Origin of the sequence: Paenibacillus hunanensis (assembly GCF_034055775.1) — a bacterium.
In the GTDB taxonomy this organism is placed as follows: domain Bacteria; phylum Bacillota; class Bacilli; order Paenibacillales; family Paenibacillaceae; genus Saccharibacillus; species Saccharibacillus hunanensis.
In genome coordinates, this window is the sequence record NZ_CP139194.1 from 3,357,989 (window position 1) to 3,473,331 (window position 115,343).

At 45.4% G+C, this 115,343-nt stretch carries 92 protein-coding genes, 1 tRNA gene and 1 riboswitch (2 of these 94 running past the window's edge); of the genes, 17 read left to right on the plus strand and 76 right to left on the minus strand.

All coding sequences use genetic code 11. The annotated features are described in order from the left end of the window. Nucleotides 1-1,164, minus strand: partial view of a TROVE domain-containing protein gene (locus SK066_RS13530; RefSeq protein WP_320541894.1) — the 5' portion only. 375 nt of this gene lie to the left of the window's left edge; the window shows 1,164 of its 1,539 coding nt (coding positions 1-1,164); its start codon is at nt 1,162-1,164; its stop codon lies off the left edge, out of view. Nucleotides 1,165-1,963: 799 nt separating this feature from the next. After that, nucleotides 1,964-2,028, minus strand: a tRNA-OTHER gene (locus SK066_RS13535). Between the two features lie 330 nt (nt 2,029-2,358). On the opposite strand from SK066_RS13535, the gene SK066_RS13540 reads away from it, so the two are divergent. Together SK066_RS13540 and SK066_RS13545 are read left to right on the plus strand one after the other, a co-directional pair. After that, on the plus strand, nt 2,359-3,654 hold the full coding sequence (locus tag SK066_RS13540; protein ID WP_320541895.1) for a helix-turn-helix transcriptional regulator: 1,296 nt from the start codon (nt 2,359-2,361) through the stop codon (nt 3,652-3,654). Further along, nucleotides 3,641-4,549 carry a WYL domain-containing protein gene (locus SK066_RS13545; RefSeq protein ID WP_320541896.1) on the plus strand — a complete coding sequence of 303 codons (909 nt, stop codon included), beginning with the start codon at nt 3,641-3,643 and terminating at the stop codon, nt 4,547-4,549. Before SK066_RS13540 ends, SK066_RS13545 begins: the two co-directional genes overlap by 14 nt. A gap of 507 nt (nt 4,550-5,056) precedes the next feature. On the opposite strand, the gene SK066_RS13550 is transcribed toward SK066_RS13545, so the two are convergent. From SK066_RS13550 to SK066_RS13580, 7 genes are all read right to left on the minus strand, one after another. After that, nucleotides 5,057-5,329: a hypothetical protein gene (locus SK066_RS13550; RefSeq protein WP_320541897.1), complete on the minus strand. Its 273-nt coding sequence runs from the start codon at nt 5,327-5,329 to the stop codon at nt 5,057-5,059. Between the two features lie 142 nt (nt 5,330-5,471). Then, nucleotides 5,472-7,376: a hypothetical protein gene (locus SK066_RS13555; protein WP_320541898.1), complete on the minus strand. Its 1,905-nt coding sequence runs from the start codon at nt 7,374-7,376 to the stop codon at nt 5,472-5,474. 21 nt (nt 7,377-7,397) lie between these two features. Further along, nucleotides 7,398-10,961, minus strand: a complete 3,564-nt coding sequence (locus tag SK066_RS13560) for a DUF4132 domain-containing protein (protein WP_320541899.1) — start codon at nt 10,959-10,961, stop codon at nt 7,398-7,400. Between the two features lie 227 nt (nt 10,962-11,188). Further along, nucleotides 11,189-12,367, minus strand: a complete 1,179-nt coding sequence (locus SK066_RS13565) for a VWA domain-containing protein (RefSeq protein WP_320541900.1) — start codon at nt 12,365-12,367, stop codon at nt 11,189-11,191. A gap of 36 nt (nt 12,368-12,403) precedes the next feature. After that, complete coding sequence (locus SK066_RS13570; RefSeq protein ID WP_320541901.1) at nt 12,404-15,043, minus strand: DUF5682 family protein; 2,640 nt, start codon at nt 15,041-15,043, stop codon at nt 12,404-12,406. A gap of 42 nt (nt 15,044-15,085) precedes the next feature. Further along, on the minus strand, nt 15,086-16,186 hold the full coding sequence (locus SK066_RS13575; RefSeq protein WP_320541902.1) for an ATP-binding protein: 1,101 nt from the start codon (nt 16,184-16,186) through the stop codon (nt 15,086-15,088). A gap of 302 nt (nt 16,187-16,488) precedes the next feature. Beyond that, on the minus strand, nt 16,489-17,799 hold the full coding sequence (locus SK066_RS13580; protein WP_320541903.1) for an MATE family efflux transporter: 1,311 nt from the start codon (nt 17,797-17,799) through the stop codon (nt 16,489-16,491). A 531-nt stretch (nt 17,800-18,330) separates the two neighbouring features. Between SK066_RS13580 and SK066_RS13585 the strand changes: the two genes are divergently transcribed. Beyond that, on the plus strand, nt 18,331-20,031 hold the full coding sequence (locus tag SK066_RS13585) for a methyl-accepting chemotaxis protein (RefSeq protein WP_320541904.1): 1,701 nt from the start codon (nt 18,331-18,333) through the stop codon (nt 20,029-20,031). 211 nt (nt 20,032-20,242) lie between these two features. Here SK066_RS13585 and SK066_RS13590 read toward each other — a convergent pair whose 3' ends face one another. Next, nucleotides 20,243-20,833, minus strand: coding sequence for an NAD(P)H-dependent oxidoreductase (locus tag SK066_RS13590; RefSeq protein ID WP_320544886.1), 591 nt, complete (start codon nt 20,831-20,833; stop codon nt 20,243-20,245). A 199-nt stretch (nt 20,834-21,032) separates the two neighbouring features. Further along, nucleotides 21,033-21,464, minus strand: coding sequence for a MarR family winged helix-turn-helix transcriptional regulator (locus tag SK066_RS13595; RefSeq protein ID WP_320541905.1), 432 nt, complete (start codon nt 21,462-21,464; stop codon nt 21,033-21,035). A 399-nt stretch (nt 21,465-21,863) separates the two neighbouring features. On the opposite strand from SK066_RS13595, the gene SK066_RS13600 reads away from it, so the two are divergent. After that, complete coding sequence (locus SK066_RS13600) at nt 21,864-22,055, plus strand: hypothetical protein (protein ID WP_320541906.1); 192 nt, start codon at nt 21,864-21,866, stop codon at nt 22,053-22,055. On the opposite strand, the gene SK066_RS13605 is transcribed toward SK066_RS13600, so the two are convergent. From SK066_RS13605 to SK066_RS13660, 12 genes are all read right to left on the minus strand, one after another. Then, a complete protein-coding gene (locus SK066_RS13605) occupies nt 22,052-23,668 on the minus strand; it encodes a sensor domain-containing diguanylate cyclase (RefSeq protein ID WP_320541907.1) in 1,617 nt (538 codons plus the stop codon). The two genes, SK066_RS13600 and SK066_RS13605, sit on opposite strands and share 4 nt — an antisense overlap. 307 nt (nt 23,669-23,975) lie before the next feature. Beyond that, entirely contained in the window at nt 23,976-25,490 is a 1,515-nt protein-coding gene (locus tag SK066_RS13610; RefSeq protein ID WP_320541908.1) for an efflux RND transporter periplasmic adaptor subunit, read from the minus strand. 60 nt (nt 25,491-25,550) lie between these two features. Beyond that, on the minus strand, nt 25,551-27,074 hold the full coding sequence (locus SK066_RS13615; RefSeq protein ID WP_188775075.1) for a DHA2 family efflux MFS transporter permease subunit: 1,524 nt from the start codon (nt 27,072-27,074) through the stop codon (nt 25,551-25,553). A gap of 18 nt (nt 27,075-27,092) precedes the next feature. Next, a complete protein-coding gene (locus SK066_RS13620; RefSeq protein ID WP_188774996.1) occupies nt 27,093-27,746 on the minus strand; it encodes an HlyD family secretion protein in 654 nt (217 codons plus the stop codon). Between the two features lie 212 nt (nt 27,747-27,958). Continuing rightward, entirely contained in the window at nt 27,959-28,609 is a 651-nt protein-coding gene (locus tag SK066_RS13625; protein ID WP_320541909.1) for a TetR/AcrR family transcriptional regulator, read from the minus strand. 400 nt (nt 28,610-29,009) lie between these two features. Then, nucleotides 29,010-30,572 (minus strand): GGDEF domain-containing protein, encoded by a 1,563-nt coding sequence (locus SK066_RS13630; RefSeq protein ID WP_320541910.1) that lies wholly within the window; start codon nt 30,570-30,572, stop codon nt 29,010-29,012. A gap of 490 nt (nt 30,573-31,062) precedes the next feature. Further along, nucleotides 31,063-32,829, minus strand: coding sequence for a dihydroxyacetone kinase subunit DhaK (gene dhaK / locus SK066_RS13635; RefSeq protein WP_320541911.1), 1,767 nt, complete (start codon nt 32,827-32,829; stop codon nt 31,063-31,065). Nucleotides 32,830-32,954: 125 nt separating this feature from the next. Continuing rightward, nucleotides 32,955-33,611 carry a M48 family metallopeptidase gene (locus tag SK066_RS13640; protein ID WP_320541912.1) on the minus strand — a complete coding sequence of 219 codons (657 nt, stop codon included), beginning with the start codon at nt 33,609-33,611 and terminating at the stop codon, nt 32,955-32,957. Nucleotides 33,612-33,800: 189 nt separating this feature from the next. Beyond that, a complete protein-coding gene (locus tag SK066_RS13645; protein WP_320541913.1) occupies nt 33,801-35,105 on the minus strand; it encodes an NAD-dependent epimerase/dehydratase family protein in 1,305 nt (434 codons plus the stop codon). Nucleotides 35,106-35,447: 342 nt separating this feature from the next. Further along, the gene (locus SK066_RS13650; protein WP_320541914.1) at nt 35,448-36,551 is read right to left on the minus strand and encodes an NADH:flavin oxidoreductase; all 1,104 of its coding nucleotides are present in this window, start codon (nt 36,549-36,551) and stop codon (nt 35,448-35,450) included. A gap of 79 nt (nt 36,552-36,630) precedes the next feature. Then, nucleotides 36,631-37,170 carry a histidine phosphatase family protein gene (locus SK066_RS13655; protein WP_320541915.1) on the minus strand — a complete coding sequence of 180 codons (540 nt, stop codon included), beginning with the start codon at nt 37,168-37,170 and terminating at the stop codon, nt 36,631-36,633. A gap of 201 nt (nt 37,171-37,371) precedes the next feature. Beyond that, nucleotides 37,372-38,364: an SDR family oxidoreductase gene (locus SK066_RS13660; protein WP_320541916.1), complete on the minus strand. Its 993-nt coding sequence runs from the start codon at nt 38,362-38,364 to the stop codon at nt 37,372-37,374. A 153-nt stretch (nt 38,365-38,517) separates the two neighbouring features. Between SK066_RS13660 and SK066_RS13665 the strand changes: the two genes are divergently transcribed. Beyond that, complete coding sequence (locus SK066_RS13665; protein ID WP_320541917.1) at nt 38,518-39,507, plus strand: helix-turn-helix transcriptional regulator; 990 nt, start codon at nt 38,518-38,520, stop codon at nt 39,505-39,507. A gap of 289 nt (nt 39,508-39,796) precedes the next feature. Here SK066_RS13665 and SK066_RS13670 read toward each other — a convergent pair whose 3' ends face one another. After that, nucleotides 39,797-40,693 (minus strand): SDR family oxidoreductase, encoded by an 897-nt coding sequence (locus SK066_RS13670; protein WP_188775004.1) that lies wholly within the window; start codon nt 40,691-40,693, stop codon nt 39,797-39,799. A gap of 358 nt (nt 40,694-41,051) precedes the next feature. Next, complete coding sequence (locus SK066_RS13675) at nt 41,052-41,216, minus strand: hypothetical protein (protein WP_188775005.1); 165 nt, start codon at nt 41,214-41,216, stop codon at nt 41,052-41,054. Between the two features lie 299 nt (nt 41,217-41,515). Here SK066_RS13675 and SK066_RS13680 point away from each other — a divergent pair, with 299 nt between their 5' ends. Continuing rightward, a complete protein-coding gene (locus tag SK066_RS13680) occupies nt 41,516-42,247 on the plus strand; it encodes an aminoglycoside 3'-phosphotransferase (protein ID WP_320541918.1) in 732 nt (243 codons plus the stop codon). Nucleotides 42,248-42,401: 154 nt separating this feature from the next. Here SK066_RS13680 and SK066_RS13685 read toward each other — a convergent pair whose 3' ends face one another. The 11 genes from SK066_RS13685 to SK066_RS13735 all read right to left on the minus strand — a co-directional run bounded on the left by SK066_RS13685 (nt 42,402) and on the right by SK066_RS13735 (nt 55,993). After that, nucleotides 42,402-43,022 carry a hypothetical protein gene (locus SK066_RS13685; protein ID WP_320541919.1) on the minus strand — a complete coding sequence of 207 codons (621 nt, stop codon included), beginning with the start codon at nt 43,020-43,022 and terminating at the stop codon, nt 42,402-42,404. Nucleotides 43,023-43,218: 196 nt separating this feature from the next. Further along, a complete protein-coding gene (truA, locus tag SK066_RS13690) occupies nt 43,219-43,965 on the minus strand; it encodes a tRNA pseudouridine(38-40) synthase TruA (RefSeq protein WP_320541920.1) in 747 nt (248 codons plus the stop codon). Between the two features lie 453 nt (nt 43,966-44,418). Further along, nucleotides 44,419-45,825: an amino acid permease gene (locus tag SK066_RS13695; RefSeq protein ID WP_320541921.1), complete on the minus strand. Its 1,407-nt coding sequence runs from the start codon at nt 45,823-45,825 to the stop codon at nt 44,419-44,421. A gap of 829 nt (nt 45,826-46,654) precedes the next feature. Next, nucleotides 46,655-47,662: a hypothetical protein gene (locus SK066_RS13700; RefSeq protein ID WP_320541922.1), complete on the minus strand. Its 1,008-nt coding sequence runs from the start codon at nt 47,660-47,662 to the stop codon at nt 46,655-46,657. Then, complete coding sequence (locus tag SK066_RS13705; RefSeq protein ID WP_320541923.1) at nt 47,662-49,257, minus strand: ArnT family glycosyltransferase; 1,596 nt, start codon at nt 49,255-49,257, stop codon at nt 47,662-47,664. The genes SK066_RS13700 and SK066_RS13705 overlap by 1 nt, the downstream gene beginning before the upstream one ends. A 429-nt stretch (nt 49,258-49,686) precedes the next feature. Further along, nucleotides 49,687-50,460 (minus strand): hypothetical protein, encoded by a 774-nt coding sequence (locus SK066_RS13710; RefSeq protein WP_320541924.1) that lies wholly within the window; start codon nt 50,458-50,460, stop codon nt 49,687-49,689. Beyond that, nucleotides 50,444-51,106, minus strand: a complete 663-nt coding sequence (locus tag SK066_RS13715) for an RNA polymerase sigma factor (protein ID WP_320541925.1) — start codon at nt 51,104-51,106, stop codon at nt 50,444-50,446. The genes SK066_RS13710 and SK066_RS13715 overlap by 17 nt, the downstream gene beginning before the upstream one ends. Before the next feature lie 433 nt (nt 51,107-51,539). Further along, complete coding sequence (locus SK066_RS13720; protein WP_320541926.1) at nt 51,540-52,352, minus strand: protease inhibitor I42 family protein; 813 nt, start codon at nt 52,350-52,352, stop codon at nt 51,540-51,542. 237 nt (nt 52,353-52,589) lie between these two features. Continuing rightward, nucleotides 52,590-53,147, minus strand: a complete 558-nt coding sequence (locus SK066_RS13725; protein WP_320541927.1) for a protease inhibitor I42 family protein — start codon at nt 53,145-53,147, stop codon at nt 52,590-52,592. Nucleotides 53,148-53,624: 477 nt separating this feature from the next. Next, nucleotides 53,625-54,776 (minus strand): carboxynorspermidine decarboxylase, encoded by a 1,152-nt coding sequence (gene nspC / locus SK066_RS13730; protein WP_320541928.1) that lies wholly within the window; start codon nt 54,774-54,776, stop codon nt 53,625-53,627. 17 nt (nt 54,777-54,793) lie between these two features. Continuing rightward, nucleotides 54,794-55,993, minus strand: coding sequence for a saccharopine dehydrogenase family protein (locus tag SK066_RS13735; RefSeq protein WP_320541929.1), 1,200 nt, complete (start codon nt 55,991-55,993; stop codon nt 54,794-54,796). A 953-nt stretch (nt 55,994-56,946) separates the two neighbouring features. On the opposite strand from SK066_RS13735, the gene SK066_RS13740 reads away from it, so the two are divergent. The 5 genes from SK066_RS13740 (at nt 56,947) to SK066_RS13760 (ending at nt 63,345) form a co-directional block, all read left to right on the plus strand. After that, nucleotides 56,947-58,578 (plus strand): phospholipase C, encoded by a 1,632-nt coding sequence (locus SK066_RS13740; protein ID WP_320541930.1) that lies wholly within the window; start codon nt 56,947-56,949, stop codon nt 58,576-58,578. A 174-nt stretch (nt 58,579-58,752) separates the two neighbouring features. Then, nucleotides 58,753-59,994: a multicopper oxidase family protein gene (locus tag SK066_RS13745; RefSeq protein WP_320541931.1), complete on the plus strand. Its 1,242-nt coding sequence runs from the start codon at nt 58,753-58,755 to the stop codon at nt 59,992-59,994. A gap of 14 nt (nt 59,995-60,008) precedes the next feature. Next, nucleotides 60,009-61,466, plus strand: a complete 1,458-nt coding sequence (locus tag SK066_RS13750; RefSeq protein ID WP_320541932.1) for a multicopper oxidase family protein — start codon at nt 60,009-60,011, stop codon at nt 61,464-61,466. A 330-nt stretch (nt 61,467-61,796) separates the two neighbouring features. Continuing rightward, complete coding sequence (locus SK066_RS13755) at nt 61,797-62,390, plus strand: GNAT family N-acetyltransferase (protein ID WP_320541933.1); 594 nt, start codon at nt 61,797-61,799, stop codon at nt 62,388-62,390. A gap of 196 nt (nt 62,391-62,586) precedes the next feature. Further along, nucleotides 62,587-63,345, plus strand: a complete 759-nt coding sequence (locus SK066_RS13760; protein WP_320541934.1) for an SDR family oxidoreductase — start codon at nt 62,587-62,589, stop codon at nt 63,343-63,345. A gap of 159 nt (nt 63,346-63,504) precedes the next feature. Here SK066_RS13760 and SK066_RS13765 read toward each other — a convergent pair whose 3' ends face one another. After that, nucleotides 63,505-63,738, minus strand: a complete 234-nt coding sequence (locus tag SK066_RS13765) for a ferredoxin (RefSeq protein ID WP_320541935.1) — start codon at nt 63,736-63,738, stop codon at nt 63,505-63,507. Between the two features lie 153 nt (nt 63,739-63,891). Between SK066_RS13765 and SK066_RS13770 the strand changes: the two genes are divergently transcribed. Continuing rightward, nucleotides 63,892-64,419, plus strand: a complete 528-nt coding sequence (locus SK066_RS13770; protein WP_320541936.1) for a GrpB family protein — start codon at nt 63,892-63,894, stop codon at nt 64,417-64,419. A 26-nt stretch (nt 64,420-64,445) separates the two neighbouring features. Here the strand turns inward: SK066_RS13770 and SK066_RS13775 are convergent, their stop codons facing one another. The 7 genes from SK066_RS13775 to SK066_RS13805 all read right to left on the minus strand — a co-directional run bounded on the left by SK066_RS13775 (nt 64,446) and on the right by SK066_RS13805 (nt 72,580). Beyond that, nucleotides 64,446-65,015 (minus strand): SF0329 family protein, encoded by a 570-nt coding sequence (locus SK066_RS13775; RefSeq protein ID WP_320541937.1) that lies wholly within the window; start codon nt 65,013-65,015, stop codon nt 64,446-64,448. A 437-nt stretch (nt 65,016-65,452) separates the two neighbouring features. Further along, complete coding sequence (locus SK066_RS13780) at nt 65,453-67,093, minus strand: NRAMP family divalent metal transporter (protein WP_320541938.1); 1,641 nt, start codon at nt 67,091-67,093, stop codon at nt 65,453-65,455. 233 nt (nt 67,094-67,326) lie between these two features. Continuing rightward, nucleotides 67,327-67,495, minus strand: a riboswitch (M-box (ykoK) riboswitch). A gap of 165 nt (nt 67,496-67,660) precedes the next feature. Then, entirely contained in the window at nt 67,661-68,281 is a 621-nt protein-coding gene (locus SK066_RS13785) for a class I SAM-dependent methyltransferase (protein WP_320541939.1), read from the minus strand. Nucleotides 68,282-68,374: 93 nt separating this feature from the next. Beyond that, nucleotides 68,375-69,676 (minus strand): hypothetical protein, encoded by a 1,302-nt coding sequence (locus tag SK066_RS13790; RefSeq protein WP_320541940.1) that lies wholly within the window; start codon nt 69,674-69,676, stop codon nt 68,375-68,377. A gap of 52 nt (nt 69,677-69,728) precedes the next feature. Continuing rightward, nucleotides 69,729-70,541, minus strand: coding sequence for a phosphotransferase family protein (locus tag SK066_RS13795; RefSeq protein ID WP_320541941.1), 813 nt, complete (start codon nt 70,539-70,541; stop codon nt 69,729-69,731). A gap of 519 nt (nt 70,542-71,060) precedes the next feature. Beyond that, entirely contained in the window at nt 71,061-71,966 is a 906-nt protein-coding gene (locus SK066_RS13800; protein WP_320541942.1) for a copper amine oxidase N-terminal domain-containing protein, read from the minus strand. 44 nt (nt 71,967-72,010) lie between these two features. Next, entirely contained in the window at nt 72,011-72,580 is a 570-nt protein-coding gene (locus SK066_RS13805) for a DUF4256 domain-containing protein (protein ID WP_320541943.1), read from the minus strand. Nucleotides 72,581-72,860: 280 nt separating this feature from the next. On the opposite strand from SK066_RS13805, the gene SK066_RS13810 reads away from it, so the two are divergent. Continuing rightward, the gene (locus SK066_RS13810; protein WP_320541944.1) at nt 72,861-73,622 is read left to right on the plus strand and encodes a 2-phosphosulfolactate phosphatase; all 762 of its coding nucleotides are present in this window, start codon (nt 72,861-72,863) and stop codon (nt 73,620-73,622) included. Between the two features lie 147 nt (nt 73,623-73,769). Here SK066_RS13810 and SK066_RS13815 read toward each other — a convergent pair whose 3' ends face one another. The 5 genes from SK066_RS13815 to SK066_RS13835 all read right to left on the minus strand — a co-directional run bounded on the left by SK066_RS13815 (nt 73,770) and on the right by SK066_RS13835 (nt 78,250). Continuing rightward, nucleotides 73,770-74,513, minus strand: a complete 744-nt coding sequence (locus SK066_RS13815; RefSeq protein WP_320541945.1) for a class I SAM-dependent methyltransferase — start codon at nt 74,511-74,513, stop codon at nt 73,770-73,772. Nucleotides 74,514-74,693: 180 nt separating this feature from the next. Then, nucleotides 74,694-75,704 carry a phosphotransferase gene (locus SK066_RS13820; protein ID WP_320541946.1) on the minus strand — a complete coding sequence of 337 codons (1,011 nt, stop codon included), beginning with the start codon at nt 75,702-75,704 and terminating at the stop codon, nt 74,694-74,696. A gap of 393 nt (nt 75,705-76,097) precedes the next feature. Beyond that, nucleotides 76,098-76,391: a hypothetical protein gene (locus SK066_RS13825; protein WP_320541947.1), complete on the minus strand. Its 294-nt coding sequence runs from the start codon at nt 76,389-76,391 to the stop codon at nt 76,098-76,100. A 32-nt stretch (nt 76,392-76,423) separates the two neighbouring features. Next, nucleotides 76,424-77,737 (minus strand): hypothetical protein, encoded by a 1,314-nt coding sequence (locus SK066_RS13830; RefSeq protein WP_320541948.1) that lies wholly within the window; start codon nt 77,735-77,737, stop codon nt 76,424-76,426. Nucleotides 77,738-77,845: 108 nt separating this feature from the next. Next, nucleotides 77,846-78,250: a hypothetical protein gene (locus SK066_RS13835; protein ID WP_320541949.1), complete on the minus strand. Its 405-nt coding sequence runs from the start codon at nt 78,248-78,250 to the stop codon at nt 77,846-77,848. Nucleotides 78,251-78,700: 450 nt separating this feature from the next. Between SK066_RS13835 and SK066_RS13840 the strand changes: the two genes are divergently transcribed. Next, nucleotides 78,701-79,624, plus strand: coding sequence for a GNAT family N-acetyltransferase (locus SK066_RS13840; protein WP_320541950.1), 924 nt, complete (start codon nt 78,701-78,703; stop codon nt 79,622-79,624). Between the two features lie 87 nt (nt 79,625-79,711). Here the strand turns inward: SK066_RS13840 and SK066_RS13845 are convergent, their stop codons facing one another. The 5 genes from SK066_RS13845 to SK066_RS13865 form a co-directional block, all read right to left on the minus strand. Beyond that, on the minus strand, nt 79,712-80,215 hold the full coding sequence (locus SK066_RS13845) for a hypothetical protein (protein WP_320541951.1): 504 nt from the start codon (nt 80,213-80,215) through the stop codon (nt 79,712-79,714). A gap of 194 nt (nt 80,216-80,409) precedes the next feature. Continuing rightward, the gene (gene rlmD, locus SK066_RS13850; protein ID WP_407673672.1) at nt 80,410-82,206 is read right to left on the minus strand and encodes a 23S rRNA (uracil(1939)-C(5))-methyltransferase RlmD; all 1,797 of its coding nucleotides are present in this window, start codon (nt 82,204-82,206) and stop codon (nt 80,410-80,412) included. Between the two features lie 258 nt (nt 82,207-82,464). Next, nucleotides 82,465-82,794 carry a GtrA domain-containing protein gene (locus tag SK066_RS13855; protein ID WP_320541952.1) on the minus strand — a complete coding sequence of 110 codons (330 nt, stop codon included), beginning with the start codon at nt 82,792-82,794 and terminating at the stop codon, nt 82,465-82,467. Nucleotides 82,795-82,903: 109 nt separating this feature from the next. Further along, nucleotides 82,904-83,476, minus strand: a complete 573-nt coding sequence (locus tag SK066_RS13860) for a nitroreductase family protein (protein WP_320541953.1) — start codon at nt 83,474-83,476, stop codon at nt 82,904-82,906. A 400-nt stretch (nt 83,477-83,876) separates the two neighbouring features. After that, nucleotides 83,877-84,335, minus strand: coding sequence for a DIP1984 family protein (locus SK066_RS13865; protein WP_320541954.1), 459 nt, complete (start codon nt 84,333-84,335; stop codon nt 83,877-83,879). A 242-nt stretch (nt 84,336-84,577) separates the two neighbouring features. Between SK066_RS13865 and SK066_RS13870 the strand changes: the two genes are divergently transcribed. Continuing rightward, nucleotides 84,578-85,063: a CYTH domain-containing protein gene (locus SK066_RS13870; protein ID WP_320541955.1), complete on the plus strand. Its 486-nt coding sequence runs from the start codon at nt 84,578-84,580 to the stop codon at nt 85,061-85,063. Between the two features lie 267 nt (nt 85,064-85,330). On the opposite strand, the gene SK066_RS13875 is transcribed toward SK066_RS13870, so the two are convergent. The 5 genes from SK066_RS13875 to SK066_RS13895 all read right to left on the minus strand — a co-directional run bounded on the left by SK066_RS13875 (nt 85,331) and on the right by SK066_RS13895 (nt 90,676). Further along, the gene (locus SK066_RS13875; protein WP_320541956.1) at nt 85,331-85,786 is read right to left on the minus strand and encodes a hypothetical protein; all 456 of its coding nucleotides are present in this window, start codon (nt 85,784-85,786) and stop codon (nt 85,331-85,333) included. A 26-nt stretch (nt 85,787-85,812) separates the two neighbouring features. Continuing rightward, nucleotides 85,813-86,370, minus strand: a complete 558-nt coding sequence (locus tag SK066_RS13880; RefSeq protein ID WP_320541957.1) for a ribosomal maturation YjgA family protein — start codon at nt 86,368-86,370, stop codon at nt 85,813-85,815. Between the two features lie 730 nt (nt 86,371-87,100). Beyond that, nucleotides 87,101-87,487, minus strand: a complete 387-nt coding sequence (locus SK066_RS13885; protein ID WP_320541958.1) for a hypothetical protein — start codon at nt 87,485-87,487, stop codon at nt 87,101-87,103. A gap of 536 nt (nt 87,488-88,023) precedes the next feature. After that, on the minus strand, nt 88,024-89,469 hold the full coding sequence (locus SK066_RS13890; protein WP_320541959.1) for a sugar porter family MFS transporter: 1,446 nt from the start codon (nt 89,467-89,469) through the stop codon (nt 88,024-88,026). A gap of 661 nt (nt 89,470-90,130) precedes the next feature. After that, nucleotides 90,131-90,676, minus strand: a complete 546-nt coding sequence (locus SK066_RS13895) for a GNAT family N-acetyltransferase (protein WP_188776772.1) — start codon at nt 90,674-90,676, stop codon at nt 90,131-90,133. A 418-nt stretch (nt 90,677-91,094) separates the two neighbouring features. On the opposite strand from SK066_RS13895, the gene SK066_RS13900 reads away from it, so the two are divergent. Beyond that, a complete protein-coding gene (locus SK066_RS13900; RefSeq protein WP_188776771.1) occupies nt 91,095-92,627 on the plus strand; it encodes a glycine betaine uptake BCCT transporter in 1,533 nt (510 codons plus the stop codon). A 288-nt stretch (nt 92,628-92,915) separates the two neighbouring features. Here the strand turns inward: SK066_RS13900 and odhB are convergent, their stop codons facing one another. From odhB to SK066_RS13965, 13 genes are all read right to left on the minus strand, one after another. Further along, entirely contained in the window at nt 92,916-94,187 is a 1,272-nt protein-coding gene (gene odhB, locus SK066_RS13905) for a 2-oxoglutarate dehydrogenase complex dihydrolipoyllysine-residue succinyltransferase (RefSeq protein ID WP_188776770.1), read from the minus strand. A 6-nt stretch (nt 94,188-94,193) separates the two neighbouring features. Then, on the minus strand, nt 94,194-97,079 hold the full coding sequence (locus SK066_RS13910) for a 2-oxoglutarate dehydrogenase E1 component (RefSeq protein WP_320541960.1): 2,886 nt from the start codon (nt 97,077-97,079) through the stop codon (nt 94,194-94,196). Between the two features lie 541 nt (nt 97,080-97,620). Beyond that, entirely contained in the window at nt 97,621-98,088 is a 468-nt protein-coding gene (locus tag SK066_RS13915; RefSeq protein WP_320541961.1) for a GNAT family N-acetyltransferase, read from the minus strand. Between the two features lie 666 nt (nt 98,089-98,754). Next, nucleotides 98,755-99,429 carry a stalk domain-containing protein gene (locus SK066_RS13920; RefSeq protein WP_320541962.1) on the minus strand — a complete coding sequence of 225 codons (675 nt, stop codon included), beginning with the start codon at nt 99,427-99,429 and terminating at the stop codon, nt 98,755-98,757. Between the two features lie 392 nt (nt 99,430-99,821). Further along, nucleotides 99,822-102,236 (minus strand): glycoside hydrolase family 94 protein, encoded by a 2,415-nt coding sequence (locus SK066_RS13925; RefSeq protein WP_320541963.1) that lies wholly within the window; start codon nt 102,234-102,236, stop codon nt 99,822-99,824. 744 nt (nt 102,237-102,980) lie between these two features. Further along, nucleotides 102,981-103,805 (minus strand): carbohydrate ABC transporter permease, encoded by an 825-nt coding sequence (locus SK066_RS13930; RefSeq protein ID WP_250343337.1) that lies wholly within the window; start codon nt 103,803-103,805, stop codon nt 102,981-102,983. A gap of 57 nt (nt 103,806-103,862) precedes the next feature. Beyond that, complete coding sequence (locus SK066_RS13935) at nt 103,863-104,768, minus strand: carbohydrate ABC transporter permease (protein ID WP_188776764.1); 906 nt, start codon at nt 104,766-104,768, stop codon at nt 103,863-103,865. A gap of 151 nt (nt 104,769-104,919) precedes the next feature. After that, complete coding sequence (locus SK066_RS13940; protein WP_320541964.1) at nt 104,920-106,167, minus strand: sugar ABC transporter substrate-binding protein; 1,248 nt, start codon at nt 106,165-106,167, stop codon at nt 104,920-104,922. A 299-nt stretch (nt 106,168-106,466) separates the two neighbouring features. Further along, nucleotides 106,467-107,729 carry a sugar ABC transporter substrate-binding protein gene (locus SK066_RS13945; protein ID WP_320541965.1) on the minus strand — a complete coding sequence of 421 codons (1,263 nt, stop codon included), beginning with the start codon at nt 107,727-107,729 and terminating at the stop codon, nt 106,467-106,469. A gap of 10 nt (nt 107,730-107,739) precedes the next feature. Beyond that, nucleotides 107,740-108,738 carry a LacI family DNA-binding transcriptional regulator gene (locus tag SK066_RS13950; protein WP_320541966.1) on the minus strand — a complete coding sequence of 333 codons (999 nt, stop codon included), beginning with the start codon at nt 108,736-108,738 and terminating at the stop codon, nt 107,740-107,742. 544 nt (nt 108,739-109,282) lie between these two features. Continuing rightward, nucleotides 109,283-109,597, minus strand: a complete 315-nt coding sequence (locus SK066_RS13955; RefSeq protein WP_320541967.1) for a hypothetical protein — start codon at nt 109,595-109,597, stop codon at nt 109,283-109,285. Nucleotides 109,598-109,694: 97 nt separating this feature from the next. Next, entirely contained in the window at nt 109,695-109,949 is a 255-nt protein-coding gene (locus SK066_RS13960) for a hypothetical protein (RefSeq protein ID WP_320541968.1), read from the minus strand. Nucleotides 109,950-110,305: 356 nt separating this feature from the next. Then, complete coding sequence (locus tag SK066_RS13965; RefSeq protein ID WP_320541969.1) at nt 110,306-111,394, minus strand: lactonase family protein; 1,089 nt, start codon at nt 111,392-111,394, stop codon at nt 110,306-110,308. A gap of 268 nt (nt 111,395-111,662) precedes the next feature. Between SK066_RS13965 and SK066_RS13970 the strand changes: the two genes are divergently transcribed. Further along, complete coding sequence (locus tag SK066_RS13970; RefSeq protein ID WP_320541970.1) at nt 111,663-112,319, plus strand: hypothetical protein; 657 nt, start codon at nt 111,663-111,665, stop codon at nt 112,317-112,319. Nucleotides 112,320-112,365: 46 nt separating this feature from the next. Here the strand turns inward: SK066_RS13970 and SK066_RS13975 are convergent, their stop codons facing one another. The 4 genes from SK066_RS13975 to SK066_RS13990 all read right to left on the minus strand — a co-directional run. Further along, complete coding sequence (locus SK066_RS13975; RefSeq protein WP_320541971.1) at nt 112,366-112,911, minus strand: GNAT family N-acetyltransferase; 546 nt, start codon at nt 112,909-112,911, stop codon at nt 112,366-112,368. 335 nt (nt 112,912-113,246) lie between these two features. Then, nucleotides 113,247-113,960, minus strand: a complete 714-nt coding sequence (locus tag SK066_RS13980) for a GntR family transcriptional regulator (protein WP_320541972.1) — start codon at nt 113,958-113,960, stop codon at nt 113,247-113,249. 90 nt (nt 113,961-114,050) lie between these two features. Continuing rightward, a complete protein-coding gene (locus SK066_RS13985) occupies nt 114,051-115,274 on the minus strand; it encodes a CehA/McbA family metallohydrolase (protein ID WP_320541973.1) in 1,224 nt (407 codons plus the stop codon). Beyond that, nucleotides 115,274-115,343, minus strand: the 3' portion of a protein-coding gene (locus tag SK066_RS13990) for a hypothetical protein (protein ID WP_320541974.1). The gene runs 386 nt beyond the window's last position; 70 of the gene's 456 nt are visible here — the last part of the coding sequence; its start codon lies beyond the right edge, outside the window — the gene reads right to left on this strand; the stop codon is at nt 115,274-115,276. The genes SK066_RS13985 and SK066_RS13990 overlap by 1 nt, the downstream gene beginning before the upstream one ends.

The window sequence follows — 115,343 nt, forward strand, 5'->3', positions numbered from 1 at the left end:
GTTATGCGAAGGGCATGCATCCTGCACCAGTGTATCAAATGTCCAGAATAGCGAGTTACCGCTCGTTTTTTTATACAGCGCAAGTGCAAAGATCGAGCCAGTCTGCAAATATTCTCCACTCATCGAACCGGAAATATCGAGAAAAATAGCTGTTCGTCCTGGCATGCTTGGCAAATTATTAAAGCTCAGCTCTACCGCCTCGGCAAGAATATTACGCAGCTCCGGCAACTCCATCTCACGGTAGGCACGTGCAAATCGGAATGGTAAAATTTTCGCCTTACGCAATGCTTCAATATCATGCAAACGAGAACGGATATAGTCAATATGTTGTGTTTTCAGCTTGCGTGCTTTATGCGTACCTGCCCCGTTGAATACACCCTGACGATGCAATGTATTCAGATGACGCAGCAGTGCAAAAGCAGGCATTTGCTGCATGAGTTCAATCCAAACGCGTCGGCTTGGTTGAAGTGTGCTGGTGACCGTTTCATAGGGTAGCTTACCTGCACGAATCTGTTGCAGGCGCTCCTCGTCTGTTTTTGCCTGTTTGAGCTGTTCCAGTGCTTGTAGCTGTGGAAGACCTGTCAAATCGGCGTTCTGTCCACATAAATAGCGATATAGCTGGCGTTGCTGCTCGTTCTGCGGCTTTGGATGTGCAGTCGCGATGACATCGCCAAGACTGAAGCCACGACCGCGACCATTGTATTTGAGCGCCCAGTATTCGCTAACTCCAGCTAGGAAACGGTTCACCTGACGCTTCACCGCACGTCCTCCCTGTCCACGTCCCATTCCACGTAAAATGGTCAGAAAATCAGCCAGATCCGACGGAATACGCACAACGCGGTCAAATACAGCGGCAAATAGATCAGGACGTGCTTTGGACAATAATGCTAATCCAAATAATGGCTGCATCCGCATAAAGCCTTCGTTACGAGCAAATACTAATGCACGTGCCATAAACTCGGCGTCCAGTTCCAGCATCATCTCATGCATACTACGCGCTTCAGCGATAAGCTGATTGCTATCCGCATAAAATGTATTGGCAAATGTATTGGTCATCAGGAGCTGAATATACTCCTCTTCTACGCTGCGATTGTAAGCTTTATACCCTTCACGGTTAGAGATGGATGGGGTTGGACGGTCGAATAATTTTTTAGCCTGGCTCATGATCGTTCCTCCTTTTTTACGGGTGTTGGATTGGTTCGTTTACGTTAGGTAATTGAGGCTGGTGCCGATTCTGGTGCTTATCGTTGTTCATAATCCTACTTATGTTGTTGATATTCACATTTATCATGGTAGAGCTTAGTTGGGTTATTTTCTTGATTGTGTTACTCTGTGCGATGCCTTGCAGGTTCTATCCGTTTATAATGTGCAGGCGAGCTGGTCATCGCAAGCTGATCATCCCATAGCGTTCGGTTAATGCTCATTTCATACTCAGGATGATGAGAGGCATTTCTGTATAGTGGATGGCGAGCGTTCGGTTTACTTCGTTTACAGCTTAGTATGTGCTTATCTGTATTTGCTACTTTTCCTTAATAGTTACTCTTCATTTAAAATTCTTTTATACGTTGTTACTAGAATTAAAAATAGTATAATTTATTGCTCGTTATGATATTTGGTAGTATTACTTATGTGCCTTGCTATATACGCTACAACTCATCCACTATACAGAAATACTCTTATCCTACATGCTATAAAATCATATCCGAGGAAAAGGGTGGAAAGGTTTTTTACCGCTCTACCACTGAGCTATTCCGCCATGAACGGCGGAAACCGGATTCGAACCGGCGACCTGTCGATTAGATTCGAAGTAACCCTTCCAGGCGCCTCGGATATGGATGTATTATTTTTCAAAGATATAGAATGATGCTCATAACTCTTGAGATTCACAATGATAAGGAACATATCCGAGGAAAGTGGTGAAAAGGTACGGTACCGCTCTACCACTGAGCTATTCTGCCATGAACGGCAGAAGCCGGATTCGAACCGGCGACCGGTCGATTAACAGTCGAAGTAACCCTTTCAGGCGCCTCGGATATGTTGTTCGGTGCACTGTGTGGTGCACCGTTCCTTTGTTGAACCTATCTTCTCATGGATGCGATGACATCAACAGGGCGAAAGTATGGCGAATTGCTGATTATATAAAAAGATGAAATGTAGACCGCTTCATATTCTATAATCTGGAGTGTTCGGATTTCTTCTACAGGCAGAGCGTCATTCAAACTGTACCAGCTTGCCTCGCATCAAGTCGGCTATCGATGCAGACTAGCTACTTTGTCAATTGATGCTACAATATAACAATAGCTTAATGAAGTAGTACAGATATAAAAGCAAGATGTGCGAGTTAGGAGGCCAATCATCATGGCAAAAGAAAGTTTTGATAAAGAAATTCAGTTTCTCCGTCTGCTCGCGTTAACTGGAGATGCGTTTGATCGTCAGCAGTTTGCTGGGCGACTGGGGATTTCTGTACATACATTTGATAAAACGATTCGGCGGCTCAAAGAACTTAATGGTGAGAATGATCTGACCGAGCTATTCGGATATCGCTATACAGATTCTGCTGAGCCGGTGCTGATGTTCTTATTCCGTGCCAAATCAATGAAGGAATCGGAAAGTCGTCGCCTTCCGATCTTGCTGACAGCATTACAGCAGCAAGCTCATACAGCATCCGAGCTACTGGAGCTATGCGATGAACAGCTTGCCGATTATGCCCCAGCACCGCCAGATGAAAAGACGATTCGCTCTGATCTGCGATATCTGGAGGAAATCGGCGTGGTGCGGCGTGAGCCAGGCGGACGACCGTATCGCTACCGACTTAATCATGATCTGATCGAGCAGCTATCTGTGGACGAGCTACTGGATGTGTATGAATTTGTCGATGTGATGGCACATACACGTATTCCATCCGTACAGGGATATCTACTGCGCGATAATCTGAAAATTGCTCTACGCGCAGCTATTTCCGAAACGGATTGGGATGACGCGCTGTTAGAGCCATTTTGTTATCGCTACCATTATGAAGCGCGCATTCTGGATGAAGCTCATCTCTCTGCGCTATTAAGTATGGTGGAACAGCAGCGGTACGTCTCCTTTCAATATTATTCGCCAAGTCGTAAACGCACCTATGGGGCGCGCAGTACGAATCCGTTATTTAGCAGTGGACAGGAGCAACTGCGCAAGCGTGTCTTACCCGCACGCATCATTTACGATCATCAGTATGGACGCTGGTATCTGCTCGGTACACTTGAAGGTGGACGGATCGTCAAATTCCGAATGGATGGAATCGTTGATATCGCTGGAGAAGAAGTAGTTGAATCCACTCTATTTCAGGAGCGTCGCGCTCGTGTTGATAGCAAAATTCGTTATAGCTGGCTCGTGGATACAGGTGATGTGGTCAAGGTAAAGGCTCGCTTTTTCAAGCCAGATACGCAGTATGATTTTATTCGTGAACGCGTAGCTATGCAGGGACAATGGGGAAGCATTACCGAAGAGGATGAGACAAGCTTTATATTTGAGATTGAGGTGAATGGTTGGGTAGAGATTCGACCGTGGCTACGTAGCTTTGGTTCCTCCTGCGAGGTACTGGAGCCTGTTGGACTGCGTAACTCATTGATTGAGGAATGGAAGGAGCTGGCTGGTTACTATGAATCCATTTGAAAAAATTTTCAGCTATCAGCTTGCTTCCCGGCTGGAGGAACAACAGATTTTCACATTGACCTCACAGGAGCGATCCTGGCTCAAGCTGATGCTGTCCAGTACAGCGGCAGAGCTGGCATTGGAGGAATCGACACTGAATCGTTTGCAGCAACGACTGGAGCACGATGAGGTGCCGAGTGTACACGAGGTTATCGTCGAAAAGGCAGCTTCTAGCCAGCATACTGACTTCCCTGAACTGCTCATTCCACTTCGTCGAATTATGCGGAAGCGGCAAGGCGTTCTACTCCAGCGTCATAACAAATACGGGCAACATATGAATCCAGAGCTTGGTGTACCCTGGAAGCTCGAATATTCGGCAGCACGTCAGGAGTGGTATATGTACTGGTTCAACCTGCACCGTTCTGCACCGATGACAACGCGTCTCAAGCATATGTATAAAGTCACCGAACAATCGATAACAGAGCAGCAATATGATGCGGTCAGCCAGCGAATGGAGCGACATATGCAGACCGAACGGCATGAGATCGCGATTCAGGTACTGCCTATTTATAACAAGGAGCTTACACGTATTTTGCATGCCTTCTCCTGCTTTGATAAACGCGTGCGCTTTGATGAACAGGAGCAGTCCTATTCAATCTATGTGCGATTTACGAATAGCGAACGGGAATATGTGCTGAATCGCCTGCGCTTCCTCGGCAAACGCGTCCAAATTATAGAGGGCGATGACTTCAAACAGCGTATGCAGGACACTGCCCTTCGCGCACTGGCGCGTTATGGAGTTACACCTGTGCCTGTACCCGATGGGGATGCTCCGTCGGAGCATAATGAGCAAAAATGGTCGGAGTCTGATGCACTGTCCACAGCGGCTACCGATTCATTGAATGATGAGAAATAGATGAATCGATGCGGCATGAACTGAACATTGAAGGCAGGCTTGTATTAGGGTGCTATAGGATAGCACAGAGGATGCGTTAAGATATGTAGGATCAATATCTAAGATATCTGCTCTGCGCTAGAGTCGATCTGCGTAAAGATAAATCACCATACGTATTCATACGTAGGCACAACAGTCCATGGTAAAACGATACATTTTCTTGAATCATCCTCTGTGTAGTTTTCCTTTGCAAAAGTAAACCGTGTCATACTGCTTTGTTGGGTGAATGTGAGCACATGAGTAATTAAAAATACTTTGTTATGTACTTCATCCTTCTTTGCTTACAACAGAAAAGGAGATACGGCGATTATGTCCGTATCTCCTTTTTGGCTATTCTTTAGATGATTCGTTATTTTGATTACACCAGTACTAATTCGATTACACTAACGTTGTTTCTATTGCAGTAGCGTTATTTGTATTGCAGTAAAGTTATTTCTACTGCATCCATGTTATTTTGCATTAACCATTTTATATCGCCATTTTTGCATAAGCTGCCAGACGGAAGAAGTTTCCGATCCATTCCTCCGGCTCTGGCTCAGATGGCTGAAAGGTATACTGACGAATATGCTCAGCTTGCCTAGTTAACAGCTCTACCAGTGTATCCATACCTAACCGCTGGGCAGAACGGATTAGACGCTCCAGCTCTGGCAGATCGTCCAGCCGCAGCTGTGCCAGACCACGTAGTAATACACTATCTAACCACGAGGTCAGCTCGGATAGTAGTTGTTCAGCCGGATTCATGACACTACCTCCCTACACCTCTATCTAGTCTATAATCTATACCTATCGCATTCTATTGATCATTAAATAGAAATCACACAGATATGCCTTATCGATCATTATTTCAGCTAACCAAGTAGAGCACGGCTACCTAATCGAGTCTCTACAACTGATCTAGCAGCAAATTCAGCATACGATCCTCTTGTAGAAAGCTAATAGGGTAAAACTGACGTCCATCTGTCTGCACAAGGGCTCGGAAATGCTCCAGCTTACGAATCGCTTCACTACGCTCCACGCGCTGTAGCTGCTGGCGCCATTCGGGATGATCAAGCAGTGTGAATGCCAGCAGCTCTCCTGCTTCAGTTATCACGTTTATTTGTGTAGTTTGAGATAAACGGTCGAATTGGATAGATTCTACTCGAGCGATAGCTAGCATCAATAACTGTCTAATATTTTCACCAAACAAAGATGGCTGTATAGCTAGTGTCCTGGTCGCACTCACCATAGAATCAGCATCAGCACCCAGCTCATAGGAAGCAAAATCGAGAGCCTCTACAGGCTGACGTGGCTGTTCTTCCAGAGCTCCAACCTCTCCTGTCGACAAACGATGATCTCGATTGATCTTCACCATACGGAATGACCACTGTCCACGAATGAATCGCTGTAAGGATAAGGCATGGCGCCATGCTACAGACTGTTGATACTGTTTTTCATAATTAAATGTAGTGGATTCATAATATACCGGACGCGTGTCCGTATACGTGTAAATACGCCGCTCAGTCGGGCAATATAAATAGCAGGTAATGCCCCGATACCCCGACCGCGTTTCCCAGGGCTCGGCACCGATGCCATACAGGTCGAGCTTTGCTACCGTATAATATTTGCTACGGAAGCTCCCTGCCAAACGTGCACGCTGAGCAGCACCAATCTCCTGCTGCCATGCTTCCAGATAAAGGTATGCCTCCATCAGACGTGTGCGTAAAATTCCTATTTGAAAACGCACATGGCGAGCAAAAAACAACTCTAGTTCTCCCTGAATCCCACGTAACAGTAGCTCCAGATTAGGCATCCCTTCACTTCGCGCTGTAATCGCTAGCGTTTCCAGACGAGCAGTGACCGTTTCTGGTAATCTTGCCAGTCCGGTTAGTAGCATTTCACGAAATAGTTGCTGGGCTTCCTCAAGCACCTGCGGATGATCGGAGAACGTGTACATATGCTGTTCTAACGATAGCTGGTCATCGATCCCGTGCTGCTGACGATAACGAAGCAGTGCCTCCAATCGGTAAATAGGGGCATCCTTTGTTTTCACAGAGCACAGTGCTGCTGCTGGATCAGCCTTATCACGTTGAAACGAAACATCCACCCCTGTACGCTCTAAACGTACGGTGAGCAATGTATCGTGTGTTACTTTAATTGACTCCTGTAACCCAAGTCGAAAATCCACTTCTTCCAGCTGGGCATGAGTAAAGCCGCTTAATAGCTCCGATAATGGCTTATCTGTCATCCAGGCGAATCCGTTGGAAACAGAGGCTGGGTTTGCTGGGTTTGCTCGTTCTGATGGATCGTTGGTATCCGATTGATGTGCAGACGCGGTATCATTTGCGATATCTATAGTAGCTTCATTCTGCTCATCTTCGACTTCTACACCAGATGCATCCGACAATTTTCCAGCACCAGCACCAGCACCAGCACCAGCACCAGCACCAGCACCAGCACCAGCACCAGCACCAGCACCAGCACCAGCACCAGCACCAGCACCAGCACCAGCACCAGCACCGATCAAATGGTGACGCTGTTCATACAAAATAGCAATTAATATATGCTTACATAGCTGCTCAGCAGGACAATTGCAAGTACATCGCTCCATATCGTCGGTCAGCTGCACGATATGCTCATCACTCAAAATGCATTGTACAGCTTCTTGCTCCGTCCACGTATATTGTACGGTTATGCCTTTATCGATATCTTTATTTGCCCGATTATAGAGCCCTTTGTTGGCATACCGGATCAGATAATCCTCGGTACAGCCATCGATAAAAGTATTCAGGCGTGTCACAAAGGACTCCATCCTCGCATTCACCTCCAGCGTCTATTCATCTGCCTGTCCTGTCGCGCGCAAAATATCATATACCGTTTCGCTAAACAAACGAGCTGGTACATCCTTCAGAAGCAGGCTGGTATCATTGGAATAATCCTTATACCATGTGCTTTTATCTTCGGTAGGCAGGAATCGAAGCCTTTCCAGCGTAACATCGTCCATGCCTTCATAATAACTGATGCTTGCGCCACTGAATTCCAGCTCAGCCACGATACCGTCATATTGCTTGAACAATTCTCTGTAAAAGCCCCCATCCTCTGCACGTCCCTTGTACCAGCCATAGCGTTCCAATGCATTCGGGAAGCCAGTTGGCGAGTACTCCTCCTTGGGCAGTCCTGCCCACTCACGCTCGTTCTCCTGTTCCTCTTCAAGCGTATACGTACGGCGATCCAATTGCTTGAACGGCTGCATGATCTCATAGTCCTCAAGCTGACTTTTCCAAGCTGCAATCTGCTCACTTGATAGCTCTAATGGATGTACGAGACCAATCTGCATTTCATCTATCAATTCGTATTCATCCTCATCGACAGTGTTAAACGTTCCATCCTCCATGTACCGGAATGTATCTGTCAGCTCATCATTTTTATATACGCCCCATACAAGACTAATCGCAAATTGGCGCATAATAATGTTATCTACAAATAACGCTTTCCATTCTTCACTCGTCCACAATCTACGTTTGGATAGCGATTCCTCCAAACGCTGTGATTGTAGTGTTACCATCGTTTTGAGGTCTTTTTTGAGCTGTGTAAACGTAGCCTTGGCTGCTTTTGCCAGCTCAGGATCATCCTTCTGATTGGCAGCAGGTAGACTTTTAGCTGCTTTGCCTGTCTCTTCATTGATCACACGTAGCTGTAGATCCATTCCCACCTTAATCGTAAAGGTACGCTCGCCATAGCTAAGCTGCATTTCGCCCTTATCATTCAGACCAAGTGTAGTGACAAGGCGGTCAGCAAGCTGCTCTGGTGTCAGATTCATATTTTCAGCCGCAAGCTGGAGAGAGTCGATCGCCGCTGTTTTGACCTGACGATTTTTGATTGTACGAGATAGCTTATCGATGAGCATAAGTGCAGCTGGATCAGCAAGGTAGGCCAGCACACGTACCGATTCTGCGGCAATGGCACCACGGCTGTTCTCCGCCCACTCTTTAATCTGACCACCCAGTAGACTGATCAGACGACGATCACCGAATAGAGCTGCGAGGTATAGCACCCATTTCTCCTTCGCAGGTGCCCCCTGTTGAATCCATGCTTCCACCAGACCAGCGGATAGATCGGCCAGCGATGACGTCGATGCGTACTGCTCCACCTCACGCAGACGCTCATTCGGTGCACTATTGTAGTCGAGCGATTGCAGTAATAGATAGCGCTTGAGATTCGCATTATTCTCCAGCTTTTCTCCATTGATAGACGTTAGCTGGGGTAGCTGATCCACCGGTACCCACTCGATACTTTTCAGCTTTTTGACATCTGCGTGCTCTGCGAGTGCAGCATGAGCGACATCTGGAGTTTGATCCGCAGTATCAATCAACACTTGCAGCAAGGAACGGGACGCTTCGGACTTTTCTTTTTTCAATAACTCTTCAAAAATATTCCGTGCATCCGGCAAGCTACGAATGGCATTCAGTACCATTTCTTTAATGCTCGCCTTCTTCTCCAGCATATAGATAGCCGTATACAGCTCGGCACTCGCAAGACGGGCGAACTCCGAGCGGGCAAAGCCACTAATACGCTTAGAGCTATCTCCCATACCCAGACTGAGCACCTGAGCCACCTTCTTCGTATCCAGCGATTCTTTCAGTAACGTGTCAATCACAAGCTCACGTCCATCAACTAGCAGCTTGTTATATTGCTTCAGCACATGATCCACATCGCCTCGAATCAATGTGCGGTATTCCTGCTCTGGAATCCAAACATAATAATATTCCTGATGTCCTTGTAGCAATAGCATTTCACTCAGCAAATGATCCGTATCAATATCAGGATCATTCCGATAAGCTTCCAGTACCTGACTCCCTTTGAAAAATGGCGAACGATATAGATTAGATAGCACATTCATCGTAATCACATCCGGCTGTGTGATCAGAATAAAAAAGCGCTTTACTAATTCTGACTCAGCAGGCAAGTATGATAGTACATACATCATTTTAAATAGCTTCGGATCAGCGTTTTTCCCTGACCATAACATACGCATTTGTTGATCACGGTGCATACTATCTACTCTGAATTCGCCACGTAAATACTTTGCCAGCTTGTGTCCAGCACCATTGCTCTCGTGCTTATCCTCCAGCGCCTCAAGCACATATTGCTCCAGCAGGGTATTGTCCTGTTCCAGCTCTCCGATATCCATCAGCATTTTAAGAAGCAATACACGAATAAAAGCACTGTTACTGAGCTCATAAGCTCGTTTGGCACGCTCTGGATTAGCAGCTATAGCCGATCGGATGGCTTGCCATGCGACTGAATGTTGAGATTGCGTACGAATAAGCTCTAACAGCTCAAATGGCTCATCCAATGGTAAAATACCTTCCAAAGCCGTATTAGCTTTTGTATTGCGCGCTTCCAGCTGCATTAACGATTCACGAATCTCCAGTGGCAATGCTTCATGCAATGCGCGTAGTGTATCCAATATCGCTGTAACTGTGGGGTCTTGCTGCTGGAGTAGCTGCGTTTTACCACCATATAGCTTCAGCAGGTAGAAAAAGACGATATTCACATAAGCTAGCACACGATAACGATCTTCACGTTTAATTTGACTCGCCACCTGAGCAAAGGGGTGCTCTGGAAACATTTTGTTCCAGACTGCCTCGCGTCTTGCCTGTAGCCAGTCTTCCTTGAGATCCAGCTCACTTGGATTATCTTTACTTTGCGTTGTGGTCGGTAACAGAAATACCAATACTTTAGTCAGTTCATATTCAAATGTGGATTGATTGTGCGTCATCAAAGCTTGTAATAATGGTGGCAATTTATCGATCAATGTATTTATGTAAGCCGGATTATGCTTGCTATAGTAGCGCATTAATAACAAGAGTTGAACAGAGTGATCCAGGCGTGATACAAGCTCTGACTGGTGTTTAGGCTTGGCATCCGGTGCATAGAGATGACTTTTGGATATCAAAAATTCAAATGCGCGATGTATCACCTCTTCGCCACTATAACGAGCAATCAATCCGAGCACTTGCACCGCGTGGTCTTCATTTAACTGAGAGGTGGAATTCCCTGCCAATGTAGCATTCTTAATGCTTTCTCCTAGCATCATCTCCATCACATACCAGTTACCATAATAAAAATGATTCCAATCATTCGATACATATAGTACCAGAGCAGCAGCACGGTAGAAAGCATCCCCATATTTCTTTTTCGAAAGCTTCGATAACGTATCCATCGTGAGGTACGAGCGAATATTAGAACTCCGCATCATATCTGGCAGTTGATCCGTCTCACCTGTAATAAAATCGAGTATTGACTTGGAACGGTCAGTCGTTTTGGAATATTCCTCCGAGAAATAAGTAGCAAAGCGCTCTAATAAAGGATCAATCGTTTGAGAAATAGACATGATATGTCCTCCTGTTATCAATAGGATAGGGTGATAGCTCATTTCGTATGAGCATGTTATCTTTTGATCTGAAATATAATCTAGAATTCATTCAATGGGTCATGTCGTTTACAACTTAGAACTTAGAACTTAGAACTTATTAAAAATCTACGTACTTTCCTTGCAACATCAACCTGCTTAGGTATAAATGATTCTACAACTTCCCCTCCATTCATCTATATTGCTTACTACCGTATAATCTCACCAATCCATTCTGCTAGGCGATTGGGAGTAATCGCAGCCACATTCGCTCCCATATCCGTAAGCCTGCGTGCAGCGTTACGATCGTACACTGCTGTACCTTCATAATTCAGTGCTGGCAGTACAATCAAGCGGCTTCCTGCATCCAAAATATCCTTACATGCCGCATACATGCTTTGAATCGGATAACCTTCCTCCAGGTCGCTAACCAGCACGACAATCGTTCGTGCCGGATTCTCAATCAGCTTTTCACTATAGCGTAGCGCCTTGGCGATATGTGTACCGCCGCCAAGCTGAACACTCATCAGTAGATCAACCGGATCTTCAAGACGGCCGCTCAGATCAACCACCTCGGTATCAAAAATGATCAGATGCGTTCGCAATGTCTCCAGTCGATAGAAGATACTCGCCATCACCGCGCTATAAATGACCGAATCCATCATACTTCCACTCTCATCCACAGCGATCACAATATTCCAGCGATTATGCTGCTGTAGATTGCCATCAAAGTAGAGCTTATCAATAACGAGTCTGCGCCGATCACGATCATAATTTTTCAAATTACGTTGAATCGTTTTTTTGAAATTCAGATTGCGAAGCGAACGTGTACGACTCGCGGTATAGCGATTACGTTTCCCTATAATACTGGCTCGTACTTCCTGCTCTAGCTGGCGCCGAAGCTGCTCGACTACCTGCCTGACGATCTCACGCGCACTACGCAATATTTCGCCCTTCATGCGGCCCTTGAACTGCATAATATTTTTGAGCAACGCCATATTAGGCTCCATCGATTCTAATACCTTTTTATCAAATAAAATCTCACTCAAGCCATAGCGATCCAATGCCTGCTTTTCTAGAATTTCGACCGTTTCGCTTGGAAACAGGCGGCGTACATGATCCAGCCAGCGCGGCACCGTCAATTGCGAATCGCCGCGCCCTCCACCACGTCCTCGCTCCCGGTATCCTTGCGCTTCTCCATATTCACGATCATATAGATAACCGAGCACCTCATCTAGCTCTTGATACTGAAAGTGATCAGCGTCATAACTACCCCCACCCGCCTCACGGAGTGATTCCTCTGCTGCTTCACCGAGCAGTAAACGCCATCGATTCAGTGTCTGGCGATTCTCCTGCTTCTCTGTCCCTTGATCTGACGGATTCGTCATGCTGTTCCTCCTTTCTCCACCGAGTTCCACAGCCAGCTACAGTAATCCCCAGCGTGCTAGTTCCTGTCGGATCGCCTTATCTGTCGCCTGTGCATGTAACAATACTTCCTCATCTAGCCCCGGTTCATCCAGTGCCTGCTCAGATTCACCCAATAGCTCCGCAGCACGCGTAGCAATCGTTCGGGTCTCGGCTGGTGTGAAGAAGGTAAATGCCATTCTTAGCTCGGGAATCATACGTACAAAGTCATCATGTGATAATCGTGCTAGCATACTATTCAGCTCGTTCAATAGCTCCTTATCATACAAAAAAGCATCTCGCGCCGCTGCAAATACACCCTGCAAGTAAGCAGCTGTATGCGCCATTTGCTGAGGCGTTCCGCGCATATAGCTTCTAGCTCGATCTGTGATCTCTGAAGCTGGCAGCATACCTGCTCGAGATAAGATCGCGACCGATACTCCTTCCAGAGAAGCAGGTAATCCCGTTCGCTCTAATAGCTCTTGCAATCGATCATATAGCGGCTCGGATGCAAAGCTGGCAGTGCCTGTCATCGCAAGCATATGTAGCTGCTTGAGCGACTGCACAACCTGCGACTGGTCATCTGGATGCACATGCTCCAGTGTATCCATAGCAGCTACTGTGTGCTGATAGGCTTCCTCCAGCAACTCTGGCAAGCCTGCATCGCCCTCTAAACCTAACAACCGTCGATGCTCATACATACGCTCTAGCAGTACAAGTGCCTCGGATAAAGATAAAAAGCTACCATCCTGACGCAAAGCTCGCCGTGTATGCTGGAGCAATCCATCCACACTATGCTCCAATCCCATAAGCAATGCGCGCAATAACCAGCGTGTTGCCTGTCCGCTATGCTGCTCTGGAAGCTCTGCAACAATCGTTTCCAATCTTCGAGTCGCGGCGGCGGCGATTGTACCGCCATAGATCGAATTTTCAATCAAGCGTGCCTCGGTAAATGAAGAATACGAATACGTCCATGTCTCGCGCATCAGATTAATATCGCGATAAGCTACCCAATCGGGGCCGGATTCAAATACAGCTAGCTCTGTACCGAGAAAAGTCATGCAATGAAAAAGACGGCTGATCTGCCGATGTTGCGGACGCGTGTACAGATCAAGCACCTTTTTGTGTCGACCGGTAAATTGTAGCTTGAGCTTGCAAGCTGTTGCCTGCTTTTTAAAGTCCTCTACAATCGGGACAGCAAATGGATTACTTGCCACTTCGCCGATCTGGTTGCCTGTCAGTAGCTGCTGTAGTCGTTGAAGGGGCTGCACAGCGACCAGCGTCTGTTCGCCTTTAATAAAGCAGGACGTCACACCATCCAGTAGCTCATATACACTGCCCTCCGGCTTGCCGCGAATAGCAGCCAGACCTTGCAGCATACTATACGCTTCAATTGCATCGCTGGTGGACACTTCGGCTTCGCCTTGACGCAGCTCTTTCATTAATAACGATAACAAGCGAATCGCCGTCTGCTGTCCCGGCTGTGCGATGCCCTTTTGCATCCTGGTCCATACCTCATCATAGTAGGCAACATAGGGCATTCCGCTAGCATAGCCATTGAGCCGATCGGCTTCCTCGAAGGTGTATACCATCGGATAGATTTGCTCCTTGATCGGCTTGGCTGGCTGATTACGCTTACTACCCTGCTTCGATATTTTGGTTTTGGTAGTAATACGAGTAGGTGATACGATGTCTTGCTGTGACGGATTCTTTCGAGCTGTGATAGAGCTTGCATGTACATATTGTTCTTCTTGCAGCTCAAGTAATCCCAGTGTATGAAATCCCCCCGTGATAACCAGCACCCGTTTATATTGCTGGCGCGCCGCTTCAATATGCTGTAGCATATGTCGCTCGCGTGCCAGCGTGCCATCCTGCTCCAGCTGCTCTGATGTATAGCATAGTCTGGATAGCGAGCAATACAGAAATATTTCCTCAATATAATGTTCGGTTACCGCATTCGTAGCTCCCGCTTCAAACCAGCGATCCCACAGCTCATCAAAGCTTCGACAATGCAGCGCCGTACATAATCGATGCATAAACGACGAGCTTGTTAGCAACGTCTCATCCTGATACGAGTTTCCTTGTTCAGTAGCATGCTCCTGTGACTTCTCATCCTCTGATTGCTGTTCCTTATGTAGCGTTTGCGGAGCACGATAATTCAGATCGATAAACGAAGCCTTGATTCCTCGTCTTGCTGCTTCACAGATCGCAATATATTCCGGTGAACACGCAAGCATGGGAAAATAGAATGCACCTCGTTCTTCTCCCTGCTCATATGTATAGTACAGACTGACCGGTGTTCGAGTCGCTGGATCAGCCAGTACCGGAATCAGCGGATTGCCCGCTTCCGGGCCTTCGATCAAAATGACCTCTGGCTCATACTCAGCAATCGTCCGCAATAGATGATGCGAGCAGCCCGGACTATGATGCCGAATCGGCATATAAAGTACTCCTGCCTCGCGATTAAACACCTGCTGTCGAAACAACTGCTCCAGCCACTGCCGCTCATCCGCAGTCGTCAATTGAAGATCAACTAAACTCTCATCCGACTGTACATCAAGCAAAGTATCGTCTAATCGTGCTGCACCTTCATTTGATATAGAAGCGCTCACTGATTGATCGGATTGCTGTTGATTGGGTTGCTGCGGTACACCATTCATCACTATTCACCTCCATACTGCAATCGGTATAGCTTGTAGCGATCAAATCCATTTTTTAGCTTCATAGTAAGCTGCCCAGATCGGATCCTGTCCTGCACGCTCCTTCACGACTCTGGAAAAATAGGTTTTGAGTGCACCCAGATCCTTTTCATCTTCTTTTGCCACCGTACCGAGCATATTCTGTACAAGTCGATCCATCGTTACGCCACCATTTTCATAATAATAGGAGGTCATTGCGCTCTGTACATAGACGGATACCGCTTCAGCTGTACTCATCACGGATTGGGGAATATCGATCTTATAGCCTTCTTTTGTTTTGCCTGTGCGAAGCTCCATAAAGGTCGTTGCCAGCAGCTCTACCACTTCACGCTCTACTGGAATATCAATACCGCTATGCAGCAATAAATTATGCGCCTGTGCCTCGATAATCTGAGCTTCCATTTTTACATTACCAATCGGCTTCACCGTCTCAAAGTTAAAACGACGCTTGAGTGCGCTACTCATCTCATTTACGCCTTTATCGCGAATATTGGCAGTTCCGATCACATTAAAGCCCGGCTTGGCAAATAACACACCGCCATCCAGCTCAGGAATATTCATCACTTTATCACTTAAAATACTGATTAGACTGTCCTGCGCTTCGGACGGACAGCGTGTAATTTCTTCAAATCGGGTCACTACGCCATGCTTCATACCATGATAGAGTGGAGACGGTACAAGCGCCTGCTCAGAAGGTCCTTTATCCAGCAGCATCGCATAATTCCACGAATACTTGATCATATCCTCGGTCGTACCTGCCGTACCTTGAATCGTATTGGTGCTTGTACCGGAGATCGCGGCTGACAGTAGCTCGCTTAACATCGTCTTCGCTGTTCCCGGCTCGCCGACTAGCATCAGTCCGCGGTTACCCGCTAGCGTAACGATCGCGCGCTCGATCAAAATATCATTCCCATAAAACTTCCGTGTGATCGGCACCTGTTCTCCGTCAAGCAAAGCAGGTCGATCCCGTCCAATAATAAAATCTCGTATGTATGCAGGTGATAGCTGCCAGTTCGGTGGACGCTTCCCTCCATCCTCCTGACGTAATGCCTGTAATTCCTTATCATAAAGCACCTCGGCAGGCGGCTTCATCATCTCATTCATGACCATACTCCCCTCCAGTAACAAGATCATATGTTCCCTTTTTTTGCTCTTATTCTACCATATCTAACATGGCAAAGCGAATAACAGCAAGCGTTCGCTACAAAAATAAGCCAAAAGACCTGAGGTATTTTCCATTTTTATACTGAATCGCTATGGGTGATCACTTGAGCATGGAATAAGCACGAACAGTAGCATAATAAAAAAAGGCTATCGAACGCACCCGATAGCCTTTTCAACACGATATCCAGTCTCATTTGATTTTAATAGTACACACCCAACTTTTCTTTTATTTCTCCATGCTCTTAGCTTGTCGATTCCGTACGCTCTGATACCTGACCGATCAACTTTTTCTCCAGCCCCGGCACATACATCACCAGAAACACAGAACGCCCAACCGCAAATAACAGAAAGCTGATCCATAATCCATGATTACCATACAGTGGCACTAGAATCCAGCATGCAACCACATACAGCAGCAAAGCCAGCAGCATCGAGTTACGCACAGGCGCTGTTAACGTCATACCCGTGAAAATACCATAAAACACCAGACCAAAGCCTGCACAGATCGGAAATAACAATAACCAGCCATTATAAGCAAGCGCCAGACTGATCACTGCTTCGTTATCGCTAAATAGACGAACAAATAGCTCGCGTCCCGCTCCATAAATGAGCGTAAGCAGTAGTGCTGTGAGCAACGTCCATGTTCGTGTGAGCTGCAAGCTGCGGCGAAGCAAGTCTGAATCTCCAGCCCCCTTTGCCCGTCCAGCATAGATCGAGCTTGCATTCGCAAATCCATCAAAAAAGTATGCCATCATATAATGCAGCTGAATTAGAATTGAATTCGCTGCTAGTAGCTCCGGTCCAAACGCAGTGCTCTGTGCGGTGAAAATGTTGAACATCGCCAGCAGACAAATCGTGCGTACAAGCAGATCTCCATTAGCACGGAACATAGGCAGCAGACTACTCCATGCAAACAGGCCCTTCCAGCGAACAAGCGCCATCTGCATATAAGGAGAACGCCATACAAACCATAATCCTGCAATCAGGGCAATGCCTTCCGCAAATAATGTGGCTGCTGCTACACCAGCTACGCCAAAATGTAACCCTTGTGCAAACCAGATCGCTAGCGCCATATTCAGCACATTCATCGAAATTTGCACGATCAGGGTCTGCCGAATATGCGACATGCCCATTAACCAGCCAATCAATACATAGTTAAGCAGTGTAATTGGTGCGCCCCAGATGCGAATATGAAAATAGACACCTGCCCAGTGCGCAACATCAGCATCTGGACGCATCAACCATAATGCTCCTTTAAAGATCGGCACCTGCAAAGCGATAAAACAAAGTCCGATCACCAGCGCAATCGCCAGCGGACGAAGTAAATCATCCGCTCCTGCACGTAGATCATCCTTGCCTCTCGCCTGTGCTGCAAAGCCCGATGTACTTACTCGCAAAAAGCCAAACAGCCAGTACATCGTATTAAAAATCAAAGTCCCGATCGCCGTTCCACCTAGATAGGCTGGATCGAACAAATGCCCAACGACAGCTGTATCGACCAGACCGAGTAACGGAGTCGTAATTGTAGACACAATCAGCGGTAAGCTGAGCATCAAATAATCACGATGTGTGGGTGAATGCTGCTTGATGATGATATTCAGCTCCCTTGCTTAAACATATGTAAAGAGACAATCCATACCGAGTATACTCGAATTCTTTTCATTCGACAAAAAAATTATGATTTCTTTAATAATTAGACATAGATGTACAAATTGTTACAATTCCTTAACCAAAACTATAAACTTTCTTAAAATTTTACCGAAATATGATCTAATCACGAGTGATATTTAATGTTTATTAGTAATATAGTCATGATTCCTTTCGACTACAACTGTTTAATGATGGTTGTAATGATCTTAATTATTTCTTCATAATTAAGATGTTTCCATAAAAAAATGCACCGCTAACACCGATATATGTCCAGAAAGGAGTTCATTTCCATTTTCTATACATTGACATCTACCCTCATTGATCAGAGCGCTCATATCAATGAATGATGACAGATATGTATTATATTTTATATGACTCATTTAACCTATCATTATTTATTGCTTGATTCATTTTATAATTGGAGCTGATCATTCTTGAAAAATATATCAGTGAGAACAAAAATCCTAATTTTTATCGTTATCAATCTACTTATTATGGCCGTACTCGGCATCAATAGCTTTACCTCAACTAGCCGTATGGCTAATCTCGCCTCAGATATGTACACCAAGCATCTAAACTCCATCGTTTTATTTGATCAAAACATTTCTAATTATAGCTTAAATGAAATTCGCTTACTGCGTATGCTGGATGGCTCCTTCAATGAAAGTCAGTCCGAGCTAACTCAAAAAATCAATGCCACGACTCAAAACACGGATCAAACGTATGCTATTTTAGATAAAATCTCATTTGATCAAACGAACAAAGCTTTATACGACAAAGTCAAAGCGGCAGATGCACGCTTTGATGCTGCTCAACAAAGTATGATTGATGCAATCAGCAAAAATCAAAAGGAGGCAGCACGTCAGGCCTATGGCGATCTACGCACCATTCGTTTAGAGCTTAGTGCAGATACAGATCAGCTTCGGAAAAATATGGTCACCGGAGCAAGTGAGAGCAACGCCAATGCAGATGCTACATTTAAGCGCTCTATGATCACGGTAGGAGCTATTCTGGCAGCAGGGCTTATTCTCGCCCTGATTATTGGACTGTGGATTGTCAGTCTGATCGCGAAGCCGCTTCGCCAAATTCAGGACTTGATGGGTCGCGCCGCTGAGCAGGATTTTACGGTCATGTCTACGTACGAATCCAGAGATGAGATTGGTAAAGTCTCGGCTGCATTCAATACGCTCGTCACTAACATCCGTAAATTGATCAAAAACATTGATGAAAGTGCCCTGACGCTCTCTGCTTCCTCCGAGGAGCTTACAGCGAGCGCCGATCAGACTGCACGCGCTTCTTCGCATATCGCGTCTTCGTCTGGCGAACTTTCGACTGGCTTCAATTCACAAACAACGACCGTTATTCAGGTCAATGAGGCTATTAATCAAATGGCTGGTCGTATGAGTGACATTGCTGGCTCCGCTTCCAGTGTGGAAGGTATGACAGCTACGATGAAGCAAACCGCTGCACAGGGTCAGCAAGAGGTTAGTGGGATTCAAACCCGTATTCAGAAGCTCTCTGGAGATATTCATGATACATTGCAAGTGCTCACCAATCTGAACGGCAAGTCCGAGCAGATCGGCTTCGCCTCTTCTGCTATTCAGCAAATCGCTCGTCAAACGAATCTGCTGGCACTCAACGCTTCAATCGAAGCTGCACGTGCAGGTGAATCCGGTCGCGGCTTTGCCGTCGTTGCGGATGAGATTCGTAAGCTGGCTGAAAGTGCTGCCGATGCATCCACAACGATCAGCAGCTTGATTGAGGATGTACAGGCAGAGAGCAATCATGCTGTAGAGCAAATTCAGGAATCAGTAGAAAGCGTGCAGGCAAGTGTAAGCAGCAGTCAACAGGTTAGCGAAGCGTTCACCGCGATCGAGCAATCGGTTCTGCATACAGCAGAGCAGGTGAATGTAGCAGGTCAGCTGATCCGTGATACGAATACACAATCCCAATCGATCGCTGAAGCGATGGAGCATCTGAGTGCATTATCCCAGCAAGGGGCTGCTGGCATTGAAGAGATGAATGCCGCAAGTGAAGAACAATTGTCCACAATGGAGGATGTGGCTTCGTCTGCACGTCACCTGTCCACGCTTGCTGAACAGCTGCAACAGCTTGTCGCTAACTGTAAGGTATAATGATCGCATTAGATTCGCAGATTGATGTGAATATCGATTAGGCAAGTGGATACCTATGCCTAGCTTGATCGTACCTCATAATTATAGATTACCACTGTGGTTTACCATACGATGCAAACGCCAAACAGCCAGCTTTCTCTAATCTAGTGGAGGAAGCTGGCTGTTTGTTAATGACATAATGCTTGTACGCATCGTACTCCGTATACGCGCGTTATGCGTGTGGGAACAATTCTTTCACTGTCGCATTCACTTGGCTCAAAAGCTGCTCATACCCTGCTGCATCCAAATAGCCAATACTGCCCAGGAATAGATGCCCTACTGCTTCGATACCGACAAAGCCGAAAATTCCTGCATCCGTTGTCATTCGCATCCCTTCCGTCATGCCGATCTGATCATAGATATCATTCGGCGTACCGTGGGTGCTGATCATAAAGCCCTGTTTGCCCTTCAGTAGCTGTACAACACCAGTTTCATCCGACGCATAAGCAAATCCATAGGAAAATACACGATCCACATAGCCCTTCAAAATTGCAGGTAACCCCGCCCACCACACGGGATAAATAAATGTGATCACATCCGCAGCACGAACATACTCCTGTTCTGTCTGAATGTCTGCTGGTATATGGCCTGCACGCATCGCTTCACTATCCTTCGGTGTGAATACCGGATCAAACTGAAGTGCATACAGATCACGTACGACCACCTCATGCCCCTGCTCTTTCAGAGCATGCACCGTTGTTTCGAGAATAGAATGATTCAAGCTTTGTGTATTCGAATGAGCGTAAACGATCAAATGCTTCATTGTCCATTCCTCCATAAAATAAGATATAAAAATAAGCATAGACGATCCTCATCAAAATATAGACATCTATGTATTTCACAAAAAAATATAGCCTTATGACCCCAATAGCATCTCGATCACACTCGATCCATTTCGCGAACACTGCATCTTGTCAGATTGGTTCACTTCCAAACAAATTCAGGAGCGACAAGCGCCTCGCCTAACGCTCCGAAACTCTGTTTAAAATAACAGCAAGCATCTGCTCTAGCTGCTCCTGCTGCTCTTCTGTAAATCCGTCATATACAGCTGCATTCACAGTCGCGGAAATACGATGAAAAAGCGGCTCCAGCTCTCTTCCCTTTTCAGTAAGATAAATGAGTGTGATGCGGCTATCGTCTTGACTCTTTACACGCTCGACATAGCCCAATCGAGCTAATTTATCGACAAGTACCGTGACGGTTGGCTGTTTGCGATGAATCTTCTCTGCTAGCTCTTTGACAGAAAGTCCATTTTTTTGATACAGAAACACTAGAATATCACCATGTGAGGGTACAATTCCTTCAACACCATGTTGCTCTAGCTCAAAAACAATAAGTCGATGCAGTTCATCACGAATTTTACTAATGATCGATGTGGCATAATATTTAGGCATGCACTCATTATACATAGACATCTATTCATTTGCAAGGATATGTTCTTTATTTAGCAACCAAATCTGATATCGTCGAGGCTGCTAGCAAGGAAGAGAGGTAAAATCATAAGCTATTCTTTACCTTCTCTACATCTTTCTATAATTCATCATACCTATTTATGTATACAATTTGTTTATGCATATCGATCGGTGCATACATCAGTAGAGATATAGCCCACTGTTAACTATATGTAAAAATAATTAGTTAAAATTTAGTAACCCCTGTTTACTATCTCGTCAAACGGGTAATAAACAGGGAAATAGTGTTTCTTATTGATGAAAAATGTAGAATTTTGTCGTATTAACCGATAATAGTAACTAGAGCTATAATCCAACTCAATCAAGTAAGGAGAATGTAAAGTGAAACCAGCCATTCAGGAAGCGATGCATAATCAGACTCCGCTGCATGTTCATCTGATCAGCGGTGAAACGTATATCGGCATTTGTAAAACTCATGATAATCCGAACTTTTTCATCATTCATACCGATTGCGGTGACCTTACCTTTCCTTATTGGACGATCAAACGAATCAAAACAGCAGTAACTCATTAATCACCGGCTGAAATGTCATCCAGTCCTTCGTAGACGATCATCCGATTTCTGCCGGTTTTTTTTGCATCATATAAGGCGGAATCCGCCTGCTCCAATAGCGCCTCCATACTACTCTCATCCCCATCGTATAGCGTCATCCCAAGCGACACCGTCACTGGCTCTCCATATGGAGTTGGCGACTGCTCTGCTACCTTTCGTATCTGCTCAGCTGTTTTCATTGTCATCATCAGATCAGCTTCAAATAACAGGATCACAAATTCCTCACCACCATATCGAAAGCACAAATCTGCTGGCTGAATCTGCTCTTCAATTAGCGTTGCCACTCTTCGAAGCATTTCATCACCCATCGTATGTCCGTACGTATCATTAATCTTTTTAAAATAATCGATATCCAGCATAATGATCGCAAATGGATAGCTATTATCGATCCAGTTTTGCATGATCGCTCGCAGAGCGCGGCGATTCAATACGCCGGTCAGTGCATCATAATGCGCTTCCTGCTGTAGCTTGCGCTCCTTTTCCCGAGTTTGCTGCTCCAGTGTCATAATCGCATAGTGTAGCTCATGCGCTTCATAGTTCCACATATTTTGCTCCGGTCGAAAAGATCCCTTGGATTCACCAGCAATACTATGGGCATAATCAGCTAATTCCTCTAACGGACGTGAAAGACGAATAGAGAGCTGATAAATAATCATTAGCATCAGAATAATAACAGGCACCAGGTAAAAAAGCATACTTTTGATGAGCTGGGCTGAAAAGATCGTCGTATTATACACTGGCGTCTGAAAAATAATACCCCAGCGGATACCCGGTATAGCTGCATATCCGGCAAGCATTTCCTTATGCTCCAGATTCAATACAAGCTGATTCCCACTTTTTCCATCCTGCAATTCGCCGATAATCGGATTGTCGTTCTGCGTCAGATGCCGTCCAATCCGCTTGGCAACAGGATGATATAAAATATTCCCCTCATTATCGACGACATAAAAGTAGGAGCCGTCCTCCTTCTTGCTACCTTCGCCAAACAATTCACTCAGACGATTCGCTTCTTCTAAATACAAAATCCCTGCTAGAATACCGCGATAATTCCCCTGATCGGTGTACAGTGGATAGCTAATCATCAATACAAGGCGATTATTCGTATCCCGATAAGGCTTAGAAATATAGGCTTCGCGCTTATGCAACGCCGTCTCAATTTGGATCGTTGTAGGTACAACGCCGCGCTGATAGCTATTCATCGGTGAAGCCATCCGTACCGCTCCATCCTCATTCACAATCAACACCGCATTAAAAAAGCTATTGGACTGGCGAAAATAGTCCAGTAGCTGCTGCCCCGCGTCCTCCCTCGCTTTATCCTGATTAGCCATTATGTATTTTGATGTACGTGCAAGCGACGATTGCATCGAGTAAATTAAAGTTTGGGCAATTCTACTTAATTCTTTCGCGTGAATTTCATTTAGTCTTAATGTCTGCTGTTCAATCGATTCCTTCTGACTGACATAGCTAATCAGCAAACAAGCAGCAAGAATCAGAAAAAAAGCACAAAAAGCCAGGCCACAGGTTAATGTCGACAGCTTATATTTACCAGCCTTGCGTTTTGAGGAAAACGGCATCGCATACTCTCCTTGCTTCATATCTTCGATTTACTTATTTATATCGGCTTGTTTAGCTTAGTTTATAAGGCATTGGTTATGCAAGACAAATTTGTAATCATTATCCTATAATGTTTTCATCAGCCAATCTGTACGGATGAAAATCCTTCATAGGTTATACTATAAGCTATATGATGTAAAACACCCGTTATTCCTTTATTATGGCGTATATTATAGAGCAAGTCAGCACGATATTGTAACTATTTTATGTACAACAACAGCTCCGGTATTAGATACCGGAGCTGTTATATTGATTTAGCGTTTTATTTTAGTATTGAGACACTGTAACTGGTGAGTTATCGCCCAGCAGTGCCAGATTGTTTTCGGCTACACGATCACCGCTTTTCAGTCCGCCTGTAATCAGTGCTTCCGAGCCTGCTTCGGAGCCAACTGTCACTTCCTTGCGCACGGCATGACCATTCGCAATTACATAGACATAGCTTTTGTCGCCGTCTTTTTGAATCGCTTTGCTTGGTACGATCAAGCCCTGCTTCGCATCCTTGCTTACAAAGCTAATGTCTGCCAGCATACCGGATTTCAGTTTACCGTCTGTGTTGGATACGGTCACTTTTACCGGATAACCATTACCGCTGGAATCCATTGGGCTGATGCTTGTTACTTTACCATTGGTGACGATATCTGACGATGCTACACGTACCTGTACCTGATCGCCTGTTTTCACCTGATTAATCTCATTGGCTGGTACGTAGATCAGCATATTAACCGTGCTCAGATCAGCGATCACGATCGACGCTGCGGATGGGCCTGCCATCTCGCCTACTTCAGCATTTTTCGTCGTTACGATCCCGTTGATTGGTGATTTAACTACTGCATCACCCAGCGCATTTTGTGCGATCTGTACATTCAGCTTCGCTTGCTCCAGCTTTTGCTGGCTTGCTTCGATGCCAGCTGTACTCTGAGATACTTCAAGCTGACGCTGTGCGTTGCTATAGCCAGAGTTCGCATTTTCATAGCTGTTTGTTGCATTGGTGTAAGCTTCTTTTGCTGTAGACAGTGCAGTTTGTGCGGTTTGCAGTGATTTTTGCGCACCTGCGAGTTGATCCTGCGCATTTGCTTTTGCGTTAACTGCATTTTCATAAGCGGTTTTAGCATTCACCGCAGCCGCCTGTGCTTGCTCCAGCTCTGCCTGTGTAGCGAGCGAATTGTCGAACAGGGATTGCGTACGAGTCAATGTTTTTTGAGCTGTATTCATCGCTTCCTGTGTTTGCTTGATCGTGTTCGCTGCTGTCGACACAGCCGTCTGTGCTTGCTTCAAGCCAGTTTGTGCCTGGTTAACTGCGCCTTGAGCAGAGTTAATATTACCCTTTGCCTGTGTGATTGCGCTCTGCGACGAGATGATTCCATTTTTGGAGCTAACGACACCAGAGTTCGCAGATACCATGCCAGTTTCGCGAGAATCCTTGGCTGTGTTCACACCTGCGGCAGCAGCATCCACGTTTGATTTGGCGATATCCAGATTGTCACGAATATCGCTATCCTCCAGCTTCAGCAGTACTTGCCCTTTTTTCACTTCAGTGCCTACATCAACGGCAATAGCGGATACTTTACCAGAGATTTTCGGCATAATGTTTACCGTTTCGGATGGTGTAACGGTACCCGTATAAATATCGCCCTGACCGATCATGCCCTGTTGAGCACTAGCGACCTTTACATTTACGCTCATTTCCTGAGCAGCTTCACTGCCTGCTGTGGAGCATCCAGCCAGCATGACTGAGCTCAGCAGTAATGCGCTGGCGGTAACTTCCCATTTTTTGATTTTCATTGCATGTTCCCTTTCTTTCATGAGAATTTCGATTCATCGCTTCGTTATAGCGAGGAATGCTCAGACTTTCGTTTCCTGTAATGCATTCTTTTTACGTCTGGTAATGAACAGGAATACAAATGGAATCGAGCAGAACAACGGGATCGAGGATACAAGGAATGTATCGGCGATGCCGCGTGAATAAGCATCTAGTGTGATCAGACCTGATACGGTCGATGTCCATGAGCTGCCCAGCATCGCTTGAAACGAGTGTGCCGCATCCGGCGTAATCGATTCCGAGATTTGCTGACTATGCAGTGCTGTACGGTTTTGCATCAGGAAGGTCAGAATCGCAATCGCCATCGAACCGGCAATGGTACGCACCAGGTTCGATGCGGTCGAAGCTTTACCTACCTTTTCCTTCGGTACAGCGTTCATGCCTACGGTGGACAGTGGCATCATACAGATCCCGATTCCCATCCCGCGGAACATCAGCACAATTTGCAGCCATAGATGTGGTGTTTGTGGTGTCAATGTGTGTAGATGATACGTCATCACACTCGTAAGCGTCAGACCAACCAGACCGATTGGTACAATCCCAATTTTGTCAAATAGCTTCCCGGCAAATGGCATCATAACCGCCATCGCAATCGCTTGTGGCAATAGGATAATCCCTGTGTGCACTGGCGATACCGCCTGAATATTTTGCAAGAAGAGTGGCGACAGGAATGTACCACCGTACAGACCCATCATGACAAAGCTGGATGTGATCACACTGATCGCAAATTTATAATTTTTAAATAATGAAATATCGATAACCGGATTCTCCTGCCCGCTCTCTACGAAGATGAGGAAGACGAGCGCCCAGAAGGCAATGAAGAACAGTCCAACAATTTTGAATGAGCCCCAGCCATCGGTTGAACCGCTGGACAGTGCGTACAGCAGTGTACCTGCACAGGTCGCTGCCAGCAGGAAGCCGAGCAGATCGAACTTCACCTTGATGCCTGGTGGCGGTTCTTTGATCAATAGGATGACCATCAGAATCGCGAATAAAGCTACCGGTACGCAGACGATAAACAGGAAGCGCCAGTCGAACCATTCGATCAGATAACCACTCAGTGTTGGGCCAATCGCTGGCGCAGCCATAGCGGCAATCCCCCAGATTCCCAGTGCCATCCCGATTTGCTCACGTGGGATGATTTTGTACACGATCGTCATACTCAGCGGCATAATCACACCACCGCCCAGACCGGCAACAATACGTGCAGCGATCAATGATGTATCACTCCACGCGAAAATACAAAAAACGGTTCCGAGCGTAAACACGCTCAGTGCGGCAATCAGAAACTTTTTGTACCCGATGCGCTGTTCCATAAATCCCGTAATCGGTACGATAATACCGGAAGCGAGTGTATAGCCAGTAATGACCCACTGGATGCGCGACGTAGTCGAGCCCAGATCGGTCGTCAACTGCGGAATCGCCACATTGATCAGACTGTTATTCAGGATCGCCACGAAGGCGCCCAATACAATGGCGAAAAAGGCAAGCCATTTCTCGCGGGGCGAATCAGCAGGAGGAGCAGCGGCAATAACTTCGGAAGCCACCATCGACCCCTCCTTTAATTAAGATGTATGAATTTTAACTTCAACGTTCGTACCTGGAATCAGCGTCATGCCGTCTGGCACGTTCAGCGCAATTTCAACCGGAATGCGCTGTGTAACCTTATTAAAGTTACCGCTTGTATTAGTTGCTGCAATTAAGGCAAATACAGAGTTGGACGCTTGTCCGACCTTGCGTACTTTACCTTGAATCACATGATCGCCATCCGCATCCAGTGTGACATCTACCAGCTCGCCTGGCTTGATGCGGTTAATATCGGTTTCTTCGATATTGGTCGATACGTATAGATTTTTCATATCTGCCATAATCGCAACTGCCGAGCTTGGAGAAGCAATTTCATGCTCTTTGGAATAGATTTTGATCACGGTACCGTCGATTGGTGCGCGCAGAACCGATTTGCTGATCACGCTGGAATCCAGACCCGAGACATTTTGCTCGGCAATCGGCTCATTGCGTTTCAGTACATCGCCTTCTTCTACATCGATGTGATCAATTTCGGCTGTAATTTGCGGCATCACCTTATATTGATCCGCCGTGATGCGTGCGTCATCACTTTTCACAAAATGAGCGCCTTGATACCAGTAGTAGTAACCGATTGTTCCGCCGCTCACGACGAGCAGCACAACCAGTATCGACAAAATAATCTTTCTTTTCAACGTACTCCACCTCTGCAGTTCTAATAAAATGGGCTAATCGGTAAAACGATAATCCTTTCGCAACTTCACATATAGATAGTTGCACAAAATAATACAATGCCAATTTCTCAACTTCGAGAGATCAGGCACAAAAAAAGCAAGGAACTGTTGCCAGACACATCGCAGTTAGGGGGCGTTTGGATCGCACGCACTAGCCGCCGGTCTTTCGCTCCTTACGTTTCATTACTCACAGAGGTATATAAGCCTCTTTTTAACAATTCCAGTTCCAGCCTGAAGTTATGCAGTACCTCTTGCTCATCCGCTTCTCCGGCGAAAAACTGAATAAAGTTCTGGATCAATATCGCACGCAAAATTTTGATCAAGTGCAGTAGCTCTTCCTCACTATGGATGTTCAGACCGCTTGTATCGATCACACCCATATAGTTGCGATAAAACTCGCGAATCCGTTCTCTGGTCGTGGGATTTTTCACATCAAGGATCAGCTTGTACTCAATCTTGTAATTCATGTTCAGGAAAATATTGCGTGCAAACTCGCGATTCGCACCCTGCTCGTCATGAATAAAACGATGCAGCGAGCTCTCAAAAAATTCTGCCGATGAGGTGAACAGATCGCCCTGATGCTTAATCGCCAGCGACATCATTTGCTCGCGATTTCTAGCGCTGTGCTCCTCCAGAATGTAGAAAAACAAATCGGCCTTATCCTCAAAATACTGATAAAAGCTGCCCCTCGGAATGCAAGCATCCTTGATGATATTCGCGATCGACGCATCTGCAAGCGAAGCGCGTGAAAATTCACGTAACGCTGCATCAATCAAGTTTTGCCGCTTTTCCCCCGGCAGGTTAAAAAAGGTTTTCGTTGGCATACATTCACTCCATTACCCCCCTGCAACCTCGGGCTATTGATTGATGTTGGGATGCTAGCACGAATAAAATGTGGCTCTCAGTGTAGGCAGGCTTGATTTGTTGTCAAAAGTTACATAGAGAATTATATGTGACACCGTGTCATGTGTCAATCTTATTATTAAAATTTATACATATTTCGTTCCAAACTGTTGTTAGTTGCAATAGAATACGCCACTAAAACTGCTCTCTTGAAATGCAAAATAGGCCTGTATGCTTGTTCATGAAGGAACGAGGCTACAGACCTGAATATATTGACTTTGTAGTTCGTGACTGCTTGTACACCTGCTGACGTTTATGTTCTAATCATTCGAGCTTTACCATTCAACGTTTCGTTATTTCGAAGCTTTAGACCTTAGTGATCTATAGCTCTCGAATTAAAAGCTCGCGCTTTTTCCGTTGCTCCCGTTTCCGGCGGTACATATCCTCATCTGCCAATCGCAGCAGGGTATTACCATTTTCACCATTAGCGGTATACACACTCATGCCTGCGGCGAAGGATACCGTAATATCTCGATCTCCATACCAGAAAATCTGATCGTCCAGCAATGTCAGCCGATTCTCCACCAGCTCAGTGGCATCTGCACGATCTGTAATACTAAGCAGTAAAATGAACTCATCTCCACCAATTCGTCCTACCGTATCACCTGGCTTATGCATTAAGCCTTGCAGTAATTCAGCAATAAACTTCAAATACATATCACCTACAGCATGTCCATACGTATCATTAATCGGCTTGAAATGATTCAGATCAATCATAATTACAGCAAACGGATCTGCTGCCGCTGTTCGTATACGTAGCTCTTCTTCCAGCGCAGTGCGATTATATAATCCAGTCAATGGATCATGATATGCGCTGTGCTTGTAGCTTTGCTCCGATTCCATCAATCTTCGTTCCGTATTTTTGAGCGAGGTCACATTGGTCAGATGCAGTACAAACAAATCTTCATTCGCTCCTTCAATCCGATCAATACCTACGATCAGATCCAGATGCTCCTTACGCGAATCGTTCATACGCACCTCCCAGTGCGATTCCTTCCCTGGCTGATCAGCATAAGAAGTAAGCAAACCCTGCAAGCCCTTTACCTGCTTGAACTCAAAATGCTCTGGAATCTCCTCGGATGGAATGCCTTCAAACCAGCTCTGCGCACGCGGATTCATTTCCTTGATTCTTCCCTGTGCATCCAATAGCAAAATAGCATTCGGCGCCGTCTCGAACAACACCTGAAACAGCTTACGATAATCCGGCATAATATTGTACTTTCCAATTAAGTGACGCAGTCTCATCGCCCAGATCAGATACCCGATAAAATAACAAATCATCGATACACGGGTCACAATAATGCCTGCTTGCAGCAATGTAGTGATAAGCGCAAAGCTACCAAATAACATAAATCCGCTTGCCAGTAATGAACGCAAAATAACTCGCTGTCTGCGCTCTCTGGTACGTAACCAGCCCCAGGCGAGCAATACGACGGACAGCAAAATATAACCGATCACAAATACAATCGTGACGAGCAAATACGTCGGATGTAGCGGGCTGCGTCCATCGGTTACATGCACATCGTACAGCACACTGTGATCCCATGTGACCATAAACCATAGCCATAGCATATAAGGTGTCGCATAGACGAGCGGCAATACCTTTTTAAAGGAGCGCGTCACTTCTCCACCGAATAAGATACACAGATGAACAAGTGTACTAATAAACAGCAGTAACGATGGCGAGCTTCCATATAAAACAAGCTGCATCTGATATTCGGGCAGCAGCGATGTTTTCAAATATTCAAACATAAAATAAAGCACGAGTGACCCCATTAGCAAAGCGGCGACGCGATTAATCATGCTGCGTCGATTACGATAGATCAACGTGATTGCCATATAGAAGAAAAAGTAGGTGGGCAACTGGATTGTTAAAAAATCCATAAAAAGTGCGCTCATCGGCAATGTCCTTTCCAATTCGGGTAGGTTCAACGTAAAGCCTATACCACTTTCCGATTCACACCTTAGTTGATGCCACTCGTAGCTAGATCAGTATAAGTTTCCAGTATTCCTATCGTAAGAAAATGAACACCGTTTGACAACAGAAATTAGCGAAAAATGACGAATTTTAAGATATTTTTTATGTAAACTTACAGTTTTGGTATCCTTGAACAGCAAATAACCGCTTTCATTACCTATCACCTTACAACAAATACCACCTATTTCTCTACTCTAGAAGAGAAATAGGTGGTTGTAAATAAATTATTTATCTTACATATAATTAATTTATAAGAATTTTGTGGTAATTAATATGATGTTACTTATTTGATATTATTTGATAAAGGATGTACTGGAGACATGCCTATGCTGCTCATCGTGCCCTAGCATCCAATTTCGTGATAACCGACTGAATCCATTCATACTCCGCTTTAGATTAACTTCCTTGACGCAGGCTATCCGATAGCGCTGTGAAAATAACACCCAGCGCGTATGCACCAGCATCTGGATAACCAAGACTCCGCTCACCGACTGCTCCTGCTCGGCCCATCCGTGCCACAATATCGGCTGTGCTCTTCGCTCCCTGAACGGCTACCTCTGCTCCTTTACGGAATGCAGTCACTACATCGTCTCCAGCCTCTGCACTGTCTGTCCAGCTATCAGCACAAGGAACAAGCGCATCGATCAATGTCTTATCGCCTACTACTGCACCGCGTCCAAAGGAACGCTCGCCTGTCGATTGAATTCCTGCGACTGCCGCTTGCAGCATTTCAGCAAATTCAGCCACCGTCACCTCGGTACGATCACCTGCTTCTTTGCCTGCTGCTCGGAATGCCGAGCCCCAGATTGGCCCAGACGCACCACCACATGATTCCATAATAATCAGGGATACATCGTGCAGGAAGCTTCCCATCGTGAGCGGCTCATGTGCTAGAATCGTCTTCCACTCACGCTTCAACTGACGGAAGCCCTTCGCAACGCTCATACCGAAGTCACCGTCACCTGCATGCGAATCCAGCTCGCAAAATGGTACTTCATTTTCAATAATGACTTCGCTCATACGATCCACTAGATAGACTAGATTATCTAGCGTAATCGTCTCGTTATTCACGGTCGCTGCCGCTTCATCCGTCTCTACGGTATAGGATACATCGCCCTGTTGCTCTTCGTCCACTGTCATCGCTTGATATGGAATCGGCTCGATCGGACCAGAAACTTTAAATGCAGGTGTATCGCTCTCACGAGATAGCAGCTCCTTCAGCTCATCATCCAGCTTCATCAGGGTCACCGATAATCCTGCCATATCAATGCTAGTCATATAATTACCGACAAAGCTACGGTTTACAGCGATACCCTGCTCGGATAGCTCACGACTCACCGCATGATGAAACAGATAGAGCTCTTGCTGTGGTGTGCCACCAAAGCCGTTGATCAGTACAGCCACCTCGGCGTTATTGCTTTTCAGCTTCATATCCCGCAGCAGATCGGCAATCATACGATGAGCAAGCTCATCCGCCGAGGTTAGCTCCACGCGCTCCATCCCCGGCTCACCATGAATGCCAACACCGTATTCCATTTCACGCTCACCGAGTGCAAAGGTTGGGGTTCCTTTGGCAGGCACGGTGCAGGAAGTAAGCGCGAAGCCGATGCTACGTACGTGTGCAGCAGCCTTTTCCGCGGCTGCCTTAACTCCCTGTAGATCACGTCCTTCGGCTGCGGCTGCTCCTGCAATTTTATGTACCAGCACAGTTCCAGCTACACCACGGCGCCCGACCGTATACAGGCTATCCTCTACCGCAATATCATCATCGACCTTCACATAATCAACCTCGATCCCATCCTCGCTTGCCAGATGGGCAGCATTTTTGAAGTTCATCATGTCGCCGCTGTAATTTTTAATAATTAATAAAGCGCCCTTGTCGCCAGCGGTTGCCTTGATTGCCTGATACACCTGAATCTGAGATGGCGAGGCGAAAATATCTCCACACACCGCAGCATCTAGCATACCCTTACCAATATAGCCTGCATGTGCCGGTTCATGTCCACTACCGCCACCACTAATGAGTGCTACTTTATTCGGATCGATATGCTTGCTTTTGATAATCTTATACTTAGGGATCAGCTCTAGATCAGGGTGAGCAAGCACCATGCCCTTCGCCATTTCCAGTACCATATCCTCTGCATGATTCATTACTTTTTTCATCCGTCTTCCTCCTGTTCACAAGGTATAGGATCGTTCGGTTACATCCCGTAGTTAACCATATTGATGGTCGCTCTAATCAGCCGTAGCAGCGGTGGGTACTTGCTCAGTCCCGCTCAATATTCGTATTATAGCGTCATATAACGCCCATAGTGGGCTAAATACTGCTCCTTCTCCTTGTAATCAGGCATCAAGCTGCCCACCTTACGCCAGAAGGAGCGATCATGATTCATATGCAGCAGATGGCATAGCTCATGCACAATGACATAATCGATCACCTCGACAGGTGCCATCGCCAGACGATAATTGAAGGTGAGCTTCTTCGTAGAGCTACAGCTTCCCCAGCGTGTCGTCGATTCTACAATCTCAATGCTAGCAGGCTTCACACGAAGCTGTTGCTGATACGGGACGATACGCTCCTGAATGACACGCTTGCATGTTGTAAAATAATATCGTTTAAGTCGTGCGCGTAGCTCCTCTTCATCCCCATCCGTTACATCGATTAGCTGCTGGAGCGGCTGTTCCTTGCCTAGCAGCATAAAGGTGCCATAATCATCGTACTCTCTTGTTTCTGGCAATACGCGTCGATTAGCAAGACGCTGTTGCTGCTCGGCGATCCATTGACTATGGCGCTGAACGAGACGGATAATGTCTGCTTCGGTTGTACCGTTGGGCGTTTTGACAGTGAGCAATCCATTACTTTCCATCTGGATCGATACTTTACCGCGGCGCGAATATTCTACATGACAGGCGATTGTTGTATCGCCGATGGGGATGTTCATCATTGTTGAAGGGTCTCCTTGAGTTCAATAGGGATTGATCGATGATTTGATTATAGCATGGTCGGTAGAATAGGCGACGGTAAGGAGCATCCATCCATTTCGATAAAAATGTAATCTGGCTATACATAAGACGAACAATAAAAAGGCATCCTGACTCGCCTAATCGCGAATAAGGATGCCTCTTTGTCTGCCTTAATGTACGGGCTGTTCTTCTTTATCGATAGTTGGCTTGGTGGATGAAGTGGATAGGTCTGGTGTAGCTACTGTAGCCGGTGTCGGAATGCCAGGCTGCTGGTTACGTGTCCACGTGCTACGGGCTGGAATTTTGCTCCAATCGGCACGGTGGGCATAGCCTTTGGCAATACGGGTAACTTCCTGTAATAAGCCTTCATTTAGCTTAATCGGTTGCAGTCCATGCGATAGGAATAATTCGTTTCGTACGTGCAGATCATTTTCCTCTGCTTCCTTACGAGGGTTGGATACATAAGCGATTTCCGCGCCGGTCAGATGGCTGACAAGTGCTGCCAGGTCGCGAATACGGTGGGTTTCGGTCATCTGGTTGAAGATCATTACGCGATCCCCATAGACGGGAGGATGCTCCAGTGCAAGCTGTACACAACGAACCGTATCCTGAATGTGAATGAAGGCACGGGTTTGTCCGCCTGTGCCGTGTACTACAATCGGATGCCCCACCGCTGCCTGCATGAGGAAGCGATTCAGCACAGTTCCATAATCACCATCATAATCAAACCGATTGATCAGCCGCTCATCCAGCATCGTTTCATGCGTATTCGTACCCCAGACGATCCCCTGATGTAGATCGGTGATACGCAGTCCGTCATTTTTATTATAGTAGTGAAATAGCAGCTGATCCTGTGATTTGGTCATATGATAAATCGAGCCTGGATTGGTTGGATAGAGAATCTGCTGCTGTACACGTTCTCCCTGCTCGGTCAGCACCTCAATATCGAGATAACCTTCAGGAATTTTCATACCAGACGTTCCATAGCCGTACACTCCCATCGTACCGAGATGCAATAGATGAATATCCAGTCCAGACTCAGCGATAGCGCATAATACATTATGGGTCGCATTCAGATTATTGTTTACGGTATAACGCTTGTGACGGGAGGACTTCATCGAATAAGGTGCAGAACGTTGCTCGGCAAAGTGGATGATTGCATCGGGCTTTTCCTTGACGATCAGCTGCAAAAGACGTTCATATTCCAACGCCAGATCAAGTCGTTCAAAATGGATTCGTTGTCCACTCCGCTGCTCCCATACATCCAAACGGATACCGATTGGCTGTATCGGTGTTAGCGACTCTGCTTCCAGTTCAATATCAATATTACGGCGGGACAAATTATCGATAATGGTCACATGATGACCGAGACGGGACAGATGCAGACTCGTTGGCCAGCCACAAAAACCATCTCCACCCAATACGAAAATCTTCTTCTGCTGTCCGCTCCAGGCTTGTCCAGATGTAGTATTCAATAGAAACCCACCTTTTCCGTAATGTGATGCTGTTCGTTCATAGCTCATGCTTTCCTCCATCTGTATGCCGAACAGCAGACCCATCTCGATTATAAGGTTATACTGTCAACGGAGTCGTAAGCGCTAGCCCTATTTTATGTAAAATAAGCCAGCGTGCGGAATAGGTAGTCTCCTCATTCTGCACGCTGGCTGTTCAATTATGATTCGATTTAAAGTACGCTGTGCGCTTAAAAGTACACTGTACGCTTAGTTGATATCATAATTGTCGTAAAATCAACATTTTGTGAACGTATCCTGTTTCCAACATCAAGCCTTACTATGGATGAGCGCTGCTTATACGATTTATACGAGCGTCTCTAATGCCTCACGACTGAACATCTGGATATCGTTACTACGCTGATCACGAATTTTGTTCGGCCATTCTGGATCGCTCAGCAGTGCACGACCAATAGCAATCAGATCGAACTCATTGTGCTCCAGCTTATGAATCAGCTCATCCAGATGCGCTGTTGGATCCGTCTCCTCCACCTGACTGGCGCCAGGTGTGAATTCAGCCTGCAATCCAACTGAACCGACGGAGATCGTTGGCTTGCCGGTCAGCTTCTGTGTCCAGCCTGCCAGATTCAGCTCGGAGCCTTCAAATTCCGGTTCCCAGAAACGACGAGTAGACGCATGGAAAATATCCACACCTGCATCCACGAGCAGACCTAGCAATTGCTCCAGCTCCTCCGGTGTCTGCGCAAGACGTGCCGTATAGTCGTACATTTTCCATTGAGAATAGCGGAAAATAATCGGATAGTCTTCCCCTACGGCTGCACGACAAGCGCGAACAACCTCCACAGCAAAGGTAGCACGACCTGTCAGATCACCGCCGTAGCGATCGGTACGCTGATTCGTTCCTTTCCATAGGAATTGGTCAATAAGGTAACCATGCGCACCATGCAGCTCGATCGCATCAAAGCCAAGCTTTTTCGCATCAGAAGCTGCCTGTGCATACGCTTGAATCAGATCCGCAATCTCGCTCTCGGTTAATGGCTCACCAACCTTTTCACCTTTCAGGTTTAGACCGGAAGGACCTACCGGCTGAGCTTGTACATTCGGCTCATCTCCAACTTTACGCGCCATACCTACATGCCATAGCTGAGGTGCAATTTTACCGCCCTCGGCATGAACCGCATCGACAACCTTTTTCCAGCCAGCAAGCGCTTCCTCACCATGAAAGACAGGAATGCTTGCCCCACTAATCGATGCCGGATGATCAATTCCCGTACCCTCAGTTACGATCAGCCCTACCCCACCAGCAGCACGGCGGCGATAATACTCTGCCACATCGTCGCCCGGAACATTACCTGGAGAGAACCCACGTGTCATCGGTGCCATCACGACCCGATTATCAAGCTTCAGCTTATCACTGTGAAAAGGTTGGAACAAAGGTGCAGTATTCATAAAAGAGCCTCCTCATATATGATGTGCTATTTGATTATTATTCGTAACGACACTACTTTAACATAGCAGACTATTGAAATCAAACGGGTACTCGCTTCATCGTCGCTCCTGTTTCATCCAATATCAATCGATACACATCCGGATTCGTTAGTTGCTCCCATTCTGTAAAGCCGATCCGTTCATCATAGGCACGTAGCAGCAATGAGATCAGATTCCCATGTGAAACGAGAACAGCATATTGAGCATCGCCTGCCTGTAGCTCATGTATAACTGCCATGGCGCGCGCTGTTGCCTGCCGACTCGATTCGCCTCCCTGATAGCAAAGCTCCATATCATCATACGTTTGTCGCAGCATATCACGCCAATTCGGTTCATTCGTATCGCATAATACACGTTCAATTAAACGTTCATCCTTATGTACAGGTAAATTGAATTGCTGTGCTAGCGGCGCGATGGTATCCATCGCTCGCAGATACGGACTGGACACGATTGTATCGAGCGGAATGATCGATAGCTGCGTGGCAAGTCGCTGTGCTTGCTGGTGCCCTAGCTCTGTTAATGGTGCATCGGGCTCCTGTCCTGTAGCCTGACAATGACGAATAATGTATAGCTCCTTCATGATCTAGCATTCTCCCTTACAATAAATAGTTATTGGTTATGGGTACGGCTCATTACTTATGCTGGTAGCCCTGTCCTCTGTATCGTATGCTGGAGCTTCGTTCAGAGCAATGATTAAGAACGATGAGTACTTTCATCCCGATGAATCTGATCATCATTCTATGGCACAGGGCTACCTTATTGCTTGATATTCGTAACTTTTTCATCCTAGCCCATGAGCAGCAGCATAGCGCCCCCAATGCGGACGGCGTCCATCAATATCGACAATATCGTATTCATCAGACAACTCCCAGCTGGATAACGCTTGACCAGATTTTGCCATATAATCACAATCGGATGCAAGTGCTGCAATAGCACGTCCCACAAAAAACGGAGTCTCTGACTCACGAAAATGCTCGGCATGTGGACGATCGCCGTGAATAGCATCCTGCCAGTTCGATTCATTCACTCGATAATATTCCAGCATTTCCTCTGAGCGCAGAAAGCCTGGAGTGACAGCAATAGCGGCAACACCATGTACCTTGAGCTCTTCTGCCATTGCTGTTGCCATATGAATTGGCGCGATTTTGGCGAGACTGTAGTACAGGTTACCGCGATAGCGATAGTCTGTACCGTCTGTCACTTCGATAATTAGACCTGTACCACGTGCTACAAGAAGTGGTGCAGCATAATGACTCGTAATAAGATGGGTGCGGTATACGCGATCCTGCATGAGTAATCCATTCGGCAACGAATGCTGCCAGAACGGTACGCCCCATTCAGTCAGCTTCTCTCCACCCCATATATCATTCACAACGATATCAAGCTGTCCATCCTGCTCGGCTATAATCTGCTGGAACAAACGCTTCACCTGCTGTTCGTCTGTATGATCCACCTGAACAGCAATACCTTTGCCACCGTAATACTCTACGAATGCCGCTGTTTGTTCAATCGTTTCAGGTCGATTCAGGTCGGAACGCTGCGCTGAGGTTGTCCGTCCGGTACAGTATACCGTAGCCCCTGCTTCACCTAGCATTGCAGCAATACCCCTCCCTGCACCACGCGTAGCTCCAGCGACAAGAGCTACTTTTCCAGCTAATGGTTTGCTGTTAGCTGCTAAGGATAGTGCAACTGAAGGATCTGAGATTATAGATGGCTGTGTTGCTTTGGATACTATGTCTGTGGATGATTGCTTGTTGTCTTCTGATGCATGCATGACGCATTCCTCCTACATAATTTAATCATTTATCGTATCACGTATCACGTATCACGTATCACGTATCACGTATCAACGATTATAATGAAGTATAGCGCTACTAATACGCCATCTTTTGTCATATTAGATGATTATAATAAAGGAGCATACACAATGCGCGCAGATCGCCTTATTCGACTTACTTTACTATTGCAAAATGAAGGAAAGCTGACGACAGTGGAGCTATCGCAGCGACTTGAAGTATCAGAGCGTACTATTTTGCGAGATATGGATGCGCTCAGTGCTTCGGGTATTCCTGTTTACGCTGAGCGCGGCAATCGTGGTGGATGGAGACTAAGCGAAGGTTACCGCACTCGGCTCACTGGACTCAAAGCCAGTGAGCTGGTGACACTACTCCTATCTACTCATTCGCAGCTATTAAGTGATCTGGGTATGAATAATTCTTTTCAAGATGCGCAGCAAAAGATACTTGCCGCCTCTCCTGCAACGATTCATCCGACTATTCAATCGATTCGTAGCAAAATCCATATTGACGGTGCAAGCTGGCATCCACAGGAACAAAATGCTTCCCAGCTTGAGCTTATTCAGGAAGCGTTATTTGCAGAACAAAAGCTATGTATTGTATATACACGCGATGAAGGAAAGCAATCTGTTGAACGCACGCTTTGTCCACTTGGTCTTGTTGCCAAACGCTCGGTGTGGTATCTCGTGGGAAGAGTCGATTCCAGCGAGCATGAGCAGCATCAGCAAGCCGAGCTACGCACCTACCGCGTCTCACGTATTGAAGCTGCTATTCAGCTACATGAACCCTTCACCCCACCAGCAGATTTTGATCTAGCTGCATACTGGGAGCAATCCACGCGGCAATTTCGCCATACTTTACCTCATTATGAAGCTATACTGCGTGTGTCATCTAACCTGTTATCTCGTATAAAGCAGGAACGCTTTATTCACATTTTGCAGCTGGAGCCTTATGAACAGGATTGGTGGGAATTGAAGCTTGATCTAGCCACTTCCCAATATGCATGTCAGCTATTACTCGGCTGGGGATCAGAAGCACGGATTGTACATCCTCCTGAGCTAAAAAAGCAGGTGGTTGAAGCCGCCCATCAGCTAATTGCGGCATATGAGCAAGATTCGTAGGAGCTTAGGCAAAGAGCGATAAACCACGAACGGGAAGATCATCTCTGTTTTATACCAATCCATTAATGTACTCATTAGAATAAAGATACATCAAATAAGCCCGGATAGGCGCAGCTACTGCTGCTACCTATCCGGGCTTATCAAGCGACGATAGAATCGTCTTGTATACAAGCACTCAGCATCCTATTTTGTCGTAGTGCGATGGATTCAGATGATCCTCGCTCATTTATCTGTGATCATAAGCATCAACACAAGCAACGACGCATAGAATCGCTAATGACTATAATCGTTACGGTGTTGGCATACCACCATTGGCATTCAGCGTCTCGCCACTCACATAGCTCGATTCCTGACTTGCCAGGTAGACATACGCGGAAGCCATTTCAACAGGCTGACCTGGACGACCAAGTGGTGTCTGTTCGCCAAACTCCGGCAATACATCCGCAGGCTGTCCGCCAACGATTTGCAGTGGTGTCCAGATTGGACCCGGTGCAACCACGTTAACGCGGATACCTTTTGGTGCTACCTGTTGAGCCAGCGCTTTACTGAATGTGTTAATCGCAGACTTCGTTGTCGCATAGTCCAGCAAAATTTCAGATGGGCTATATGCCTGAATGGACGAGGTATTCACAATGCTGCTGCCCGGCTTCATATGTGGGATCGCAGCTTTGCACACCCAGAATAGTCCATATACATTCGTTTTAAATGTATGGTCAAATTGCTCTGTCGTCAGATCGGCGATATCCTCCACATACTGCTGCTTACCAGCAACGTTAGCCAGAATATCAATACCGCCCAGCTCACGAACCGCTGTCTCCACCAGCTCAATGCAATATTGCTCATCCTTCAGATCGCCTGGTACAGCGACAGCCTTGCGGCCTTCTGCTTCGATCAGCTTCACAACTTCACGTGCATCGTCTTCCTCCTCCGGAAGATACGCCAGCACCACATCTGCGCCTTCGCGTGCATAAGCAATCGCTGCCGCGCGACCGATTCCGCTATCTGCACCCGTTACAATCGCTTTGCGACCTTGGAGTCTGCCTGTGCCACGATAGGACTCTTCGCCGCAATCCGGTACAGGTGTCATTTTAGTCTGCAAGCCCGGTTCGGGTTGCTGCTGTTTAAATTCTGGCCCTGCCTTTGTAAATTGCTTTGTCGGATCTTGCATTGTGTATTGATCTGCCATGATGAATATCCTCCTCATATAGATGGATGTGTACATGCTGTTCTTTTCTTGCATCAATCCCAACTCTTTTTATGTAACCGGGTTTTGTACAGTTCAAACGAGCCTGCTCTATTGTTCACTCCACGAAGAATGGGCATATCATGATCAGGAAATCGTGATCCCCATACTTCGATTGCTTTTATATTTTAAAATGAATCCGATTGCATTCCCATTGATATAGCTTGATACAGTGATAAATCCCTCTATATAGTAGCTAAAAATCTCCACAAAATTACACGCCAAAAAGCCCAATCTCTAACCGTTGCTATCGATCGGGCTTCTTTTATTCATTTGCATCCTATAGGCTACAGGATATTCATTAGAACATTGGCAGCAGATACTTGATTACAAACCACAGTACGATTGCCAAAATGATAATATAAGCTGCATATTTGATAAATGTCGAAGCGACCATCCCGGAATCCGATTTGCGCTCTACACGTACTTCTCGTTTATCGACATCGACATTACGATTTTCGTTCATAACCTCTCGCTCCCTTTCAGGCATTATGCCTCTGGTTGTTAAGTGATTTGAGTGTTATTAAACGGTTTTATTCCTTATGAATCGCCTAGCATATGGAATGCAACGATTATTGTAGCAGGCTGCTTACACGGTGCAAGCAAGCGCTAAAGCAATTGCTGATTAGGCCTGGTGGTTGCTGCAACCGCTAAAATCTATTATGCTGTCGATAGACTATACTCAAGCAGACAATACTAGATTCAACCGAATAAGCTACCTAATCTCAGCACTACCCTATTACATATTGCACAGGAGCCTTGACTATGAAGCAAACTAGAATGAACTACGACCTCTCTACACTACCCGCGTCATTATTGCCCTACATCAATGGAGCAACCATCTATGATAGCAGCTCATCACCACAGGCAAAGACGCTATTGATCGATGGCTCGGAACGACTATTTCTAAAAATCGCTGCTGCGCATACACTGGAGCGAGAGTATCGGATGAATGCATTTCTCCATCAGCATGAGCTTGCACACGCTTCACTCTTATATACAACAGAGCAACAGCAGGATTATCTGCTCACAACTGCCGTAGCTGGTGAGGATGGCGTAGCCGATACCTTTATGCAGCAGCCCGAGCGGCTGGCAGCCGCACTGGGTCACCATCTACGCAGACTGCATACTATTCCTGTCGATGGATGTCCTTATGCTCATCGCAGTGCCGAAATTCTGCTGGAAGCTTCTCCAGCAATGCAGGCTGAGCTGCAAACATCCGGCGACTATACACCTGTAGATGATGTTATCATCCATGGAGATTATTGCCTGCCTAATGTCATCATGAATGATTTTGAGTTGTGCGGATTTATTGACAACGGAGATGGCGGCATTGGTGATCGCCATCATGATCTCGCTTGGGGATTATGGTCGTTGCAATTTAATCTGGAGACGGATCGCTATCATGAGCATTTCTTAGATGCTTATGGACGAAAAGACATCTACGAAAAGGGGATCGTGTATTTCAGCCGTATTATCGATAGTCTGGATTTTTAATCGACATTGTGCCTTTTTAATAGGTACTGTGCCTATTGTTGAGAACCCCATAATCATAAAAATGAAATGAATAACATAAAAGACAAGCCACGTCCTCAAGACGCAGCTTGTCTTTATTTGTCGTGGATGGAATATTCCAGGATTGGATCATCATTCAAACGAGTGGATAAGCAATTTCTGCTATATCCTCCTGTAGATCATCCCATTCCAGCTCATTATTCAATTGCTCAACCAGTTCACGCGTTAATGGTTCCTGCTGGAAAATCCGTTCAATCACCGTACGATCCAGCTCGACCTCATAATATTCCTCCGCCCATGCATGATAATAAGCAGCAACCTCCAGCAATAAACGAAACCATTCACTGCCTGCCTCTGCTTCTGCACCTATAGCACGCCAGCCAGTTTCCTGATGTTCATGCCAGAGTAGACAGGTTACCTGCTCTCCAATAAACGCGGGCTCGCTCAGAAAAGCTTGCATCGTCTCTGGAACCTGCTCCGAGACGCTCTGCATCCCCTGCTGCATAGTCGGATGGGTGATGCCACCTTCAAACGCTTTGATCATCAAGCCGCTACCTGTAAACAGTGCAAAATAATGATCACCCTCGCCGTCTCGCATCGACGCCATCTCTTCTCCACTGTCCCAGTGTGCATTGTAGGAGTAATACCGATATTCCCATTCTGGCATAATGATCGCATCCAGCATAGCTGCTGCTCGAAAATAGTGCTGACATTGCTCAATAGAAGGCAGCTGGCTCAGTACTGTTCTTGTATCCATACGGTATCGCTCCTTATGTATAGAGGAAGTTAGATCACACTGATATGATGTATATAAACGCTACACCGAATATATGCTTCTTCACAGCAATCGGTAAAAATTTGAACACTTCTAAAAGCTAAGGGCTAAAGGCTCCGTTACTGGAGCCTTCTTTTCCGTTATCGGAGCCGTTTTTATGTGATCCATTTCATTCAGTTTACTCGTTCTTAAAACGAATTTGTTCCAAATATAGACCTTCCGCATCCGCCATACCGCCCGTTTGCGATCGATCTTTGGATTGAATAAAGCTGGGGACATCGTTCGGCTGCTTTTCGCCTAATCCAACCGCAATCAGTGTACCGACCATTTTACGAACCATATTGTATAAGAAGCCGTTTCCTGTCACACGCAGCTCGATCATCCCATCCTGTTCACTCAATTCCAGCTGATGAATGGTACGAACCGAATCCTTTTTCTTCGATTTGGCATTAGCATAAGCAGTAAAGTCATGCTCCCCGATAAAATGCGCTGCTGCCTGCTTCATTTTCTCAATATCCAGCGGCTTTACTACATGCATACTGTATTTGCGCAGAAAAGGCTGGCTGTATTCACGATTCCAAATTTTATACAAATACGTCTTCTCGGTCGCATGGAAACGCGCGTGAAAACGCTCATCGACCTGCTCTACCTGGATCACACTAATATCTGGCGGCAAATAATGATTCAAAAAGCTCATTATGCGCTCGGTTGTTAGCTCTTGAACGGTTTTGAAATTCGCTACCTGCTGTAGCGCATGTACGCCTGCATCCGTGCGACTGGAGCCGATAATCTCGATCTGCTCACCGGTCAGCACTGAGATCGCTTTTTCAATTTTGCCTTGAAGGGTACTGTCACTATCACCCAGACGTTGCCAGCCTTTATAGCGGTTGCCATCGTACTGAATCGTTAATTTGTAATTGTTCATGTGCATTGCTCCCGAATCGGTAAATTAAGCGGTGTTCCTAAAATGAATTGGAGGCTCCTGTGGATCATGATATAGCGATGAGCGAAGGTGCCAATTCTTGTAGTGGACTGCCTTCTTTTAGCTTAACAAAAATGGGATTTGAATGATAGCAGAGTGGATTATTTAACATGTGAAAAGCGAGTATGGTAGTGGGGGCACCAAGCGCTCAGGCAAGGAATAAGGGAACGGCCTTGGGTGGAGCCCAGGAATCTCCGAATTGGGAAAGAATGTAGATTCCTGGGCTCCAAAGGCGGCCTTTTCCCTTATTTCCTTGCCATCGCTCTGTGCGGATTGCAGCATATGCAGTTAACACATTTTAATAGGAGTGGCTTTTTTAAATTAACTTTTTTAGTCAGTTTTTTAAGCAACTTTTTTAAGCAGTTACTTTAAAAATATCAAATAAACATTTGACCATCATCTTCTCTGATCGCTTACTTTCTGTACCTCTATTAACTCATTTCGTTTGTCACCTTTACCGATACGGAAGCTAAAGTAACCAATAATCACAATTCCGATAAATACTGCGCCGACGATAAGTGGGACGCGTGTATCGGGATTGAAGCACATACCGAAAAGAACGCAGATCAGATAGATGATAACGATGTAGTTGCTGACCGGGAAGAATAGGGATTTGAAGGTATGTCCCTTGAGCTCTTCGCGATTTTGACGACGGAATCTGAATTGGCTGATTGCTAGAGCGAACCATGGTATCATACCTGGCAAAATGCTGGCGCTGTAGATGTACAGGAACAGCTTGGAATCCGGGAACAGATAGTTGAACAGGACGCCGATCAGCAGTAGCGCGATAGTCGTAATAATACTGTTGCGTGGTACCCCACTATCTGCGGATACTTTGGCAAAAAACTTCGGTGCCTGTCCGTTCTCTGCGAGTGTGTACAGCATACGTCCAGCGCTATAGATACCACTGTTGCAGCCTGACATCGCCGCAGTCAGCACGACAAAGTTGATAATGCCTGCGGCGGCTACGATGCCGACTTTGGCAAAGGTCAGGACGAATGGGCTACCATTTTGTCCGACCTCGTTCCATGGGTAGATCGTTACGATCACGAAGATGGCACCCGCGTAGAAGATCAGAATACGCCAGATAATATTTTTAATGGAGCGACGCAAGGTTTGCTTTGGATTTTCGGCTTCACCGGCTGTAATTCCGATCATCTCGATGCCCTGATAGGCGGCGGTGACGATACAGAGTGCAAACAGGAAGCCTTTTAATCCTCCAGCAAAAAATCCGCCATGACTGTACAGATTCGATAATCCGATCGGTACGCCTCCATTGCCGAGACCGAAGAAGATCATCGCTGTACCCAATATGAGCATGAATACGATCGCGACAATTTTGATCATCGCAAACCAGAATTCAAATTCACCATAGAACTTTACCGCTGCCAGATTGGCGGCTGCAATGATCGCTACCCCTGCCAGAGCAGGCAACCATTGCGGAATATCCGGGAACCAGTAGTTCACATAAATCCCGATCGCAGTGACTTCTGCCATACCAACTGTAACCCATAGAAACCAGTAGCTCCATGCTGTCACAAAACCAGCCAGCGGCCCGATATACCGATGAGCGAATGTAGCAAAGGAGCCTGTAACCGGCTGTACGATCAGCATTTCCCCCATAATACGCATGACAAAAAGCATAATAATCCCTGCCAGCAAGTAAGCTAGCAATACAGATGGCCCTGCCCACTGAATCGTGCTTGACGAGCCCATGAACAGACCGACACCTATCGTTCCGCCCAGTGCAATCAGTTCAATATGTCGTGATTTTAATCCCCTGTTTAATTGCTTTTGCTCCATAAAAAAGCTCCCCTTTATACGAACAACTTTCGTTCTGACAATAAAACGCGTTAATGTAATGCAGAACGACACTGTGCCAGTGTAATGTAAACATTATGTAATTTCAATAGTATGCGGCACACTCCACTGGAGACGGATGTACAAGCAGGTCATACACTGTTTTTATGGAGTGGACAACCCTTATTCTTTTTATAAGCCGCTATAGTTTAGGTATTAGGTCATTTTATACCCATGAATTCAAAATGATTCTTTATTTTTATGTGACTTAGCGTAAAAGAGACTGATTCATGTAGAACGATGGATTATATTTTGTTCTTGATTGCCACATCCTTTACAAAGAAAATGTATCTTTAGCTTAAAATAGTATGTTCCGAAAGGAACTTGTCCATTCCACACGTACTTTTTGAACAAATTGTGACAAAGATAATTAAAGCGCTTTACTAAAACTGTCTTCTTGATATGAACAACCTGCCATCATGATGTTCGTTTTTAGTGTTAAAGCGTTATGTGCGATCAATAATATGATGTATTTTTACATACGGTTTGCAATGAATTAGGATATGTCAGATCCTATATTGGTAGAAAGGATATTTTTGGGTTGGGTTGGGTTGGGTTGGGTTGGGTTGGGTTTTAGTCTATAGGCTAATTGGCAACTATCAAACTAAATGATCCAATACAAAAAGAAAAGACACACCCCTGGGTGCGTCCTTCTCTTTTTCTGACTGCTCATTCAATCTTCTATGCTTCTACGTGTTTATCTTTATTCCAAGCGGTGTTTCCGTGTGTATCATGGAATAGAATTGCACTATACTGCATTTCATTCTTCCACTCATTGCATTGGCAAGATCACAATACGCTTGGCGATGGCTTCGCCTTCCTCATACCAGATCATTACGATATCGCCTGCTTTGAGCTCTGCCTGACTTGTTGCAGTATCGCCGCCTATACCACGCTCACGTGTTGTAGGATCAGATGCTGAACGATCGCCTGGCGTACTGCCAGCACCCGTCGGATCGCCTGGCATAGCCGGGTTACCATTACCGTTCATCCCACCAGCTCCATTACCTGCTGGATCTGTCGTATTGCCCTGCTGTCCAGCACCTGTAGTTGGTGTATCGGAGCGAGAACCCGCGCCCATCCAATTACTACCGCCTGTACCGCCAGCATTTCGATCCATACCGCCGCCACGACCTGAGCGCTCCATTAGTGTCGACATTTCGCTAATCTGAACTTCGTCAGACAGTGTAATCGTCTTCCGCTCGCCTGTTGCGGTATAATCCGATCCGTTTGCACTCGTTCCTGTTCCTTTTTCAATTCCAGCAGCATCTGGCAAGCCTGCTGTGCCCTGATTCGTTGCTGTTTTGTCTGTTGCCGCTTTATCTGTTGTGATTTTATCCGTTGTAGTTTTATCTGTGGTGCTCTTGTCTGTATTTCGTGTTGCAGCATCTGTTTTGCTGGTGCTGGACTCCATCAGCTCTACCTTAACCTTATTCCCATCCACCGCTACCACCCGCGCAATCAGATCTGGATTGGCTAGCTCGCGCATCCCTGCATCACGCATGCCGTTCATCGGTCTCATCATACCAGCACCCGTGCCTGTAGCTGCTGCGCTACTGAGCTTAATATTTTGTGAAGTGATCGGGTTACACGCACTTAGCAGCAGTACACTACCCAGTAGAACGGCCATCGTGGTCAGTACGCGTCGGCGATGATGCGCTATATGGATAACTGAAGGCGCAGGCTGAATATCTTTACCGCTATGCCTGCTTTTCTGCTCAGTCGAGGTCACGCATTCATTTAAATGTATTGAAAATAGAACCTTTTTATGAATAGACATTACTGTTCACCTCTCTTTGTCGACTGCTTTATAGCAAGAAATGACCAGCCCTTGCGATGCAGCAGCCATTCGTATACATCGCGGAAGCCCATATACGACAACACAATAAGAAGCGGATACACCGGGAATACGTAACGCGACTTGATTTCCCATAACAGATAGAAGCCGATAAAACCTAGAATGACGAGCACTAACGATACTTCTTCATAACGCTTCGCACGGAAGCTGGTAATCAAGCGAATCAGCATAAACACATACATCAGGAAGCTAACCGTATAGGCAATCCATAATACACCCAGTCGATAAGGTGAATTGCCAGCAAACAGCTCGGTAATCGGATTGGTATAGCTATAGCTTCCCATAATGCCACGCATACGAAGCCCGTCCTGCGCTGTGCCATCTGTACCGATTCCATAGCGCTCCAGTTGATAAGTGCCCTCCGTCCATGTCCAGATCAGCTTTTTATAATACATTTCGACGAGTTGCTGCGGCGTAGCCTCGGACAGCTTCTGTTCAATCGATTGCTTGTATAGCTCCGCACTCTCTGCCTTCTTATAATCCGCTTCGCGCTGATAGATTATATAGCTCTCCATATTATCCCAGAAGCCAAAGCGTTGCAGGTTAATGCCCATATTCAGCCACATATAGACCGGAGCGGAGTTAGCTGTCACGGAGCCAGACACTTTGCCACTTGCCTGAAGCCAGGCATTTTGCGTCCACGACGGCACATTAAACAGTGCGCCAAGAATCACGAAGCTGAGCAGTAGCTTTTTCCATCCAATGCTACGCAAGCGCAGCAACAGCGTAATCACAATCGCAATCAGGAAAATAACACCGATTCCGCGCAAATAATTCCCTAATGCCAGTAAAATTGCAGCATACACGATATGCCTGATCCGCTGCTCTCGCATAAATCGTAGCGCAAAGTAAAATCCACTAATTAATAGCGATGTTCCTACCACATCGTTATAGATCAGATTATTCATAAATAGCGCTGGAATGAATGTCGCCGCAAATACCAGCACACCATAATCTCGACTCGGACGCTGCGGATTCAGCTGCTTATAGATCAGATAGATCATGCAGGTCGTCAGCAGCATAAATAAAATATTGAATAACTTAATCACAATATAATTATCCGGGAAAATAGCCAGTAATGCTTCCAGATAGAGCACAATCGAGTAGTTAAACGGGAACATATGCAGGTATCCGCCCGCCTGGAAAGTAGAATAATCCCCGTTATACAGCATACTCATTGCTAATCCCAGCACCGTCTGCGAGTCATCCGTTGGCTGACGCGGGAAAATAAAAATAATCGCCAGCTGAATCATAAACGAACCCAGCAGCACAAGCGGAATGATCGTTCGCGGTCGATAAGCCTCCAGCTTCAAGCACAGCCGATACAGCACAAAGGCTAATGCTACCAGAATAAGAATAAGTGGCAGGAAAATCAGCCATTGCTGCTGCTCCAATAGCGGATTATCCGCATACACCGCATAAATATACTCTGCTCGTATAAAAAAGCAGGACACGATAAAGAGAGCTGTAAAAAAGATAAGCAGCCCATATAGCATTTTCTGAAACCAGGTTTGCATGCAAAAACCCCTTTGCGTAGTGTAATGTTTGCCAGCTGTGCAAGGAACCGTATATCCATGATGTGAGATGGAAAAATCGGGGCAGATCGTTTATATTCTCTCGTCTCTGTCGATCTATTGCCGCTATTATAAAGGGCAAACATGAAAAATGCCTGAAAATCAGCACAGAAATGCATAAAATTTATCACTAGCTAGCTTAGGCAGTATTGGCTTAACGATCCAGACAGCAAAAAGTCCCTTATAGGAAGGGCTCACAGAACACTCTAACACTGTTCAGAGTATTCTCCCATCTTATAAGGGACACTTTATAAAGTCATACTGATGAATCCGAGAGACTCCACAATCGATATTAGCTCTCAATCGATACGCTATTCATTGATCGGCACTGCTAATCAATTCGGGTTACTGGGCTTCGGGTGCAAAAAACTTTTATTTTACGGAACGTACTGCTTCAATCAGATGTTCACTATTAATCGGCTGCTGTAGCATGATCGAGTACGTATACCCATTCTGCTCCCATATTGCCAGATTAAAGCCCTTGTCATAGCCTTTCATCGTTATCGAAGCACCATTCTCGATTACTGTACGGATATTGCTATACTCTCCATTATCTCCACTAATATCGCCACTGCCTGGCTGCATGCGGAAGGTTAGATCGTTGCTACTGCCTATATAGCGAATTTCTGCCAGCTTATCAATTACAGAATACTGCGTTTGCGTCGATTGGAATGGTAGTTCCTTCACCTGCTTCACGTCATAACCGACCGCTTTGGTCAGCTCTGCCAGCGAGCTATAGCTCATCGTACCTGTAATTGCCATTGAACGCTCATTTGGTACAGTGCTACTATAAGGCGATACCATATCTGACGACTGCGGCGCGGTAGCAGATTCAGGCGCTTGTTGCTTTCTAGTTTCCGGTGCGTTCGTACCTGTGACCGATTGCTGTTGACTTGTACTTGTACCTGGGGCAAATCCGTGCTGTGCTGCCAGCACGCCTGCTAATACAACAATTAAACTTGCTGCGGTAACCATATATTTGCGATAGCGTGTCCATAGCGTTGGTTTCGCAGGTGGAGCTTGCTGCGGAATATCCATCGTACGAATTCGTCCCATAATGCGCTCATGCATTTCTGGAGTCACTTGAACCCGCTCCATAATCTCGTTGTATTTGTTGCGCTTGCGCGGCTCACTCGTCAAAGTCATACTCCTCCTTCAGTACCTGCTTTAGCTTTTCCCGTGCACGATGGAGCAATGAACGCACAGTCGTTTCCTTTTTACCGATAATCTCTGCGATCGCAGCAGTCGGGTAACCCTCCTGATAAAATAGGTGCATTACCTCACTATACATGTCGGGCAATCGCTTGACCGCCTCCCATACAAATTGAAGCTGTTGCTCTTCGTCCGCAATCAGTCCCTCATCGAGCTCGCTTGTTTGACGAACCCGATTATACCGAATTTTATTTTTACATAAATTAATCGCAACTCGTAGTATCCATGCCTTCTCATGGCTCGGACTATTAAATTCCGGCGCAGATTGCATATACCGAATAATCGTATCCTGCACCATATCTTCCGCTTCCATCATATTGTGCAAATATGAATAGGCTAGACGCAAAATGGAATTCCCGTATTGCTCCAGCACTCTTTCAGCCTGGAGATTCATTTCCTCACGCCTTGCACCGGATGACTCCAGAACCGTTACGTTGTTACGAGCAGCTTCGCTATACGTTTCATGCTGCTCTTTATCGACCATCGTTTTCCAGATCGAAGTCAGGCTTGCAATAGTCTGCTTTACTCTACCTTTCAGCGCTTGAAAAGGATTATATATAGAAGTACCTGTCTCAAACAAAAAATGACCTCCTACACGACAAATTAAGAATGGGTTTCACTTTTGAAATGGGATGATCAGTCATCGAACAGCGCGTTGCTAACGTTAGTCTGTATAAACGGCTTGTTGTTTGTCTTTATCTGACTCCCTTTCATTATACGTGATTATACGGATACTGTCGTTATCGTTTCGGATTCGGGTACTGTATCTAGTACACAACGACAACGGAATGATTGTTGCGCAATTGTTGGAGTTTGTGGCTGAAACTAGCGCTCTCTGTTAGACAGTTATGCCAGTAAAAGTGCCTATTATATCTCTTAAAGATCGATTGCACATGTACGCCACTACAGACAGGCAAAAAACATTCCGAAATAGGGTTCGGAATGCTTTTTGCCCGGTATTGGCATCAGCTTAAAGCTATAACTTACATCATGCTCGCTTTAGGCCACCGTTTTTATTTGACATGTACAGTATACACTACCGTCTTCGCTGGTTTTGCACCCTGTTCCCATGCACGTTCATACTTGAATGTCAGTTTGTAGGTGCCCGGCTTGCTCGCCTGGAATGTCCATGTTTTGTTAGTTGGTGCGCCTACAATCGGATCACTGTCTTTGCTTTTGGAAGCTGTATCCTGTTCAGCTTCTTTCACAAATTTCAGTTGTTCATCGGCTTTATAGCTCCACGCATAGCCGGTCGAGTCGTTTTGCTCCAGCTTAATATCGAATGTTTTGCCTGCTACTGCCTCGATCTTTTTGTTGATCACATTCGATTGATCTGCTGCTTTTTTATCGCTCACTTTGATCGTATAGATGACGGTTTCAGCTGGCTTGGCCTCTTTTTTCCACGCTGGGCCATAATGGAATGTTACTTTATACGTACCTGCCTTGTCGGCTTTGAACTTCCATGTTTTGATCGTTGGTGTGGTCATTGCTTGATTTCCTTTAGGCGCTTTTTCAGACTTGGACACTAATGTGATGCCTTTATCGGTAGTGTACGTCCAGGAATAACCGTTTGATCCGAGTTGTTCGCGATTGATCGTAAATGTTTCACCTGCTGCGACTTCGATCGTTTTGTTGGCTACTTTGGATGTCGCAGTTTTTTGCTGTTCTGTAGCAATTTTTGTTATTGTTACTGGTGCTGCATGGATAACATTCGCTCCTACACTAGTTCCAAGCAATCCGAGGCAACCTGCTGTAATGGCGAGCACTTTCCATACTTGACGATGTGTTGTTTTTTGTGCAGGTTGGTTATTTGTCATTTTTTTCATTTGAATACACTCCTTGTCAACCTGCTGTTACAGGTTGTTTGATTGGGTTTGATTTGACTGCATTGTAAGTTGATCATGTTGCTCTCTTGCTTCTACCCTATATACACCAGCCACTTAGCTATTGTTGCAATGTGGCATACAGATTTAATTATTTTATATTTCATTCGTTCATTGTTCACGTACGGCATGTGCTTGATTTGGTCGTTTCTTGCACAGGTTAAGGATGAAAAATACGGATTACTTTACATGAACGGTATAGACGACCGTTTCCGCTGACGTTGCGTCTTTTTCCCATGCGCGTTCATACTTGAACGTCAATTGGTATGTGCCTGGTTTGGTCGCTTTGAATGTCAATGTTTTGTCATTAGGTGCACCTACGATCGGGATATTCTGTTTGTCGACGCTGGCTGGTACTGAAGATGTTTCGGTTGACTTTACAAAATGAATGTGCGGATCTGCTTTATAGCTCCATGTATAGCCGGTCGATGCATTTTCTTGAAGCTTGATCGTAAAATCCTGATTTGCGTTAACTGTGATCGTTTGATTTACTACTTTAGATTCATTCACTGCTGACGCTCCTTCACTACTTGCGCTAATTACTTGAACAGGTATCGGTTGGCTCATAACGCGTTGACTTACAATGTGTGCACTTAGCTGAGGCGCTGCATAAATCATACTGCTACCTGCTGCCAGTAATGATAGGCAACCTGCTGTTAATGCGATCGCTTTGAATCCATAACGGCGTGTTTTTTTGTTTGTTTTCGTTGTCTGTTGCTGATTGATTGGATTTTTCATTTTGATTATCTCCTCTGTTTTGTACGTTGTTATGCGTACTTTTTATTTCGTATGTTGCTCTGTTAGCTGTTTCTCCGCTGTTGTACGTTGCTGTCTTATGCGCTGGAGTGTTGCTGTGTTGCTTTCTATCTCATATACACGACTCATTTTATAATTGTTGCAACTGTTCCGAATAATATTTAAAAGATTACATATTATTGTCTGACGCTCATATGACTGTTAGTATGTACATCTGTTTCATGAGCAATCATGACTACATTTATCCCATCTGCATAAAACTAAATGGATAGAAAACAAAAACCTCCCGATGCATGAATCGCATCGAGAGGTTTGCAGATTGTATTTTCGTATACTGTATTGTATTGCTTCAATAGTGCTTCATCATCAAGTAACCTCGCCTGTTAAGCAAAGAAATTGTCCCTAAAGACTGGTCTTGCAAAACAGATGCACTCGCTATTCTGCATTCAAAAGCACAGCTTACGACAGGCGTCCGCTGAAATCTTCAAATTCGAATTTACGGATAACACGAGCGCCTTCTTCATCATTGTAGCTTACGATGGAAGGCAGGTTCACACCGTTGAACATATGGTTTTTCACCATGCTGTAGATCGCCATATCGGTAAATACGAGACGATCGCCAGGTTGCAGGGGCTCAGGGAACGAGTAATCACCAATTACATCGCCAGCCAGACAGGTCAGTCCGCCCAGACGATACGTGTGTGGATGCTCGCCCGGTTTGCCGGAACCGATAATATGCGGACGATATGGCATCGCCAGTACATCCGGCATATGGCACTCTGCCGATGTATCGAGAATCGCAATGTCCATTCCATTTTTCATCGTATCCAGAACGGTAGCGACGAGGTAACCCGCATTCAGCGCAATCGCTTCGCCCGGCTCCAGGTACACTTCAACATTGTACGTTTCTTTGATATGCGTAATGCAGCGGCACAGTGTATCGAGATCATAATCTGCACGGGTAATATGGTGTCCTCCACCAAAGTTTACCCATTTCATTCCGTGCATGTACTTACCGAATTTCTCTTCTACAACCTTGAGTGTACGCTCCAGTGTATCGGAGTTTTGCTCACACATCGTATGGAAATGCAGACCATCGATGCCTTCCAGATCGCTTTCATCGAAGTTATCCAGCGTTGTACCCATGCGGGAATAGTTGTAGCAAGGATCATACAGCGGTACTTCAATCTCAGAATACTCCGGATTGATGCGGATACCGCAGCTGATCTTTTTGTCCGCGCTTTGTACGCGGTCTTTGAAACGGTGCCACTGGGAGAACGAGTTGAAAACGATGTGATCGCTATACTTCATCATCTCATCGAATTCTGCATCGACATAAGCCGGTGCATACACATGCGTTTCCTTACCCATTTTCTCATAGCCAAGGCGTGCCTCGAACAGAGAGCTGGACGTTACACCTTTTAAATATTGCCCGATCAACGGGTACAGTGCATGCATCGAGAAGCCCTTTTGAGCCAGCAGGATGTGCGCGCCTGTACGCTGTTGTACGGAATCTAAAATCTCCAGATTTTTCACGAGCAGACGCTCGTCAACAACATAACTTGGAGAGGGAACAGTGCTGTAATCAATCGGTTTCAGGTTATCGGTCATTTCCTTCTCCCTTACCCTTAGTCAAGCAGCGTTGGCGAGAAATCTTCTTGCCAAGGCAGACCTTGTTTGTTCAGTTGCTCCATGAATGGATCCGGGTTCATTTCCTCTACGTTGTACACGCCGGCTTTCATCCACTCGCCTTTGATCATCAGCATTGCGCCGATCATCGCAGGTACGCCTGTAGTGTAAGAGATCGCCTGGGAACCAACCTCACGGTAGCATTCCTGGTGGTCACATACGTTGTACACATAGTATGTTTTCTCTTCGCCATTTTTTGTACCTTGAGCGATAATACCAATGTTTGTTTTACCCTTCGTTCTTGGACCGAGGGAAGCTGGATCAGGCAGGATCGCTTTCAGGAATTGCAGTGGAATAATTTGTTGGCCTTCAAATTCGATTGGCTCGATCGAAGTCATACCTACATTTTCCAGTACTTTCAGGTGAGTCAGATAGTTTTGCGAGAATGTCATCCAGAAACGGATCTTTTTGATACCCGGGATGTTTTTCGCCAGGGACTCCAGCTCTTCATGGTACAGCAGGTAGATATCTTTAGGTCCGATTTCAGGCAGATCGTATACTTTTTTCTCGGACAGTGGAGCTGTTTCGATCCACTCGCCGTTTTCGTAATAACGACCGTTCGCTGTGATTTCACGAATGTTGATCTCAGGGTTAAAGTTTGTTGCAAACGGATACCCGTGGTCACCCGCATTCGCATCCACGATATCGATTGTGTGGATTTCGTCAAAATAGTGCTTTACAGCATAAGCGGAGAATACACCGGTTACGCCTGGGTCAAAGCCGCATCCAAGCAGAGCCATGATGCCAGCTTCTTCAAATTTCTGTTTATAAGCCCACTGCCAGCTGTACTCGAATTTTGCCGTTTCAGGCGGTTCGTAGTTTGCTGTATCCAGGTAGTGAGTCTTGGTCGCAAGACATGCGTCCATAATGGTCAGATCCTGGTACGGAAGCGCAACGTTGATTACAACGTCAGGACGGAAGCTCTCGATCAGAGCGATGATCTCGTCCGTATTGTCGGCATCGAGCTGCGCGGTACTAATCTTGGTCTTCCCTCCGTCCAATTTATTTTTCAAAGCTTCACATTTTTCAACTGTACGGCTTGCGATGCAGATTTCCTCGAATACATCAGGGTTCTGAACGCATTTGTGTACAACCACACTAGCCACGCCGCCGGCGCCGATAATTAACGCTTTTCCCAAAATATTGACCTCCTTAAAGTCCGTTTCGTTTTGCTCTAATCTGTCAGGTTATGCCTGAACATGCTAATGGACAGGTCTCAGTGCTCACCTGCCAATCAAAAACGCCAACGTTGATTATACATAACTATTCGCAGTTAATCAATAAAAATCGACAAATTCCGTTATGGCACATGTTTAGTCACAGTTTTTCTTTAAAATGCTCTGAAATGCACGTTAATACTTGATTTTTCAAGCTTTAGCGCAGTAAATGATGTGGGTATTTTCGATAGGATAAGATTCAATTTTTTAAAATGGATATTTATACGTTTTATATGAATGAAAGAGATTTGCTTTCAAGGAATCGAACTCATGTCATCACCTGAATGATCTGGATTAGAGGATTGCGCTAGATTAAGCTAGTATGGTTCCGTCTTCCATGGAATGGATATTGTAGCTGAGTATAGAGTAGCTATCGTTTATTAGAGCGCAATACGATTACAATAAAATGAGCGTAAAACGATTTCTTGCTCTGCACCAACGTGTATTCAGGGTTATGTACAATGAATATTACATCTGTCACCTTCAAAATCACTTCTCATTATGAAGGAAGATTTATTTTCCGAATGTATATTTATACTTATTACATTATAAATAGTCATGCTATTGATTGCTCTTAACATAAACTCTTCTTTTAGTTCATTATAATCTCGTCTATTTATCTGCTACACGATTATTGATCATTGCCTAGAATGTAGCGATAAAATAACACTGCCTTTACAATCATAGCTGACAGTATTTGATAATTGATTGAAATTGCCTGATGTTAAGCTTATCATGCTGGGTTCCAGCTGCAAGTAAGCAGATTAGCTCCATCCTTACAGTTTTACATGATGTACATAGTTACATTCATTAGATTTAATAAAATAAATCCATACTATATATGCAATTACTTAAATATGTATGGAGGCTTTATCATGACCAAGAAATTGATGTCCACTCCGATTAAGTTGTTTATGGCTACAACGCTTAGCTCACTTCTCGCGTTTACCGCAGCATCTGTTCACCTCCTTCCGCTAACAGCTGAGGCCCAAGCAGCGACTGCACACTCTTCCTCCAAAGCTAATAACACTAACGCTAATGCTTCGATGACAACGACTCCTATTAAGCATGTGGTTGTGTTATTTCAGGAGAATGTCGCATTTGATCATTATTTTGGTACCTATCCGTATGCGCTAAATCCTAAAGGGGAGCCTGCATTCAAGGCTGCTTCTAATACACCGACGGTGAATGGATTGAGTAGCGTTTTATTGACTAAAAATCCTAATGGCGTGAATCCACAGCGACTTGATCGGTCACAGGCATTGACTGCGGACATGGATCATAATTATTCCGCTGAGCAAAGCGCATTTAACGGTGGCAAAATGGATCAATTCGTAAAATATGGTGGTAAAGGCTCAAGCGTAGTTATGGATTATTTTGACGGGAATACGGTAACGGCGATGTGGAACTATGCACAGCATTACACATTAAACGATAATTCATTTGGCACAGGCTATGGCCCATCCACACCGGGTGCGCTGAATCTAATCTCCGGTCAGACGCATGGAGTAAACCTGTATACTGCGAATAGCACGCAGCATGGACAGCTTGCGGATTCCCAGCTTGATACACGTACCATTACCGAGGACAATGATCCATTTTATGATAAAGCATCCAAAGGAACGACTGCCGCGATGGATGATACGAATAAAAACGTCGGCAATTTACTTAATGATAAAGGCATTACATGGGGCTGGTTCCAGGGTGGCTTCCGCAATATTAATGAACAGCACCAAAACATCGGTGGTCATTCAGTGACAGACTACAGCGAGCATCATGAACCATTCCAATATTATAAATCAACCTCGAATCCGAACCATCTTCCACCATCCGCGGCTAGTATGATTGGCAAAACAGATCAAGCTAACCATCAATATGATATGGCGGATTTCTGGACGGCTGCTGATGCAGGGCATCTGCCAGCGGTAAGCTTTCTCAAAGCACCGATGTATGAGGACGGTCATGCTGGCTATTCCGACCCAATCGATGAACAGGTATTTTTGACGAACACGATTAACAAGCTACAACAGCTACCGGAGTGGAAAAGCACAGCAGTCATCATCGCCTACGACGATTCGGATGGCTGGTATGATCATGTGATGGCACCGCTCGTCAATGGCTCCAATGATCCAAAGCTGGATACACTGAATGGACAGGGTGATGCAGGCACACCTAAGCTTGGCGATTATAAGGATCGTGCAGGCTATGGTCCGCGTCTACCATTGCTGATCATTTCGCCATATGCGAAGCAGAACTTTGTCGATAATACGCTGACAGATCAGACAAGTATTTTGAAATTTATCGAAGACAACTGGAAGCTTGGACGTATCGGCGATCATTCGATGGACGAGGTGGCAGGTACATTACTGCATATGTTCGACTTCAATAGCAAGGTTAGAAATACCCCACTCTTCCTTAATCCTCATACCGGTGAGGTCGAGAGTAAACAGGAAGCTGCCGCTCAAGCCAAGCAGTATATCCCACAGATCAGTAAAGATTTGAAGTAATAGGTATTCTTTATACCAACGCTAGCAACCAAGACTGAATGACGTGATGAACATAAACAAGGCTGGATACCGACTACTTTAGTCGATGCGGTATCCAGCTTTGTTTTCATCATCTGAGCATTAATAAGGTATCGTCACAGCGCTGTATATTTTCAATAACGAAGGATGAGATGAATGATGGAACAACTTCTGATTGCCTGTATGCTGCTATTGTTTACATGGATGATCATTAAGACGATCAAGCAAGGTGGCTCGCTTCATATATATGAACCCTATGCCTGGAAGCAAAAGATTGATCGCGTCGTGATCGGCTGTTTGTTGATGACTGTGCTGGCATCCTGGCTTCTCACTACCAGCTCCGTGCCCACCGCCAGCGCGGATCGCATGCCGGATATGCCCGGAATGGACTCTTCGACTACAGGTACAACGACCTCCATGTCTACTGCATCATCAACCGACAGTTCTTCTACAGCATCGACTGGAGCGGATTTCAACTTAACGGATCCCACAATTAAGCAGCAAAATCAGAGCGCTGTTCGTCTCATGAATGAGCAAGCACTCAGCCCTACTATTTTGCCGGACGGAACGAAGCAGTTCGTATTGAATGCTTCTACCTTTGCATGGAGCTTATATCCGGGCAAGGTAATGGAAGGCTGGGGCTTTAATGGTGGTATTCCGGGTTCCTTGATTCGGGTGACTGTTGGTGATCAGGTAGACATTGTTGTAAATAATCACTTGGATGAGCCGATGACGGTACACTGGCATGGCTTGCAGGTGCCCAATGCGATGGATGGCGTACCCGGTATGCCCAATCCAGCAATCGAGCCTAATGGTAGCTTTGACTACAAATTCACGGTCACTAAGCAAATGGTTGGCACTCACTGGTATCACAGTCATTATGATGATGATTTTCAAGTCGATGCGGGAATGTATGGCGCCATTATTGTGGATGATCAGTCAGCTACGCAAGCAAATCAATCTACAACGGCTACTCCAGCCTCGCCTTCCTATGATGTGGATAAGCTATTCATGCTCGGGGCGACCAAGGTCGATGGAGCTGATCCTGAAAATGTATTTACGATCAACGGCAAAGCCTATCCGTATACCCCACAAATGGATATACAAAAAGGACAACGTGTACTGCTCCGCCTCGTTAATGCCAGTGCTGAGGATTATCATGCCATCACACTGGATGGCTATACGTTAACGATTGTTGCTGAGGATGGTCAGCCTTTGCCTGATCCACAGCAGGTTAGTGTCGTGTCTATCGCACCAAGTGAAACGCTGGATGTTGACTTTACCGCTACTCGTGCAGGCGATTGGTGGTTCCATAGCACGATTGCGAGCGAGCTATCCAATCCTGACGATACAGCGGACAATATGGGCGGTATGATGACGCTGATCCATGTGAAGTAAGGAGGCTTGAATAGATGACAAATGATCAGCTATGGACGGGAACAGGCTGTATGATCGCTTGTGTACTAGGCGTTTATCTGTATAACTTGCATTCATCCGTATGGGGGCAACATCATACGCGATGGCTTCGCCAGTTGCAGCATTCTGCTCGATCGAATCAATTTCGAACGCTTATTCCTGTAAAAATAATCGCATTGTTCGTACTCTGTCTGTTGCTCATATCGCTGCCTTCTCAGCCGATGCTTGCGCAATCTGCCTCTACTCTTGCTAATTTTTCTACTTCTTCTATTGCGAGTACCGCTTCTAGTTTGAAGGCGGCTCGTGCAGAACAATCATCTACCAGGGATATTATTCTGAATGAGCCACCGCTTGCAACCAATGCAATCACACCCGGCGTGCTGGATGCAGATACTAACGCCCTGAGCAAAGCAGCGATACGGGCTCAAAATCAAGCGGCACGCAATATTATGAACGAGCAGGCATTACAGCCAAAGGTACTCGCTAACGGAACGAAGCAATTTACATTAACTGCCGCTCCACTCGTCTGGAATTTGTATGAACAGAAAAATGTTCAGGCATGGGGCTACAACGGACAGATTTCCGGACCATTGCTACGTGCAAAGGTCGGCGATACGATCAGCATTGTATTAAAAAATGAATTGCCCGAGCCTACCAGTCTTGGCTTTAGCGGCATCTCTATTCCTGCGGGTATGGGCGGTATTCCGCAGCATTCCGTTGCACCGCATGCTTCATTCCAATATACCTTTACGATCACGAGCGATATGGTTGGTACCCATAGCTATTTCAGCACAACCGATATGGATAAGCAGATCAATCACGGCTTGCATGGTGTACTGCTGATCGATCCCGCACAGGGCAAGGAATACCCTGACGCAGATGTGAACGCGTTATTTGATATCGGCTCCTTTGTGGTCGATCAGAAGGTAGAGGAAAATGTATTCACCTTAAATGGTAAGCCATATCCCAATTCACCTGAGCTATCGATCCAGCAGGGCCAACATGTACTGATTCGTATCGTCAACAGCAGTGCAGAATCCTTCCATGCGATGCATTTGCATGGCTATACATTCAAGCTTGTCGCTCAGGATGGTCATCATCTGAACAAACCTGTAGCGATGAACGTTATTTCCGTTGCGCCGGAAGAAACGGTCGATATCGAATTCACCGCCAATGCACCGGGTACATGGATGTTTCACTGTCATATTCTCGATCACACTATGAATCCAGATGATGATGCAGATGAGATGGGCGGTTTAATGACTAATTTCGTCGTACATGGAACAGAAACTGATTCTTCTAAGCCAGATGATACAATGAGTTCAATGAGTTCAATGAGTTCAATGAGTTCAATGAGTTCAATGAGTTCAATGAGTTCAATGAGTTCAATGAGTTCAATGAGTTCAATGAGTTCAATGGATCATACAAGCTCGATGAATGAAATGGCAAGATAAGCTTTATATACTCATTACGAAATTATTCGCATGAAATTGATGGCACCTAGCTACATCCCCTAATAGTAAAGTGCAGAAATCTACACCTATACTCATTATGTTTACTCCGTAGATTTCTGCACCTACCTAATCTCCCTTGCTCCCTTGCTCCTTGCTCCTTGCTCCTTGCTCCTTGCTCCTTGCTCCTTGCTCCTTGCTCCTTGCTCCTTGCTCCTTGCTCCTTGCTCCTTGCTCCTTGCTCCTTGCTCCTTGCTCCTTGCTCCTTGCTCAAATAGTATGTACGATAGAGCACAAGCTTGCAGAAAATAATGCCAGAAAGGAGCATTTTCTATGCCCAATCGTCCTTCTTCCACGCACCCAATTTTACTAGACATCCCATCGCAATTAGAAAGTGATCGTCTGCTCATTCGAGCACCACAGGCTGGAGATGGAGCCACTATGAATGAAGCGATTCGTGAGAGTATGACCGAGCTACAGCCATGGATGCCATGGGCACAGCAAATTCCCACTGTACAGGAATCCGAGGCCCATTTACGTCTGGCGCAGGTGAAATTCATAGAGCGTCAGGATCTACAGCTACTATTGATTGAGAAATCAACCGGACAATTTGTTGGCAGCAGTGGTCTGCACCAAATAGACTGGCAAGTACGCAAATTCGAGATTGGCTACTGGGTACGAACCTCTTTTACCGGGCAGGGCTATATTAGCGAGGCGGTACGTACGATTACTGATTTTGCAATAGAGCGACTAGGCGCCAATCGGATCGAGATTCGCTGTGACGCGAACAATATACCGAGTGCCAGAGTTGCTGAGCGCTGCGGCTATACATTAGAAGGTACACTTCGTAATTATAAGTTTGATTCGAATGGCTCGCTTACGAATACGATGATCTTTGCCAGAGTACGTGGTGCGGAATATGAATGAATTTTATCATGCTGTCACTACAGCCTATATTTATGGGTAATGGTTCTCAAGCTTGATTGCGATCATCGCATTCAGCACGAGCAGACTTCAATATCGAGCAAAATGAACGGAATCATTGAAGCATTAGGTCTGATCCTGTATGTAGCTATACTCCAAATGCTTGTAGCGACAATAATCCAAGAAATGAGGGATATCGATGAATATGTCAGGAAATACAATTTTGATCACAGGTGGCGCAACAGGAATTGGACTCGCTTTTGCAGAGCGATTTATCGAGGCAGGGAATCGGGTTATTGTATGCGGTCGGCGGGAAGCCGCTTTGCAGGAAGCACAATCCAAGCTAGACGGGCTGGAAATTCGAGTATGCGATCTGAGTGTTGCTTCCGAGCGTATTGCCCTCTTTGATTGGGTGAAGGAGCATTGTCCTGAGGTAAATGTGCTGGTGAATAATGCAGGCATTCAGCAGCGTTTTCATATGCTCAAAGCAGATGCTAGCCGCAACTGGGAATATTTTAGTAAGGAGATTGAAACGAATCTAGACGCACCGCTGCATCTGTGTATGTTGTTCGCTCCATTTTTAGCACAAAAGGAAGCCGCAGCAATCATGAATGTAACGTCCGGGCTGGCGTTTACCCCATTTGCGATTGCGCCGATCTATTCTGCAACCAAGGCAGCACTACATTCGTTTACGATGAGTCTACGTCATCAGCTATCCGAGACTTCGGTTGAAGTGATCGAGGTTGCACCGCCAGCGGTGAATACAGATCTGGGCGGAGCCGATCTGCATACGCATGGCGAGCCGCTGGCTGAATTTGCAGATGGTATTTTTGAAGGGCTCAAGCAAGGCAAGCTGGAGATTGGCTATGGTAGCTCCGCAGACCGTCTGCGAATGTCACGCGATGATATTGATAAATATACCGAGCAGATGTACGCTTCAACGAAAAATATGGTTTAACTATCGATCATCTTCCTTTTTTAGCTCACGGATTATAATATGTATTTGTTAAATATAGTCCATATTCAAACAAGCCCACCTTCCGTTTACTATGGAAAGTGGGCTTTTACTATTCAGCGCGACTATAGAAGTATGAACTGTAACGACTGGCATGATTATTTACGCAAATGGATAATCCGATTGTCGAACCGCCTCAGTCGGACAGCCGTCCACTGCATCCCACAAATCATATTCCATGTCCAAAGGAATACGCGTAACCCCGCGATTCGCATCGCCCTCATATACAGCTTCAGCATATCCTCCCTCATCCGGCTGAAAAACGGCGGGTAATACCGCAATACAAGCTCCACAAGCAATACAGCGTTCTTTTTCAATACGTGTATACTGCTTCATTGGCTCTGCTCCTTTATAATGGAAGTATCAAGCATTAAGCATACGTAAGACGGACGAACGAATGATAGGATTCGTGGATCAGGCTAACTGCTTACAGTGTAGCATCTGGTGCAGTTGCACAACAATCACGTATATACGACATGAGGTGAAGATTTGCGAACGACTATTTTAATGCCGTGGACAGCCGATTGGCACAAGCTTTATGCACAGGAGGAACCATTGCTTACTCGTATTTTGTCTGAAGAGCTATTATCGATCCATCACATCGGTAGTACATCGGTTCCAGCAATCGGTTTTGCCAAGCCGATTATTGACATACTGGTCGTTGTGAAACAGATTGACCGAGTCGAAGCTTATACCGAGCAATTCGCACATATCCATTATGTAGCACGAGGCGAAAATGGTATTACAGGGCGGCGTTATTTTATTAAAGGCGGCGATGATCGCACCCATCATCTTCATATATATGAAGCAGGGAATATTTGCATTACGCAACATTTGAATTTTAAAAGCTATTTGTCACATCATCCTCAGATTGCCGAGCAATACGGACAATTAAAGTGCCAGCTCGCTCATCTGCTACCTGAGCAACCAGCCACCTATGCAGCAGGCAAAGCTGACTTTTGTTCGGAGCTTATGGATCAAGCGATGGAATGGGCAAGCAGAACAGCCAATGACTAGCTGAGTAGCTATACACCTATACTTCATTAAAAAGAACGACGACGCAATTCATAAAAATACTGCACTGCCGGATGCTTGAGCTTAACTGCATCGCTCATATTTTGCAGACGCTTCTTGCCTACACGACGATCGATAAGCGCCAAAATATTAAGCATAATGTCCGGGCTATCCAGACTTTCATCAATCGGACGTGCGAGGAAGCGATTCGCCACCGTGTCGAAGTTCGACTTACTCAGCGCTGCCTGTGCGGATAAAATGTCCTTTGCACATTCGGATAGCTTGCGATTACGTGCAATCACCTGTAGCCGATCCTCTGGAATATTGCTGTTATTCCCCTGACGAACGGCTTCAATATCCTCGGCTGTGAGTGGAACATCAATATTCGGATTATTTTTAATCTCCTGCTCTGTCTGATACCAGCGGATTGGTGTGGTGGTATCCTTCATATTCAGAATATTCTTTTTGTCGACCGTGATGTAACAATTTCCTGATTTGTCAGGCGCATAGCGATAGCTAGTCGCACGATATTCTACCTTGCCCTGTAAAGCAGGGGCAAGAAAGCCTTCTAGATTTTGTTTTAATTTACTCCAGGACATAAATCCTCCTATTTTCTGAGCCTGCTACTGCGATTGAAGTAGAAGGTTGTTTTTGATTGCAGATTACACGTTGATCATGTATTTGAATTTCATATCTCAGGCAGCCTTCAATCTGTTGGCTGCGTGATAACGCCTACATGAATGTACTGAGAACCCAGATGCTGTAAAAGTTCATTTGCACACCGCTTCCGCAGCTTTAGACTTATTCTGCCGACGTTACAGCTATACGGGAAATTAAGCTGCATTTCACATACGCTAACCCTTTACATGACAAAATAAAGGCTTGCCAGCTACATGCCTTCTCTTTAGAGTATCACGGATACGGCGAGGAATATATAGCAAAGCCACCGAATACGATACATTCGGTGGCTTTAAGACTGATCTATTCTGTTCCTGACTGGACTCCATCCAGACGATCGTTCGGGTATATCCATCGATTACATTCCCAGCGCAAGCTGAATCGCTTTGACGATCATCATGAGTACAGCGATGAATAGATACGCGCGCAGAGTAAGCATGCCGAATTTGCGTGTTTTGGACCATACAGGCTTGGATAGCTGTTGCAGTGGTGGCATACGCCACATCCGTGGATCAACAAGCACATGATCAGCTTCGGCTGACGCTGGAGTACGATCGATTTTACCATGTTGCCGAACAAGCATGATGATACTCACCAGCAGTCCAGCTGCAAAGACGATCAGCATGGCTTCCATAAATGCCCCAATATTTATAGCTGGGAATAAAGTTTGTGCCGCCAGTATAAAGGACAGCATCACCAGTACACCCACAATTACACTGCTGACGATGTTAAGCCACAGCTTGTTCACCCAAGGACCCAGCACTTCTTTATCATTGCATAGCAGCAGTAAAAATACAGTCGCACTAGGCAGCAAAATACCAGCCAGTGCCTGTACCGCTGTAGTGATCACACCGAGCGGTGCATGTGGAACCAGCACGATGCCACCAGCGATCAGTACCATGAGTGCATAGCTGATATAAAAGCCAGGTGCATCTGACACTTTACGATGCAGCGAGTGCTTGATACCGAACGTATCCCCAATTGCATACGAGGTGGACAGTGTGACGGCTGCCGCTCCAATCAACGAAGCATTTAGCAAAATAATCGCAAAGCTAGCACCTGCAAAAGAACCAAGTGTAGTGTGCAGCCCTCTAGCAACCGCACCTCCATCGACAAAAGCACCTGCCAGATGCGTATGATGAAAAGCAAAGCCAGTTGCAATGATGAGCGCCGCCGCTCCGATAATAACGACAAACGAGCCAATCACGGTATCTGCGCGTTCGTATGCCATCCAGCGTGGAGTAAGCCGTTTATCGATCACATTGGATTGCTGAAAAAATAGCTGCCATGGTGCAACAGTCGTACCTACCATACTAATGATCAGCAGCATCATATTAGAATTAAAGTGTGAGCCCACACCAGGTACGAGAAAATTATGAATCACCGTACCTGTAACCGGATGGCTCATCACAGCCAGTGGAATTGCGAGGAAATTCACAGCAATGAACAGATACATCACAGTCTCCCAGCGACGGAAGCTACCTGTAAGGGTCGAAGCAATAAGCAGTACGGCTGCGATGGGAACCGACACATAAGGGCTTACACCAAAGTAAGACATCGCCAGATCAACACCGATAAATTCAGTGACCAGCGTCAAAAAGTTAACAAATAACAGATCGCCCACAGAAAAGGCTCCCCAGAAACGTCCGAAGCGTTCAAAGATCAGCTTGGCATGACCGACACCAGTAACAAGACCGAGACGCACGACCATTTCCTGATTCACGATCAGCACGGGAATAAGTAGCAGTAATACCCAGAGCAGATGAGTTCCATAATTTTGACCAGCCTGTGCATAGGTCGCTACCCCACCAGCATCATTATCACCAACCATTACGATTAGACCGGGCCCCATAATAACGAGTAATGTACGAAGCCGAGCGAGCCACGATTTGCGTTGAGCAGTATCATGCTGACCCACAGTGCCGAATGCACCATGAATATCTCCTACATGAGCTTGATCCAGTACGGCAGGTGACAGGTTGCGAGCTTGGTTTTGCATGACAAAGAACCTCCTTGATATATCCCATATTGAATTACATAGCATGTTGAACATTGAATTAAACGACACGATCGCTCCGGCATACTAGACCTGTCTCCCATACCTGTCACCTCCTTTTCATTACATGATGGATACTAACACTCTACTTATACCTGGAGATGCAAAAATCCCCCTGTCCTCAGCACAGGGGGATAAAGCATGCCAAAAAAGCATGCGGATCAACTAATGTAATCCTTATTTCCCCCTGGTTGAGCTTCGGCACTGTACAACGTAGAGTATGAATACTCAGCTACCTTAAGTAGAGCCTTAATCCGGCAATACCTGTTCTACCCATTGGCATCTTTCGATGTTTCCGGGCAGTAGCCTGTGTTTGTACAGGAGCCTCGCCTAACGAGAAATAGTATATTATTTTCATATCCAAGGTAAGTCTACTCGCGTGCTAGCCAGTTGTCAACTGCTTTTTTATCACAAAAAAGGACAACTGAATTGTCCTTTCTATACAGCTGGATATAGTGTTATTTTATACTAAAACTGGAACTTGAGAACAGCTTGCATCATGACAAATGATCATGCTTGAGCACCGTTTCCTTTACATGCATCGAGCACAAACATCGTCGCATCTTGATTCATGAACAACCGCTCACCTTCATAAAACGTATGCGATCGAATATCGGTATAGCCAATTCCAGTCATTATCGTTGCCAACTCTGCCTGCACAAAGCCCGGATGAACAAGCTCTGAATCAATTCCCTCATGACGATCAAAATCAACGATAATGACATGTCCACCTTCATTTAGCATGGCATATAAACGCGATAAAATAGATTCCACATCCGCAATATGAAGCAGCACCTGTGACATGAAAATATAATCCGCAAACCCTTCCTTCAGCTGGTCCTGCTCCAGATCAAAGCATACTGTGCTCGCATTCTGAATATCGGCAGCGGCAATCTTTTTATCTACCTCATGAATCATATTGGGAGACGAATCCATAAACAGGATAGAGCGAAAATCACTAACCAGCTCCAGACCAACTAACCCCGTACCGCAACCAAAATCAATGGCATGCTTATGACTGGCATCCTGTACATAGCTACGTATGGCATGAGCCGCTTTGACAGCCACTTCGATGCGTGCGGGGCTATCGTACTTCGTTGCCATCTGCTCGAATTTGTCTGTGTTTCCCATGGTGTCACTCCTTTACAAATGAATAAGGATGAATCCCATATTAAGCGATAAATAGGTGTAGCTACTAGGATTGGGATAGATCTGTTTGTTACTTCAGCGCTGATTTAAATACTCATTCGCGATCTGTCGGCATCGATCCCTCTTATCGGGCTCGTGATCAATTAGATATTGGATAAATATATCCTCGACCTGCTCATCATCAATACGTGCCAAACAATAAAACACCTCCTCAAGCAAGCATTTGAATCCTGGATGATTCAGTAGTCGCTTCGCAATCGGCAAAATGTCATCGGATTCGTTTAATGCCAGTCGCCTGAGTATCATCTCCAGTGCAAATTGTGCATCCTCGTCCGCTTGCTCGATTAGACGATCAATATGTTCAATCGACATATCCGATGTATAATCGTCAAAAGCAACCAATAGATAGTCTGGATAAATTCGCTTAGGTAACTCTTTAAATGGTTCGATTAAGCCACTTAGTAATTCTCTATTTGCATACATTTGTAGGATTGCTTCAACTTTATTTTTACTGAGCTTGGAGGATTGAAACAAAGGTCGCTGTTTCAAATCATGTAGCATCTGCTCCGGCTGCTGAAATAGATCTGCATTATATGTTTCTCCAGCAGCATAGAAACGAATAGGTTTACCGTTAGCAGCAGAAGTATATCCATTCACACGCATGATCGTCAGACAATCTATAGTTTGATTTTCTATGTACGCTGCGGCTGCCCGGTGATGCCCATCCAGTAATGTACTTATAAAACCACTGTAATAATATGCTAGACCCGTCATTCGTTTGCCCTGCTTTAGATCATTCACATAATGATCCACGCGATCGCGATTGAGCTGCTGTGTCGGCTGCGAGGGCACTAGAAATTTAGGCGTACTACAGCCGAACTGCTCCTTATAGAAAATCTCATCTGCTGTAGCTTGATATAATCGGCTAGCTTGCGGTATATTCCAGAAAAAGTTTCCTTCTCCATCCGTCGGAATCATTTCAATACGGGTCAATATATAATATCCATCCTCAAGAGTTGCAAGCAAAGGTGTCATTTGCTCAAACGACTCCAGCATCGATTGATCGGTCTGCTGAGCTTGCTTAAGCCCATTAATCAGCTCAATATCTGCTTGTGGCTGCCCTAACCCAATAGATAGTACATGATTACAGGTTGGACAATACTCATTCTCTCCATAGCTATACATTATCGGCTGATCTCCAAGCATGACGAATCGGTATGAATCTCCTTTACGATTGCTACCATATTTCACCGCTAATCTACCTAGACCCCCCTTTACGTTGAACAATAACCCTTCATGCCCCCATGTACTCTTCTCACCAGGGATTGAGTCCTTATATGTGACCGCTCTTTTCCATTTTGATAAAAATTCTTTCATCTATTCACCTCTTCTCCTTATCCAATAACTCCTCGTACAGAACTATTTTCATCTAGAAAAACTCATACAACCCTTTTTGAAAATAATCATACTCTTCATCCGTAATGATCCGCTCACCATATCCTGCAAAAAAGGCTTCATACCCCTTTTCCGCTTGAGGCAGTTCCTCTATCGACTCCATCGCCAGCGCCACATCATACCGTGGATCACCCCATGCACCGCCGCTCCAGTCGATCATACCTGTAACTCGTCCTTCATGAATCAGTACATTATCCATCGTGCAATCCCCATGAATAAGGGTCTGCTGTATATCGGCTGGACGATTGTGCTGCAAATGCTGTAGCAATTCAGCATTACCGTCCACTTTATAATGAGTTAGATTGTACTCTGACTGCTCTAATATGTGATCCAACCACTTGCTTTCCGTTTGTAAACTAGCAGGGCAGGGTGTATCGTGCAGCTGACGTATACTTTGTCCAAAAGCGAATAGGATATCACGCTGTTTTATCGGATCCTGCTCACGCATCAGCGCCTGATATACCGTTTCGCCCTGAATATGCTCCATCCATAGCCATGATTGAAGTCCATCCTCTGCGTCCTCGTATTGTAGAAAATGATACACCTGCGGCACATGTAGATGTACAGATGGAGTGATCGTAGCAAGACAGTCCAGCACATACGCCTCCTGCTTCAACCATGCTGCAAATTGGGCTCCGGTTGACTTTTTCAACACAGACAGCCCTTGATCCGTATGAAGAATCGCGACTTGAGAAGTACAACCCTGTTCGGGAAACGTAATCTTATGTATGATGCCTAGCTGCTCAGCGATACGATGTGGAATAGTCTGTTCCGTGATCGGCTTCATCGATTCATTCCTCCAGCTTTGTAAAATAAGGGGAAATTAGTTGAACAAAATATCCTAGCTGTGATGCGACATGATAGATGTGAATTACTCCTGATTCTATTTCAATTTATATCTAGACCATAGCTTTTTCCTAAGGGATACCAGCAGTAACGAAGGTGCAAATACAATAAACACATACATCAAAATAATCCATGGTAACGATCCGGTGAAGTTCGCTGCTGCTTGTGCCGATCGTCCTGCTTCGACATACAACCAGATAGGTACAGCTACAATCCACATGACTACACTGGAAACCATCACTGATCTCAGATTGCGCCATAGCAAGCAAAAAAGCAGATGCACGATTAACAGAATCCAGCCTGAAGCGCTGACTTCTCTAATACTAAGCATAATGAAGGCGACAATAGGGTATAGCATAATGATAATCCACTCCAAATGCTTATCCCTGTCATCGTATCGCTTCATAATAATCCCTCTTTCCATAAAAGGTAGCTATGAAGCTCGTATGTTGAACATCGATTACTTTTTGGTATTATCCTGCGGAATTTCTCGGATGACGGTATCGCCTGCCTTAGAATTACTGATCCCTAGCTCTTTCATTTCCCCTTTAGAATCGATTACGCCATAGCTCACCTGATCTTGCATCCATAGATCCCAAAAATAACTGAATGTTCCCTTATAGGTCGGTCGTGTTCCCCATTCCTGATCAACACCTGCAATGATACCTGGAATAAGCTCTTTACCAGTAGACTCGCCGCTCGTCGCTTCCCATGTCTTCCAGGCTGCATCATTTCTCACCTCGTAATAACTCACAACGCCTTGATTCACGATGAAAAAGGAATTGCTTTTGCCTGTTGGAAAATAATAGCCTGTTACATGCCCTTCATCTGTTGTGAATAGCCGCTCATTCAGTTCAACTCTCACTAGCTTCAGTGCTGCAATGCGCGAATCGACCAGTTTGCTGCTTCGATAAGCCTGTGTTACCGCTTGGTCGACTGGATAGATCACAACCGTTTTTGTCGCTTGATCCCACACGACCTTAGCATGTAAAGATTCTCCAATAAAACGAAGCGGTACATACACGCTACCATTTTGTATACCTACTGGCATGTCCAATATTACAGGGGCTTGATTAACGAGTGCTGTCTTTTGTCCAGCGACCACCTGCACAGTTTGATGAGCGGTTCGGTTGGTCAATGTCACTGTTTTGGTAGCAGGCTCCCAGTTCACGTAAACATCGGATAGAAAGCTTAATGTACGAATGGGAACAAGTGTCGTATCGTTGACGACGATAGGGTTCTGGCCTGTAAGCATACGACCGTTGACATTCAAATTCAAATCGCTAGCATCTGCGAAAGCTATATGAGCCTGGCAAGCTGCGAGTAGTACGGATAAAACAGCTATAATACGAGTACGTTTCTTCATCCTTTTTCTTCTGTCTGTAGCTTGATTACATCTAACTCTTCTGTTCACACGCGTACCCATCCGCGGAATCCACGCGCAGCATAGTACGAATCCGCTCCATTATGATAGATGAACACGGTATCATAACGACGATCTCCAAAAATGGCACCATCCAGCTTGCGAATACGCTCAGGCGTTTCGATCCAGCTGGAGGATTTGAGATCAAAAGCTCCAAGCTGCTGTAGCTGACGATACTGCTCCTCTGTCAACATCGTAATGCCCATCTCTGCCGCCATTGTCGACGCATCACTGGTAGGCTTGTTTTCTTTTCTGGATTCCCAGGCTGCACGATCATAGCATATACTTCTGCGCCCCTTCGGACTTTCAGCTGAACAATCGCAAAATACATACTCTCCGCTCTCTGCATCATATCCAATCACATCAGGCTCGCCGCCTGTTCGCTCCATTTCGCTGAGTGACCACAGCTTATCCTCTGCATCTGGAGCTTCCAGGCGAGCCCCAACATCCTCCCACTTTATCTCCTCATGGCGATTCATATACTTGGCAAAGCGAGCTTGCAAAGTGTCCAGCAATTCTGTACGTTGCTCTGATGATAAAAATCGGTTCATGGTCATGCCTCCCTGGGATTGTATGGCTTGATTGATATTCATCGCAAGGTAATCAATATGTAACCCTATTCCTGACTGTATTGCCTTTGTCTCATGACAGAAGTCAGATACTTTGCTAATGTAAAAATCACTTTCTATAGTCCCTCATTAGCAGCATGTGAATAAGGCGCGCTATTATATCTATTTTACAATAAAATCCATGGTATGATCAGCTAAAATAATAGCTGTAGATGAACTATCCAAACCCTAATTGGGTTGCTAGGTACATAATAAGGAGGAATACACATTGTTTTTTGACCAGATGCCTTTTGATATTAAGCTAGAATGGGGACAGCGAGGAGCACGAGCAGCCGCGGAGCGTGGAGACATCGTTATTATTATCGATGTGCTTAGCTTCTCCTCTACTGTAGTGACCGCGATAAAATATGGTGCAGAGATTTACCCGTACCCGCCTCCGATTAATGAGCAAGCGAAAGCCTATGCGCAGTCCGTCGATGCCGATATCGTTTGGGGACGAGCCGAATCGCTCACCTATGGTGGTCATTCTCTATCGCCGGGATCATTTACAGCAGCAGACAAGGGTAAGCGTTTCGTGATGTGCTCGCTCAATGGTGCAGCCTGCACATGGATCGCAGCCGATGCACGAGCTGTATTGATTGGCTGTGCTCTGAACGCATCTGTAGTCGCCGAAGCCGCCAATCGCTTGAGAATCATGTCCAAATGTAGCATTACTGTGGTGCCTTGTGGGGAGAAATGGTCAGATCCTTTGGAACAGGAAAATACACTTCGTCCAAGCATTGAAGATTATCTGGGAGCAGGTATGATCCTTTCCCGATTAACCGGAACGAAATCTCCTGAAGCGGAAGTATGTCTGGGTGCATATCAGCATACGAAGGAGAGAATGAAAGAATTGCTATGGGACTGTGCAAGTGGACGTGAATTGCGCGAACGAGGATACGAGCAGGATGTGATTCATTGCTCTCAGCTCGATCATATGACTACGGTGCCTATTTTAAAGGATCATAAGTTTGTACGGCTTAACATATAAAAAAGAGGGGCATGGATCCCCTCTTATCGGTCGTTAAAGTGAGCTATATTGTACAATCCGTTCTGTATTCTAAGCTAGATGCTACTGCAATCTGATCCTATATGGAATGATACAGCTATACGCATAGCAATTAACACATTTAACCGATCAATCCTTATATATCCGTAGCATCGTATTTGCCCCTTTTTGAAACTCGTACGATACCGTCACTTCTTCCGTCTGATAACCCGCATTTTCGATATACTCGATCAGCTGATCTAGATGCTGATATCTTCGACATGATAGATCCACCAATGGGAAAATACGTATTTCCTGACGGGTCACACGCAGCAATTCCTGTACCGTTTGTAGATGAAATTCATAATCTAATCGATCCGAATACATAAACAGAAAATGCGCTGACAACGTTAGGTCAAATGCATTCTCCTCAAATGGCAGCCGGGGTAATGTAGCCGCAATATAACGCTCTGGAAATTGCTGCATATCGTGCGCACAATCCGCTAACGCCTGCGACCGATGTTTCTTCAAATCCGCTACAGATTGAAAATAATCCCATACATAATTTGACTGCACCTTCTCCATATGCAGCATCGTATGCTCAATATCCGCCAGTCCCTTTTCCGCAAGCTGGGCAAAGGGGTGGTAATATGCGATATCGGTTGCAGTCACCTGTGCGCCTAAGGTATTAGCGACTGCGGTAAACGAACACGCACCTGCGGGACAATCCAATATGCGGCGTCCAATCAGGTCTTGCTTTGTCAGGTCGAACATGGATAGATATTCATCAAATGTCCGTCCGATAAATACAATCCGACTCAGTTCTAAACCCGTTTGTTCGTTGCTCAGCTCGTGGTTAATCCGTGTTTCATTCATCTGTTCCTCTTTACTCATCTCAGCTCAACTCACCTTTCTGTGCTCTACTCATTTTGAAATATTGGCAATATCGAGTGGTGCCGATGCCAATTCGGTAAAATCATCCATCGATGTGAATAAGCATTCTCGATGGATGAGTCTTATTGTACATGCTCTGAGTGCTTATTTTCAAACTAAGCTATCCTCTGTTCTGCTATTCTACTGAACGAGCAAAAGTAATTGCTCGCCTCGCTCTATAGATTTCCATATATGTTCTTGCAACAAAGTTTCTTCCTGATTCTCCATCAGCTCTATTGTCTTTGAAGTAAAGTTCCAGTTCAGGCAGCCTGTCAGCCATACTAGAGAAGCAAGCCTTTTCCGCTCTGCTGGTCTGCACATTTCCTCTACACCGTATCCTTTTAATAACGCTTGCGCAACAACGGGGGACATCTGATAGGATGCTATTCCGTCTGTTCTGGAATACCATTTGATCAACCATGCCAATGCTTCCAAACGATCGGTATACGTAATCGATTCGAAGTCTACCAGACCCATAATCTCCTGCTCGGAATTCCAAATCACATTCATTGGATTGAGATCAGACTGAACGATGAATTCAAAAGATTCTGCTTTAGCGCAATGAAGATGATGCTCGACTTCATGTAGATAGCTCTGTAATATTTCCCTTGTCGCTGGCATCATTACAGCCGCTTCAAATGTAGAGTACAGCATATTGTAAAATTGATGATATCCCTCAAGATGCGACAATTGCGGAAAGATGGTGGATTCGAACCCTGTAGAAACCGTATGTATGTGTTGCGCAAACTCGCCGAATGTGGATGCTATTTGTTCTGTACAATGCGTGATATGCTCGCCTTCTATCCACTCAAATAGGAGAAGTCTCCACTCTCGATCTGCAACATGTACTCTGGTAAACGGTTCGCCACATTGAGTTTTCACATGCTTCATAAATGGAATCCCTGAATCTACTAAATAGTTACAAAACCGAATTTGCTCGTTTAGAACCTCATCCGATAATGTGATAAATACATCTGTATTATAGCGATTGTCGCCAATGAATCTTGCCGAATACAGTTGATGATGGATACGAATTTTAAAATGTATATCTCCATGCTTGCCATACGATTGTAGTTCTTGCTCGATTGTTAAGCTATCCGGGTGTATTCCATAGGCACGTATAGCCTTTTGTAGTAATCGTATTTGATCCATTTCTATACCATCTCCCAATATAAAACAAGATCCACCACATAAAGAAAAGGGTAGATCTTGCGCTACGTTATTTCGCTATTTTATATTCTAGTTCAATCCACTCTATTTCCGAAGCTCTGCCTTATACCATCTCGTGCATATTCCAGACGTATTTTGAGATTCTCCATCCATTCAGGTGCTTGCACAGCATCCACACCTTCGAGCGTTCGTAATAACTTGGAAAACTTATACAGCTTAGCGAATCTTTGAAAACAGGAGAACTGCTGAATATCCTGATCACTGAGAGTAGCTATCGCACGATATCCATTCAAAAATGCTTGTATTTCTGATCTTTTCAAGTCTATTGGCTCATTAAGAAAATCATCCAATGAGCAAACAAATGGCAATAGTAGCTTACAGCATCGTAACTGTAGCGATATCCTTTCCTGCCCACAGCCTAAATGTATATCCCGTTTCCAGCAGATGCCACGGAGCTTCATCAACCAAAAAACCAACATCCGCATAGGTACCCCATGTATCATCTATAAAAGAGGTTATTCTGACAGGTACCGTCCATGTCTGACCTATAATCTGCCTGTCTACAACTATGCCATCTATCGTTACGATATCACGTAACCATGTGTGTAATAGATAATGGCTGGGATCATTGTACCATTCTATTCTAGCTTTGTAGTGTTTGTGTTCCATGCTGCACCTCATTTAGAATTAGAGAGCTTTTTTTATTTTCGCCTTGCCCACCTTCTCAAATCCTCATAGCTGTCATACAAGCATTCCTCCAAAATCGCTGGTGGAAGCATATTCCGCTCGAACATTTTTTGGATGAGCCTATTTCTACAAATGGAACAAAGTGTTTGTCTGTAGATGTAGATACATAGGGCTGGAGATATTTTAAAGGAACGGTTATCGAGTAAATGCTCGATGCTCATGAAAACACTATGCCATCCACCCTCATCGTATGATATATCTAGACTTTGAATACCTTTGAACAGCAGCTCTTCATCCTCATTCCGATAACAGTAGCACAGAAGATGAAGCGCATTCTCAAGCTCTTTCTGTTCTGAAATTAGACGTATCGCATAATCGTGAGTCCTATCGGATGGTAAATGTACTAGCATATCAAAAGCGATGTCGCGCAGCTCTGGATGATCACTTTCCGCAAGCTCGAAAACCCAGTTCTCTTCCAACGGAAAACGAACCTTTCGAAATGCCCACAACAATTCCAGCTTAATCAGGGGATTCGTTTCAGCCATCGCATATTTCGCTAATTCGATTAAGTCGTTGTCCGTAGCTACTTTAGCAAAACGAATGCCTAGTCCTCGACTTTGTCTTCTTTCTGCTGCTGCCAACAATGTGGCTAATGTTAGTGGCGGATCATCCGATCGATGTTGAATCCTTTGATCCGATACAGACTCTAAAAACGATTGGATGTATGGGGATTTCGTTGCGTTTTTTTGCAGATACATATCGACTCGCTTGGCTCCGAATTTGTTCTTCGCATTCGAATAAAACCAATCCATACTCCAGCCATCCGTATTTTTGAAGGCATATTCACCGAATTGCTGAGCCATATTTTTAAATCCATTAAATCCATCCAGAGACGTCAACCATGTAGAAAGCCACTCTAGATTCTCCGCTTGATCACGATCCCTTTTGTGAAAAACGAGTTCCAGCAATCTATTATATTTTGTATGTAGCGCTTCTCTTGCTTTCGTGCTTCCGTCTAATGAAAATAAATACAAAAGCTCGCACAACTGATCGAACAGCCAGTTCTCGATATTTTTCCACATAAACCTTTGAATGATCGCCTCTTCAAAAAAGCTCTTGTCTTCGAATAAACTAATCGCATTATATAAAAACGAGCCACGACCGCCCTCGCATTGCATGTCATAGCAGGTGTTATGGATACAACACCACAGTACAATATCTCTGTATTTCTCACGATTATTGCTGTCTTTTAACTGAACATATGAGCTACCCAATCCCCGCTTGAAATCTTCTTTGAATTGAGTTTTTGTAGGTTCTTTTAGTTTCAATCGCTACTCTCCCTTAGTCTGTAGATGATATGCATCATCTATCTAGTTTGTTCCAATCTGTTTACGGCGATCTCTTCTCCTTATTACTCTAATTACAGCATCGCTATTCTATATGATCCAATGCACTTCCTCGATGGATACGACTTCAATCTTATTGCAATAGAACATAAAATCCTCCTCCTTCTCAAAATCTCGAACCTGATACGTAATAGACTCCCAGCCTCGATCTGCGATATCCAATATTTCAAAACCACTTAATTGTATTACCTTCCCATCAGTAGATAAATTAAGACTTCCTAATGTATAAAAACGAATGGTAACCTTATATGTAGCGTGACGATCCTTGGGCACTAAAACAAAATCAATAACGAGCGTAGATTTATTATGAACATCGAATAAAGCGACTGTATCTATCGCAACTGTATAATGAAAGCTCGTGATAAAATGCAAATCCAGCATTGAAAAATCATGCACCTTAGAGGTTATTAAATCAAGATTTCTTATTTTTAGCATTCTGTCTCTCCTCTTTATTCATTATTGCATTCAATTGCTGAATGGGTAGTACGTACAACCCGGACAAATTTCCTTGGCTTGGGATAGATTAATTTTCATCTTAAACTGTTTTTCAATGATATTTAAAATTTCTTTTATAGCACATTTTTCAACAACAGCATTGATATCGTAGCAATCTCCTACGTCTATTTTTCTTTGCATTAATGGACAATAATACTACTACTCATCCTCCACGCTTCTCATCTACTTTCTACATAAACTATTTATATTTTATTGCGAGTGCTGTTTGATACAACAATCACCATATGCTAATCTCAATAGTAATCACCATCAAAGGAGGCGTTTGTTCTGATCCATCTAATATTAACAAAAGGCGAATTTATTAAGGGGAAATCGTATAACTAGCCCTGCAACCTGCGAAGCTCCCCCAAGACTGAGAGGGATATTATTTTGAACGAAGCATCAACAGAATTAATTATTCGTCATTTTCAAAAGCAAGATATATCTTTACTCGGCGAATTGCATCAAGCTGTTACTGCTCAGGAAAATGCTGTATTCTGGTGGGTCGGCGAAGAAGAGAACTGGTGTAATGTGTATTGTGCGTTTGAAGCAGGAAAGATGATTGCGAAGGGGCAGGTTAGCATTGTGAATAGTATACCACCCGGTCGTGCAGTAGATACATGCCATTCGATCTACATTAATCTCAAAACAACTCCTGACCGAGAACAGGATTACGCTCTACTCCATGCTATGTATCAGAAGCTTTACATACGAGCGAAGCAATTAAAAGAAGGCTTGTCGCGTGAATATGAGACAATGCTGTGTGTGGGCAATGATTCCACAGAAGTAGCTAATAATGAATTTTTTGTGCAAAAGGGCTATGCTCCTCTGAATCGTTTATATGGTATGAATCGAGATTTGAATGAATCTATTATTGATGTACAGCTTCCTGAAGGCTTTGAGTTTTCATATTGGAAAATGGGAAGTGCTGGCGAGGAACAAGAATATCTGGATGTAGAAATGGAGATTTGGCCAGATGCTCCACTCATTCCAGGGCGATTAGCTGAATACAAAAGTAACCGACACTGGACATCTATGGTCATTCATCACACAGGTATCATCGTCGGTGGACTCATGGCATGGCAGGAAGATGATTATGGCATCATCGAAGATGTCTTCGTGCGCAGGTCATGGAGAAACCGCGGTTTAGCCAAATATTTACTTGTACAAGCGCTAATCTATCTGAAAACCAACGAATTACACTCTGCCCATCTGGAAGTGGTGACGACCAACCAATCAGCTTTATCCTTGTATCAGTCTGTTGGTTTCCACGTAGATAGTGAAGAAATAAGGTATTTTATACAGCTAAATTAAGCAATACAATAGGGGCGATAAGCCCCTTTTGTTATGTCTAATCATAGCTACCTCTGCTATGCATTCACTCGCCAATAACGGCTTACTCTAGCATCTAATCACTTTTGAATACACAGTTAGTATATAGGAGCTTTCTATCTTGATCTCATTGCATTCTGCTTTAGCCATCACATTCTGATCAATCTGTAGCTCCTCATAGTACGAAGTCATAACTTGAGCTAAGCAATTTGTCTTATCTAACGCACATCTGAATGGCAGCTCCAAACCTTCATAAAACGAAACGACAGACAGCCGAAGTGCAGGAATTTGATAATCTGCCCACGCATAAAAGATAAAAGACTTCGATGTAAAATATGTACTCAAATAAGCTACCCATGAATGCTCAATAAAATTGAAAATCTGTTCGAGCTCAGTTATCGAAATTTTATTTTTCTTAATTAGTTTGTTTAGATTTTGAATCGTATACATATTGTAATTAGCTTCGGCATGGTATTGACTGCTATCATTGGAAAATAAAAAATCTGGTCGTTCGGCTAATGCCATCAACTGATTGTATGCGTTCATCTCTTTATTTTTTAGAAAATCAATCATCTGGACTCCTCTTTACTTTCAAATTAGTCTTACTTTTATTAGATAGCATATACGATGTGATTAGCTATTCCTCTATTTATTAAAATCGCCTTGAGCACAATCATTATATCGTTTAAATTTAGGTGGCTGTTTAATTAAAATAAAGAGAGGGGCATATCCCCTCTCTTTTTTCTTTTGCCAATATCTCTCTTACTTTAAGTGTTCTTGCGCACTAACAACGTCACTGCCTCCACATGACTCGTCTGTGGAAACATATCTACCGGCTGTACCCACTGAATCTCATATCCGCCATCCAGTAGCACCTTACAATCCTTCGCCAGTGTCGATGGATTACACGATACATAGACCATACGATCTGGCTTCGTCTTGAGTACGGTGTTTAGAAATTCCTGCTCCAAGCCGGTACGAGGTGGATCGGCGATAATCACATCGGGGCTCATGCCTTTTTTCACCCAGCGTGGCAGTAATTCCTCTGCTTTCCCCACATGGAATGTGGCATTTGTACGCCCATTACGTGCTGCATTGCGCGTTGCATCCTCCGCAGCCTCAGCGATTGTCTCAATACCGTGTACTTCCTTCGCATACGGCGCGAGCCACAGACCGATCGTACCTGTTCCACAATAAGCATCGATCACCGTTTCTTTACCTGTTAATGCGGCAGCCGCACGAACCGATTCGTATAGCTTGATCGTCTGCTGCGGATTCAGCTGGAAGAACGCTCGTGGGGACAGGGCAAATTCCAGATCACCCAGCGACTCGACCATAGCTTCTTTTCCCCATAGCGTAGTCGTATGCTCGCCGAAAATAAGCGAGGTGCGCTTGGTATTGATATTCATCGCAATGCCGGACAGATCTGGCAGTGTGGCACGCAGACGTTCGATCAATTCTTCCTGACGTGGAAGCTGGCTCGATGTGGTGATCAGCGTGATTTGTAGCTCGTTCGACTGGAAGCCGTAACGTACAACAACCGTTTTCACACCATCGCGAGCTTCTTTATCCGTATAGAGAGGAATGTTCAGCTCTTGAAGCACGGTTTTAACCGTTTCGATGGTGCTATTCACCTGTGGATGCTGGATGGGGCAGCCGCTAATATCGACGATCCGATGGCTGTTCATCTCATACAGTCCCGCGATCACAGCACCGTTTCCTTCACGATCTAGCTGTAACTGGGCTTTATTCCGATATGCCCATGGGTGCTCCATACCGAGCATCGGCTTGATTTTCACCGCATCCAGCTCCGTATAGCGTGCAAAGGCTTCGCGTACGATATCCGTTTTCGCCTGTAGCTGTCCTTCATAGGAAATATGCTGAATCTGACAGCCACCACACACGTCGAATACCGGACAGGGCGGCTCAATACGCTGTGGTGATTTCTTTTCAAGCTCGCGAATTGTGGCTTTGATGAATTTGTGCTGAACCTCAGTTACATTAGACTTGATCACTTCACCAGGTAATGCACCATCGATGAAGACGGCTTTGCGGCGATAATAGCCTACACCTTCTCCGTTAATTCCCAGACGCTTGATCGTTACGATAATCGGATCGCCCACTTGCAGTTCTTCCGCATGATCGCGTGCAGGAGCAGACTTTGTGGGACGCTTGGATGGGGAGGATTGACGTGCTTTGTAGTTGTTGGGCTTATGGCTTGCCGAATGTCCAGACTTTGGTTGGGACGATTGGAAGTCTGTTTTATGACGTGACGTACTTGCATTGGTAGACTTCTGCTGCGTTGTGCCAGATTGTGTTCGTTTCGCTTCGGCAGAACGGTTAGATGGCGCTCCAGCATGGGATGCACCTTTGGCGTGCTGTTTTTTAGACGTATAGGAATCCGACTTGCTCTGAGAGCCTGCGGAACGATGAGTGAATGAATGTTCTTGGCGTGAGCCGGACTTTGCAGTGCGAGGCTTTGCATGTGACGATGTCGCTTGATCGCGCCCTGGCTTACGGCCTGGTTGAGAGCTCCCCGAATTGGAGCTGGATTTATGTGTCATGATATAGTCTCCGTTTTCCTTGATTTGTGGTCGTGTCCCATCTTACCACAAACGGAGGGCAGGGTTAACCGTGTTTTTGTCAGAAGTGTTACGTAGCATATCGATGTATATTGTCTTTTAGACGATTGTGTGTCAATTTCTTATTCGTACCAAATAAAAAGCAGCTGTTGCCACAGACGGTCTATGTCTGCGCAACATACTGCTTTTGGTGATATTTTCTAAGTCGGGCTTGATTCGTATTGTCTATCATTCGTACTACTACAGCTTGAATAAAGGTTCGTCATAGGCTTGATAGGAATAAAATAGTGGTCGAAGCGTATAATTGACAACGAGCTGAACAGCAACGGCAATTAGTACACCGATGGTAGCCAGCGTCCCTCCACTCCACAGACAGATCGTAAGCACCAGCAACCCTACAGCCAGAGATATACCGGAAACGATAGCACGTGAGCCTCTCGTCGGATACAGCTCTGCATAGCATGCTGGACAAAAGCCATCGTCACGAGCACTTGCTTTGGTGAGCATACGGGCTTCCTGCTTGGTGAATACATGCTGACAGCAAGGACAAACGGGAGCGTATAATGCCATACATTCACCTCCTGCATTACTTTCTAACGTGTTGCTTCTATGATTATTGTGATTGATCGAAGATCATTGTTATTGGTCAAAAATCATTGCGACCGATCAAAAGTAACGATTAATTACTTGTTGTTGGATACGTCGTAATCCATTCTGTTTTCTCAGCAAATGGTGTACGTTTGCTCGTCTGATCGGTACGTTCAGGAACACCGAGATAGATAAAGCCGAGCATTTTGCCTTTTTCGCTAAGACCGAAGGCTTTGTTCATTTCTACATGGTAGCAAGGCTCACCACTTCTCCAGACTGCGCCAAGCCCAAGCTCATGAATCTCTAACAGCATATTTTGAATCGCTGCGAATACAGCACCGTATTCTTCAAGCTCAATCACCTTGGAGTTATCGACAGGCTCGACAGCGACGGCAATAATAACAGGCGCACGATCTACTTTACTACGCGCGGAGGCTGCTTTGTCCTCATCTGCGCCCTCTGCACGTGCAACATTGGCCAGTGCATCGCCCAGCTTATAGCGTCCATCGCCTTCCAGTACAAAAAATTTCCATGGCTCCGTCAGACGATGGTTGGGCGCCCAGATGCCTGCTTCTAGAATTTGTTCGATATGTGTACGAGAAATTGGATCGGGCTTCACTTTACCGATCGAACGGCGGTTGCGAATCGTTTCGGATATGGACATAAATAAACCTCCTGATAATCGTTCTCAATTAATCTTACTATGTATTGTACACTACTTGCTAGCAAATCTCTAATACAACCCAATTGTGAATACACTTGCTCTCTGTCAAACCCCAAACCCGCCCTCATGATCATATGACCAGCACACGGTAGTAAATCGTTATGTGTAAGATGTACATTTGTCACTTTACAAGGCAAAATTGTACATGAGGAATTGAACCTCAGGATGGCCCCTCATCCTTACCGCAAGTCCAACTTAACCAGTTGGCGGTTCGTGCTCGCTTCATGAGATCATTACCTGCTGACAGAGAGTATAGAGTTGCTCGTTCAGTTTTTGGTTTAATGGATCATATGCAATCCGTCTATCTAATCGATCATGATCCTGTAGCTCATGATCATAATCAATCCACTAATTCGGTACTCCAATTCAGCTCCTGCAAGCGAATATCCAGTTCACGGTATTCCTTTGCCAGCTGATCCGCCTGGCGCTGGAGCGCGGCAATATCGACGGTAGATACATAACGAAGCTCTGTGCGTGTGAATCGATCCTGACGTACACTTGCGGATTCAATCAACTCGCTCAGTGCATGACGATGCTGCGCCAGTATATCTCGATCAGCCAGTGCATCAGCAATCGTACGCTTCTCATCAAATGCAACTGCACAGTTGGTACGATTAATACGGCGTACAAGTGAACCCTGCTCCTTCAGTAGCTGTTCCAGCTCACGCAGCAGCTCCTCTGGCTTCTCGGGTGGCGTATCGCCTTCCTGCACTTTGGCGTTTGCAGTTAATCTTGATTTGACCTGATTGTAACGCTTCTGAACATCTGCACGTAAAATCAATGCTTCTGCTAATCTCATAGGATCACCTCATTTATGTATAAGTTTCAATGGTTGGTAGTATCGGTACAATCTGCAAAGCTACGATATGTATAGTATTATAGGAGTAATCATAGTAGCATTGCAAATTAGCAAGCAAGCTTGATACTCAATCGTGCTGCTATTCGCTAACAGTCACCCTATTATAAAATTACAGCAGGATAGGTGTAACAAGCGACGATTGCTGATTGGCTACATCCCATTACTCAGGAGGCTCCACAATTATGGCTAAAGAAATCGAACGTAAATACCTGCTCTCTCACCTTCCTGACGATCTGTTCATTACTCGCACACAGGAGATCGATCAGACCTATCTCGCCTCTACTGATCATGAATCATTACGTGTACGCCGCTTGCTCAGTAATGGCGAAGAAAGCTTCACAATGACCCATAAAGCAGGCAAAGGTATTTCTCGTGACGAAACCGAATTTCAGATCGGACGCGAGCTATACGAGCAATTAACGGAACGTCTGCATGTGATTCCACTGCGCAAAACGCGCCATAAGGTTCAGCTAGATGGTCGTAGCTATGATCTGGACATTTACCATAATACGGTGCAGCATGGATTGATCACGATTGAAATCGAGTTTGAAAGCGAAGCCGATTATCATGCATATGAAGCCCCCTCGTGGTTTGGTGAAGATGTCACAGAACAGGGCACCTATGTGAATAGCCAGCTCTGGCAGGATATTCAGGAGCAGGCAAAGTAAGGATAAGTAGTGTTGATGCGATGGACTATTTACAAGTTCATCACAGTTAACTTACACGTTTAACTTAAGTTTACTTAAAAAGTTACTATGTATTGTATGCCATGCCCATTTAGTAATAAGCCCCAATTGATTACAGGTCTGCTAGAGACTGGATCGATTGAGGCTTATATTTATTTTGTAGCTATATTGATCTATGAACTGAAATATATCCTACAGCATGTATACGAGGACGAGGGTTACAGATGATCCATTGCTATCGCGCAACAATCAAGCTCTCCCATTAAACTGCTGCAAGCTGCGAATCTCTTCCATTACCGATTCCGGATGGGTAAATGGACATTCGCCTGTAAAATACCAATCTCCTAATATGTGCAGTAGCTCATACACTTCATTATAATATTCATCTGGATACGGATTAGCGCGGCGGAATGCTTCATGAGAAGACCAGTTTCGAATAAATTGAATGACAAACCAGATATCGCCAGCTACTTTCCGCTGAAGCACCTGGGCGCCAACAGTCGAATGGATATAAGAGTACATTAGCGTGAGCAGAGCTACCGCATGATCTGGCTCCCAGCACAGATCGACCCGTAGCTTGAGTATAAAGGACTCCGCTTCTCCATCCAGCTCATGACGCAATGATTCCGAAGGGTCGGGTGCAATCGATGATTCGTTATCATCCGAGGATGCGTAGTCAGATGGTTCAAATGGTGGTGAAAACATATAATACCCTCCAATCGCTCAATTATTTATTGTCGTAACATGTAACGAGCAAGCCAATCCAACCCAGCAGCAAGCCCTACACCTACGGTATATCGAATCAGATCAACAACTAGAAAGCCATGTCCCAAGATCAGCCCTCCAATCGTTCTATCACGAAGCTGGCGAATCCATTCTGCCTGATACAGCTGACTGAACTCGATCCCATAGCAAAATAGCAATGCAGCAAGTATCGCCATCCCATAACCGCGATATAGTAGCATTCTACATCCCCAGTACACCATCATTGCCCACAGCATATCTCCTGCATGAGCAGCAACAAATGGCGGCAACGCATTTGCATAGCGGCGTGAAGCTAATCCCAGCACAATCGTTACAAGAACAGCAAGCCCATAACCTAATCGTTGCTTGCTAAACATTGTTTTCCTAAAGATCGTTTCAGTATACGTTGCAGAATTGCCAGCACGACTAATAACCACTTGATCTGCTGTAGGCGAAGCAGCATCATTTCGCTCTCTCTCCTCCGCATCTACAGCAGAAACACTTTGCTTACGATGATGCAAACTAGATTTGTCTCTCTGCTTCATGATTCGCCTGTTTCTCCTATATGAAAGATAAAATGCAGATGATCACGCTCTTCAAATCCATTCGTGTATTCCCATATACCTCTCTAATCCAACCCAATGTTTCATAAAATACGACTCGCACATCTCTATCACTAATACGTATTAAAAATCATCATCTTCCACTAAATCCTACTCACAAATAAGCTCATAAACAAATCTCTCTAACCTGAAAACGAGCTTCAAATGACTATAACTATACACCTTTTCCAGGCGATAATGGTTGATATTCTGTAAACTATGTATATCATAATCCGGTCTTTTGCTCTTAATTCATGCTATTATTGTGCACTACTATTATCACTTCTACTATATTTCTAATCTACTCGTTTCACTAACAGCGAATGATCAACATCTAAGCTCAAGCATCTGGGCTCAAGAAAAAGCTTTAGATCTAAAAAGTATATAAATATACTTCACTTGTTACTATTATCCCATCACTTTTACTCTCCCCACCAATCACCTGCACTTCTTTGATTGAAATCCTTATACTGCTTACTTGCATAAAGCCTCAGAGATACATTTAAAATCCGCGAGATTAAAGTGAATCCTACTTTAATCGTTCAAGGTTTTACCCTTTTCCTATTATACCAGCTTGATAAACTAGATACGAATATGACGATCTATAAGGTATGTAACTAGAAAGTCATCTGTATTTCTATTATGAATTTTTCATATAATGAAATAATTAGTTTTAAAGATATAAAGTAGTAAGTATAGGGTTTACGAGGTTTACGAGGTTTACGAGGTTTACGAGGTTTACGAGGTTTACGAGGTTTACGAGGTTTACGAGGTTTACGAGGTTTACGAGGTTTACGAGGTTTACGAGGTTTACGAGGTTTACGAGGTTTACGAGGTTTACGAGGTTTACGAGGTTTACGAAGTTCAGGAGGTATAAGGGGTTCTTGAGGTTCTTGAGGTTCTTGAGGTTCTTGAGGTTCTTGAGGTTCTTGAGGTTCTTGAGGTTCTTGAGGTTCTTGAGGTTCTTGAGGTTCTTGAGGTTCTTGAGGTTCTTGAGGTTCTTGAGGTTCTTGAGGTTCTTGAGGTTCATAGAGTCTACGGAATTTGCAGAGCTTATCAAATTCTCAAACTCCCTTATTCTATAGCACCACTACACCCTCCCCTCTCAAGCTTCAATAAATTCATCGCATAAAATCATACACCCCATAAACCTACAATCCATCATAAATTCCCTCCACCACCCATCTTTTCACCTAAATCCAGCCCCATACACTCCCAGCACCTAACGGAAAAAAGCAAATAAGGGCGACGGACGACTTTGGAGTAGGAAATCTACATTTCTTCCATATTCGTAGATTTGCTACTCCACCCGAGTCCGTGCCCTTATTGCTTTTTGGAGTGGATGTCCCCAGATGCCACCAGAACACCACTAAGAGGCTATTAAGACACTACCAGTATGCCACTAAGAGGCTATCAGCATACTAGTAGGATGTCACCATGATCATCCTAAATTCCAGCCTCAGCTAAGCGATGCTAAATTCCAAACTCTACATTTCAGAACCTGAATTCTAAGGTTAATGGGATTGCCATGTAAACGTTATGCCGTTCACCTTATCAGCTGCCTATAAAGCTCCCTGTACAGTACGTAAAAGGAGATTATTTCAACGCAGCCGTACCACCTTTCGAATCACGCCCAGCCCCTGTAAGCTTCTTGCCAAACTCACGAAACTTCTGTTCCACCTGCTCCAGTGTAAGCCCTCTCGTCTCCGGCAAGAACTTCAATACAAATGCCAGCGCAACCACACCAAGCGCCACGAATACATAAAAGGTCATCGACAAGCCAATGCTACCCGTCATAATTGGGAACAATAGTCCAACCGAGAAATTGACCATCCAGCTACAAAATACACTGATCCCCATCCCAAATCCACGCAGTCGCAGCGGGAAAATTTCAGATAGCATCAACCAGGTTACCGGCGATACCGCTCCCTGCTGGAAGGCAAGGAAGGTAACGGTTAAGCCCAGAATCACATACGGCAATGCCGCCGTTCCAGCTAGCATATTCGAGAAAATAGCAATCAGTAACAAGGCCGTTGTCGTTCCTGCCAGCCCAGTAATCAGCATAGGGCGGCGACCAACACGACCGACCAGCCACATGCCGAAGAATGTCGCTGCCACCGAAATGACACCATTGGCAATATTACCGATCAGTGCCGCATTCGTGCCAAAACCGGATTGACGCAAGATTTCTGTACCGTAATACATAATCGAGTTTACACCAGTAATCTGCTGCACAACACCAATCCCGATTCCGATCAAAACGATACGACGAATCCATGGTGTTGCCATATCGCGGAAGCTTGCCTGTTCGACTTCTTCCTCGGTTTCCGTGTTTTCCTTAATTTCCTCCAGCTCGCGCGTAGCCTGCTTTTTACTGCGCATACGTTGCAATACACGAAAAGCACGTTTATTCTCTTGATTCGCTACGAGCCAACGCGGACTTTCCGGTACACGGAACATACCGATAAACAGAAATACTGCCGGGATCGCTGCCATCGCTAGCATATAGCGCCAGATATGACCATTATGACCTAGCGTTGTACCAAGAATCGCATTGAATACAAAAGCAAGCAGCTGACCACTTACGATCATAAGCTCATTACGTGTAACGATACCGCCACGCTTCTGTGCTGGCGCAATCTCTGCGAGATAAGAAGGTACGGTAACCGATGCACCACCCACTGCCAGTCCTAGAATAAAGCGACAAGCGACCATAAACGGTACATTAGGCGCGAGCGCCGAACCAATCGTCGCACAAAAGAATAAAATCGATAGGTAGCGAATACTTTGTCTTCGACCGATCCGGTCAGATAGACGTCCACCGAGCACCGCACCAAATGCTGCACCAAGCAGCAGCGAGCTGGTAACCATACCTTCAGTCAACGAATTCAGATTGAGCTGATCTGCTGCCGACATGAATGGCAGCGCCCCGTTGATCACTCCGGTATCATAACCGAATAACAAGCCACCCAGCGTCGATATGAGAATGACTTTGCGTAAAAAAGCCCGCCGACTTGCTTCATCATTTTGAATTGTACTCATTGCCTTCACTCCTGTCATTAGTCCAAGCCTTCTTGCTTGATTAGGGTAAATCACACGAGCAAATTTGTAACAAGCTGGATCCAATAGTGACCTTCTATTACGAATCGCATCGTCCAGTCTCATTTATTTGCTAGCCGATTCATGTGTATCGATTTACACCTGTGTCTATTTTCATATACCCCGCTTGCTTGCCATCTAATCGCAGCTGTCAGTCCGCTCATTGTCACACAAACTGGGGCAGAGTGGATCTCAACATAAAAAATCCGCCTGTTATGCGAAGAGCATACAGGCGGATTCATGAAGTGACAACCGCTTACAAACTGCCAAGAATTATTTAAAATCAACACAAAATTATTAACATCCAGCAAAGATTGTCAATCTCCACCAAAGATTATTTCGCATTAAAGAACAATTGTGAACACCTAGCATATAAGCACAATGATACACCAGAGCCTGTATCGTTTACTGGCATTAAAAGACTACCTTCATACAAAATGTACAAATCGCATTCCCATTTATATATCCTAATTTGCAAGAGGTCTTATCCTAATCTTATCGGCACGGGATTATTCGACTACAGCTTAATTCCCATACAGCTAGAATACCTAGTCTAATTCACAGTGTAATTTCTAATTAGAAAGTACAGAGGGAACCTTAGAAATTACAGACGGAAGCGTCCCATCACAATCGTATTATAATAATTGCCATCAGCAAGCAGACGGTCGCGCTTGAGCACACCTTCAATCTCAAAGCCTACCTTTTTATACATATCGATCGCTTTGATATTTGTCTCGATCACCTGGAGCGTCATTTTCTGAATGCCTGTCTCATCTGCCCAGGCAACTGAATGATCTAGCAGCTGACGGCCGATGCCATGCCCCCAGTAATCCTTAATAATACCAACGCTGAATTCAACCTTATGCGCCATCCGACTTAGCGGACTGCCCTCGCAGCGTGAATAGCCAACAATGCGATCATTCGCTTCTGCTACGAGAAATAGATTCGTTTCCTTTTCTGTATCCGCTTTAATCAGCGCTTCAAAGCCTTCTGGCTCCAAATATGCCTCTCCACGGCGACGATCCAGATTCTCAGTCTCTCCATCAATTTGCAGGCGTACTTCTGCCAGGCTATGTGCATCTTCTGGTTTGGCACAACGAATTGTATATTCCAGTCCTTTAATATTGTAGCTTCTTTCTTCGATTAGCATGTATGTAGCCTCCTCACTGGTTGGTATGCAAGTATATGATCCATTTTAATGTAAAACATTTCATAGCATGTTTATTATAACGCATAGCAGCTTATTTAATAGTATCGCTTTTTATTGCTTCTGGAAACAACAGGTAAAAGTCGCTTTAATTCATATTATAGTATATTCTATAATTTCATATTTATACCAAAAATACTTATTGTATCATTATTTTTGCAATCATTTGCTGATTTCGTTATACTGGAACCCGCGCCTTTAAGCATCGATTCAGCATTATTTTTACCTATGAACAGTATACTTGAGAACAGACACTCATCCAACTTTATATGTATCTGTATGACTAACACTAGACCTACATGCAGTTAGCTGTCTGACTATGTACTGCATGACAATCAAGACAAGGAGCTGTTTATAGCCTATGAAGCAAACAACAAGTGTATTTTATGTATCTGCAATTATTTTGCTACTATTTGTTATCGTTGGTGTCGTCGCACCGCAATCTTTTGAGAATGTAACTGCCAATACGGAAGGTTTTATTACGAATACATTTGGCTGGTATTATCTGATTATTGTCACCGCTTTTGTGGCAATCTGTCTGTATCTAATGGTTAGCCCGGTCGGTAAGATCAAGCTGGGCAAACCAGAGGATAAACCGGAGTTTTCTCGCCCAACCTGGGTTGCTATGCTGTTCAGTGCTGGTGTCGGTATTGGTCTGGTCTTCTACGGAACTGCCGAGCCAATCAGCCACTATGCACTACAATCGCCTACTGGTGAAACGGGCACAAGTGCAGCGGTTCGTGACGCGATGCAGTATACCTTTTTCCACTGGGGCATTCATGCATGGGCGGTATATGGTTTAGTGGGATTATCACTCGCCTATTTTATGTTCCGACATGGTAATCCCGGCTTGATCAGCGCTACACTCAAACCTATTTTAGGCAAATATGCTACAGGTAAATTCGGCAAAGCGATTGATATTGTCGCGGTTCTTGCTACTGTTATCGGGGTATCGACCTCACTCGGCTTTGGTGCTGTACAAATTAATGGAGGCTTGTCATTCCTGTATGGTATGCCATCCAGCTTTGTAAGTCAGTTCATTATTATTATTATCGTAACCGTTCTTTTCCTCGGCTCCGCACTCAGTGGTCTGGACAAAGGGATTCGTATTCTCAGCAATGTGAATATGATTCTAGCAGGGGCATTACTGTTGCTGGTATTTATTTTAGGGCCTACATTGTTTACACTAAATCTGTTCACGGATACAATCGGTAAATATCTGCAAAACTTCATTAATATGAGCTTCCGTCTAGCTCCACTCAATTCGGAAAATCGTGAATGGATTAATACGTGGACGATCTTTTACTGGGCCTGGTGGATTGCGTGGTCGCCGTTTGTCGGCATCTTTATCGCTCGTGTATCCAAAGGTCGTACCATTCGTGAATTCGTCGCCTATGTACTGCTAGCGCCTTCAATTATTAGCTTTATCTGGTTCGCTGTATTTGGTGGCTCGGCAATTGCCTTGGAGCGTAGCGGCACCAAGCTGATCTCTGCGCTCACAACAGAGCAATCGCTGTTCGGGATGCTATCGACCTTCCCATTTGCTTCTGCCATTTCACTACTGGCAATTGGATTGATTGCTATTTTCTTCATCACCTCAGCCGATTCCGGTACCTTCGTACTTGGTATGATGACGACAAATGGTTCGCAAAATCCAAGTAACCTGCTGAAAGTGATCTGGGGTTTATTGCTAACTGCTATTGCGCTTGTTCTACTCTATTCCGGTGGATTACAGGCTCTACAAAATACGATGATTGTCGCCGCTCTCCCATTCTCATTTGTTATTATCATGATGGCGGTCAGTCTGCTTAAATCACTAAATCAAGAATCGAATCAACTAGCACGACAAAGACGAGCCAATCAACAGCAACAGCCGCCTGTCAACAAAAAGTAACTTAACGCTCTAATCATTCATATCGTTAAGATACAGACGAACCTAATGCTACAAATTCTGTTCGCTATTTCTTGATAGGCATATTGATGCAGTGAACATTCATAAATATGGCCTGCAAAAGTCGCCATGCATTATTTCCCTGCCTTTACACGCATGGTAGACGATCCAATCAAATGTAAAAGTAATTCCATCCACTTATATCAAAAAGAGCCTCTCCTTCAAATAGGAGAGGCTCTTTTATGATGTTATGCCCTTGATTGTAGAATCCAAGGCTTGGGTACCAAGCGATTAGCCCTCGATCAGCAGTGTTTCTGGATCTTCGAGCAATTCTTTTACTTTTACCAGGAAGCTTACTGCTTCGCTGCCATCAATAATACGGTGATCGTAGGACAGTGCAATGTACATCATCGGACGGTTTTCCATACGTACATCGTCGATCGCTACGGGGCGAACCTGGATTTTGTGCATACCCAGGATACCGACCTGTGGTGCGTTCAGGATTGGTGTGGACAGCAGGGAACCAAATACACCACCGTTAGTGATTGTAAATGTACCCCCTTGCAGTTCCGACAGAGCAAGACTGTTGTTGCGAGCTTTAGATGCCAGGCTGGCGATCTCTTTTTCAATACCGGCAAAACCAAGGCGATCTGCATCGCGTACGACTGGTACAACCAGACCTTCCTTCGCAGATACAGCGATACCGATATCATAGTATTTTTTGATGATTACATCATCGCCATCGATTTCAGCGTTGACCATCGGATACGCTTTGAGTGCACCGACAACAGCTTTCGTAAAGAAGGACATAAAGCCGAGGCCTACATCATGCTTCTCTTTGAATTTATCCTTACGGCGTTTACGCACGTCCAGGATCGCTGTCATATCCACTTCATTGAACGTAGTCAGCATCGCTGCATTGTGTTGCGCCTCAACGAGACGATTCGCAATCGTACGACGACGACGGGACATCGGTACACGATCAGCCGGCTTCGCAGGGTTGCTGTCAGCAGCTGGCGCTTTTGGCGGAGCTGGCTTGCTTGGAGCTGCACCCAGATTAGTTGGCTTATCGTCATGCTTGCGCACATCATCATGCTTCACACGACCGATTGGATCGTTACCCTGTACCGCAGTCAGATCGATACCACGCTCACGAGCTAACTTGCGTGCTGCTGGCGTAGCAATCGTGTCACCTGTTTCTGGCTTGCTCACCGCTACTGCTGTGGCCAGATCCGTTTTTGGCTCACGCGCTTGCTCATTAGCAGGTGCTGGAGGAGCTGGCTTATCTTCTTTAGCAGGTGGAGCTGGAGGTGCTTTTGGAGCACCATTACCCGCGCCGATCACACCAACGGATTCACCCACCTGTACAGTTTCGCCTTCTTGACGGGTGATCGATTCGATCACACCGTCTTCCTCAGCGCTGATTTCCAGGTTTACCTTGTCAGTTTCCAGTTCCAGCAGAACGTCACCCTGACTAACGGTATCTCCTTCTTTAACTACCCATTTTGATACGGTTCCTTCAGTAATCGATTCGCCCATTTCCGGTACTTTGATTTCGCTCACAGCTGCTTACCTCCCCAGGGATATGTTGTTTTTCAACGAATTTGGTTTGAGTGCTGATGTCAGGATACGCTGTTGCTCAATAGCATGAACATGCTGGTAACCACTTGCCGGGCTGGAGCGCTCCGGACGGCCGATGTAGCTCACTTCGATTCCGCCTGAAAGTGCACGCAGTCTTGGCTCCGTATATGTCCAGTAGCCCATATTCTGTGGCTCCTCCTGCAACCAGATCACCTGTTGCAGATTTTTGAAGCCAGCTAGAACATTACTGATTTCTTCTTTCGGGAACGGATACAGCTGCTCTACACGAATGATGTGCAGCCATGAGAAATCCGTATCTTTTTCTTTCTCAAGTGCCTCTTCCAGATCGATCGCCACTTTACCTGTGCAAAGGATCACGCGTTCAACCGCATCCTTGTTACCGCCCAGACCGGCTTGCTCCAAAATTGGACGGAAGCTGCCTTCACTTAGCTCCGAAGCTGGTGCTGTAACACGTGGATTACGGATCAAGCTCTTCGGCGACATCACTACGAGTGGACGCGCTTCTTCCGTTTCCGTGCTCAGCGCCTGACGACGCAGCAGGTGGAAATATTGAGACGCAGAGGTCAGGTTGGCAATGGTGAAGTTCTCCTCACCAGCCAGTTGCAGGAAGCGCTCTGGACGTGCACTGGAGTGCTCCGGTCCCATACCTTCATAGCCGTGCGGCAGAAGCATCACGAGACTGGATTTTTGTGTCCATTTACTACGACCCGCAGAGATGAACTGGTCAATCAGCACCTGTCCAGCATTTACGAAGTCGCCGTACTGTGCTTCCCAGATCACAAGCGTTTCCGGTGCATACACATTGTAGCCATATTCAAAACCGATAACCGCCGCCTCAGAGAGCGGACTGTTATGGATGGCGAACGATGCTTTGGCTTCTGGCAGTCGATGCAGTGGGCAGAATGCCTCGCCTGTTTTCGCATCATGCAGAACCAGGTTACGGTGTGCAAATGTAGCACGCTCTGCGTCCTGACCTGTGATACGGATTGGTTTGCCTTCTGCAAGAATACTTGCAAATGCAAGTGTCTCCGCATGACCCCAATCCACGCGACCTTCTGGCTCCAGCGCACCACGACGACGCTCCAGAATACGTTGCAGCTTCGGATATACATTGAAGTTCTCTGGCCATGCCAGCAATCCTTCATTGATCTTGCTCAGCAGGCTTGCCGAAACAGCAGTCTGATTAGAAGCATGTGCTGCTCCTTCACCAGCAGGATTGACTGGACCAAATGTCGATTGCGTCTCATCGCGCTTCACTTCGTCATAGGTCGTTTTCATCTGATCCTGTATTTCATTTTTGTACTTCTCATACTGATCCGTAGGAGCGATATTACGCTCTGCCAGACGGTTGCCATATATAGAAGCAACACGCAGATGATTTTTCACTTTGCCATACATGAGCGGCTGTGTTGTTTCTGGATCATCGGCTTCGTTGTGACCATAACGGCGATAACCGATCAGGTCAATCAGGAAGTCTTTTTTGAACAGATTACGATATTGCATCGCCATTTCTGCTGCACGTATACATGCTTCTGGATCATCCGCATTAACGTGGATAACCGGAATCTCGTAACCCTTCGCCAGGTCACTGGCATAATGGGTGGAACGGGAGTCCTTGCTGTCTGTCGTGAAGCCAAGACGGTTGTTAACGATAATATGAATGGTACCGCCGTTTTGGAAGCCCGGCAGCTGGTTAAAGTTCAATGTTTCGGCTACGATACCTTCGCCGGCAAATGCTGCATCACCGTGCATGATGATCGCTGCTGCCTTGTCCTTATCCTGACGCGGATAACCTTTTTCACTACGATCATCCTGTGCCGCGCGTGTAAAGCCTTCGACAACCGGGTTAACGTATTCAAGGTGACTCGGGTTGTTCGCCAAAGTCAGGCGAGTTTCATAGCTTTGCCCTTCATCTGTCAGCGAGTAACGCGCACCTAAGTGATACTTAACATCGCCTGTCCAACCGAAGTTAATGCCCATAGAGCCTTCAGATGGCATCATGTCCTTGTTCGGAGAATGATGGAATTCAGAGAAGATTTTCGCATACGGCTTGTTGAGTACATGCGCCAGTACATTCAGACGACCACGGTGAGCCATGCCCATCAGAACGTGGCGAGCTCCGCCGCGCGCAGCAATACGCACGATCGTGTCCAGCATCGGAACGAGCGCGTCATTTCCTTCAATGGAGAAACGTTTTTGTCCGACAAATGCTTTGTGCAAAAATTCTTCGAATTGCTCTACTTCGACCAGACGGTGTAGCAGATCAAGGCGTTCCTCGTCTGTTAGCGTCTGAGAAGCCGAATTCGTTTCAACCTGGCGGTTCAGCCAGTTACGCTCCTGCTCGTCATGAACATGAGCAAATTCGTAAGCGAGCGGCCCAGTGTACTTTTTACGTAGGATCTGGATCGCTTCCCAGCCGTCACGTGCTTCATCCGGCGCATTTTCCCAGATCAGAGATGCTGGAAGCTGCGATAGATCGCGCTGACTGAGTCCATACTGTTCAGGGTCAAGCAAACGCACATCAGATGGCGCGCTCAGACCAAGCGGGTCAATATCTGCTGCAAGATGTCCGTATGTACGGATATTCCATACCAGCCGTTCTGCTGCAACCGCTTTCTTCAATAGATTGGTGTCTACTTTCCCCGGAGTGCTAGTCCCATGCTCACTTGCCGTGCCGGAAACAGGCGCAGCCGGAGCTACAGGTTCCCCATTACGTTCAAAGAGTTCACGGTAACCCTCGTCTACCGAGTTCGGGTCTTGTTTGTACTTTTCATACTGCTCCTGTAGGTACCCCAAGTTGGGCCCGTAATAGGATTGCCATAGCGATGGTCTGTTCGATTCGTCGATTGTCATCGAGGATTCCCTCCGTCTTGAATTTTTTGTGAATATTTTTGTGACGGAATTGCAACACTTTCAATTATACCTCTATCTGTTTAATCACAAAATAGTCTAAAATAAGACTATGGAAGAGGAAACGGGATGTTGCTTTAAGAAAACGTTTTCTTTGGCCTGCATACAGAATAATTTAGGTTTTTTAGCCCGATTATCACGAAATTTGGGTGATGCACTCAAAAAGCGAGCTCATATCCAGCTTTCGTCATTCACTTGTCCGTAACATTGAGCACATGTGGAAGTCATACCGAGCTGGTCATGCCCCCTTACTTTGTCTGTGATCCGCTTTACATTTTCCATTCTACACCAGCCAGTTACGAATTTCCAATTTTAATTTTTAGCTATTTTGTCCAAATCTCACCAGCCCAATCTGTATGTTTACATTTACAGATGTGACGATATCGAAAACGTTATATTTAACATGGCAAAAAGGTGTCCAGCTGAAATGCGCGGACACCTTTTTTTAATATTTATGCAGCTGTCATTGTTAGCGGTCGTGCTATCAAGATACACCGAGCGGCTCTAAACGTTGGTTCAGCAGCATGTCAACGTGTGGAATGCCATCCTCCAGATAAGATTCGGAGATCGCTTCAAAACCGTATGAGCCGTAAAATGGACACAGATATTCCTGCGCTTGAATCTTGATTTCGGTTTCGCCTAGCTCCTGCTGAATGAAGTCGATCGCACGCGCAAATAGCTCGCCAGCATAACCCTTGCCACGATGTGTCGCAGGTACAATCACTCTACCGATCGATGCCTGCGTGTAGGCAATGCCCGCAGGCAGAAGGCGCGCATAGGCTGTGATTTGCTCATTTTCCAACCGATACAGATGGTAGCATTGCAGGTCTTTGCCATCCACTTCAGGGTAGGGACAATTTTGCTCCACGACAAAAATATTGGTGCGTTCTTGTAAAATGCGGTATAGCTCAATTGTGGTTAATTCGTTAAAGTGCTTAATGTGCCAGGTCATCAATAGTCAGTCTCCTTTGTTATCTAATCCATGGTGATACTGTAGTTGAACGAGCGATATAAGTACGCTGTATACTGCGATGGAACAGACAAGCGATCTTCACTCACTTCTTACAACGAGTGCCTATCGATATTTATCTGATCCTTAATCACATTGCATAAACATGAGATTTATTAAATAAGTATGAATAATTATACAACTTTATAAATGAATAAACTAGATGCTTATTGGCATTTTGTTCACGGTACCAAATTTACATAAGCAATCCCCATTAGGCAACAATTTTAGAAAAATGAATAGAATGAGCTCATCTGGTTTGATCGATTATCGCTTCTGGATAAAGATAAACTGTAGCACATGGAAAAAGTATATGTATGTATTATGTAATGTGTATTATGTAATGTGTAGTATGCAGTGTGTTATCGTTCAAGTCATTGTTAGAATAATCAATCTTTCGACTCTGTTTATCAAAGAAAAAACCTCTCTATTGGCTACTGTGCCAAGCGAGCAGAGAGGCTGTATAGTTTATATGCATTTCAGCGGATGTTATTATTTTAATCCAGCTGCATCCAATTTTATTAGAAGGTAATTCATTTTTTTAGCTTTTATCGTCTTTTATCTTTTATCGCTTCTTCTATCTTCATTTATACATTCTCAACAAAGATATTATTGGCCCTGCCAGATAATATTCACTTCATTATATCCCTGTCTATCTCCTGTTCCAGGCTGTCCGGTTGCGGTGACAGAGAAGGTTGATCCTGAATCAATGATCGTAAACGCATCCGAGCGAATCTCTTCAGATTGCTTGGTCGCTCCTTTGGAAACAAAGTATTGCTTATAGCTATTGCCAAGCTGATCCAGGCTTTGCTTCGTCAAATAGCTAAATACGACGGACTTCACGCCATCCTTGGAGCTTTCAATCACGTCAAATACTTTGGCATCAGCTGGAATTGGGAAATCCGCAGGAATATGCTGTGGACGCTGTACGTTGGAGGAGCTACTTGCAGTGGAGGGCGGAACACTGCTTGTAGACGATGAGCTGGAGCTTGCACCTGCCGAGCCAATTTTCACCTTACTTGCGGCTGCATCATAGGCAATTGGTGTGTTTAATGCTTCACCGATCGCACGAACGGGAAGGTAGGTCGTACCGTTATACGTGATTGGAGCCATTGTTTTACCGTTCGCATCTTTAGCTGTATAGGCCTGTCCATTCACTTCAATACCAATGCCATAGTTCAGCGCTGCCTTGATTTGTTGAAGATTGCTACCTGCATATACGCCTGTAGCTCCAGTAACCGCCATGCCTACGACAACAGCAGCGATCGTTAATTTCTTTTTCATTATAAACTCCTCCTCATTTTTGAATGAACCAGCCTTCTATGTATGTATGTATGTAAGTGTCATGTTATGTAAGGCCAGTACAAGCTATTAACCTGATCAGCTTGGCTTCTAAGCAATACGTTGTTAAATAGAACTCGTCGCAAAAAAAGAGCAACCTTGCTCATTGGGCAAGATTACTCTTATAAAAACGATTATAGAAGTTATTTGAAAAGCCATTACTCCCATTTACTTCATACTGCTTGTCATCCTGAAAGTCAACTTTGTTGAATTACAGTCTGTGAATTGCTACTTCCTATAGATCAAGTAGAATGAGGTAAGTCAACAGCATTGTAATGATGAAAGCTCGGATATAGACATTCTAGTCTAATACTAACTGCTGGCTAAACCATCCTTTAACCCATTACAACCTTCACTTCATGCTCTTTACCGTCTTTAAAGTCAGGTAAAATGTTGCCCTCAATCGTTTTGCCGTCCACCGTAATGGACTTCACACCGCGCGATACGCCTGCACTATTGTCCACATGGATCAAATATGTTGCACCGCGGAAGTTACGACGGTAGCTGAATTCCGGCCATTCGGATGGAATGCTCGGATCGATCAGCAGACCTTCGTGTTCTGCACGCACGCCTAAAATCCAGTTGGTTGCCATACGTTGCAGCCATTGGGATGAACCTGTGTACCACGTCCAGCCACCACGACCATAGTTTGGCGAGATTGGGCCATCCGAGTTACCCGGTGTTACATACGGTTCACCCACATAACTATTCGGCTCATGAGAGCGGTTCGGCGGACAGATTTTGCTGTAGGCTTCGTATGCTTTTTCCGGCTGACCTGCAAGGGTATATGCCCATACTGCCCATGTTGCTGCATGAGTATACACGCCACCATTTTCGCGCAGACCTGGAGCATAGCGAGTAATGTAGCCGATATCACGGCGTACTTTGGTATAGGCTGGATACAGTAGCAATGATCCATAATCACGCAGCAGATGTTTGCTGACGCTCGCCATCGCCTGCTGACCGCGTTCTTCATCAGCTACACCCGAGATCACCGCCCAGATTTGTGGATTAAGGAAAATTTGACCTTCTTCATTTTCTTTTGAGCCGACCTTTAGACCATCATCTGTTGTTGCCTGTAAGTACCATTCGCCATCCCAGCCATGCTCATTGAGTGCTTTTTTCAGGCTGGTCTGTACTTCCAGCATTTTCGCAGCAAAGGCTGAATCACCACGGCGTTCTGCGACTGGGGCGAAGCTGCCCAGAATCATATACAGGAATTCGCCTACCCAGAAGCTCTCCCCTTTCCAGTCGTAACCGATCGCACTCAGGCCATCATTCCAGTCATGCTCGCCCATCAGCGGCACACCACGTGGACTAAAGCGCTGGAACGATTTCTCAATCGCACGCTTGCAATGTTCATATACTGTCGCTTCGCCGCCATCAAGGAATGGTGTGATCTCGTCCAAAATGTCATAGTCCTGTGTCTCTTTCAGGTACGAATCCATGATGAACGGTAGCCAAAGCAGGTCATCGGAGCAGCGAGTACGCGGCCCACCACCACGAATTGTAAACCACCAGTGCAGCACATCGCCTTCCTGGAATTGCTGTGAGGCGTGCATCAGAATCTGCTTACGCATCAGTTCAGGCTTGCTGGTCAGGAAAATTTGCGAATCCTGTAGCTGGTCGCGATAACCATAGCCTGCACTGACCTGATAATAAGCGGTTTTGCCCCACAGACGGCAGGAGATCGATTGATATTTTAGCCATACATTAGTCATAATGTTCATCGCTGGATCCGGTGTCTCGATCTGCTCGGTATCGATCAGCTCGCTCCAGAACTCATGCACACGTGCCAGCGTACGATCTGCCGCTTCCACACTTGTATATTCACGAATGAGTTCGGCTGCATCTTCCTTCTCATGCTCAGCAGCACCAATTGTAAATACAACGGTATGCGAAGCGCCTGGCTCTAGCTTGAACGCCACGCGGAGTGATCCAGCGGCATCTCCGAAACGACCCGTATGTCCTGCCAGCTCAGGTTGCTCCATTGCCTGTGGACGAGATTCCTCACCATACATCCCCACAAAGGATTCTTTATCTGCATCATAAGAAGACGGCTGCTCACTTGCTGCATGGAATGCAGTATACGGCCAGCTTACATTGTTGCTACGTCCCTTCTCATCCGGGAAGCTCCATAAGTATTTTTCGAGCAGAATCGCGTTTAAGCCCTCGTTATATTCCGAGTTCATAAAGATTTTATGGAATTCACGATGCTCATCCGGGGCAAATCCAGGTGCCCATTCAAAATAAGTTGTCGCATCCAATTCACGCGTCTGTTCGCTGTTATTCGTAACTTTAAGTTTGATCAGCTCAAGTGGAGCATCTGGAGCGACGAATACCGTCATCTCACTACGAATGCCATTCACCTGCTGAGTGAATACACTATATCCGATACCATGACGAACTTCATAATGTTCAAATTCCGCCATGACCGGCTTCCATGCTGCCGACCAGTACTGACCGGAGCTACGATCACGCAAGTATACGAATTTGCCCCACGAATCCTTGATCACATCCTGAAACAATCGTGTGATCCGGTTCTGTCCAGCATTGCCACGCCAGGAAGCACCGCCACCTGCCTGCGATACCATAAACGAATAATCACCATTACTAATAATATTACTCCACGGACGAGGTGTACGCGGATTCGTAATCACATACTCGCGTCCATCCTTCGTAAAATAACCATACTCATTTTGGAACAAACGATCTTGCTGGGTGCTTTGTGTACTTTGTACAGTAGACATGCAGAATCCCTCCATACTTATCTTTTTATATTTCTAATTAAAATGTGCATATGCATCTTCGAAAACTTATAAGCCCGATTGATGATGCTACAACCACTCCGGTAAGGAATAAGGAGACGTCCTCCATTGGAACATAGGAATCTAAGAATTGGAGTGAAGGTAGATTCCTATATTCCAAAGTCTTCCTTTCCCCTTATTTCCTTACCATCGTTCCGTGGGTGTCCATCCTATTCAGCTTCAACTGACAACCAAAATTGAATTCTAAAACTTAATTTCTTTTTTTAATACATTGATTAATAAAGTCACCTATAAATAGCGTATAGCAGAACATATATCTAAATGAATAATATGAACAATATAAACGAATAATATCAATGAATACATCTTCTCATTAAAGTTCTAAAGAGTTGTACGTAAAAATCTCCATACCTCTAATATTCAAGGAACGTTTATATTCAGAACTTCTACGCTTTTAATTGAAATACCAGTAACATCCTACTGCCCCTACAACCTTTGAGAAAAAGTATGCGCTCTATCTTGCACAACAACCATGATGCAATATGCAGGGAACGGAGGGAAGGAAATAAGGGGAAAGGACGATTTTGGAGGGGCGGGAATCTTCATTCCTTCCCAATTCCAAAAGATTCCCGCGGCTCCACCCGAGTCCGTCCCCTTATTCCTTCCCGGAGTGCTTGATGCACTAAAGCCGCACCCTGCAACACCACCCGCATCTTTTTCCCCCTCCTACTTCATTCCCGAAATCGTATACCCTTCAATAATATGCCGCTGAGCAAAGATGAAGATAATCAGAATCGGAATAACCATAAAGGATGCACCCGCCATCTGAATGGCAAAGTCACCGCCGTATTGTCCCTTCAACAGCTGCAAGCCAACCGATAGCGTATACAGACTCTCATCATTCGCTACGATCAACGGCCATAGGAAGCTGTTCCAGCCGCCGATAAAGGTCAGAATACCCTGTACAGCGAAGATCGGCTTAGCGATCGGAATGATCAGCTGGAAGAAGGTACGAATCTCGCCTGCACCATCCAGACGGGAAGCTTCAATCAGATCATTCGGAATCGTCGTCATAAATTGACGGAATAGGAAAATACCAAATGCGTTGACCATACCTGGCAATACGATACCTGCCATCGTATTAGTCAGATGCATTTCATTCAAGATCAGGTAAACCGGAATCATCGTAACCTGGGACGGAATCATCATGGTACCGAGTACGAGATAGTACAGTACATTGCGACCCGGGAATTTAAATTTGGCAAACGCATAGCCTGCTGCTGCATTCAATAACAGACCTATAAATGAGAAGAATACGATAATCAGCGTATTGATCAGGTATCCTCCAAAGTTCATTTCCGTGAACAAACGCTCAAAGTTATGCATCGTTGGTTGTTGCGGCCAAAAGCTCGGTGTTAAGGATGTAACCTCACTCTCCGGTTTGAAGGAGGACAAGATCATCCATACAAAAGGTATACACATCGCTACTGCACCGATTAGCAGTACAAGGATTACGATGCCTCGATAAACAGGTTTCACGCGAACATCCATCACGGAACCTCCTTTCACAGTATGCTCCGGCATTAGCTAGTTAGAGCTGCTCGGATATCAATATTCGACATCACTGTCTTTTTTGCGTGCTTTGAATTGAACGATAGTTACAAGAATGATGATGGCGAACAAGACGATCGAGCCTGCTGCCGCGTAGCCGAAATCACTGCGCTGGAAACCGGTCTGGTAAATGAACAGTGCCATCGAGGTTGTACCATTCAGTGGGTCACCCTTTGTCATAACGAGTGGCTCCTCGAAGAACTGAATCCAGCCGATCAATGTTGTAATCGAAACGAAGAAGGTTGCAAATCCGAGCAGTGGTACGGTAATGCGCATCAGTTGCTGCCAGCGGCTTGCACCGTCAATCTGTGCAGCTTCATAATAGGTGCGCGGAATACCTTGCAATGCTGCCAGGAAGATGATCATATTTAGACCGATTGCTTTCCATACTGCCATAATGATCAGTGAGAACTTGGCGATTGTTGGATCCTGCAACCAGCGTACTGGCGATATCCCTACAGCTTCCAGCATGTGGTTAATCAGACCATACTGAGAGTTGTACAGATAACCCCAGATTACGGCAATCGCAACGATGTTCGTAATCGATGGCATATAGTAGATAACTCGAAACGTTTTGAAAATCCAGCTTGTACCCTGATTAATCAAAATCGCAATCGCCATCGACACGATGACAACGAGTGGAACGCCGACAACCACGTAAATCAGCGTATTAAACATCGATTTGCGGAATACTGCATCACTGAATAGCTGGACAAAATTGTCCACACCTTTGAATTCAACATTGGACCAGTCTGCCAGCCCTGCCAGATTCATATTCGTGAAGCTAATAAATACAGCAACGAGAATCGGTATAAATGAGAAGACGAAAAGTATAATCAGCGTCGGCGCGATAAACAGATACGGATATCTGTGTTTGACCAACGACTGCCAGGCCTTTTGCATGTTCTGCTCCCTCCTTTACGGAAGTCTATTCTTCCGGTGAAGCCGCTTCTACCTCCCTACTGTTTATAGGTAGAAGCGCTACACGTGTGCTTATGAACAGGCTGACCAGCCAGGCACCGGAGGATGCCCGGCGGTTAGCGCGTTGCATGAATTATTTTTGTAGCAAGGCATCAGCCTGTGTATTCAGATCCTCCATCTGCGTCTGTACATCTGCACCGCCAACAACGATCTGTTGCAGGGCTGCCTTGATCAATTGACCTACAGCTTCCCATTGCGGTACAAATGGAGATGGACGAGAGGTTTTCATTTGCTCACGGAATGTTGCAATTTGTTCGCCATCGAGCGCTTTGTCATCCCATGCTTTCAGTGTGGATGGCAAGTCTTTGGACAGCTTGTAGTATTCAATCTGGTTGGCTGGATCGCTCATAAAGGATACGAATTTTACAGCATCGTCCTTGTTCGCTGCGCTGCTGAATACGCTCCAGTTCGAGCCACCCAGTACGGATGCGCTTTTGCCGCCTTCTTCCTTGACAGGAATCGTTGCTGTTGCCCATTTACCATCAATTTGTGGTACCGTTTCATGAATCTGATTGATCGACCATGGACCACTGAAGAACATTGGAATGATACCTTGACCGAATGCTGGCAGAAGCTGCATATCGCTCTGCGATGGCGCACTGCCATCTTTATAGAAGCTTGTCAGGTATTGAACTGCTTCTACATATGGCTTCTGGTTAAATTGAGCTTTGTTGTCGCTGCTGATGACTTCGCTACCATTTTCCCAGGCAAATGGAAGAGTGAATGCGGCATCCTGATTATCAAGCAAAATACCATAGTTGCCGTTACCACGTGCAGCCAGCTTTTTCGCTGCATCTTGTAGCTCAGCCCATGTTTTTGGTGCCTGATCGTAGCCAACTTCCTTCAGCAGATCGGTACGATAGTACAGTACACGTGTCTCCATATACCATGGAATCGCGATCAGCTTGTCATTATATTTCATCGTTTCACGTGCACCCTCGAAGAAGTTCTCTGGCTTCAGGTTTGGATATTTATCTGTGTACGAGGACAGATCAAGCAATGCACCCGCATTCGCAAACTCTGGAATCCATGTCATCCCCATCTGGATAACGTCCGGGCCGTTTTTGGAAGCTACCGCAGTCAACAGCTTGTCGTGCGCGCTATCCCATGGAATCTGCTGTACCTGTACATCGATATCTGGATTAGCCTTTTCAAACGCTTCAACCATATTCGGTAACGAACCGCCTTCGCCGCCCATACCCCATACTTTAAGAATCCGCTTTCCATCCGCTGTTGTTGTTTTGTCTTTACCGCCACATCCAGCGAGTATCAGTGAAAATACCAGCATACATGCAACTGCAGTTTTCCATAATTTAGCCATGCTCGGGCCACCTCTTTATTGGTATTTGGATGAAAATAGCAGTAAAGACGCTGTTCGGATCACGTATGAGTATCAGCACGGACATTCGCCAGAGTCTTCACTGTTGGTAGCAGTGTAATTATTTATCGGTACACTGCCGGCTTTGTTGCTGGAGGATCGCCTGTCATGCAAGCGTATCCCTGACCTCCCCTTTTACTGCCGCTTATAACCTGTTGCTTCATTCGTACTCACACCGCTACACCATACTCATACCTTATAGCGATGCTGCTGGCTATCTGCGTGCTGAACAGGATTACTACTTAATTTCCGCTCTGCAACGTCGAATTCGCCTGCTCGTTTAACTGGTTTAGCTGTGTCTGAATGTCTGCACCACCGACGACAATCTGATCAAACGCATCGCTGATCTGCTTGCCGATCGTTTCCCATTCTTTGACGGATGGCGTAGAACGTGCCGTATCCATCTGTGTACGGAATGTACTGATATTCGGACTGTTGTCAAATGCTTTGTCCTCCCACGCTTTGGTTGTGGATGGCAAATCCTGTGTCAGCTCATACCATTTGACCTGTACCTGCGGATCGTTCAAATAACTGATGAACTGTACCGCTGCCTCTGTATTTTGCGAGGTGCTGAACACGGATAGATTGGAGCCGCCCAGTACAGAGACGCTTTCACCACCAGCCGTTTTCGGTGGGATGACTGCGGTTCCCCATTGATCTGGCTTCAGCTCCGGTAGCTCCGTCTTGACTTGGTTTACCGACCACGGCCCACTGATGAACATTGGCAGAATACCTTCACCAAACGAAGGGATCAGCTGCATGTCACTCTGAGTCGGGGCGATACCCTCTTTGAAAAAGCTACTTAAATATTGAATCGTCTCCACATAAGGAGGCTGGTTCAACTGTGCCTGTTTGTTGCTGTTAATCACTTCACTACCGTTTTCCCAGGCAAATGGAATCGTAAACAGTGGGTCTTTGCTATCTAGCAAAATCCCGTAATTGCCATTGCCACGTGCAGCCAGCTTTTTCGCTGCGTCCTTCAGTTCATCCCATGTTTTGGGAGGCTCATTATAGCCAACCTGCTTCAGCAGATCCTTGCGATAAAAGAGCACCCGGGTATCGATATACCATGGAACACCTACGGTCTTGCCCTCATAGGTCATCTTCGTACGTGCACCCTCAAAATAATTATCCGTTTTCAAATTCGGATATTTATCCATATAAGGCGTCAAATCCTGTAGCGCGCCTGCACCGGCAAACTCGGGTATCCAGCCCATACCCATCTGTACAACATCTGGGCCACTGCGGGATGCCACTGCGGTGAGTAGCTTATCGTGCGCGTTATCCCACGGAATCGCCTGCACGTCCACTTTAATATCAGGATGCTTGGCTTCAAAATCGGGAACAAGCTTGCTTAGTGCTGTACCTTCCGCACCCATCCCCCATACTTTTAATACACGCTTACCATCAGAGGTCGTGCCCTTCTCGTTGCCGCCAGAACAGCCTGCCAGCAGCAAGGAGAAGATCAGCAGACCGGATATCGCTGGTTTCCACCATGTTTTCATTACGTACACCTCATTTTTGAATGGAACGAACCGTGCCACGAATAACAAGTTCTGTGTCCAATGTATAGTGTTGTGCCACCGACTCTCCTTTTAAAATCTGGAAAATTAAATGTACAGCCAGTGCGCCAACCTCATAATCTGGCTGTCGTACCGTGGTTAGACCCGGGTTCAAAAAGCGAGCCTGCACGATATCATCAAAGCCGATTACCGATATGTCCTCTGGCACGCGAATGCCTGCTTCCTGAAGCGCCGTGATTCCCCCGAGTGCCATCTCATCATTAGCGAAAAATACCGCTTCCGGTAAATCCCCCTGTGCAATCATGAGCTTCACTGCACGATAACCGCCTTCCTCGGTAAAATTACCGATCAGATTCCAGCGTGGCTCAATCGTAAGTCCATGATCATTCATTGCTCGTGTAAAGCCGTTATAGCGATCCTTATTATGCTTACTGCTTGCCGGACCGGAAACAAAGGCAATACGACGATGACCATTTTCGATCAAATAATTCGTTGCCAGTAGGCCACCCTTCTCATGATCGGCTTCAACGTAGCATACGCTCTCGTGCTCCAATCGGCGATCCAGCATCACGATCGGAAAGCCCTCACGCGCCGACTCCATAATCGTTCGGTCGGGAATGTTGTGTGCGAGAATGATCGCTCCATCGACACGCTTTTCTTTAATGAACTTCACAGCAGTTGAGGAATCTCCACCGATCGAGCTACAAGCGATGAGATCGTAGCCATTGTTCAGGCTAACCTCCTGTACGCCCTTGATCAGGCTAGAATAGTAAGGCCCCGACAGATCGCTCAGCAACAATGCGATTGTATTCGTGCGTGAACGCTTCAGATCGGATGCGATACCATTCTTCTGATAATTGAGCTGGCGTGCTGCATCCAGCACCTTATCCCTTGTTTTCGTACTCACTCTGCCGATGCCATTGAGCGCATAGGAGGCGGTTGACACCGCCACCCCGGCAAGAGCAGCTACATCCTTAATAGTTGCCCCCATCTGCTCACCTCTGTTCTTCAATCAGGTTATAGTGCTGTTGTTACTTTAGCATGATCCTGACCGTGGAGTGAAGCGGCGTTTCGACTTAGCGTTCAGCATAATTTCACCAAAAGAGTCTTATCGAAACGTTTCGATTTCATCCAAAAGGATATTTTGTATTTTTATGGAAAATACAGTTTTTCATGACTGAAAGTAACGTTCCACTTGTGATTTTTAGATCATAACCACATTTTTACCCATATCGACACTAGAAAAATATTCCCTCAAGCTTACATTCACTTGCAGAATTTTCTGTGTTTTTGTCGAAACGTTTCTACAACGCTATTATAGCTCGGCTTGTAACCGATTTCAACCGCTTTTAAATTTTTTTTATTATTTTTCTATTTCGACAGCTTTATTCACCTATATTGGAGCTATGTATGTAGTTGCCATGCTGACTGGTGCTGATAAAGCTGGCACTTCGGCTAATGCCTCATATGCATAATCGATTCCTAAAGAGGTCGATACAGCCGGCCCCGAACATGCCAGCCCGGAAGATCGCATATTATGAAGATGACGAATCGAGACGAAAACGGTCGATATGCGTCTGTAAGCCTTCCGCTTGTAAAATGCGCACCTGTTCTGCTCCAAGCAGATCAAAATGAGGATATCGATCTCGCAAATGTATATAACGCGGATTCAAGCCATACGATCTGCACCAGTGTCGTAGCTTATCGATATCTGCACATCCCACCTTTGTCACCGTCCGACTATCAGGAAAGCGCTCATCGATCCAATAATGAGTCAAAAATGCAATTTCCCCTGCTTCAACTTTACGCTTCCATGCTTGAAGCTCTTCTCGCTTAATTCCAAATGCCATCGCGTTCAATCACCTTTCCATCTATACGAATCCAGAAAAGGAACAGCGCCTGCCGCTAAAGCGGAGCTGTCCCTTGCCTTTCTTCCATTATATCCAATTAACGCACGATATCCGAATCATTCTTGGACTCACCCTCCGGGTAAGCATTTTGACTGGATGAAGAGCGCTTCGTATGCTCGCCGTCCTTTTCTTCCCGTTGCTCCAGCTTCATATCTTCTACAGGCAAGGCATCTACCGTCTGCTCCGATTCAAAACGGTCAAACAAGCTTTCTTTATCGGTAGGATACTGCTCGGCATGATCGCGCTTGCCATCCTGATGATCAATCTTGTTGTTTTCACGCGGTTCTGTCATCGTATGCATCTCCTTTTCCCAATTCGATTCGTAGCTGCTCTTGTAAAAGGGGTTATGTATTTTTACCTCTATATCATAAATTGAAACAATTCGATGTTAGCTTTTTGCAATGCAGTGCATATCTATTCTGGAAAGCTTGCCTATATTATAAGATTGTAAGCAGGATGGCGCTAACCATCTTTCCCGTATAAGAAAACGACCGACAGCACGATGACTGTCGGTCGTTGATAAATCGTTCGTAATTAGAGGCTTCACTACTGATTTACGATGCATATATTCTTATATGATATCGTTGCAGTATCGCATCATAACAGCAGTAAAGCCTTGAAAAACCAGCACTTTATAAAAGTATGCTCTTAGAAGCGTGCGCCCCATACACAAACAGGCTTCGATACTTCTACACTTTTACCTGTGTAAGTCAGCTTGCCACTGTCCGCATCAATGCTGAATACGACGATGTTATTACCATCGCGATTCGCTACCAGTGCGTATTGACCGCCTGGCAACAGGGAGAAGTGACGTGGATGTCCACCCTCTGTCGATACATGCTGTACCAATGTCAGCTCGCCAGTCTCTGCATTAACCGCATATTGCACGATGCTATCATGTCCACGGTTCGAGCCATACAGATAACGACCATCTTCTGAAATGGCAATCTCAGCACAGCCGTTGGCACCGTCATAGTCTGCAGGCAATGTAGGGATCGTCTGTACCTCAGTCAATATGCCTGTCGCTGCTTCATATTGATAAGCAGTCACAGTCGAATTAAGCTCATTAATAATAAAGGCAAATTTGCCGTTTGGATGGAATACAAGGTGACGTGGACCTGCACCTGGCGTGCTGATCGCATCGGATACGAATTTCAGCTCATTTGATTCTGGCAGCAGCTCATACGTACGTACACGGTCAAGACCGAGATCCTGTACGATCGCATATTTGCCAGCTGGATCGAAGAATGTGGAGTGTGGATGCGGACGATCCTGATTTTGTAGATCTACGCTATGTCCTTCATGCTGATGCACATCCAGCAGCTCGCCTACGCTGCCGTCTTCTTTAATGGAGATCAGGCCAACCATACCACCATGGTAACTAACCATTGTCAGGTAACGGCTATCTGCGGAGCGTCCGATATGACACGGAGGGCCGTCAATCGTTCTTGCACGGTTGAGGAGCTCCAGCTTTCCTTGCTCTGGATCAATCACAAAAGCTGCTGCTTCGCCGCCTTTGCCCTTTGGTCCTGTTTCGGATACGGTTTCGCCCAGTGCATACAGACGACGAGCGTTGGCATCCACATTCAGGAAGGTCGGATTTTGCAAGCCAGTGAACGCATCCGTCTGTACAAGCTCCCCTGTTGCTTCATTGAATTCATACACATATACACCGGTATGATCAGACTCTGCGTACGAGCCTACAAATACAAGTAATCGTTCAGATGGTTTAGTCATAGTGATTCTCCTCCAATATGGTATGATCTCATTCTCTTCAATGTTCACGGCAATCATGTAAACTGCAACATGGTTAATCGCCGAACACCCTACTATATAACTTATACCCTTGTGCCATAAAAATCAAAAAAATCGTCTTCTTCTCTTCTATATACATATATTGGCATCTACTTTACACTGGATACTAATGAAAGCCGATCAACAAATTAATCTATGCTTTACAGCACTACAAAACAGAAGTGGATGACTACTCAAGGAGATGATCTACATGAATCATGACCATCATCAAAGCTCTTCTATCGCTCCACCCCTACAGCCGACTACACCGCTCAGCTATGCTACAGCGATTCCATTACTCGTCAAGGAACTGGGACTTCATATAAAGAACCTTCGCTTCGTTAAAGCACCTCAGGCTAGCGATTATTTTACAACGATTGATAATCAAGCTCCATATAGCGAAGATATGCTAATTGCCAGCTTAAATGGATTGCCACTATCGCCTGAGCTTGATCCTGCGGCGTCTATGCAGCGTGTCGACTTTGCTATTTTGCTCTGGCATGTGTTAGAACAGGACAACTCGCAGGAAGCACAGGCATTTCAGATTGTAGATGATGCTGAACAGGAGGAGTCTGTGTCTGTCGATGAGGAAATGAATCCAAATGATACGAATACAACAACATCTTCTTCCTCTACTTCTCCAGCGAACGAGCAGCATACAGCATCTGTGGAGCATGTGCAATGCTCCGTTAATCTGGAGCAGACAGAGCATTCTGATGCAGATCGATTCCAGCATATGATGGATCGCGGTATAGTCTCAACACAAGAATCGAGCGATATTCGTCCTTATGAGCCAATCACGTACGCTGAAGCTATCGCAATGCTAGTTCATACCCGATCGCTATTCCATGCCAACCGTTCTATGTAGCTTGATCGTGCTATGAATATCGTATCTAGCTCTGATCCGATAAGGTCTACGCCCATTCTTCAGCTGTGATCGCATATAGAATATGATCTTCCCATTTGCCATTAATGTATAAATAGCGTTCAGCCAGCCCCTCCTTGCGGAAGCGGGCTTTTTCCAATACGCGCTGTGAAGGCTGATTCCATGGCATAACGCCAGCTTGAATACGATGCAATCCTGCTTCCTGAAACGCATAATTCGTAACCCAGCGCAATGCAGAAGTAGCATATCCTCGTCCATGATGCTGTTGATCAACAAAATAACCGACCGATGCATTTTGGAAAGGTCCTCTTGCTACACCGCTTAGCTCTATACGTCCAACAAGCTGTCCTGTATCCACTGTAAACATACCAAACACATAGCCCGTACCTGCTTGAAAGCTTTGCTCCCCCTGCTCCAGCATCTCGCGCTGTGTGTGCAGCGTCCAATAATGATCCGGTCGAATCGGTTCATAGATTTGCATATAGTCTCTGTTATCAAGTCGCAATTGTAAGAGCGCCTCGGCATGCTCCGCGCGCAATGGACGCATTTCGATACCTTCATGTTCTAACTGCATTGGTTAATCCCCCTTTTAAGTTTACTGTGTTTTTTTCACTTGCATTTCTTTAAACTGGAAATACGAAGGATAGCATTATACTTCCCTAAGGCTAGTCGAAACCGTTGCCTGCTCATTGAAGCGCTCTATTATAGCATATTTTAGCATTCCAGATGAAGTCATCCATGTTCTAGCCAATAAGCAGCTATACAAGCGACTATGCAAATAAGCTTCAGCATCCGCAGATACTGAAGCAATTTTCAATAACAATTCAAAGCATCGTAGGTCATCCAAAACATCCTATTAGCGTAAGCAGTGGATAAAGATGACATAGTATTACGGTTTTCTATATCCCATCAACGCAAACGCCGAATCCAGAATGTGAAAATATCACTACGCACATAATCGAGTGAATAGAGCACACGGCGGTTCATTTCATCATAATGCGTCTGCTTCATAAGCAGCACGGTTGCCTCAGGATGCACAGCAAGCTTACGGCAATGCGGATCACCCGGTGTGGGTACGATAATTTGCGAATCTGCACTCACGATTCGAACTCCTGACTCACGCTCCAGATGCTGAAAGAGTGAGCCCCTAAAATGCTGTTCATCTAGCGTATCTCCTGCAAAGTTCGCCGGAATGTAGTTAATAGAATGAGCAACAGGCTCTCCATTCGCCATTCGGCTACGCTCCATCACAATGACTGAATCATGCTTATTCAGCTCTAAATGAAAAGCGACCTCTGCGGGTGCTTCAAGCTTACGGATATATTCGAGTCGCTGCTCCTCAACCAGACCAGCGGATACGATCATATCACCGATGCTATACAGCCGATCGAGCGAGCTTGGGATCGTTTGCATTGTGCGTGTGATATAGGTACCACTTCCATGCTTAACGAACAGCTTGCCTTCATTTTTCAACAATCGAATCGCTCCGCGTACGGTTGTGCGACATACGTTGAATTGACCTGCTAGCTCCGATTCAGAAGGAAGACGATCGCCTGCGTCCATTTCCTCTTGTTGAATCCAGCGCTCAATCTCTGCTTTGATATATTGTTGTTTAACCGACATGAACTCGACGTCATCCTTTCCTATCCGTAGTCATCTGTTGCTGCGAATATCGCTCAATCTGCACTACGCGGAGACTGAACTCGTGAATATTTATTCCGTATTCATTCCATCGGTATAGATTGCATTCGTAAATGCCAGCATGCCACATACTTCATGAAAATAGCCATATAGCTCGGCACGAAGCCATTTTGTAGGTGCTGGAACTGCTATTGTCCATTCCTGCCACGGTTCCTCCGAATCAAGCTTCGTCTCTGCCAGAATGCCTTGATCGCTCATAATCACCAGGCGCAGCTTTTGCGAGGGCAGCTCATAATGCGAGTGTCGTATCTTCCGATCAAGCTGAATATGAAGCTGGAGCTGCTGCTGGCCAGCATGGATAACGTCTCCAATTTGGTAGATGGAACATGCGCTATGATCAGATTCCGGTAGCAATGAATAGGAATAGATACCTTCCATCGCCTCATGGTGATGAACAACAGCGTACAGATCAAGCAAAGGCCCCATCGTGACACTCAATCTTCCATTTCGTATCGCTTCAATATACGGATGGTCATACGAACGATGAATGGAAGAATGTTGTTCAGCTTGATCCTGAGCCGCTACCCATTCTGAATGATCTATTGAAGCTGGAGTATTCATTTGTGACTGCTCATACATCCTTTGCTCGGTAGCAGCATTTTGATCTAGCTTCTGCTCCACTCCTTCCAACTTCTGCTTCCATATAGCATCCAATCCAATATACGTGATCGCTGCGGGTGCATCATCCGGTAATGTACGATGCCAATCTCGACCACTGGTTGCTGCCAGACGATGTCCTGCGTTTAGCAAGTCTGTCCACAGTGCAAAGGCACGCTGACTATCCTGCTTCATAAATGGCATTAGCGTTGACCATACTTCAATATAGTCCACCTTGCTCCAATCATGAATCGGGTACTCCCAGTAGCAGCCTGTACAGATCGGGCTACCAATGCGGAACGGATGCGCAATCCCAGCAATACCGCCTGCTTCATGCACCAGATGGATTCCTTTTTCGATATCGCCTTGCCCCACCTGTCTCCAGTCCACATATTGCTGTAAACCGATCGTTACCATATGTCCGTAAAAGGTTGTCCATTCCATTCCTGCGATAATACGAAGCCCTGTGCTGGCTTCGATCCGCTCACGATCCATAAGTCCGGATTGCGTATTATGGTCCGTTAAAGCGATGACATCAATGCCCGCCTGTTTTGCTGCCTGTGCTAGCTCTTGCAGGGATTGTGAACCATCGCTATGGAAGGTATGGGTATGTAATTCGGCAGGTGTCCATCGCAACATTATAACGAGCCCCCTTCCGTAATTCGTAGCTTATAATGACACTGCTCGGTAACGACCGCATGCAGACTG

What these genes read in the sequence shown, in the direction of transcription:
- SK066_RS13710 (WP_320541924.1), bottom strand. Translation starts at nt 50,460, where the DNA reads ATGACTTTGACGAGTGAGCCGCGCAAGCGCAACAAATACAACGAGATT.
- SK066_RS13975 (WP_320541971.1), bottom strand. Translation starts at nt 112,911, where the DNA reads ATGCAGTTAGAACATGAAGGTATCGAAATGCGTCCATTGCGCGCGGAG.
- SK066_RS13800 (WP_320541942.1), bottom strand. Translation starts at nt 71,966, where the DNA reads ATGAAGAAACGTACTCGTATTATAGCTGTTTTATCCGTACTACTCGCA.
- SK066_RS13785 (WP_320541939.1), bottom strand. Translation starts at nt 68,281, where the DNA reads ATGGGAAACACAGACAAATTCGAGCAGATGGCAACGAAGTACGATAGC.
- SK066_RS13820 (WP_320541946.1), bottom strand. Translation starts at nt 75,704, where the DNA reads ATGGATCAAATACGATTACTACAAAAGGCTATACGTGCCTATGGAATA.
- SK066_RS13765 (WP_320541935.1), bottom strand. Translation starts at nt 63,738, where the DNA reads ATGAAGCAGTATACACGTATTGAAAAAGAACGCTGTATTGCTTGTGGA.
- SK066_RS13970 (WP_320541970.1), top strand. Translation starts at nt 111,663, where the DNA reads ATGAATCATGACCATCATCAAAGCTCTTCTATCGCTCCACCCCTACAG.
- nspC (WP_320541928.1), bottom strand. Translation starts at nt 54,776, where the DNA reads ATGACCGATAACCTGAAACCGATTGATTACAGCACTGTTCCCTCTCCA.
- SK066_RS13565 (WP_320541900.1), bottom strand. Translation starts at nt 12,367, where the DNA reads ATGACGAATCCGTCAGATCAAGGGACAGAGAAGCAGGAGAATCGCCAG.
- SK066_RS13610 (WP_320541908.1), bottom strand. Translation starts at nt 25,490, where the DNA reads ATGAAAATCAAAAAATGGGAAGTTACCGCCAGCGCATTACTGCTGAGC.
- SK066_RS13755 (WP_320541933.1), top strand. Translation starts at nt 61,797, where the DNA reads ATGCCCAATCGTCCTTCTTCCACGCACCCAATTTTACTAGACATCCCA.
- SK066_RS13925 (WP_320541963.1), bottom strand. Translation starts at nt 102,236, where the DNA reads ATGTCTACTGTACAAAGTACACAAAGCACCCAGCAAGATCGTTTGTTC.
- SK066_RS13980 (WP_320541972.1), bottom strand. Translation starts at nt 113,960, where the DNA reads ATGTCGGTTAAACAACAATATATCAAAGCAGAGATTGAGCGCTGGATT.
- SK066_RS13855 (WP_320541952.1), bottom strand. Translation starts at nt 82,794, where the DNA reads ATGGCATTATACGCTCCCGTTTGTCCTTGCTGTCAGCATGTATTCACC.
- SK066_RS13960 (WP_320541968.1), bottom strand. Translation starts at nt 109,949, where the DNA reads ATGACAGAACCGCGTGAAAACAACAAGATTGATCATCAGGATGGCAAG.
- SK066_RS13705 (WP_320541923.1), bottom strand. Translation starts at nt 49,257, where the DNA reads ATGCAAACCTGGTTTCAGAAAATGCTATATGGGCTGCTTATCTTTTTT.
- SK066_RS13725 (WP_320541927.1), bottom strand. Translation starts at nt 53,147, where the DNA reads ATGAAAAATCCAATCAATCAGCAACAGACAACGAAAACAAACAAAAAA.
- SK066_RS13915 (WP_320541961.1), bottom strand. Translation starts at nt 98,088, where the DNA reads ATGACCTGGCACATTAAGCACTTTAACGAATTAACCACAATTGAGCTA.
- SK066_RS13665 (WP_320541917.1), top strand. Translation starts at nt 38,518, where the DNA reads ATGCGCGCAGATCGCCTTATTCGACTTACTTTACTATTGCAAAATGAA.
- dhaK (WP_320541911.1), bottom strand. Translation starts at nt 32,829, where the DNA reads ATGAAAAAAGTAATGAATCATGCAGAGGATATGGTACTGGAAATGGCG.
- SK066_RS13655 (WP_320541915.1), bottom strand. Translation starts at nt 37,170, where the DNA reads ATGAAGGAGCTATACATTATTCGTCATTGTCAGGCTACAGGACAGGAG.
- SK066_RS13985 (WP_320541973.1), bottom strand. Translation starts at nt 115,274, where the DNA reads ATGTTGCGATGGACACCTGCCGAATTACATACCCATACCTTCCATAGC.
- SK066_RS13920 (WP_320541962.1), bottom strand. Translation starts at nt 99,429, where the DNA reads ATGAAAAAGAAATTAACGATCGCTGCTGTTGTCGTAGGCATGGCGGTT.
- SK066_RS13625 (WP_320541909.1), bottom strand. Translation starts at nt 28,609, where the DNA reads ATGCCAACGAAAACCTTTTTTAACCTGCCGGGGGAAAAGCGGCAAAAC.
- SK066_RS13720 (WP_320541926.1), bottom strand. Translation starts at nt 52,352, where the DNA reads ATGAAAAAAATGACAAATAACCAACCTGCACAAAAAACAACACATCGT.
- SK066_RS13890 (WP_320541959.1), bottom strand. Translation starts at nt 89,469, where the DNA reads ATGAGTACAATTCAAAATGATGAAGCAAGTCGGCGGGCTTTTTTACGC.
- SK066_RS13660 (WP_320541916.1), bottom strand. Translation starts at nt 38,364, where the DNA reads ATGCATGCATCAGAAGACAACAAGCAATCATCCACAGACATAGTATCC.
- SK066_RS13825 (WP_320541947.1), bottom strand. Translation starts at nt 76,391, where the DNA reads ATGGAACACAAACACTACAAAGCTAGAATAGAATGGTACAATGATCCC.
- SK066_RS13760 (WP_320541934.1), top strand. Translation starts at nt 62,587, where the DNA reads ATGAATATGTCAGGAAATACAATTTTGATCACAGGTGGCGCAACAGGA.
- SK066_RS13945 (WP_320541965.1), bottom strand. Translation starts at nt 107,729, where the DNA reads ATGAAAACATGGTGGAAACCAGCGATATCCGGTCTGCTGATCTTCTCC.
- SK066_RS13805 (WP_320541943.1), bottom strand. Translation starts at nt 72,580, where the DNA reads ATGACCATGAACCGATTTTTATCATCAGAGCAACGTACAGAATTGCTG.
- SK066_RS13935 (WP_188776764.1), bottom strand. Translation starts at nt 104,768, where the DNA reads ATGCAAAAGGCCTGGCAGTCGTTGGTCAAACACAGATATCCGTATCTG.
- truA (WP_320541920.1), bottom strand. Translation starts at nt 43,965, where the DNA reads ATGAACAATTACAAATTAACGATTCAGTACGATGGCAACCGCTATAAA.
- SK066_RS13570 (WP_320541901.1), bottom strand. Translation starts at nt 15,043, where the DNA reads ATGAATGGTGTACCGCAGCAACCCAATCAACAGCAATCCGATCAATCA.
- SK066_RS13545 (WP_320541896.1), top strand. Translation starts at nt 3,641, where the DNA reads ATGAATCCATTTGAAAAAATTTTCAGCTATCAGCTTGCTTCCCGGCTG.
- SK066_RS13540 (WP_320541895.1), top strand. Translation starts at nt 2,359, where the DNA reads ATGGCAAAAGAAAGTTTTGATAAAGAAATTCAGTTTCTCCGTCTGCTC.
- SK066_RS13700 (WP_320541922.1), bottom strand. Translation starts at nt 47,662, where the DNA reads ATGTCTATTCATAAAAAGGTTCTATTTTCAATACATTTAAATGAATGC.
- SK066_RS13860 (WP_320541953.1), bottom strand. Translation starts at nt 83,476, where the DNA reads ATGTCCATATCCGAAACGATTCGCAACCGCCGTTCGATCGGTAAAGTG.
- SK066_RS13910 (WP_320541960.1), bottom strand. Translation starts at nt 97,079, where the DNA reads ATGACAATCGACGAATCGAACAGACCATCGCTATGGCAATCCTATTAC.
- SK066_RS13870 (WP_320541955.1), top strand. Translation starts at nt 84,578, where the DNA reads ATGGCTAAAGAAATCGAACGTAAATACCTGCTCTCTCACCTTCCTGAC.
- SK066_RS13875 (WP_320541956.1), bottom strand. Translation starts at nt 85,786, where the DNA reads ATGTTTTCACCACCATTTGAACCATCTGACTACGCATCCTCGGATGAT.
- SK066_RS13555 (WP_320541898.1), bottom strand. Translation starts at nt 7,376, where the DNA reads ATGGAGTCCTTTGTGACACGCCTGAATACTTTTATCGATGGCTGTACC.
- SK066_RS13605 (WP_320541907.1), bottom strand. Translation starts at nt 23,668, where the DNA reads ATGCCGTTTTCCTCAAAACGCAAGGCTGGTAAATATAAGCTGTCGACA.
- SK066_RS13865 (WP_320541954.1), bottom strand. Translation starts at nt 84,335, where the DNA reads ATGAGATTAGCAGAAGCATTGATTTTACGTGCAGATGTTCAGAAGCGT.
- SK066_RS13880 (WP_320541957.1), bottom strand. Translation starts at nt 86,370, where the DNA reads ATGAAGCAGAGAGACAAATCTAGTTTGCATCATCGTAAGCAAAGTGTT.
- SK066_RS13750 (WP_320541932.1), top strand. Translation starts at nt 60,009, where the DNA reads ATGACAAATGATCAGCTATGGACGGGAACAGGCTGTATGATCGCTTGT.
- SK066_RS13965 (WP_320541969.1), bottom strand. Translation starts at nt 111,394, where the DNA reads ATGACTAAACCATCTGAACGATTACTTGTATTTGTAGGCTCGTACGCA.
- rlmD (WP_407673672.1), bottom strand. Translation starts at nt 82,206, where the DNA reads ATGACACATAAATCCAGCTCCAATTCGGGGAGCTCTCAACCAGGCCGT.
- SK066_RS13845 (WP_320541951.1), bottom strand. Translation starts at nt 80,215, where the DNA reads ATGATTGATTTTCTAAAAAATAAAGAGATGAACGCATACAATCAGTTG.
- SK066_RS13815 (WP_320541945.1), bottom strand. Translation starts at nt 74,513, where the DNA reads ATGAGTAAAGAGGAACAGATGAATGAAACACGGATTAACCACGAGCTG.
- SK066_RS13695 (WP_320541921.1), bottom strand. Translation starts at nt 45,825, where the DNA reads ATGGAGCAAAAGCAATTAAACAGGGGATTAAAATCACGACATATTGAA.
- SK066_RS13550 (WP_320541897.1), bottom strand. Translation starts at nt 5,329, where the DNA reads ATGAATCCGGCTGAACAACTACTATCCGAGCTGACCTCGTGGTTAGAT.
- SK066_RS13590 (WP_320544886.1), bottom strand. Translation starts at nt 20,833, where the DNA reads ATGAAGCATTTGATCGTTTACGCTCATTCGAATACACAAAGCTTGAAT.
- SK066_RS13685 (WP_320541919.1), bottom strand. Translation starts at nt 43,022, where the DNA reads ATGGATACAAGAACAGTACTGAGCCAGCTGCCTTCTATTGAGCAATGT.
- SK066_RS13775 (WP_320541937.1), bottom strand. Translation starts at nt 65,015, where the DNA reads ATGTCCTGGAGTAAATTAAAACAAAATCTAGAAGGCTTTCTTGCCCCT.
- SK066_RS13580 (WP_320541903.1), bottom strand. Translation starts at nt 17,799, where the DNA reads ATGCTCAGCTTACCGCTGATTGTGTCTACAATTACGACTCCGTTACTC.
- SK066_RS13795 (WP_320541941.1), bottom strand. Translation starts at nt 70,541, where the DNA reads ATGAAGCCGATCACGGAACAGACTATTCCACATCGTATCGCTGAGCAG.
- SK066_RS13670 (WP_188775004.1), bottom strand. Translation starts at nt 40,693, where the DNA reads ATGGCAGATCAATACACAATGCAAGATCCGACAAAGCAATTTACAAAG.
- SK066_RS13950 (WP_320541966.1), bottom strand. Translation starts at nt 108,738, where the DNA reads ATGGGGGCAACTATTAAGGATGTAGCTGCTCTTGCCGGGGTGGCGGTG.
- SK066_RS13930 (WP_250343337.1), bottom strand. Translation starts at nt 103,805, where the DNA reads ATGGATGTTCGCGTGAAACCTGTTTATCGAGGCATCGTAATCCTTGTA.
- SK066_RS13835 (WP_320541949.1), bottom strand. Translation starts at nt 78,250, where the DNA reads ATGCTAAAAATAAGAAATCTTGATTTAATAACCTCTAAGGTGCATGAT.
- SK066_RS13560 (WP_320541899.1), bottom strand. Translation starts at nt 10,961, where the DNA reads ATGTCTATTTCTCAAACGATTGATCCTTTATTAGAGCGCTTTGCTACT.
- SK066_RS13900 (WP_188776771.1), top strand. Translation starts at nt 91,095, where the DNA reads ATGAAGCAAACAACAAGTGTATTTTATGTATCTGCAATTATTTTGCTA.
- SK066_RS13595 (WP_320541905.1), bottom strand. Translation starts at nt 21,464, where the DNA reads ATGCCTAAATATTATGCCACATCGATCATTAGTAAAATTCGTGATGAA.
- SK066_RS13680 (WP_320541918.1), top strand. Translation starts at nt 41,516, where the DNA reads ATGAAGCAAACTAGAATGAACTACGACCTCTCTACACTACCCGCGTCA.
- SK066_RS13790 (WP_320541940.1), bottom strand. Translation starts at nt 69,676, where the DNA reads ATGAAAGAATTTTTATCAAAATGGAAAAGAGCGGTCACATATAAGGAC.
- SK066_RS13650 (WP_320541914.1), bottom strand. Translation starts at nt 36,551, where the DNA reads ATGAATACTGCACCTTTGTTCCAACCTTTTCACAGTGATAAGCTGAAG.
- SK066_RS13955 (WP_320541967.1), bottom strand. Translation starts at nt 109,597, where the DNA reads ATGGCATTTGGAATTAAGCGAGAAGAGCTTCAAGCATGGAAGCGTAAA.
- SK066_RS13740 (WP_320541930.1), top strand. Translation starts at nt 56,947, where the DNA reads ATGACCAAGAAATTGATGTCCACTCCGATTAAGTTGTTTATGGCTACA.
- SK066_RS13780 (WP_320541938.1), bottom strand. Translation starts at nt 67,093, where the DNA reads ATGCAAAACCAAGCTCGCAACCTGTCACCTGCCGTACTGGATCAAGCT.
- SK066_RS13575 (WP_320541902.1), bottom strand. Translation starts at nt 16,186, where the DNA reads ATGAATGAGATGATGAAGCCGCCTGCCGAGGTGCTTTATGATAAGGAA.
- SK066_RS13940 (WP_320541964.1), bottom strand. Translation starts at nt 106,167, where the DNA reads ATGGCTAAATTATGGAAAACTGCAGTTGCATGTATGCTGGTATTTTCA.
- SK066_RS13675 (WP_188775005.1), bottom strand. Translation starts at nt 41,216, where the DNA reads ATGAACGAAAATCGTAATGTCGATGTCGATAAACGAGAAGTACGTGTA.
- SK066_RS13630 (WP_320541910.1), bottom strand. Translation starts at nt 30,572, where the DNA reads ATGGATTTTTTAACAATCCAGTTGCCCACCTACTTTTTCTTCTATATG.
- SK066_RS13895 (WP_188776772.1), bottom strand. Translation starts at nt 90,676, where the DNA reads ATGCTAATCGAAGAAAGAAGCTACAATATTAAAGGACTGGAATATACA.
- SK066_RS13745 (WP_320541931.1), top strand. Translation starts at nt 58,753, where the DNA reads ATGATGGAACAACTTCTGATTGCCTGTATGCTGCTATTGTTTACATGG.
- SK066_RS13640 (WP_320541912.1), bottom strand. Translation starts at nt 33,611, where the DNA reads ATGATGAACATCCCCATCGGCGATACAACAATCGCCTGTCATGTAGAA.